The organism is Mumia zhuanghuii (assembly GCF_042681565.1).
In the GTDB taxonomy this organism is placed as follows: Bacteria; Actinomycetota; Actinomycetes; order Propionibacteriales; family Nocardioidaceae; genus Mumia.
Window position 1 is genome coordinate 450,118 of the sequence record NZ_JBHUFT010000002.1, and the last position, 101,440, is coordinate 551,557.

Genomic DNA, 101,440 nt, shown 5'->3' on the forward strand with positions numbered 1-101,440 from the left:
AGCTCCAACGGCGCTGTGCTGACCGAGTACCGCGGTCTCACCGTGAAGCAGCTGCAGGACCTGCGCCGCTCGCTCGGTGAGAACGTCAACTACGCCGTGGCCAAGAACACGCTGACCAAGATCGCGGCCCGCGAGGCCGGCGTCGACGGCGTCGACGACCTCCTCAACGGCCCGACCGCCATCGCCTTCATCAAGGGCGATCCGGTCGAGGTCGCCAAGGGTCTGCGTGACTTCGCCAAGGCGAACGACAAGCTCGTCATCAAGGGTGGCTTCCTCGAGGGGAAGGCGCTCGATGCTGCCGAGATCACGAAGCTTGCTGACCTCGAGTCGCGCGAGGTCCTCCTCGCCAAGCTCGCGGGCGGCATGAAGGCGAACCTCTCGAAGGCCGCCGCTCTGTTCCAGGCACCGCTTGCTCAGGCAGCACGTGCCGTGGGTGCCCTGCAGGCCAAGGTCGAGCAGGAGACTCCCGCAACCTCGGCTCCCGCCGAGACCGAAGAAGCCCCGGCTGCGGCCGAGGGCTCCGAGGGCTAGGGCCCGATCACGTATCCGACCCCCCCTCGGGGTCCCCAGATAGGAAGGACGCCAACATGGCGAAGCTCAGCACCGAGGACCTGCTCGACGCTTTCAAGGAGATGACCCTCCTGGAGCTCAGCGAGTTCGTCAAGCAGTTCGAGGACACCTTCGACGTCACCGCCGCCGCTCCGGTCGCGGTTGCCGCCGCTCCCGCCGCTGGTGGCGGCGCGGCTGACGCCGCTGTCGAGGAGAAGGACGAGTTCGACGTCGTCCTCGAGTCGGCCGGCGACAAGAAGATCCAGGTCATCAAGGAGGTGCGCGCTCTGACGAGCCTCGGCCTGAAGGAGGCCAAGGACCTCGTCGAGGGCGCCCCCAAGGCGATCCTCGAGGGCGTCAACAAGGAGGCCGCGGACAAGGCCAAGGAGGCCCTCGAGGCCGCCGGCGCCACCATCACCCTCAAGTGATGCACTCCGCGCTCTGACGCACTGCACAGACGGGCACCCCTCCTTCGGGAGGGGTGCCCGTCTGTCTTTTCTCCTGGGCCTGGCTGTACAGTGACGGCGCCGCGAATGCGCTGTGATGAGGGTCACCTGGCATCGAGGCGGCTGTGACCCGTTTGGGACCTTCTGTGGGTTGTGTCACAGTGAAAATGTGGGTTACAGTCACGTTTGTTACCTGGGAGTAGCACGCTGCTGCGCTTCCGGACGCTGAGGTTCGCTTGGGAGGGAGAACCGCATGCGCGTGAGCGCTGTCGCACGTCGTCAGGTCGGATGGCATCGAGGTGCAGGTCTGATGGCCGCCGCGGGACTGGTCGTGGGAGGCATGCAGGTCGGGCTAGCGCCTGTCGCCGGTGCCGCGCAGTCTGTCTCGCTCAACCAGGTCGGCTACACCTGCGAGTCGGACAACGAGATCATCAACACCTCGCTGGGCGGTCCGCAGCAGTTCCTCGTGAACGCGCGGACCTCGCTGCCCGACACTGTGGTGGCGGGCGACGCGATCGCTGAGACTCCGGCCGAGCTCGACCTCATCCTGCCGGCGAAGTTGGTCACACGGATTCGCGACATCATGCTGGTGACCAAGGTCGGCGGCGGTGCGACCTCCACCGTGCTCCTGCAGGGCGTGGTGCCCGGTGGCGATGTCGCCGCCACCCTCGAGCCGCAGGTCCGCGGCCTCAGCTCTCCTATGGTCCCGGTGCCTGCTTCGGGCTCGCTCCTCATCCCTGCCAAGGGCACTGTCGACGCGGTCACCGTCCCTGAGCTGCCCGACGGTGTCACCGGTGGCCTGATCTACGTCCAGATGCCGAAGACGTTCAAGATCCAGGCAAAGCTCGACCCGCCGGTGCTGGGTGCCATCGCCGAGACCGAGCTCAACTGCGTCCGCAACCTCGACACCCGCGCCGCGCGCGTGATCGGCACCATCCCTGTCGGCGACGGGTGCGAGGAGTCGGAGTGCCCGCTGCCCACCGTCGGAGGTTCCCCCGGCGGAGGGGACGGCGACGGCAACGGGGGTGGCGGCGGCGGCGGTGAGGATCCGCCGGTGATCGACCCGCCCAAGAACACCGACTCCACCTCGCCGGGGGGCAACGGTGGTTCCGATGATGACGACGACGATGACGACGACGGGGGCGTCGCGCCGTACACGACGACCTCGCTGCCGGCGACCGGTTCTCCGGTCGGCGTCGGGCTCGTGGGGCTGCTCGGCCTCGTAGCCGCCGCACGCATCGCGCTCGCCGTCCGGACACGTCGCCGGGCCAAGACCGCCTGACGCGGTCACCACGCCCTTCCGTGGCACCCCGCTGGCCGAGGTGCTCGTCCCCCCGAAGGAGTCCCGCACATGGGAGTCGAGGTACGCGTCGAAGGTCTGACGAAGTCCTTCGGCAAGCAGACGATCTGGCGTGACGTGTCGCTCACCCTGCCCGCAGGGGAGATCAGCGTCATGCTCGGACCGTCCGGCACCGGAAAGTCCGTGTTCCTCAAGGCCCTCATCGGCCTGCTGAAGCCCGACGAGGGGCACGTCTTCATCGAGGGCACCGACATCGCGACGTGCAGCGAGCGTGATCTGTACGAGATCCGCAAGCTGTTCGGGGTCCTCTTCCAGGACGGCGCGATGTTCGGCTCCATGACGCTGTTCGACAACGTCGCCTTCCCGCTGCGCGAGCACACCCGCAAGTCCGAGACCGAGATCCGCGAGATCGTCATGGAGAAGATGACGATGGTCGGTCTCGTCGGTGCCGAGGGCAAGCTGCCCGCAGAGATCTCCGGCGGCATGCGCAAGCGCGCAGGACTTGCCCGCGCCCTCGTGCTGGAGCCGGAGATCGTGCTCTTCGACGAGCCCGACTCCGGCCTCGACCCGGTGCGTACGGCTTTCATCAACCAACTGATCGTCGACCTCAACGCCCAGATCGAGGCGACCTTCCTCATCGTCACGCACGACATCAACACCGCGCGGACGGTCCCGGACAACATCGGGTTGCTCTTCCACCGCCACCTGGCGATGTTCGGGCCCCGCGAGATGCTGCTGTCGAGCGAGGAGCCTGCCGTCCGGCAGTTCCTCAACGCGCAGACGGTCGGCCCGATCGGCATGAGCGAAGAGAAGGACGCCGACGAGCTGGCGCTGGAGGACCACAGCACCCTGCCCGCGCTGCCGCCGATCCCGCTCCAGCTGCTGCCGACCGACGGGCGCCCGCGCCCGACGCAGGCGCCGCCGGGCGCGTGGTGTGCCGCCAACGGTGTGACCCCTCCTCCCGGCTCCTTCCTGGACGATCCGCTGTCGCCCCACCCGCTGCGCGTCCACGACCCGGTCTCGTCCGGGGGTGCTGCGTGAGTGCGGTCACCGTCCTCACGACGCCTCTCGCGATCTTCGGCAAGCTGTTCGCCTTCGGCGCGGACGTCGTCGTGGGCGTGTTCCGGCGACCCTTCCAGCTGCGCGAGTTCATCCAGCAGGCGTGGTTCATCGCGTCGGTGACGATCATCCCGACCGCGCTGGTCGCGATCCCGTTCGGAGCGGTCATCGCCCTGCAGGCGGGCAGCCTGATCCAGCAGTTCGGCGCGCAGTCCTTCACGGGTTCGGCGGCTGTGCTCGCGGTCGTCCGTGAGGCGGGTCCGATCGCGACGGCGCTGCTGGTCGCCGGGGCCGGCGGCTCGGCGATCGCCGCTGACCTCGGCGCGCGCAAGATCCGCGAGGAGCTCGACGCCATGATGGTGCTGGGCATCGACCCGATCCAGCGCCTCGTCGTCCCGCGGGTGCTGGCGTGCATGCTCGTCGCGGTCTTCCTCAACGGCCTGGTCAGCGTCGTCGGCGTGCTCGGCGGCTACTTCTTCAACGTCATCCTCCAGGGCGGCACGCCGGGCGCCTACCTGGCCTCTTTCACCGCCCTGGCCCAGCTGCCGGACCTCTGGCAGGGCATGGCCAAGGCGCTGGTGTTCGGCTTCATCGCCGCGATCGTGGCCTCGTACAAGGGCATGCACGCCGACGGTGGTCCGCGCGGCGTCGGTCAGGCGGTCAACGAGTCGGTCGTCATCACTTTCCTGCTGCTGTTCCTGGCCAACTTCGTGATGAGCGCGCTCTACATCCAGCTCGTCCCGGCGAAGGCGTTGTGACGTGGCCGACGTGAGGGAGCTCTCTCGCCGTCCGCTCGGCGGGATCGACGCGCTCGGACGCCACCTCGCGTTCTACCTGCGGGTCCTGGCCTGGGTCCCGCGCACGCTCGTCCACTATCCGCGTGAGGTCTTGCGCCTGCTCGCGGAAGTGACCTTCGGTCAAGGGGCGCTCGCCGTCATCGGCGGCACCGTCGGCGTGATCACGGCGATGTCGTTCTTCACCGGCACCGAGGTCGGCCTGCAGGGCTTCACCGCGCTCGAGCAGCTGGACACCAGCGCGTTCGCCGGCTTCTTCTCGGCGTACTTCAACACCCGCGAGATCGCGCCGCTCGTCGCAGGCATCGCCCTCGCGGCGACGGTCGGCTGCGGCTTCACCGCGCAGCTGGGCGCGATGCGCATCTCCGAGGAGGTCGACGCCCTCGAGGTGATGGCGATCCCGTCGCTGCCATACCTCGTGACGACCCGTGTGATCGCCGGACTCGCCGCGATCATCCCCCTGTACGTCGTCGGCCTGCTGGCCTCGTACTTCGCGACGCGGCTGACGGTCACCTGGGTCTTCGGCCAGAGCACCGGCACGTACGACCACTACTTCACGCTGTTCCTCCCGCCGGAGGACGTGCTGTGGTCGTTCGTGAAGGTGATGGTCTTCGCCGTCGTCGTCATCCTCATCCACTGCTACTACGGCTACTTCGCCTCGGGCGGCCCCGTCGGCGTCGGCGTCGCCGTCGGCCGTGCGGTGCGGACGTCGATCGTCATGATCAACGTGGTCGACCTGCTGATGTCGATGGCGATCTGGGGCACGACGACGACGGTGAGGTTGGCCGGCTGATGGCACGCACGTCCACCCTCGACAAGACGGGCACCGTCCGCACGCTCGGCGTGCTGATGCTCGTGCTGATGCTCTCCGCGGTCTACCTGACCTACGCGGTGTTCACCAAGAAGTTCTCCGGAGACCTCCCGGTCACGATCCGCAGCGAGAGCGCCGGTCTCCAGCTCAACCGCAACTCCGACGTGAAGCTGCGCGGCGTGATCGTCGGCCGGGTCCAGGAGATCACCTCCGACGCGGGCCGCGCGACGATCCACCTGCGGATCGACCCCGACTACCAGAGGCTCATCCCCTCGGACGTGGAAGCCCTGATCGTGCCCAAGACGCTCTTCGGCGAGAAGTTCGTCGACCTGCAGCCGGTCGCCGGATCTGCGGGGACGCCGATCGAGGCCGGCGACGTCCTCACACAGGCCGACCTGCCGACCGACGTCGAGAACCTCCTCATTGATCTCGACCCGATCCTCACCGCGCTGAACCCTGTCGACCTCTCATACACCCTCACGGCGCTGTCCGAGGCGCTCGACGGACAGGGCGAGGCGCTGGGCGAGAGCCTCGAGACGCTCGAGGGCTACCTCCAGAAGATCACCCCGCTGGCGCCCCGCATCGTCGAGGACATCACGCTGCTCGGCGAGACCGTGCAGACGTACGCCGACGTGATGCCGGAGATCGGCGAGACGCTGCGCAACGCCGTGGTCACCGGCAACACGCTGACCGGCCGCAAGGCCCAGCTGCAGGCGCTCTTCACCGAGACGGCCGCGTTCGCGACGACTGCGGACGCGTTCTTCGACAAGACCGGCGAGGACTTCATCACCTTGTCCAAGCAGTCGCGGCCGACGCTGGAGCTGCTCGCCGACTACGCGCCGACGATCGGCTGCGTTCTCAAGGGCGTCGACCGGCTCATGCCGCGCATCGACTCGGCGTTCCGGGACAACCGTGCCCACGTCATGGTGGAGTTCGCGGCGCGCTCGCCGCGGGCGTACGACAAGGGTGATGCTGCGAGCCTCCCGCCGGCCAGCGGGGGCAGCAGTGCGCTCGACCCGACCTGCGCGACCCTCCCTAAGACGTCGTACGACGCGACGACTCCCGCGCCCGGCATGAGCAACGCGCTTCTGCGCCAGCTCGGCATCGGGGGCCCGCTCGGCAAGGACCGGCCGCTGGTCGCGCCCAGCGGGTCGACCCCGGCCGGCTCGCCGTCCGAGCGTGCACAGATCGAGGCGCTGATGGCCGGGGCCCTCGGTGTCGAGCCCGACGAGGTGCCGTCGGTGGCGCAGGCCCTGGCCGGCCCCGTGCTTCGCGGAGCGGAGGTGACGATCGGATGACCAAGCGTCGACGCAGGCGCGACCCCAGGCTCGACCGCCGTACGGCGGGCGCGCTCGGGCGACTGCTCCTCTTCCTGGTGGTGACCGGCATCCTCACGGCGATGCTCGCGGTGATCATCGGCAACGTCTCGTTCCTGTCGACGAAGACCTACAAGGCGGTCTTCGCCGACGTGACGAGCCTCGTCAAGGGCGACGACGTCCGCATCGCCGGCGTCCGGGTCGGCAACGTCTCGGAGGTGCGGGTCGACTCCGACTCCACCGCCGAGGTGACGTTCACCGTCGACGAGGGGGTGACGCTGACCCACAGCACGCTGGCGTCGCTGCGCTACCGCAACATGATCGGGCAGCGCTACCTCTCGTTGTCCGAGGGACCGGAGGGTTCGTCAGCGCGCCTCGAGCCGGGCTCGACCATCCCGCTCGCGCGGACCCAGCCCGCCCTCGACCTGACCGTCCTGTTCGCGGGGTTCAAGCCGCTCTTCCAGGCGCTGTCGCCGGACGACACCAACCAGCTCGCGTACGAGCTGATCCAGGTCTTCCAGGGGGAGAGCGGCACGGTCGAGTCGCTGCTCGGGCACACCGCCTCGCTCACGCAGACGCTCGCGGACCGCGACGACCTGATCGGCTCGGTCATCTCCAACCTCACCGCGGTCCTCACCTCGTTCAACGCGCGCGACACCGAGCTGTCGTCGACGATCTCGACGCTGCAGCAGCTCGTGTCGGGTCTCAAGGACGACCGCGGCGTGCTCACCGGGTCGCTCGACGACATCGCCGCGCTGAGCACCGAGACCGCCGGTCTGCTCACCGAGATCCGGCCCGACCTGACGTCCGACATCGCGCACCTGCGCGATCTCACCGACGCGATCGGCACCAAGAAGGCACGCAAGGCGCTCGACAGCACCCTCAAGATCCTGCCGATCAAGATCGACCGGATCGGGCGTACGACGGAGTACGGCTCGTTCTTCAACTTCTATGTGTGCGACGTCGGCATCGACGGCAGGCTGCCGTCGCTCAGCGGCGTGCCCGGGTGGGAGAAGGCCCGACCGTTCAAGACGACGAAGCGCGTCACCGTCACAGGGTCAGGAGTGAGCCGATGCGCAGGATGAAGCCGTTCCGCGAGCGCAACCCCGTCGCCGTCGGCGCGGTCGGCGTGCTGCTCATCGCCCTCGTCCTCGTCCTGGCCAGCCAGGCCGGCTCGCTGCCGCTGGTCGGCAGCGGCCCGACGTACGCCGCTGAGTTCACCGAGGTCGGCGGGCTCAAGAAGGGCGACGACGTCCGGATGTCCGGCGTCCTCGTCGGCAAGGTCGACGACCTCGAGCTCCGGGGCGACAAGGTGCGCGTCGTCTTCCGTGTGAAGGACGAGCGCGAGCGCCTCGGCAAGGAGACGGGCGCGTCGGTGCGCATCAAGACCCTGCTCGGGGCGATGTACGTCAGCCTCGAGTCCGCTGGGTCCGGCACGCTGGAGGAAGGGGCGCTGATCCCCGCCTCGCGGACGACACCGCCGTACGACATCGTGCAGGCGTTCTCCGGGCTCAGCGAGACGACGCAGGAGATCGACACCGACCAGCTCGCGCACGCGATGAAGACCTTCGGCGAGGTCACTGCCAAGACGCCCGAGGAGTTCCAGAAGGCGGTCAAGGGGGTCACCGAGCTCTCCGAGAACCTCGCGGCCCGCGACGCGGAGATCAAGACGCTCCTCAAGAACATCGACGGCATCTCCGGCGTGCTCGCCGACCGCAACACCGAGGTCGTGTCCCTGTTCGAGGACGGCGGTGTGCTCTTCGACGCGCTCACGGCCCGGCGCGAAGCGATCCACGATGTCCTCGTGGGCGTCACCCGCATGTCCGACGAGATCGAGAAGCTCGTCGCCGACACGCGCGACGACCTCAAGCCCGCGCTCGACCGGCTGGCCGGCGTCGTCAAGGTGCTGCAGCGCAACGAGAAGAACATCAGCGCGGCGATGGAGCAGCTCCCCGCCTACTACGCGATGGTCGCCAGCAACAGCGGCAACGGTCCGTGGCTCGAGGGCTTCGTCTACAACCTGCTGAGCATCCTCGGACTGGAGGAGGGACTGTGACGGCCACTGTCGAGCGTGGCCCGAGGGCCTCGCGCCGCGCGGTCGAGGTCGTGGTCGGCCTCCTCGTCCTCGGCCTCGTCGCCGCGCTGGTCGTGGTGCTGATCCCGCGCTCGCAGAAGCACACGCTGACCGTCGACTTCGACCGTACGGTGTCGCTCTACGAAGGCTCGAAGGTCCGCATCCTCGGGGTCGACGTCGGCACCGTCGACACGATCACCCCGCGCGGTACGAAGGTCCGTGTCCGGCTCTCCTGGGACGCCGAGTACGCCGTGCCCGCCGACGTGTCTGCCGTGATCGTGTCGCCCTCGGTGGTCGGCGACCGCTTCGTGCAGCTCACGCCCGCCTACTCCGGTGGCGCGAAGCTCGCCGACGGCACGCACCTCGACCAGACGCGCTCGGCGACCCCCACCGAGCTCGACGAGACGTTCGAGGCCCTCGATCGGGTCGCGACCGCGCTCGGCCCGGACGGCGCCAACGCGAACGGCGCGCTCGGTGACCTGCTGGCGACGAGCGCGGAGAACCTCGACGGCAAGGGCGTCGAGATCAGGCGCAGCATCGACGCCCTCGCGAAGCTGACGACGACCGTCGACGGGTCAAAGGACGAGCTGTTCTCGTCGATGGAGAAGATCGCGACCTTCGTCGAGGCGCTGGAGCAGAACGACGCCTCCGTCCGTACGTTCAACAGCAGTCTGGCGGCCGTCTCGGACGTGCTCGCCGGAGAGAGCGACGACCTTCAGGCCGCGCTGCGCGAGCTCGCGGGTGCCCTGGGTTCGGTGCAGAGCTATGTCGCCGAGAACCGGACGAGCCTGCGCAAGAACGTCGACGGGCTCGCCGACGTGACGGAGTCGCTGGCGAAGGAGCGCAAGAACCTCGCGCGGATCCTTGACAAGGGCCCGCATGCGCTCGCCAACCTCGCCACCGCGTACAACCCCACGACGGGAGCCATCGACACCCGCGCCACCATCAAGGGCAAGCGCGACGGCCGGTTCCGTACGCTCACCGATGCGGCGTACGTCTCGGCGTACTGCGGTCTCGCGGCCAACCAGAACCCGAAGTACCGCGAGGCCTGCTATGCGCTCGGCGAGGTCGTCTCGTGGATGGAGAAGCAGGCCAAGGGTTCCTCGACGGCGTCGACCGACGGGCTCGCCGCACTGATGGGAGTGGCGTCATGACGCGAGCCAGGAACCGCTGGACCGCGGCGGCGGCCGCTCTCACCGGTCTCGCGCTCGTGACCGGGTGCGGGAGCGGCAACGTCGGTGACCTCCCGCTCCCTGGCGGTGCCGACCTCGGCGACGCCCCGTTCACGGTCGTCGTCGAGTTCGACGACGTGATGGACCTGGTGCCGCAGAGCGCCGTCAAGGTCAACGACGTCTCCGTCGGACGCGTCACCCGAGTGGAGCTCGACGGCTGGCAGGCCAAGGTGGAGCTCGAGGTCAACGACTCGGTGGAGCTGCCCGACAACGCTATGGCGTCCATCCGGCAGACCAGCATCCTCGGCGAGAAGTTCGTCTCGCTGGCGCCGCCGGCGACCGGGTCGACCGGGCAGCTGTCGGACGGCGACCGGATCCCCCTCGCCCGTACCGGCCACACGCCCGAGGTCGAGCAGGTGCTCGGCGCGCTCTCCCTCGTGCTCAACGGGGGAGCGGTCGACAAGGTGCAGGTCATCGCGCGCGAGCTCAACAACGCGATGTCGGGCCGTGAGGCCAACATGCGCACGCTGGTGCGGCGCCTCGACGAGTTCGTCGGGACGGCCGAGGAGTTCAGGGCCGAGATCGTGACGGCGATCGAGCAGGTCGACCAGCTCGCGAAGGCGACGAGGTCGCAGCGCAAGGCGATCGAAGGCGCTCTCGACGATATGCCCGAGGCACTGCGCACCGTGAACGCTCAGCGCGCCAACCTCGTCCGCATGCTCGAGGCGCTCACCGACCTCGGCAGCGTCGGCACCGACGTGATCGTCCGCGCCAAGGACGCGGTCGCCGCCGACCTCGACGCGCTCGAGCCGGTGCTCGACAACCTCGCCTCCGCCGGTGACGCGCTGATCTCGTCGCTCGAGGTGCTCCCGACGTTCCCCTTCCCCGACTCCCTGCTCGGGGACGGCCCGGGTGAGGCAGCGGCCTACCAGATGGGGGACTACACCAACGTGTCGCTGGACTTCAGGACCGACTTCACCAAGACGATCGGGCTGATGTCCGAGGCTGAGCTGAAGTCCCTCAAGGAGGCGCTGCGCGGAGACGGTGTCGGCGCGGTCATGGCAGAGAGCGTGGTGACTCCGTGATCACCCGTCGGATGCGCATCCAGCTGGTCATGTTCCTCGTGCTGACCCTCGTCGGTGTCTCGTTCGTCGGGGCGAAGTACGCCCGCGTCGACCGCCTGTTCGGAGGGGGCGGCTACTCGGTGGTCGTAGAGATGGCCGAGTCCGGAGGCATCTTCACCGGGGCCGACGTCACCTACCGGGGCGTCAGCGTGGGACGGGTCAAGGACATGTGGCTGACCCGCGACGGCGTCGACGTCGAGGTGCTCATCGACCACTCCTCGCCCGACATCCCGGCCGACACGAAGGTCGTCGTCGCCAACAAGTCGGCCGTGGGCGAGCAGTATCTCGACTTCCAGCCGGACTCCGACGCCGCCCCGTTCCTCGAGGCCGACGACGTCATCGCCCGCGACCGCACGCAGGTGCCGATCGACACCCGCACGCTGCTCACCGACGTCAACGCGTTCCTCACCTCGGTCGACGCCGACGACCTCAGCACCGTCATCACTGAGCTGGGTGACGCCTTCGAGGGCTCGGCCGGCGATCTTCGTACGCTGATCGACACGACCAGCTCGTTCATCACGACCGCCGACCAGAAGTACGAGGTGACGGCCGCGCTGATCCGTGACTCGCGCAAGGTCCTGCAGACTCAGGTCGACTCCCAGGACGACATCGTGGAGTTCGCCACGAACCTCCGCGACCTCAGCACCGCGATGCGGACGTCCGACGCCGACCTGCGCACGGTCCTCGACGTCGGAGCCCCGACCGCGGCGACGCTGCGGTCCGTCATCGCCGAGAACGCCGACGACTTCGCCTCGCTGCTCGACCACGCCATCACGCTCAACAAGGTGGTCGTCTCGCACCTCGACGGGGTGCGCGGCGTGCTCGTGATCGCCCCGTACGGCGTCGAGAGCGCTTTCTCGATCATCGCCCAGGACTCGCGCACCGGCCAGTACGCGGCGCGACTCAGCCTGACGCTGCAGCCCGACAACGCGCCGTGCCTCAAGGGATACGCGTCAGGCGCCAAGCAGCGGACACCGTTCGACCGTACGCCGGAGACGTGGGACAGGGCACGCCGATGCCTCGAGGCGCAGCCACGGAGTGCCTCGGCCGCCGGTGGCTCGACCGTCGCACCGGCCTCCGACGCCGGGACGGACGGGGGCGTCACGCTCGGAACGTACGATGTGGCGACGAAGCAGGTGTCAGCGACGGGCGCGACGATCCCGGACGCACCTGATCTCGGGAAGGAGACGTGGAAGTGGATGCTGCTCGGACCGGCGGTCGCGCGCTGAGCCGCACGCGCCTGCTCGCTCTCGTCCTCGCCCTCGTTGCTGTGGCCGGTGTGGCGGTCGGCGTGCTCGCGCTCGTACGAGGGCCTCAGATCCCGGCGTACGCCGACACCGCCACGCAGGCGGACGTGCGCGCGGCCGCGGAGAAGTTCGCGACCAGCGTGAACACCTACGACGTCAAGGACCTCGACCCGTACATCGCGCGCGTGCGTCCGCTGCTCACCGACGACCTCGCGACGCAGTTCGAGGCCTCGACCAAGGACCTCCTCTCGAAGTTCGAGGAGGCGGGCATCGTCTCCAAGGGCACGGTCAAGCAGGTCGCCGTCGACAGCCTCGACGCCGACAGTGCTGAGGTGCTCGCGGCGATCGACGTCGCGACCGAGCCCGCCGACGTGCAGGTCGGCCAGCCCCGGCTGCGCTGGCGCATCGCGCTCGTCCGCGACGGCGACGAATGGCTCGTCGACAGCTTCGCCAACATCCCGGTGGAGTCCAAGGCTCCGGAGCAGGGCGAGGAGGACGGCTCGTGAGCAACCGACGACCCCGGATCGCGGGAGAGAAGCGGCGATCGTCCGAGGCGGCAGATGCGGCAGATGCGGCCGAGAGCACGGCTCCGCCGCCCGCCGAGCCCGGCCCCCAGGCCAAGAGCGCCAGGCCTCCTCGGCCGACCAAGCCCTCCAAGGAGCCTCGCCCGACGTTGTCGGGCCGCGCGCGTCTCGTCCTCAGCGGGCTCGGTCTGGCGGCCGTGGCTGCAGTGGCGTTCGCCGTCATCGCCGTGGTCTCCGTCCGGCAGGTGGAGGGCGACGCCCAGCGGCAGATCGACGCGGAGGACGCGGCGACAGAGCAGGCGTCGACCGCCCTCGTCACGATGCTCAGCTATGGGTATGCGAGCGTCGCCGACGACCTCGCCGCGGCGACAGAGCTGATGACCGACGACTTCGCGGCGGAGTACGAGCAGCTCGCGCCCCAGGTCGCCTCGGCGGCCGAGCAACGCAAGATCGACGTCACGGCCTCCGTACGCGCCGTGGCGCCGCTCGGGTGCGGACAGGAGTGCTCGACGTCGAGCGTGCGTCTCCTCGCCTTCGTCGACCAGCACCGTACGGTCGCCGGCAAGGCAGGCTCACCGGCCGCGCTCTCGGCGATCGTGCGGATGGAGAAGGTCGACGGCCGCTGGCTGGTCGCGGAGCTGACGACGACCTGACGTCAGACGTGCTCGGCGGAGACGAGCTCCCCGAAGACGACCGAGCGGTTATCGGTGTGGAAGATCTCCGAGCACGTCGTCAGGGTGAGGAGGGCTTCGCGGGGCTTGGCCTTGGAGCGCCCTCCGGGCCTGTCCTTGGCCTTCTCGGGGACCGGGGCGATCACCCAGATGTCGGAGAAGTCGACGATCGTGTCCGTCCCGGAGCCGCGCAGCTCGTACGTGTAGACATGCGTACGGGTCTCCACATAGACCGTGTCGCCGGCCCGCAGGTCAGGGAAGTCCTTGAACGGCTGTCCGTTGGTGATGCGGTGCCCCGCCACGGCGAAGTTGCCGAGCTGCCCAGGGCGCTGGGTGTCCGGGAAGTGGCCGACGCCGGAGGTGAGTGCGGAGTCGTCGACGCCCTCGACCACCGGTACCTCGAAGTCCTTGCCGAACCGTGGGATCCGGAGGACGGCCATCGCCTCGCCGATCTCCAGGTCGTCCTCGGTCGCGTCACCCTGACGGTTGTCGCGCCAGCCGTCCGCGAGGGCGACGGCCATCTCGCCCTGACGCTGCTTCGCGACGATGTTGGTGCCGATGTACTTCCAGGCGAACCAGCCGGCACTCGCGACGAGGACCAGCGTCAGCAGCGTGGCGAGCATCCGGGTCGGCCGCAGGCGGGGTGTGGGCTTGAGCTCGGGGCGCTCGCGGCGCGGTGGAGTGGTCTGCGTCGGCACGATCCCTCCTCGGTAGCCACGCCCCGTCGGCACGGGGTAACGAATGTCACATCCAGGGTGACACGGGCGCCGCAACGCCCGTTCCCCGCCCTGTGTTCCCGGGAGGTTCCGGCACGACACCCCCGTCCGAACCGCCCGGCTGCTTGACCTGAGCCCCAGATGCGTTCATCATCGACGGCGAAGGCTTGACTCCCTGGGTTGAAATCTGCCCGGGTTGACGTCTAGACTCATTCTTTGCGCTGCCTGCACTCTGCCCACTCACCCCTTGACCTGGGTGATTTGGCATGGGTTCGGTCGGTGCCGCAACCCGGGAACTGCGAGCCTTCTGGAAGGACCCCTCTTGGCTTCCTCGCGCACTGCCGCCGCCTCTGCCACCATCAACCCCCGTCGTGTCTCCTTCGCCAAGATCTCTGAGCCCCTCGAGGTGCCCGAGCTTCTGTCGCTCCAGACAGACAGCTTCTCGTGGCTGATCGGGGACGAGATCTGGAAGGCGTCCGTCGAGCAGCAGCTGGCCGCCGGGCGTACGGACGTTTCGACGAAGTCCGGTCTGGAGGAGATCTTCGAAGAGATCTCTCCGATCGAGGACTTCTCCGAGACCATGTCGCTGTCGTTCCGCGACCACCGTTTCGAGCCGCCCAAGAACTCGGTCGAAGACTGCAAGGACCGCGACGTCACCTACGCCGCGCCCCTGTTCGTCACCGCCGAGTTCATGAACAACGAGACCGGTGAGATCAAGAGCCAGACCGTCTTCATGGGGGACTTCCCCCTGATGACGGACAAGGGCACCTTCATCATCAACGGGACCGAGCGTGTCGTCGTCTCGCAACTCGTCCGTTCGCCGGGCGTCTACTTCGAGCGCACGCCGGACAAGACGAGCGACAAGGACATCTACACCGCGAAGGTCATCCCTTCGCGCGGCGCCTGGCTCGAGTTCGAGATCGACAAGCGTGACCAGGTCGGCGTCCGGCTCGACCGCAAGCGCAAGCAGAGCGTCACGGTGCTCCTCAAGGCGCTCGGCTGGACCGAGGCGCAGATCCTCGAGGAGTTCGGCCAGTACGACTCGATCCGCGCGACCCTGGAGAAGGACCACACGTCCGGCCAGGACGAGGCGCTGCTCGATATCTACCGCAAGCTGCGTCCGGGTGAGCCGCCGACGACCGAGGCCGCCCAGCAGCTCCTCGACAACTACTACTTCAACCCCAAGCGTTACGACCTCGCCAAGGTCGGCCGCTACAAGATCAACAAGAAGCTCGGCACGGACGAGGCCTTCGACCAGCAGACGCTGACCATCGAGGACATCGTCTCGACGATCAAGTACATCGTCGCGCTGCACGCTGGCGAGACCGAGCTCGAGATGCCGGCCGGGACGGCCTTCGTCGAGGCCGACGACATCGACCACTTCGGCAACCGTCGCCTGCGCAGCGTCGGCGAGCTCATCCAGAACCAGCTCCGTACGGGTCTGGCCCGCATGGAGCGGGTCGTCCGCGAGCGGATGACGACCCAGGACGTCGAGGCGATCACGCCGCAGACCCTGATCAACATCCGCCCCGTCGTGGCGGCGCTGAAGGAGTTCTTCGGCACCTCGCAGCTGTCGCAGTTCATGGACCAGAACAACCCGCTTGCGGGCCTGACGCACAAGCGTCGTCTCTCGGCCCTCGGCCCGGGTGGTCTCTCGCGTGAGCGCGCCGGCTACGAGGTCCGTGACGTCCACCCGTCGCACTACGGCCGCATGTGCCCGATCGAGACCCCCGAGGGTCCCAACATCGGTCTGATCGGCTCGCTGGCGTCGTACGGTCGCATCAACCCGTTCGGCTTCGTCGAGACTCCCTACCGCAGGGTCGACGGCATCCGGGTCACCGAGCAGATCGACTACCTGACCGCGAGTGACGAGGACCGTTACGTCATCGCGCAGGCCAACTCGCGCCTCGAGGAGGACGGCACCTTCGCGGAGGACCGCGTCCTGGTCCGCCAGCGCGGCGGCGAGGCCGAGCTGGTCCCGGCCGCCGAGGTCGACTACATGGACGTCTCGCCGCGCCAGATGGTGTCGGTCGCGACCGCGCTGATCCCGTTCCTGGAGCACGACGACGCCAACCGCGCGCTCATGGGCTCCAACATGCAGCGTCAGTCCGTCCCGCTGATCCGCAACGACGCGCCGCTGGTCGGCACCGGCATGGAGTTCCGTGCCGCCGTCGACGCCGGTGACGTCACCGTGGCCAAGGCCCCGGGCGTCGTGACCGAGGTCTGCGCCGACTACGTCGAGGTCATGCAGGACGACGGCACCTACAAGACCTACCGCATGTCGAAGTTCACGCGCTCCAACCAGGGCACGTGCATCAACCAGCGTCCGCTGGTGCGTGAGGGCGACCGTCTCGTGAAGGGGTCGCCGATCGCCGACGGTCCCTGCACCGACGAGGGCGAGATGGCTCTCGGGTCCAACCTCCTGGTCGCGTTCATGCCGTGGCAGGGCCACAACTACGAGGACGCGATCATCCTCTCCCAGCGTGTCGTCCAGGACGACCTGCTGACCTCGATCCACATCGAGGAGCACGAGGTCGACGCCCGCGACACCAAGCTGGGCCCGGAAGAGATCACCCGCGACATCCCGAACGTCAGCGACGAGATGCTCGCTGACCTCGACGAGCGCGGCATCATCCGCATCGGCGCCGAGGTCTCCAACGGCGACATCCTCGTCGGCAAGGTCACGCCGAAGGGCGAGACCGAGCTGACCCCCGAGGAGCGTCTGCTCCGCGCGATCTTCGGCGAGAAGGCGCGCGAGGTCCGCGACACCTCGCTCAAGGTTCCCCACGGCGAGTCCGGCACGGTCATCGGTGTCCGGGTCTTCGACCGCGAGGAGGGCGACGAGCTGCCGCCGGGCGTCAACCAGCTGGTGCGCGTGTACGTCGCGCAGAAGCGCAAGATCTCCGATGGTGACAAGCTTGCCGGCCGTCACGGCAACAAGGGCGTCATCTCCAAGATCCTGCCGGTCGAGGACATGCCGTTCATGTCCGACGGCACCGCGGTCGACATCATCCTGAACCCGCTCGGCGTGCCGGGCCGTATGAACGTCGGTCAGGTCCTCGAGACCCACCTCGGGTGGGTCGCGAAGGCCGGCTGGGACATCGGCGACGCCAAGGACGAGTGGGCCGAGCGCCTGCGCGGGATCGGCGCCGACCGTTCCCCGATGGACTCCAACGTCGCCACCCCGGTCTTCGACGGTGCGCGCGAGGACGAGATCCAGGGCCTCCTGGAGTGGACGCTCCCCAACCGTGACGGCGAGCGCATGGTCGGTCGCGACGGCAAGGCGCGTCTGTTCGACGGACGTACGGGCGAGCCGTTCCCGGACCCGGTCTCGGTCGGCTACATGTACATCCTGAAGCTGCACCACCTGGTCGACGACAAGATCCACGCCCGTTCGACCGGTCCGTACTCGATGATCACGCAGCAGCCGCTGGGTGGTAAGGCGCAGTTCGGTGGACAGCGATTCGGTGAGATGGAGGTGTGGGCCCTCGAGGCGTACGGTGCCGCGTACGCACTGCAGGAGCTCCTCACCATCAAGTCCGACGACATCCTCGGACGCGTCAAGGTCTACGAGGCCATCGTCAAGGGCGAGAACGTCCCCGAGCCGGGTATCCCGGAGTCGTTCAAGGTTCTCGTCAAGGAGATGCAGTCGCTCTGCCTGAACGTCGAGGTGCTGTCGAGCGACGGCACCGCGGTGGAGATGCGCGACGCCGAGGAAGACGTGTTCAGGGCCGCTGAAGAGCTCGGGATCGATCTCTCCCGTCGCGAGCCCGCCAGCGTCGAGGAGGTCTGAGCCGCGGGGGCGCGGCACTCTCTTGAGTCCGCGCCCCGCCTCCGACCTCGTCTACAGATTTTTCATCACGAAGGAAAGAAGACAACGTGCTCGACGTGAACTTCTTCGATCAGCTCAAGATCGGCCTTGCCACCGCCGACCAGATCCGTGCGTGGTCGCACGGTGAGGTGAAGAAGCCCGAGACGATCAACTACCGCACGCTCAAGCCCGAGCGCGACGGTCTGTTCTGCGAGAAGATCTTCGGTCCCACCCGGGACTGGGAGTGCTACTGCGGCAAGTACAAGCGTGTCCGCTTCAAGGGCATTATCTGCGAGCGCTGCGGCGTCGAGGTGACCCGCTCCAAGGTGCGTCGTGAGCGCATGGGCCACATCGAGCTCGCCGCTCCGGTCACCCACATCTGGTACTTCAAGGGTGTGCCCAGCCGCCTCGGCTACCTGCTCGACCTCGCCCCGAAGGACCTCGAGAAGGTCATCTACTTCGCTGCGTACATGATCACGCGCGTCGACGAGGATGCTCGCCACCGCGACCTGCCCTCGCTCGAGGCCAAGATCGACGTCGAGCGCAAGAACCTCGAGTCGCGTCGCGACAACAACATCGAGCAGCGCATGAAGAAGTTCGAGGAGGACCTCGGCGCGCTGGAGGCAGAGGGCGCCAAGGCCGACGCCAAGCGCAAGGTCAAGGACGCTGCCGAGCGCGAGGTCAAGCAGATCCGCGACCGCGCGCAGCGTGAGATCGACCGTCTCGACGAGGTCTGGAGCCGCTTCAAGAACCTCAAGGTCCAGGACCTCGAGGGCGACGAGCTGCTCTACCGCGAGATGACGTACCGCTTCGGCAAGTACTTCGAGGGCTACATGGGCGCGGCAGCGATCCAGAAGCGCCTCCAGGACTTCGACCTCCCGGCAGAGGCCGAGAGCCTCAAGGTGACGATCGCGACCGGCAAGGGCCAGCGCAAGACGCGTGCCCTCAAGCGGCTCAAGGTCGTCTCGGCGTTCATGACCGGCGACAACAACCCCGCCGGCATGGTGCTCGACGCGGTCCCGGTGATCCCGCCGGAGCTGCGCCCGATGGTCCAGCTCGACGGTGGACGTTTCGCGACCAGCGACCTGAACGACCTCTACCGCCGCGTGATCAACCGCAACAACCGGCTCAAGCGACTGCTCGACCTCGGTGCGCCGGAGATCATCGTCAACAACGAGAAGCGGATGCTCCAGGAGGCCGTCGACTCGCTGTTCGACAACGGCCGTCGTGGTCGCCCGGTCACCGGACCGGGCAACCGCCCGCTGAAGTCGATCTCCGACATGCTCAAGGGCAAGCAGGGTCGATTCCGCCAGAACCTCCTCGGCAAGCGCGTCGACTACTCGGGCCGTTCGGTCATCGTCGTCGGCCCGCAGCTCAAGCTGCACCAGTGCGGCCTGCCGAAGCAGATGGCGATCGAGCTGTTCAAGCCGTTCGTCATGAAGCGTCTGGTCGACCTCAACCACGCCCAGAACATCAAGTCGGCCAAGCGCATGGTGGAGCGTGGTGCGCGCGCCGAGGTGTGGGACGTCCTCGAAGAGGTCATCGCCGAGCACCCGGTGCTGCTCAACCGTGCGCCCACCCTGCACCGACTGGGCATCCAGGCGTTCGAGCCGCAGCTGATCGAGGGCAAGGCCATCCAGATCCACCCGCTCGTGTGCTCGGCGTTCAACGCCGACTTCGACGGTGACCAGATGGCCGTCCACCTGCCGCTGTCGGCCGAGGCGCAGGCCGAGGCCCGCATCCTCATGTTGTCGACCAACAACATCCTCAAGCCGGCTGACGGCCGTCCGGTCACCATGCCCACGCAGGACATGGTCATCGGGCTGTACTTCCTCACGCTCGAGCGTGACGGACATCCGGGCGAGGGACGTGCCTTCTCGTCGGCCGCCGAGGCACGGATGGCGTTCGACCGCGGCGACATCACGCTGCAGAGCAAGGTCAAGATCCGCTTCCCGGAGGTCGTCCCGCCCGAGGACGTCGAGGTCCCCGAGGGGTGGAGCGTCGGCCAGCCGCTCACGCTCGACACGACGCTGGGTCGCGTGCTCTTCAACGAGGCGCTCCCGGTCGACTACGCGTACGTGAACTACCAGGTCGGCAAGAAGCAGCTCGGCGTGATCGTCAACGACCTCGCCGAGCGCTACAGCAAGGTCGAGGTCGCTGCGTCCCTCGACGCGCTGAAGGACACAGGCTTCCACTGGGCGACCCGGTCCGGCGTCACGATCTCGATCGAGGACGTCGTCACCCCGGAGCGCAAGCAGGAGATCCTCGCCACGTACGAGGACCAGGCAGCCAAGGTCCAGAAGCAGTTCGAGCGCGGACTGATCACCGATGACGAGCGTCGTAGCGAGCTCATCGAGATCTGGACCCAGGCGACCAACGAGGTCTCCGCCGAGATGGAGAAGACCTTCACCGAGGACAACCCGATCTGGATGATGATCCAGTCCGGTGCCCGCGGCAACATGATGCAGATGCGTCAGATCGCCGCGATGCGAGGCCTGGTGGCCAACCCGAAGGGCGAGATCATCCCGCGCCCGATCAAGGCCAACTACCGTGAGGGCCTGTCGGTCGTCGAGTACTTCATCGCGACCCACGGCGCTCGTAAGGGCCTGGCCGACACCGCTCTGCGTACGGCCGACTCGGGCTACCTGACGCGTCGCCTGGTCGACGTCAGCCAGGACGTCATCATCCGTGAGGAGGACTGCGGCACCGAGCGTGGTCTGCCCAAACGGATCGCCGAGCGCCTCGACGACGGACGCCTGATCCTCGCCGAGAACGTCGAGACCTCCGCCTACGCGCGCAACGCCGCCACGGAGATCACCCACCCCAAGACGGGTGAGGTGCTCGTCGAGGCCGGCGGCGACCTCGGTGACCCCGAGATCGCGGCGCTCGTCGAGGCGGGCATCGACGAGATCAAGGTCCGTACGGTCCTGACCTGCGACGCCAAGACCGGCACCTGCGCGAAGTGCTACGGCCGTTCGCTGGCGACCGGCAAGCTCGTCGACATCGGTGAGGCCGTCGGCACCATCGCGGCCCAGTCGATCGGTGAGCCCGGCACCCAGCTGACGATGCGTACCTTCCACACCGGTGGTGTGGCCGGTGACGACATCACGCACGGTCTGCCGCGTGTCGTCGAGCTCTTCGAGGCCCGCCAGCCCAAGGGCCGCGCGCCGATCTCGGATGCCGCCGGTCGGGTCCAGATCGACGACAGCGACAAGGCGCGCAAGATCGTCGTCGTGCCGCACGACGGGTCCGAGCCGCACGAGTACCCAGTCTCCAAGCGTTCGCGTCTGCTGATCGCGGACGGCGAGGAGGTCGAGGTCGGACAGCAGCTCACGCACGGTACGCCCGATCCGCAGGAGGTCCTGCGCATCCTCGGCGTCCGTCGGGCGCAGGAGCACCTCGTGGACGAGGTCCAGGAGGTCTACCGCAGCCAGGGCGTGGCGATCCACGACAAGCACATCGAGATCATCGTGCGGCAGATGCTGCGTCGCGTCACGGTCATCGACCAGGGCGAGACCACGCTGCTGCCGGGCGACCTGCACGATCGTGCGACGTTCGAGGAGGCGAACCGCCGCGTCGTCGCCGAGGGCGGGCAACCGGCTTCCGGCCGTCCGGTGCTGATGGGCATCACCAAGGCCTCGCTCGCGGTCGAGTCGTGGCTGAGTGCGGCGTCCTTCCAGGAGACGACCCGCGTCCTCACGGAGGCGGCGATCCAGGGCAAGTCGGACCAGCTCCGTGGCCTCAAGGAGAACATCATCATCGGCAAGCTGATCCCGGCGGGCACCGGCCTCGAGCGGTACCGCAACGTCCGGGTGGAGCCCACCGAAGAGGCACGCCAGGCCGCGTACGCGGTCACCGGCTACGAGACGTACGACTACGACTTCGGCAACACCGGAGGCCAGTCGGTCGCGCTCGACGACTTCGACTTCGGCAGCTTCTCGGGCTGACGTACGAGGTCTGACGAGGGCCCCGGGAGCGGATCTTTCCGCTCCCGGGGCCCTCGTGCGTTCCCACAGGACACTTCTCAGGTGCTCTCAGGGCATGCTCAGGATCGGCTGGTTACGTCGGGGCGATGTCTACGACGCTGATCCAGCCCCCCGCTGCGGCGACCGCCGACTCGAGCACCCCGGTGGAGCGCCGCAAGGCCCGCGACCCTCTCCTCGACAACGCCCGCTACTGGGTGATGCTCCTCGTGGTGGCCGGCCACGGCCTCCAGTACCTGCTCGACGTTCCGGACGCCCGCGGCACCTACACGTGGATCTACGCGTTCCACATGCCGGCCTTCGTGCTGATCTCCGGCTACGTCGCCCGCCGGTACGAAGGGTCTCCCAAGCAGGTACGCGCGATGCTCACGAGCCTCGTGCTGCCGTACGTGGGACTCAACGTGGCGCTCGACGGGTTCCGCGCCCTGCTCGACGATGAGCCGCTGGCGGTCAACCTGCTTGATCCGGCATGGTCGACGTGGTTCCTGATCGCGCTGTTCGTGTGGCGGTTGTCCTCGCCGGTGTGGCGCGTCGTCCGCGCTCCGGTGCTCGTCTCCGTCGTGGTGAGCCTGGTCGCCGGGCTGTGGGAGGTCGGTGACGTGCTGTCGATCCACCGCATCCTCGGCCTGCTGCCGTTCTACGTCGCGGGGATGTACCTGCGCCCCGAGCACTTCGCGCTGCTGCGCCGTCCCGCGGTGCGGGTCGCGTCGGTGGTCGCCCTCGCCGGGACGCTCGGCTGGTGCCTGCTGCGCCACGAGGGTTGGTACGTCTCGTGGCTGTACTGGCGCGACGCCTACGCGGACGCGCCGCTGGATGCGGACGCCTTCGGCGGGCTGGCGACGCGCGCAGGCCTGCTGGTGACCGGGTTCGCGCTGAGCGCGGCGGTGCTCTCTGTCGTGCCGGCTCGGCGCGACCGTACCAGCGACCTCGGACGCCACACGATGAATGCGTACGTCCTGCACGGGTTCGTGCTGATCCTGCTGGCCCACCTGGGCGTGTTCAGCGCGCTGGCCACCTGGGGCGCGCTGTCCGTGCCCGTCGTCCTCGTGGGCTCGGTGCTCCTCGGCACGGCGCTGATGTCAGCGCCGGTCGCGCGGTTGGTCAGCCCCGTGGTGACCCCTCAACTGCGATGGGCGTTCAGGGATCAGCGCGCGGGCGGCGTGAAGAACAGCGCGATGTAGTTGCCGCGCCCTGCCTGCGTGAACGTCGCCGAGACGGTCGGACCACCCTTGGGCGTCACGGCCCGGTAGGTGGTGCTGATCTCGGTGCGGTCCTCGATGACGTCCTGGGTGGGGGCGCCGGCCGTGCTGTAGGCGAGCACGTAGCTTCGGGCGACCGCGTCGGCGTTGACGCCTCGCTCGACCAGCAGGCTGTCGAACAACGGGTGGTCGCCGGAGAGCAGGAGCGCCGAGTCCTCGCGCAGCGTCCAGCGATCCGTCCCCAGGGTGCCGCCGGTCGTGACCGGACGCGACACCGGGAACTCCGGCCACTTCGCCTCGACCGCGGGAGCGGCGGGCAGGGGAGTCGTGGTGGCGGGGACCGGGGTGGGCTCGGGGACCTCCGGGCGCTCGCCCTCGCCCGGCGTGTCGGTGCTCTCGTCGAGGGCCTCCCACACCGGACGCATGTCGGGCGGGTCGGTCTGGATGACGGTCACCGTCATCACAGGCTTGCCCTGCGAGCCGGCGGGGGACTGCTTGGTCCGCATGTTGCCTGGGTCGACCGTCGCGATCACGCGGACGCCCAGGTCCTCGGTCGTACGACCAGTCACGTCGAGGTCGCAACCGCTGTAGAGGTCGTTCGTGACCGTGCAGAAGCGTGACCACTCCTCCGGGTCCAGCTGAAGCTCCGGGACGAGGGTGGCGACCTGGCCGATCACCTCCGAGAAGGCCTCGCCGGGGTCGCCGTCGACGCGCAGCAGCGACGTCGTCGTGTCAGGCTCGGGCGCCTCCTCGAGAAGCGAGAAGGTGTCGTCCGTCGGAAGCGGGTTCGGAGGCTCGGTCGGGGTCGGCGTCGTCTCCTCGGGATGCTCGGCGGCCTCGGCGGCGGCCTCGATCGCCGCCCGACGCTGCGCCTCGACGAGCACCGGCGCGTAGGCGGCGAGCAGCGTCGTGCTGCGGCGGCGTACGAGAGGTCCCAGCTGGGTCGTGCCCTCCGGGACGGTGAGCGAGAACGCGATGGGAGTGCCTGCGAAGGTCTCGTGCTGGCCGACGTCGACCTTCAAGCCGGCGTGGGTGCTCTCGGTGGGGTCCGGTGGTGAGGGTGTGAGGGGACTGCACCCCGACAGACCAACAGCCACGGCCGTCGCGAGAGCCGCGACAACGACCGACCGATACATCCCGTTCACCTCCGAGTCAGAACCCCGATCACCCTAGGGCAACGACGTCGTGTGTCGAACAAGTGCCCGTGGCGCCGTATTGTCAGGTACGCAACACCGCCGCCGCTGCCGTGTCCGCACACTCCTGAGGAGCGCCGATGTCGTTCTCTGCCCCCACGACACCCGAGAGCATCTTCACGTACGGATCGCCACGGCTGAAATTCGGTGCCGGTGCGAGCGCCGAGCTGGGCTACGAGCTCGCGTCGCTGGGCGTGCGGCGGGCCCTTCTCGTCACCGACCGCGGCCTGGACGCGACGGGCATCCCCGCACGCGTGGCGGAGCAGGTGGCGGCCGAGTCCGTCGAGCTCGTCGTGTACGCCGACACGCACGTGGAGCCGACCGACGCCAGCCTCAACGACGCGATCGACTTCGCCCGCGCCCACGGCCCGTTCGACGCCGTGGTGGCCCTTGGCGGTGGATCCAGCATCGACACCGCGAAGGCGGTGAACCTGCTCACGACCAACGACGGCGACCTCATGGACTACCTCAACGTCCCGGTCGGTGCCGGCCGCGCCCCGGCCAAGGCGCTGCTGCCGCTGATCGCGCTCCCGACCACGACAGGGACGGGCAGCGAGAGCACCACCATCTGTGTGCTCGACGTCCTCGCCCAGCACGTCAAGACCGGCATCAGCCACCCGAGGCTGCGACCCGAGCTGGCGATCATCGACCCCGAGCTCACGCTGAGCCAGCCGGCGGGCGTCACCGCGGCCAGCGGCATGGACATCCTGTGCCACGCGCTCGAGAGCTTTACCGCGCGACCGTTCAGCTCGTACGAGCGCAAGCGTCCCGAGCAGCGGGTCCCGTACTGCGGCGCCAACCCGATCTCTGACATGTGGGCCGAGAAGTCGCTGAGCCTCCTCGCATCGTCGTTCCGTACGGCGGTCCGCGAGGGCAGCAACGTCCCGGCGCGAGAGGAGATGGCGTTGGCGGCGACGTTCGCGGGGATGGGGTTCGGCAACGCCGGCGTCCACATCCCGCACGCGAACGCCTATCCGATCGCCGGACAGGTGCGCGACTTCCGTCCGGAGGGATACCCGCAGGACGAGGCGATGGTGCCCCACGGGATGGCGGTCTCGCTGACGGCCCCCGAGGCCTTCCGCTTCACCTTCGACGCAGCGCCCGAACGTCACGTCCGCGCCGCCGAGCTGCTCGACCCGGCGGCCGAGCGGCCCGCTGACCTCGCCGACTTCCTGCCGAGCGTCCTCGTGCGCCTGATGCGCGACATCGGCATCCCGGCGGGCGTCGGCGCCGTCGGCTTCGACAAGGCCGATATCGGTGCGCTCGTCGAAGGAACGATGAAGCAGCAGAGGCTCCTCGCGACCGCGCCCAAGCCCGTCGGGCCCGAAGACGTGACGGGCATCTTCGAGCGTTCCCTCACCCTGTGGTGAGGCTGATGCTCGGCTGTACACAGGGCAGGTCGGACCCGTTTTGACCCCTCACCGGCCACCCGGTAGTCTTGGACATTGTGCCGTGGACTCACTGTCCGCGTGCACCGATTCGTGTGTCACCACACCGTCGGTCGATTCGTACGACTGGTTCTCCGGAGCCGGGGTACGGACGGGTGCAGGGCCACGAGAAGCACCACCTACCATCGCACGTCGCGGTGGCGTCGCGCCTGAGGCGCGACGCCCAGGGCGACGCCTGCGGGGGAGGCCGCACGAAAACCGCACGACTCAAGAGCCGGACAGCAGAAAGAAGCATGTAGTGCCAACGATCCAGCAGTTGGTCCGAAAGGGCCGTCAGGACAAGGTGGCGAAGACCAAGACGCCCGCCCTGAAGGGTTCGCCGCAGCGCCGTGGAGTGTGCACCCGCGTGTACACGACGACGCCGAAGAAGCCGAACTCCGCGCTGCGGAAGGTTGCTCGTGTTCGTCTGAGCAGCGGGATCGAGGTCACGGCCTACATCCCCGGTGAGGGCCACAACCTGCAGGAGCACTCCATCGTGCTCGTGCGCGGCGGTCGTGTGAAGGACCTCCCGGGTGTCCGCTACAAGATCATCCGCGGCGCGCTGGACACCCAGGGTGTCAAGAGCCGCAAGCAGGCTCGCAGCCGCTACGGGACGAAGAAGGAGAAGAGCTGATGCCGCGCAAGGGACCCGCGCCGAAGCGCCCGATCGAGGCCGACCCCGTCTACTCGAGCCCTCTGGTCACGCAGCTGATCAACAAGGTGCTTGAGGACGGCAAGAAGCAGGTCGCGCAGCGCATCGTCTACTCCGCGCTCGAGGGCACCCGCGAGAAGACCGGCACCGACCCGGTCATCACGCTCAAGCGTGCACTCGACAACGTCAAGCCGACCCTCGAGGTCAAGTCCCGCCGCGTCGGCGGTGCGACCTACCAGGTTCCGATCGAGGTCCGCGCCGTCCGCGCGAACACCCTCGCCCTTCGCTGGCTCGTCCGGTTCTCCAGCGAGCGTCGCGAGAAGACCATGGCGGAGCGCCTGATGAACGAGCTGCTCGATGCCAGCAACGGCCTCGGCGGCGCCGTCAAGAAGCGTGAGGACACGCACAAGATGGCCGAGGCCAACAAGGCCTTCGCCCACTACCGCTGGTGACGAGGTGCCGCCGGCCCGTCCGCGGGCCTGCGGCACTCATCGCCTGATTCGACTCACGACAGCAAGGGAAGTCAGCCAAGGTGGCCGTAGACATCACCACCAACCTCGCCACGGTGCGCAACATCGGCATCATGGCGCACATCGATGCGGGCAAGACGACGACGACCGAGCGCATCCTGTTCTACACCGGCATCACCTACAAAATCGGTGAAGTCCACGAGGGCGCAGCCACGATGGACTGGATGGAGCAGGAGCAGGAGCGCGGCATCACGATCACGTCCGCCGCGACGACCTGCTGGTGGAAGAACCACCAGATCAACATCATCGACACGCCTGGTCACGTCGACTTCACCGTCGAGGTGGAGCGCTCGCTGCGCGTGCTCGACGGCGCGGTCGCCGTGTTCGACGGCGTCGCCGGTGTCGAGCCGCAGTCGCAGACCGTCTGGCGCCAGGCCAACAAGTACCGCGTGCCGCGGATGTGCTTCGTCAACAAGCTCGACCGCACCGGTGCCGACTTCTTCTACTGCGTCGACACGATCGTCGAGCGCCTGAACGCCAACCCGGCGGTCCTGCAGATCCCGATCGGTGCGGAGTCGGACTTCCTCGGTGTCGTCGACCTCGTCGGCATGCGCGCGCTCACGTGGCGCGGCGAGACCGAGATCGGTGAGGACTACACGGTCGAGGAGATCCCGGCCGAGCTCGCCGACCAGGCCGCCGAGTACCGCGAGAAGCTCATCGAGACCGTCGCGACCGCTGACGACGACCTCATGGAGCTCTACCTCGAGGGCGAGGACATCGATGTCGACACGCTGAAGGCCGCGATCCGTCGCGCCACGCTGGCCGACAAGATCGTCCCGGTCCTGTGCGGCACCGCGTTCAAGAACAAGGGCGTCCAGCCCCTGCTTGACGCGGTCGTCGACTACCTCCCCTCGCCGATGGACGTCGGCTCGGTCGCCGGTCACAAGGTCGGCGACGAGGACACCGAGATCATGCGTGAGCCCAGCGAGGAGGAGCCCTTCTCCGCCCTGGCGTTCAAGATCGCGGCCGACCCGCACCTCGGCAAGCTGACCTACGTCCGTCTCTACTCGGGCCGCCTGGAGGCCGGGACCCAGGTCCTGAACTCCGTCAAGGGCCGCAAGGAGCGGATCGGCAAGATCTACCAGATGCACGCCAACAAGCGTGAGGAGATCGCGTCGGTCGGCGCCGGCCAGATCGTCGCCGTGATGGGTCTCAAGGACACCACCACGGGTGAGACGCTGGCCGATCCGAGCAACCCGGTGGTGCTCGAGTCGATGACCTTCCCGGCTCCGGTGATCCAGGTCGCCATTGAGCCCAAGACCAAGAGCGACCAGGAGAAGCTCGGCATCGCGATCCAGCGTCTCGCCGAGGAGGACCCGACGTTCACGGTCCACACCGACGAGGAGACCGGGCAGACCATCATCGCCGGTATGGGCGAGCTGCACCTGGACATCCTCGTGGACCGCATGAAGCGCGAGTTCCGCGTCGAGGCCAACGTCGGCAAGCCGCAGGTCGCGTACCGCGAGACCATCAAGCGCAAGGTCGACAAGGTCTCGTACACCCACAAGAAGCAGACCGGTGGTTCGGGCCAGTTCGCCAAGGTCCTCATCAGCATCGAGCCCACGGGCCCGGTCGTTGGTGGCGAGGGCGGCTACGAGTTCGTCAACGAGATCACCGGTGGACGCGTCCCGCGGGAGTACATTCCCGCCGTCGACGAGGGCGCGCAGGAAGCCATGGAGTTCGGCGTTCTCGCCGGATATCCCATGGTCGACGTCAAGGTGTCGCTGACCGACGGTCAGTACCACGACGTCGACTCGTCCGAGCTCGCCTTCAAGATCGCCGGTTCGATGGCGTTCAAGGAGGCGGCACGCAAGGCAGACCCGGTGCTCCTCGAGCCGATGTTCAAGGTCGAGGTCACCACCCCTGAGTCCTATCTGGGCGACGTCATCGGCGACATCAACTCTCGCCGTGGACAGATCCAGCAGATGACGGAACGGTCCGGTGACCGGGTCGTCGAGGCACTCGTTCCGCTCTCTGAGATGTTCGGATACGTCGGAGACCTCCGGTCGAAGACGTCGGGGCAGGCGTCGTACTCCATGGAGTTCGACTCCTACGCCGAGGTTCCCAAGAGCGTCGCAGAAGAGATCATCAAGAAGGCCAGGGGCGAGTGATCGCTGGCCTGACCTAGGCTTCGATCAGCTCAACCGCACGGCGCAAAGCATCATTCAATCGAGGAGGAGCCCCAGTGGCTAAGGCGAAGTTCGAGCGGACTAAGCCGCACATGAACATCGGCACCATCGGTCACATCGACCACGGTAAGACGACGCTGACCGCGGCGATTACCAAGGTGCTGCATGACAAGTACCCCGACCTGAACGAGGCTTCGGCCTTCGATCAGATCGACAAGGCTCCTGAGGAGCGCCAGCGCGGTATCACGATCTCGATCTCTCACGTTGAGTACCAGACCGAGAACCGTCACTACGCGCACGTCGATTGCCCGGGGCACGCCGACTACGTGAAGAACATGATCACGGGTGCGGCTCAGATGGACGGCGCGATCCTCGTGGTCGCCGCCACCGACGGCCCGATGCCGCAGACCCGCGAGCACGTGCTGCTCGCGCGCCAGGTCGGCGTGCCGGCCATGGTCGTCGCGCTCAACAAGTGCGACATGGTCGACGACGAGGAGCTCATCGAGCTCGTCGAGCTCGAGGTCCGTGAGCTCCTCAACGATCAGGAGTTCGACGGCGACAACGTCCCGGTCGTCCGTGTGGCCGCCTTCCCGGCGCTCAACGGCGACGCCAAGTGGGGCGAGTCGATCCTCGAGCTGATGAACGCTGTCGACGAGTACATCCCCGAGCCCCCGCGTGAGACGGACAAGCCGTTCCTCATGCCGGTCGAGGATGTCTTCACGATCACCGGTCGCGGCACCGTCATCACGGGTCGTATCGAGCGCGGCATCGTCAAGCTCAACGACACCGTCGACATCGTCGGCATCCGTCCGGAGAAGCAGACCTCGACCGTCACCGGCATCGAGATGTTCCGCAAGCTCCTCGACGAGGGCCAGGCAGGCGAGAACGTCGGCCTCCTGCTTCGTGGCACGAAGCGCGAGGACGTCGAGCGCGGCATGGTCGTGATCGCACCGGGCACGACGACTCCCCACACGGAGTTCGAGGGCCAGGTCTACATCCTGTCGAAGGAGGAGGGCGGCCGTCACACGCCGTTCTTCAACAACTACCGCCCGCAGTTCTACTTCCGCACCACGGACGTCACCGGCGTCGTCACGCTGCCTGAGGGCACCGAGATGGTCATGCCGGGCGACAACACCGAGATGTCGGTTCAGCTGATCCAGCCGATCGCGATGGACGAGGGTCTTCGTTTCGCGATTCGCGAGGGTGGTCGTACGGTCGGCGCTGGTCGCGTCACCAAGATCAACAAGTGATCCGGTCCCGGGTCTGACCCGGGTTCGATCTCTGCACGAGGGCCCCGTCCTGCTGACAAGCAGGGCGGGGCCCTCGTCGTACGCCCCGTGGCCGACTTCCCCTGGACGAATGGGGCGTTGGTCACGGCGAAGAAGGGTGCCGGCGACGTATCGTGAGGGCGTGGGACACGACCATGCGCACGGGACGCCGTCGGCTCGGCAGCGGCCGCGGCTGGCCTTCGTCCTCGGCCTGACCGTCCTGGTCCTGCTCGTCGAGGTCGTCGTCGCGGTGCTGACCGGGAGCCTGGCTCTGCTCGCCGATGCCGGACACATGCTGAGCGACACGTTCGGGCTCGTCATGGCGCTCATCGCGGTCACGGTCGCCCAGCGGGCAGGCAGCCCACGACGCACGTTCGGCAACCACCGCACCGAGATCCTCGCCGCAGGCGCGAACGGCCTGGTCTTGCTCGTGCTGTGCGTATGGATCGTGGTGTCGGCGATCGGTCGCCTCGGCGACGCGCCTCACATCGACTCACCCTTCATGCTCGGCGCTGGCGTTCTCGGCCTGGCTGCCAACGTGGTCGGCCTGCTGGTGCTGCGGGCCGGGGCGAAGGAGAGCCTCAACGTCAAGGGTGCCTACCTCGAGGTGCTCGGCGATGCGTTCGGCTCGGTCGCGGTGATCGTCGCCGCGGGCGTGATCGCGGTGACCGGCTGGTACGACGCCGACCCGGTGGCGTCCCTCGTCATCGCCGCGCTCATCCTGCCTCGTGCGTTCGGGCTCCTGCGCGATGTCGTGGACGTCCTCCTGGAGTCGACGCCTCGTGGGCTGGATCTCGAGGAGCTGCGGACCCACATGACGGAGGTGCCGGGTGTCGTCGACGTGCACGACCTTCACGTCTGGACGATCACGTCCGGCATGCCTGTGATGTCGGCCCACGTCGTGGTCGACGACGACGTGCTCGACACCGATGCGGGCCACAGCGTGCTGGACCGCCTGCGCAGCTGCCTGTCCGACCATTTCGACGTCGAGCATTCGACGTTCCAGCTCGAGCCGGCCGCGCACGCGGAGACCGAGCAGCACACCCACCGGTGACGATCCCCAGTACGCACCGACGGGACGGTCAGCGTCCGCCCGCGGCACGCCAGACACGGTCGCGGGACAGCGGCAGGTCGGTGATCCGTACGCCGATCGCGTCGCGGACGGCGTTCGCGAGGGCCGCGGCGACGGGGTTGTACGGAGACTCGCTCATCGACTTCGCTCCGTACGGGCCGAGCGCGTCCGAGGTCGACGCGAACAGCACCTCAGTCGTGGGCACGTCCACGATCTGAGGGACGTGGTAGGTCCGCAGGACCGGTGTCTGTACGACCCCGCCCTCGTCGACGACGACCTCTTCGAAGAGTGCCGTCCCTATGCCCTGGGCGACGCCGCCCTCGATCTGTCCACGACACTGCTCGGGGTTGACGACGACACCTGCGTCGGCGGCGTGGACCGAACGGAGGATCCGTACCTCTCCGGTCTCGACGTCGACCGCCAGCGCGAACGCCTGGACGTTGAACGCGATCGAGCGCGGGGATCCGCCTGCCGTCGCCGATCCGACGAGGCCGACCGTCGGTCGTCCCTCCGCACGCGCGGCACGCACCTGCGCGAGGAGATCGTCGGCCGCCGAGGTCAGCGCCCTCCCCGCGACCACGATCCCGGTCGACCCGAACGCGCCGGTGTCGTGCGCGACCGTGCGGGTGCCGCCAGAGACGAGTCGGATCCGATCGCTCGTCGTCCCGAGCGCCTGCGCGACGAGCTGGACGTGCGCGGTGGACGTGCCGTTGCCGAACTCCGCGGAGCCGACCGACGCCTCGTACGTCCCGTCAGCGAGGAGGCGGACCTGCGCTGACGCGTGGTGACCGCGCGGCGGGATGGTGTCGATCATCGCCATCGCCATCCCGCGGCCGGTGCGCCACTGCGGGCCGGTGGGGGTGGAAGCGAGGTCGCGTGCGACCGCCTCCCGGGCGAGGGCGAGGCACTCGCGCGCGCCGTGGCTGCCGTACTGGACGTCGTCGTGCTCGCTGGACCACGAGACCATCGGGTCGCCCGGGACGACCACGTTGCGAGCGCGCAGCTCGTACGGGTCGATGCCGGACATCCGCGCCAGCTCGTCGAGGACCTGCTCGATCGCGAAGACCAGCTGGCCCAGCCCGTACCCGCGGAACGCGCCCGACGGCACCGCGTTCGTGTAGACCACCTCGCCGCGTACCCTCTTGTGCGGGCACCGGTAGGCCGCGATCGACTCGTTGCAGCCGTGGAACAGCACGCCGGGGCCGTGGTTGCCGTACGCGCCGGTGTCCGAGAGGACGTCGACGTCGAGAGCGGTGAGGAGTCCGTCGACGTCCACGCCGGCGCGGACGTGGATCCGCATCGGGTGCCGGACGGTGGTGGCGGTGAGCTGCTCGGTACGGCTCAGCTCGAGCTGGACGGCGCGCCCGGTCCGCAGGACCGCCAGTGCCACCAGATCTTCGACGAGCATCTCCTGCTTGGCGCCGAACCCGCCACCGACCCGGTTCGTGACCACCTCGATCCGCTCACGCGGCAGCCCGAGCAGGGCCGCGAGCTCGTCGCGGACGAGGAACGGCACCTGGCTGCTGGTCCGGACCACGAGCACGCCGTCGTCTGCGAGCCATCCCACCGCGCCGTGCGTCTCGAGGTGGGTCGCCTGGACGCGGGCGGTCGTGAACGTCGCCTCGTAGGCGTGCGCCGCGGCGGCGAGACCCTCCTCGACCGATCCGGACTCGGCGGCGATCGCCGCGACGACGTTGCGGGCGGGGTCGGCAATGCCCGACTCCGGCCCCTTGTCGGCATGGAGCAGGGGAGCGCCCGGGCTGCGGGCACGCTCCGGGTCGACGACGGCGGGGAGCTCCTCGTACGAGACGGCAACGAGGTCGCGTGCACGTTGCGCGGCGTGCGGTGTCGTCGCGACGACGAGGGCGACCCGCTGGCCGACAAAGCGGACGACCGTGTCCAGCACCCGGGTGTCACGGGGGTCGTCGTCGCGCAGGTGGTGACGACCGGTCGAGAACAGGCTGTCGGGGACGTCGGCGTGGGTGAGGACGGCGACGACGTCGGGATCGGCGAGGGCCCGCGAGGTGTCGACCCGGACGATGCGGGCGTGGGCGTACGGCGATCGGACGACGGCGCCGTGCAGTGTGCCGCTCAGCGTCTCGTCCAGCGTGAACGGCTGGCGACCCCGCACGACGGCGGGCCCGGCGGGTGAGCCGACGCTGCGCCCCACCGGGTTGCGCGTCGGCTCGAGCTCGACGTTCGTCGCGCCTGCCAGTGCGTCGCGCACGGAGCGGTAGCCGGTGCAGCGGCAGAGGTTGCCCTTGAGGAGGCGGTCCACGTCGTCGCCCTCGTCGGGGCCGAGGCACGACGCCGTGACGACCATCCCCGCGGTGCAGAAGCCGCACTGGAACCCCTGGGCCTTGAGGAACCGGCGGGCGGTGCCCCCGGTCTCGTCGCCGGGCGACAGGCCGGCGGCCGTGATGACCTCGTGGCCATCCGCCCGCACCGCCGGGACCAGGCAGGAGTGCACCGGAGCCCGGTCGAGCAGCACGCTGCACGCCCCACAGTCGCCGGAGTCGCACCCCTTCTTGACGTCCGTGTGACCCTGCTCGCGAAGGTACGTCCGCAGGCACTGGCCCGGGCGAGGCGCTGCCTCGACGGCGACCCCGTTGACGAGTGTCGTCATCGCAGCGCCTCGATCGTACGGAGCGCCCCGGCGCCGAGCGCGTGCGTCTGCTGGCGGCGCCAGTCGGTAGCGCCGTGGACGTCGCCGAGCCACGCGTCCTCAGGGATCGCCTGCTCCAGTGCCTCGTGCCAGCCCGCCCGCGTCGGGGCGAGGTCGAACGCGAGCACGTACGGTCTGGCGGTGGCGCCGGTCACCGAGACCACCGCGCCGTCGTCGGTGCGTCGCGCGACGACGACGGCCGCCGACCGCCCGCGGGCCGACAGCGATGCGCGAAGGAAGGCTGTCGGGGCGACCAGCGCCCCTGCGGGTACGTGGAACGCCCGCACGAGCTCACCCGGCGCCAGCGAGGTCGTCCCGACGCCGGTCACGAGGGCGTCGACGCTCGTGGTCCGCGTCGTGCCGTCGGGGCTCCAAAGCAAGACGGTCGTCCCGAGCGCGCTGAGCACCGACGTCATCGCGCCCGCGGGCAGTGCTAGGCACACGTTGCCGCCGACGGTGGCGTCGTGCCAGACCTTGAACGACGCCACGAGCGCGTCGACCGCGGAGCGCACCAGCGGCCCGAAGGTCCACGGACCGGGGAAGGTGACCGCTGGACGGGCGTGGATCCCGCCCAGCCGCAGCAGGGGAGCGGGGTCACCGGCTGCCGCGGCGAGCGTCCCCAGCGTGCAGGTCGCGCCGATCTCGAGGGCGTCGTCGTGGAGGACGAGGGGCGGCCAGTCGAGCGCCGTCAGGTCGAGGAGTCGTCGTACACCGGGCTGGGGCTCGGAGAAGAGAGACGTTCCGCCCGCCACGTAGGCGTCGCCGGGGCGCCAGCGCGCGAGCGCGGAGGCGTCCGTCAGGGGGATCCAGGCGTCGACGTCGACGAGGTCCATGACAGCTCCTCAATAGTCGACGCGGGCGCCGTGGGCCAGCCACGCGTCGAACGGTGCTGACGCGTGCGGCGTACGCAGGGACCTCACCGGCTGCGGCCAGGACTCCCGGGGAGAGGAGAGGAGCGCGTAGAGCGCGCTGTCGTCGAAGCCGGCGCGCTCGGCGTCGTGACGATCGGCGGCGTAGTAGACCGCGGCCACCCGTGCCCACATCGACGCTGCGAGGCACATCGGACACGGCTCGCACGAGCAATAGAGGACGGCGCCTCGCAGCGAGAACGTCGCGAGCTCCGCGCACGCTCTGCGGATCGCGACGATCTCGGCGTGCGCGGTCGGGTCGTGGGTCGACGTCACCTGGTTGACGCCGAGACTCACCAGGGTCCCTTCCGCCACGACGAGGGCAGCGAACGGACCGCCGCCCGCCGCCACGTTGTCGCCTGCGAGACGCACGGCGCGCTCGAGGTACGCGAGGTGCGCGTCGGTCGAGGTCTCGCTCATCGTGGCTCCCTCCGTGCGTGCGGACGGTATCCCCAGACTGCCCCTCGCGAGTCCGGAATGGGGAGATCATGACGTTTCCGTCCGTTCAGCCGCTGGGCCATCTTGAAGGCGGCAGGTAATCTGGCAGCAACCAGGTGAGGCAGGTCTCGCACCCCGATTTGGCATTGCGGGGTCCGGTCTGTCAGACTTGGGAAGTTGCTCCGGCGCGTCCGGCTGTTCTCCCGTGTGGAGAGCGGTGGTCGCGCCTGGTTTTGGGAAGAGCAGGCACACCCTTCACGGGTGGGCGGCGGCCCGAGGCCCAACCATCCAACTCCAGAGGTGTGACGGACTCGCGCGCTTTGTGCCCGCGACACGCCCGACCTCGGGGGTCGGAGGGGAGCGACCGCTCTTCCTCGAGCCCGAGGTGGAGAGACCGAGGCAGTACGAAGAGAAGGACGAAGCGAGAGCATGGCGGGACAGAAGATCCGCATCAGGCTCAAGGCCTATGACCACGAGGTGATTGACACCTCGGCGCGCAAGATCGTCGACACCGTCACGCGTACGGGTGCCACGGTCGCTGGCCCGGTGCCTCTGCCGACGGAAAAGAACGTCTACTGCGTCATTCGTTCGCCGCACAAGTACAAGGACAGCCGCGAACACTTCGAGATGCGCACCCACAAGCGCCTCATCGACATCATCGACCCCACGCCGAAGACCGTCGACTCGCTGATGCGTCTCGACCTCCCCGCCGGCGTGGACATCGAGATCAAGCTCTGAGGGACGATCGGATGAGCAACCAGAAGGCACCCGTCGGGCTGCTCGGGCGCAAGCTCGGCATGACCCAGACGTGGGACGAGAACAACCGCGTGGTCCCCGTGACCGTGATCGCTGCCGACACCAACGTCGTGACGCAGATCCGCACACAGGAGACCGACGGCTACACGGCCGTCCAGATCGGCTTCGGCGAGATCGACCCGCGCAAGGTGAACAAGCCCCAGACCGGACACTTCGGCAAGGCCAACGTCACCCCGCGTCGTCACCTCGCCGAGATCCGCACCGAGGCCATCGCCGACTACGAGATTGGCCAGGCTGTCAGCCCGGAGATCTTCGCTGCCGGCGACTTCGTCGACGTCACCGGTACGAGCAAGGGCAAGGGCTTCGCCGGTGTCATGAAGCGTCACGGCTTCTCCGGCGTCGGCGCCTCGCACGGCGCACACCGCAACCACCGCAAGCCGGGTTCGATCGGCGGCTGCGCCACGCCGGGCCGTGTGTTCAAGGGCCTGCGCATGGCCGGCCACATGGGCACCGACCGCGTGACCGCGCAGAGCCTCACGGTCCACGCCGTCGATGCCGACAAGGGCATCATCCTTATCAAGGGTGCGGTTCCCGGCCCCAAGGGCGGCATCGTGATGATCCGCACCGGCGCCAAGAAGGGAGCCGTCAAGTGACCGCGAACCTCATCGACGTCGACCTGCCGAAGGACGTCTTCGACGCCCAGGTCAACATCCCGCTGATCCACCAGGTCGTCGTCGCCCAGCTCGCTGCCGCGCGCCAGGGCACCCACGACACCAAGACTCGCGCCGAGGTTGCCGGCGGCGGCCGCAAGCCGTACCGCCAGAAGGGCACCGGCCGCGCTCGTCAGGGCTCGATCCGCGCACCTCAGTTCACCGGTGGTGGCGTGGTGCACGGCCCGACGCCGCGCAGCTACGACCAGCGCACCCCCAAGAAGATGAAGGCCGCCGCTCTGCGTGGCGCCCTCTCCGACCGGGTCCGCAACGGCCGCCTCCACGTGGTCGAGTCCCTCGTCACCGGCGACGCGCCGTCGACGAAGACGGCGCTGGCCACGCTCCGCGAGATCACCGGGCGTCCGCGCACGCTGGTCGTCGTCGAGCGCACCGACCAGGTCACGGTCAAGAGCCTGCGCAACGTGGCGGGCACGCACCTGATCGAGCTGGCTCAGCTCAACACGTACGACGTCCTGCTCAGCGACGACGTGGTCTTCACCAAGGCCGCGTTCGACGCCTTCGTGGCGCTGCGCTCCAGCGGCGACGCCGAGACGATCAAGCTGAGCGAGGCCGCTACCGCCAAGGACGGTGACAAGTGAGCACGCTGCAGAAGGACCCGCGCGACGTCCTGATCGCGCCGGTCGTGAGCGAGAAGAGCTACGGGCTCCTCGACGAGAACAAGTACACGTTCATCGTCCGGCCCGACGCCAACAAGACCGAGATCAAGATCGCCGTCGAGAAGGTTTTCGGTGTCACGGTCACCGCGGTGAACACCCAGAACCGCAAGGGCAAGACGCGCCGTACGCGCTTCGGCACCGGCAAGCGTGCCGACGTCAAGCGCGCCATCGTGAGCGTCGCCCCGGGCCAGAGCATCGACATCTTCGCTGCGCCGGGCGCCTGAACGAACGAGGACTGAGTACGCATGGCAATTCGTAAGTACAAGCCGACCACCCCGGGCCGTCGTGGCTCCTCGGTGGCCGACTTCAGCGAGATCACGCGAACGACCCCTGAGAAGTCCCTGACGCGTCCGCTGCCCAAGAAGGGCGGTCGCAACAACCAGGGCCGGATCACCACCCGTCACCAGGGCGGCGGTCACAAGCGCGCGTACCGCATCATCGACTTCAAGCGGTACGACAAGGACGGCGTGCCGGCGAAGGTCGCGCACATCGAGTACGACCCCAACCGCACGGCGCGCATCGCGCTGCTGCACTACGCGGACGGCGAGAAGCGCTACATCATCGCGCCGGAGGGTCTGAAGCAGGGCATGACCGTCGAGGCCGGTCCCGGCGCCGACATCAAGCCCGGCAACAACCTGCCGCTGCGCAACATCCCCGTCGGCACCACGATCCACGCGATCGAGCTCCGTCCCGGTGGCGGTGCCAAGATGGGCCGCTCGGCCGGCGCCAAGGTCCAGCTGGTCGCTCGTGAGGGCAACCGCGCGCAGCTGCGTCTGCCCTCGGGCGAGATGCGCTACGTCGACGTCCGCTGCCGCGCCAGCGTTGGAGAGGTCGGCAACGCCGAGCAGTCCAACATCAACTGGGGCAAGGCAGGCCGCAACCGCTGGAAGGGCAAGCGCCCGACCGTCCGCGGTGTGGCGATGAACCCGATCGACCACCCGCACGGTGGTGGCGAGGGCAAGACCTCGGGTGGACGTCACCCGGTGTCGCCGTGGGGCCAGCCCGAGGGCCGCACCCGCAAGAAGAAGGCCAGCGACAAGCTGATCGTCCGTCGCCGCAAGTCCGGAAAGCGCTGAGGAAGAGCCTGACATGCCACGCAGTTTGAAGAAGGGGCCGTTCGTCGACGACCACCTGATGAAGAAGGTCGAGACTCAGAACGAGGCCGACACGCACACCGTCATCAAGACGTGGTCGCGCCGCTCGATGATCCTCCCGTCCTTCATCGGTCACACCATCGCCGTTCACGACGGGCGTAAGCACGTGCCGGTGTTCGTCACCGATGCGATGGTCGGCCACAAGCTGGGCGAGTTCGCACCGACACGCACCTTCCGCGGACACGTCAAGGACGACCGAAAGAGCCGCCGCCGCTGACGCGGGCGACAACCAAGGGAAGAGTTCAGATGAGCACATTGGAGCGTAAGGGCCTCAGCGCCCGACGCGAGAGCCTGCTCGGCGACGAGCCCGGTGCTTTCGCGGTCGCACGCTTCGTCCGCGTCACGCCGCAGAAGGCACGCCGGGTCGTCGACCTGGTCCGCGGCCTCGACGTGGACGAGGCGCTGGCGCTGCTGCAGTTCGCGCCGCAGGCCGCAGCGACCAACGTCTACAAGCTGGTGGCGAGCGCCGTCGCCAACGCCGAGACCACTGAAGGTCTCGACCGTTCGACGCTGATCATCTCGGCCGCACGTGTCGACGAGGGCCCGACGATGAAGCGCTGGCGTCCGCGTGCGCGTGGTGCGGCCAACCGCATCCTCAAGCGCACCAGCCACATCACCGTCGTCGTGCAGCCGCGTGACGCGGTGGCGCAGACTCGTACACGTAAGGCCAACAAGAAGGGTGGGAACCGCTAGTGGGACAGAAGATCAACCCGCACGGCTTCCGTCTCGGGATCTCCACCGATCACAAGAGCCGCTGGTACGCCGACAAGCTCTACAAGAGCTATGTCGGTGAGGACATCAAGATCCGTCGCCTGCTCACCAAGGGCATGGATCGCGCCGGCATCAGCCGCGTCGAGATCGAGCGCACCCGCGACCGCGTCCGTGTGGACATCCACACCGCGCGTCCGGGCATCGTCATCGGTCGCCGTGGCGCCGAGGCCGACCGCATCCGTGGCGATCTCGAGAAGCTGACGGGCAAGCAGATCCAGCTCAACATCCTCGAGGTCAAGAACCCCGAGCTCGATGCGCAGCTGGTGGCCCAGGGCGTCGCCGAGCAGCTCGCCGGCCGCGTTCAGTTCCGCCGCGCGATGCGCAAGGCACTGCAGACGACGATGCGCGCGGGCGCCAAGGGTGTTCGCATCCAGTGCTCCGGCCGTCTCGGCGGTGCGGAGATGTCGCGCTCGGAGTTCTACCGCGAGGGTCGTGTGCCGCTGCACACGCTGCGCGCCGACGTCGACTACGGCTTCTACGAGGCCAGGACAACCTTCGGCCGCATCGGTGTGAAGGTCTGGATCTACAAGGGCGAGGTCGCCGGCACCCGTGCCGAGCGCGAGGCTCAGGCCGCCGCCCGCGCCGCCGCCCCCGGTGGGCGTCAGCGTCCGAGCCGTGGCGGCGCTCGCCGTCCGGCGCGTGACGGGCAGCGCGGAGAGCGTCCCGCACGTCAGCAGGAGCAGGCCGCTGAGCCGGCTCCCGCCAGCAGTGAGGCTGCTGCCGCCCCGGCGGACGCAGCGAACGGAACGGAGAGCTGAACCATGCTGATCCCGCGTAGGGTCAAGCACCGCAAGCAGCACCACCCCAAGCGTCGTGGTGCCGCCAAGGGCGGTACGTCGCTGGCGTTCGGTGACTTCGGCATCCAGGCGGTCGAGGGTCACTATGTGACCAACCGCCAGATCGAGTCCGCGCGTATCGCGATGACCCGTCACATCAAGCGTGGCGGCAAGGTGTGGATCAACATCTACCCCGACCGTCCGCTGACCAAGAAGCCTGCCGAGACCCGCATGGGTTCCGGCAAGGGTTCGCCGGAGTGGTGGATCGCCAACGTGAAGCCCGGCCGAGTGATGTTCGAGCTCTCGGGCGTCTCGGAGCCGGTGGCGCGTGAGGCGCTGCGGCGTGCGATCCACAAGCTCCCGATGAAGTGCAAGATCGTGACCCGCGAGGCAGGTGAACTCTGATGGCGAACGTCACCACCGCCGCCGACCTCCGCTCGCTGAGCGCGGAGGACTTGGCCGACAAGCTGCGTGAGGCCAAGGAAGAGCTGTTCAACCTTCGCTTCCAGGCCGCGACCGGCCAGCTCGAGAACAACGCGCGGCTGCGTACGGTGCGCAAGGATATCGCGCGCATCTACACCGTCGTCCGTGAGCGCGAGCTCGGCATCATCGAAAGTGAAGAGGCATGAGCACCAACAACACCACCGGCGAGCGTAACCGCCGCAAGGTGCGCGAGGGCCTCGTCGTCAGCGACAAGATGGACAAGACCGTCGTCGTGAGCGTCGAGGACCGCGTCAAGCACGCTCTGTACGGCAAGGTTTTGCGCCGTACGAGCAAGCTCAAGGCGCACGACGAGGCCAACGAGGCCGGCATCGGAGATCGCGTGCTGATTGCGGAGACCCGTCCGCTGTCCTCGACCAAGCGCTGGCGCCTCGTCGAGATCCTCGAGAAGGCCAAGTAACCACTCGTTCCGTCAGGCTCACGGAGACCCCGTGAGAACCGGCGAGACAACAGGAGAGAACCGATGATCCAGCAGGAGTCGCGACTCAAGGTCGCCGACAACACCGGTGCAAAGGAGATCCTCTGCATCCGCGTGCTCGGCGGTTCCGGTCGTCGATACGCAGGGATCGGCGACACCATCGTCGCCACCGTCAAGGACGCGATCCCGGGCGGGAACGTCAAGAAGGGCGACGTCGTCAAGGCCGTCGTCGTCCGCACCGCGAAGGAGCGCCGTCGTCCGGACGGCTCCTACATCCGGTTCGACGAGAACGCCGCAGTCATCTTGAAGAATGATGGTGAGCCCCGTGGCACGCGCATCTTCGGCCCCGTGGGCCGTGAGCTGCGCGACAAGCGGTTCATGCGCATCATCTCGCTCGCCCCGGAGGTGCTGTGATGACTGTTAAGAAGAGCCTGAACATCAAGAAGGGTGACCACGTCCGCGTGCTGTCCGGCAAGGACCGCGGCGTCGAGGGCAAGGTCATCGCGGTGAACCCCGAGACCGAGCGCGTCATCGTCGAGGGCGTGAACCGGATCAAGCGCCATCAGAAGGCGCTGCAGCCGGGCACGACCAGCTCGATCATCACCAAGGAGGCTCCGATCCACGTCTCGAACGTGGCGCTCCTGGTGGAGGTCGACGGCGAGAAGGTCCCCACCCGCGTCGGCTTCCGTCGTGACGACGTCACCAAGAAGCGTGCCGACGGCTCGACCTACACGGCGCAGCGCAGCGTGCGCGTCGCCAAGCGCACCGGAGAGGAGATCTGATGACCGCCGAGACCGCAGAGAAGGTCATGCCGCGCGTCAAGACGCGTTACCGCGAGGAGATCCTCCCGGCGCTGCGTGAGGAGTTCTCGTTCGAGAACGTCATGCAGGTCCCGGGCATGACCAAGATCGTCGTCAACATGGGCGTCGGCGAGGCAGCTCGCGACTCGAAGCTCATCGAGGGCGCGATCCGCGATCTGGCCGCGATCACCGGTCAGAAGCCTCAGGTCACCCGGGCGCGCAAGTCGATCGCGCAGTTCAAGCTGCGCGAGGGCATGCCGATCGGTGCGCACGTGACGCTGCGCGGCGACCGTATGTGGGAGTTTCTCGACCGTCTGCTGACGATCGCCCTCCCGCGTATCCGCGACTTCCGCGGGCTCTCGCCGAAGCAGTTCGACGGGCGCGGCAACTACACGTTCGGTCTCACGGAGCAGGTCATGTTCCACGAGATCGATCAGGACAAGATCGACCGTACGCGTGGCATGGACATCACCATCGTCACCACGGCGACCAACGACGAGGAGGGGCGCGCGCTCCTCACCAAGCTCGGCTTCCCCTTCAAGGAGAACTGACAATGGCGAAGACCTCGCTCAAGGTGAAGGCTGCGCGCAAGCCGAAGTACGCCGTGCGCGCCTACACCCGCTGCCAGCGCTGTGGCCGTCCGAAGTCCGTCTACCGCAAGTTCGGCCTGTGCCGGATCTGCCTGCGGACCATGGCTCACCGCGGTGAGCTCCCGGGCGTCACGAAGAGCTCCTGGTAATCCCGACTCGACCCTGAACGCCGCAGGTCCGGACCGTAGGTACGGAAACCGTGGCAGGAAAGTGGAAACACACTCATGACGATGACTGATCCGATCGCGGACATGCTGACGCGTGTCCGCAACGGCAACCAGGCGTTCCACGACGAGGTGAGCATGCCCTACAGCAAGCTCAAGGCCGGCGTCGCGGACATCCTGAAGCAAGAGGGCTACATCACGGGCTACACCGTGGCAGAGCCGGCCGAGGGCGAGGTGGGCAAGACGCTCACCGTCACCCTCAAGTACGGCCAGCACCGCGAGCGTGCGATCGCCGGCATCCGCCGCATCAGCAAGCCGGGCCTGCGCGTGTACGCGAAGTCGAACAACCTGCCGAAGGTGCTCGGAGGCCTGGGCGTGGCGATTATCTCCACGAGCCAGGGCCTCCTCACCGACAAGCAGGCCAAGTACAAGCGCGTGGGCGGCGAAGTCCTCGCGTACGTCTGGTGACGGGAGGAGAAAACACATGTCACGTATTGGCAAGCAGCCGGTGACGGTTCCTTCCGGTGTCGACATCGCGATCGACGGCCAGGTCGTCACGGTCAAGGGTCCCAAGGGCTCGTTGTCGCACACCGTGGCCGCACCGATCACCGCTAACAAGGGTGAGGACGGCGCGATCTCGGTCGAGCGTCCGAACGACGAGCGTCAGAACCGCTCGCTCCACGGCCTGACGCGCACGCTGATCAACAACATGGTGATCGGTGTGACGCAGGGCTACGAGAAGAAGCTCGAGCTGGTGGGCGTCGGCTACCGCGTCCTGGCGAAGGGCCCGGCCGCGATCGAGCTCAGCCTCGGCTTCAGCCACCCGGTGCCGTTCGAGGCTCCGGAGGGCGTGACCTTCACGGTCGAGTCGCCGACAAAGCTCACCGTGGCGGGCATCGACAAGCAGCAGGTCGGCGAGGTTGCGGCCAACATCCGCAAGCTGCGCAAGCCCGAGCCGTACAAGGGCAAGGGCGTGCGTTACGCCGGCGAGCAGGTTCGCCGCAAGGCCGGGAAGGCTGGTAAGTAATGGCTATCGCTCTCAAGCACCGCAAGCACGAGGCCGCGCGTATCGCGGGGCGTCGTCGCCGCCAGGTCCGTGGCCGCAAGCGGGTCTCCGGGACGCAGGAACGTCCCCGCCTGGTGATCACGCGGTCGAGCCGTCACATCGTCGCTCAGGTCGTCAACGACCTCGAGGGTCGTACGCTTGCATCGGCATCGTCGATGGAGGTCGATCTGCGCACGCTCGACGGTGACAAGACCGCCAAGGCCCGTCGCGTCGGTGAGCTGATCGCCGATCGCGCGAAGGTCGCCGGGGTCGAGTCCGTCGTGTTCGACCGCGCAGGGAACAAGTACCAGGGGCGCGTTGCCGCCCTGGCCGAGGGCGCCCGCGAGGGCGGCCTGGCCTTCTAGGCCAGACGAGAGAAGAGGACAGTCGAATGAGCGGAGCCCAGCGCCGCAGTGGCGGCGGGGACCGTCGGGGTCGCGGTCGCGACTCGGCGGACAAGACCGCATACATCGAGAAGGTCGTCGGCATCAACCGCGTGGCCAAGGTCGTCAAGGGCGGACGTCGGTTCAGCTTCACGGCCCTGGTCGTCGTCGGTGACGGCGACGGCATGGTCGGCGTCGGTTACGGCAAGGCCAAGGAGGTGCCGACCGCCATCCAAAAGGGTGTCGAGGAGGCGAAGAAGTCCTTCTTCCGCGTGCCGCGCATCCAGGGCACCATCCCGCACCCGGTGCAGGGTGAGAAGGCCGCCGGCGTGGTCATGCTGCGCCCGGCCGCACCTGGTACCGGTGTGATCGCGGGTGGCCCGGTTCGCGCCGTGCTCGAGGCCGCCGGCATCCACGACGTGCTGAGCAAGTCGCTCGGCTCGTCCAACGCGATCAACATCGTGCACGCAACCATCCAGGCGCTGCGGGAGCTCGAGTCGCCCCAGGACGTGGCAGACCGCCGCGGCCTGCCGGTCGAGCACGTCACGCCGGCTGCGCTGCTCAAGTCCAGCAAGGAGCCTACGCAGGCTCCGGCTCAGGCGGGTGCGTGATGGCCAAGCTGCAGGTGACCCAGGTGCGCTCGGCCATCGGGCGCAAGCAGAACCAGCGAGAGACCCTGCGCACGCTCGGTCTCAAGCGCATCGGCGACGTCGTCGTCAAGGAGGACCGTCCCGAGATCCGCGGGATGATCGCGACGGTTCCTCATCTCGTCGACGTCAAGACTGTGGACTGAGGGGAGGAACTGACATGACGCTCAAGCTGCATCACCTCCGCCCCGCACCGGGTGCGAAGACCGCCAAGACCCGTGTGGGTCGTGGTGAGGGAAGCAAGGGCAAGACCGCGGGCCGCGGCACCAAGGGCACGAGTGCCCGCTACCAGGTGCCGGTCGGCTTCGAGGGCGGCCAGGTCCCGATCCACATGCGCCTCCCGAAGCTCGGCGGCTTCAAGAGCCCGTTCAAGGTGGAGTACCAGGTCGTGAACCTGACCCGCCTCGGCGAGCTCTTCCCTGAAGGTGGCACCGTCGACGTGGCCGCACTGGTCGCGAAGGGTGCGGTCCGCAAGGGCCAGCCCGTCAAGGTGCTGGGGAACGGCGAGATCTCGGTCGCGGTCCAGGTGACCGCGAACAAGTTCTCGGCCTCTGCCAAGAGCAAAATCGAAGCGGCCGGCGGCTCGACCACCGAGCTCTGACCTCTCTTCGACATGAGACATGGCGGTCTCTGACAGCTGCTTCCCAGGTGGCTGTTAGAGTCGCCATGTTTCGCTTCACCCCATACCGCACACACGCACGGGACACCGTCGCCGCTGTCCATAGGAGGACCCGGTGCTCAGCGCCTTCGCCAACGCGTTCAAGACGCCTGATCTACGTAAGAAGATCTTGTTCGTCTTGTTCATCCTCGTGCTGTTCCGGATGGGCTCCATGCTTCCGGCCCCCGGCGTCAACGTGGAGAACGTCCAGTTCTGCCTCAACGCCGCGACATCCGGTGAGAACGCGAACAGTCTGTTCAACCTTCTCAACGTCTTCTCCGGCGGTGCACTGCTCCAGCTGACGATCTTCGCGCTCGGCATCATGCCGTACATCACCGCGAGCATCATCCTCCAGCTGCTCACCGTCGTGATCCCACGCCTGGAGGCCCTCAAGAAGGAGGGCCAGGCGGGTCAGACGAAGATCACGCAGTACACCCGCTACCTGACGCTCGGCCTCGCCGTCCTCCAGGGCGCCGGCATCGTGGCGATGGCACGCTCGGGTGCCCTCTTCGGCAACCAGTGCCAGCGTGACCTCCTGCACGACACCGACTCCGTCGCCCTCTTCCTGCTCATCGTCCTGACGATGGTGGCCGGCACCGCGATGATCATGTGGTTCGGCGAGCTCATCACCGACCGCGGCGTCGGCAACGGCATGTCGCTGCTGATCTTCACGCAGATCGTTGCCACGTTCCCCGGCACCATGTGGCTCATCAAGGAGCAGAAGGGCTGGGGCGTCTTCGCCATCGTCGTCGGCGTCGGCCTCGCGGTCGTCGCGGCCGTCATCTTCATCGAGCAGGCGCAGCGCCGTATCCCGGTGCAGTACGCCCGCCGCATGGTGGGCCGCAAGATGTTCGGCGGCTCCTCGACCTACATCCCGTTGAAGGTCAACCAGGCCGGCGTCATCCCGGTCATCTTCGCCTCCAGCCTCCTCTACCTGCCTGCGCTCGCCGCGCAGTTCAACCAGGGCAAGGGCTGGGCCAACTGGATCAACGAGAACTTCGTCCAGGGCGACCACCCTGTCTACATGCTCACCTTCTTCCTGCTGATCGTCTTCTTCACGTACTTCTACGTGTCGATCACGTTCAACCCGAAGGAGGTCGCCGACAACATGAAGAAGTACGGCGGCTTCATCCCCGGCATCCGCGCGGGGCGTCCGACGGAGCAGTACCTCGGGTACGTGCTCTCGCGCATCACCTTCCCCGGTTCGCTGTACCTCGGTCTGGTGGCGCTCATCCCGCTGCTGGCCTTCATGCTGGTCGACGCCAATCAGAACTTCCCGTTCGGCGGTACGACGCTCCTCATCATCGTGGGCGTCGGCCTCGACACGGTGAAGCAGATTGAGAGCCAGCTGCAGCAGCGCAACTACGAAGGGTTCCTCAAGTGACGCGACTCCTGTTCATGGGTCCCCCGGGTGCTGGCAAGGGCACCCAGGCGACTCTGCTCGCCGAGAAGCTCGGCATCCCGCACATCTCCACCGGAGACATCTTCCGTGCCAACGTCTCGCAGGGGACCGAGCTCGGTGTGCTGGCGAAGAGCTACATGGACAAGGGTGAGTACGTCCCGGACGAGATCACCAACGCGATGGTTCGCGACCGTCTGAGCCAGGAGGACGCCCGTCGAGGGTTCCTGCTCGACGGCTATCCGCGCACGGTCGACCAGGTGGACACCTTCGACGGGATCCTCGACGACCTCGGCGAGCAGCTCGATGCCGTCGTGGAGCTGGTGGTGGACCGTGAGGAGCTCATCGCGCGGCTGCTGAAGCGTGCCGAGACCTCAGGGCGTACCGACGACACCGAAGAGGTCATCCGTCACCGCCAGGAGGTCTACGAGCGGACCACGCCCCTGCTCGCGGTCTACGCCGACCGCGGGCTGCTCGTGAAGGTCGATGGGATCGGCGAGGTCGACGACATCCAGGGTCGGATCCTCGACGCCCTGCCTCAGGCGTGCTGACGCGCCGATGGGCGTGTTGTTCGATGGGGTGCGTACGTTGATGGGGCGCGTCCTCTGATGGGGATCTTCGGCAGCGGGCTCGAGATCAAGAAGCCCGATCAGGTTGCCGTGATGCGGCGGGCCGGTGTGATCGTCGGCGAGACGCTCGAGCTCCTCAGAGAGTCGGTGCGCGCCGGCATGACGACCGCCGACCTCGACGCCATCGCAGAGGAGCACATCCGCAGCCGCGGCGCCGTGCCCAACTTCAAGGGCTACCACGGATTCCCTGCGACCATCTGCACCTCCGTCAACGACGAGGTCGTGCACGGCATCCCGGGCGAGCGGGTGATCGCGGAGGGTGACCTCGTGTCGATCGACTGCGGCTGCGTGCTTGACGGGTGGCACTCCGACGCGGCGATCACGGTCGCGGTGGGGGAGATCAGCGAGAGTCGCCGCGAGCTGGTCCGCGTGTGCGAGGAATCGCTGTGGCGCGGCATCGCGGCCGCACACCTCGGCGGCAGGGTCAGCGACATCGGTCACGGCGTCGAGTCGTACGTGCGGTCGCACCCGGGCGGCGAGTCCTACGGGATCGTCGAGGACTACGTCGGCCACGGGATCGGCTCCGCCATGCACATGCCACCCAACGTCCCCAACTTCGGCGCACCGGGTCACGGTCCCAAGCTCGTGAAGGGCCTTGTCCTCGCGGTCGAGCCGATGATCACCGAGGGCACGATCGAGACGACGACGCTCGAGGACGACTGGACGGTCGTCACCGACGACGGGGGCTGGTCGGCGCACTTCGAGCACACCTTCACGCTCACCGACACCGGCGCGTGGGTGCTCACCGCGCTCGACGGGGGCCGTGCGCGGCTCGCCGAGCTTGGTGTTCCGTATGGCGGGCCCGCCGAGGACTGAGACGCCCGACCGCCGGATTTGTCCCTTGGTTGCCGCGCACCGTACTATGGACAGTCGGCCGGAGTGTGCATGTCTGCATGCCTTCGGCCGGTCCGAGAGACGTACGACAGATTGCGGAGGACATGGCCAAGAAGGAAGGCGTCATCGAGCTCGAGGGCTCGGTTATCGAAGCCCTGCCGAACGCGATGTTCCGAGTGGAGCTGACCAACGGCCACAAGGTTCTTGCGCACATCAGCGGCAAGATGCGCCAGCATTACATCCGGATCCTCCCTGAGGACCGTGTGGTGGTGGAGCTGTCCCCGTACGACCTCACCCGAGGTCGGATCGTCTACCGGTACAAGTGACCCTGACCGTACGAGATAAGAGAGCTCGATGAAGGTTCAACCGAGCGTCAAGCCGATCTGCGAGAAGTGCAAGGTCATCCGTCGCCATGGCCGAGTCATGGTGATCTGTGAGAACCCGCGCCACAAGCAGCGGCAGGGCTGACCAGCCCGCACCCAGCAACGTGATCGCTCACCGCGTCGAGACTGACGAGGTGCTTCCCCTGGAACGAAGGCCAGGGCCCGGCTGAGGCAGCCGGGATGCGTCACGCCACACACCTTCGCAGTGGAAGGACATCGCCTGATGGCACGCCTCATCGGTGTCGACCTGCCGCGCGACAAGCGCGTGGTCATTGGTCTCACCTACATCTACGGCATCGGCCGTACCCGCAGCGAGCAGCTGCTCGAGCAGACCGGCATCAGCCCCGACCTGCGCGTGCACGAGCTGAGCGAGGACCAGCTGGTCGCGCTCCGTGACGCGATCGACGGCCAGTTCCAGGTCGAGGGCGACCTTCGTCGTGAAGTGGCCGCCGACATCCGTCGCAAGATCGAGATCGGCAGCTACCAGGGCCGCCGCCACCGCGCCGGGCTCCCCGTGCGCGGTCAGCGGACCAAGACGAACGCGCGCACCCGCAAGGGCCCGAAGCGCACCGTTGCCGGCAGCAAGAAGAAGGGTAAGTAATGCCTCCGAAGGGCACAGGCGCCAAGAAGGTGCGCCGCAAGGAGAAGAAGAACGTCGCCGCGGGCCAGGCCCACATCAAGAGCACGTTCAACAACACGATCGTCACGATCACCGACCCGTCCGGTGCGGTGATCTCGTGGGCCTCTGCCGGCACTGTCGGCTTCAAGGGTTCGCGCAAGTCCACTCCGTACGCCGCGCAGATGGCCGCTGAGGCCGCCGGGCGCCGGGCGATGGAGCACGGGATGAAGAAGATCGACGTCTTCGTGAAGGGCCCGGGCTCGGGTCGCGAGACGGCGATCCGTTCCCTGGGTGCGGTCGGCCTCGAGGTCGGCACCATCCAGGACGTCACCCCCAGCCCCCACAACGGCGTGCGGCCTCCCAAGCGCCGCCGCGTCTGATAGCCCGGATCGGAGAGGAGAACACAGATGGCCCGTTATACCGGACCCCTGACCAAGAAGTCTCGCCGCCTGGGCGTCGACCTCGTCGGCGGTGACGCCGCGTTCGAGCGTCGCCCCTACCCGCCCGGCCAGCACGGCCGCGGCCGGGTGAAGGAGAGCGAGTACCGCACGCAGCTGCAGGAGAAGCAGAAGGCGCGCTACACCTACGGCGTCCTCGAGCGGCAGTTCCGCAAGTACTACGAGGAGGCGCACCGTCGTCCCGGCAAGACCGGTGACAACCTGCTCCAGATCCTCGAGTGCCGTCTCGACAACGTGATCTACCGTGCCGGCTTCGCCCGCACGCGTCGTCACGCTCGCCAGCTCGTGGTCCACGGCCACTTCCTGGTCAACGGCCACAAGGTCGACATCCCGTCGTACCAGGTCAGCCAGTACGACATCATCGACGTGCGGCCGAAGTCGCTCGAGACGACGCCGTTCATCGTGGCCCGTGAGACGTTCAACGCCGACTCCGTCCCCGCATGGCTCACCGCCGTGCCGGAGAAGGGGCGCGTCCTCGTCCACCAGCCGCCGGTGCGCGAGCAGATCGTCGTCCCGATCACCGAGCAGCTGATCGTGGAGTACTACTCCAAGATCTGATGCCTCGCCGGCCTGCCCGAGCCCGTGCTCGGGCAGGCCACCACCAGCCTCATTCACCGTGTCCGTCATATAGCGGGCGACGCGGAAAGGAACCCAGAACATGCTCATTGCACAGCGGCCGACACTGTCCGAGGACGTCGTCGACGAGTTCCGCTCGCGGTTCGTCATCGAGCCTCTCGAGCCGGGCTTCGGCTACACCCTCGGCAACTCCCTGCGCCGTACGCTCCTGTCGTCGATCCCGGGTGCTTCTGTCACCTCGATCAAGATCGACGGCGTGCTCCACGAGTTCTCGACGATCCCCGGCGTGACCGAGGACGTCACCGAGATCATCCTGAACCTCAAGAACCTCGTGGTCAGCTCGGAGCACGACGAGCCCGTCGTCATGTACCTGCGCAAGCAGGGCCCCGGCGACGTCACCGCAGCCGACATCGCGCCCCCGGCCGGTGTCGAGGTGCACAACCCTGACCTCAAGATCGCGACCCTGAACGACAAGGGCAAGATCGAGGTCGAGCTGGTGGTCGAGCGCGGACGCGGCTACGTGTCGGCGATCCAGAACAAGACCGGCGACGAGGAGATCGGGCGCATGCCGATCGACTCGATCTACAGCCCGGTCCTCAAGGTCACGTACAAGGTCGAGGCCACTCGTGTCGAGCAGCGCACCGACTTCGACAAGCTCATCATCGACGTCGAGACCAAGCGTTCGATCCTGCCGCGCGACGCCATGGCGTCGGCCGGCAAGACGCTGGTCGAGCTGTTCGGTCTCGCGCGTGAGCTGAACGTCGAGGCCGAGGGCATCGACATCGGCCCGTCGCCGGTCGACGAGGCGCTCGCCGCCGACCTCGCCCTGCCGGTGGAGGATCTCCACCTGACGGTCCGGTCGTACAACTGCCTCAAGCGTGAGGGCATCCACACGGTGGGTGAGCTCATCTCACGCAGCGAGCAGGACCTGCTGGATATCCGCAACTTCGGCTCGAAGTCGATCGACGAGGTGAAGGCCAAGCTCGCCGAGATGGGTCTGGGCCTGAAGGACAGCCCGGCCGGTTTCGACCCGAGCGCAGTCGTCGACAACTTCGGCGACGACGACGAGAGCTTCGCGGAGGACGAGCAGTACTGAGCCTGCGCTCAGTTGCTCTCCGCACTACTTCCCAGGAGACAAAGCAATGCCCACGCCCACAAAGGGTCCGCGGTTCGGCGGGAGCCCGGCGCACCAGCGCCTCATCCTCGCCAACCTCGCACAGAGCCTGTTCGAGCACGGCCGCATCACCACCACCGAGGCCAAGGCCAAGCGCCTTCGCCCGTACGCCGAGTCGCTGATCACCCGCGCCAAGGTCGACACGGTCGCCAACCGGCGCCAGGTCGTCAAGGTGATCCGTGACAAGGGCATCCTGCACGAGCTGTTCACCGAGATCGCGCCGAAGTACACGACGCGCCCCGGTGGCTACACGCGCATCACCAAGATCGGGCCGCGCAAGGGCGACAACGCCCCCATGGCCGTGATCGAGCTCGTCGAGGAGAAGGACTTCTCCGTCACGACGAAGACGCCGAAGAAGGCCGCGAAGGCTGAGGCCGCCCCGGTCGAGGCCCCCGAGAGCGCCGACGAGGTCAAGGACCAGATCGCCGCTGCCGACGAGGCCGAGGTCGAGGCGACCGCCGACGAGGCACCTGCTGCCGACGAGGCGACCGCCGACAAGGCCGAGGGTGACGCCGACAAGGCCTGACCCCTCACGGTTCCCCACGAGGGCCGGCACCAGTCCCGTACGGGGCGGGTGCCGGCCCTCGTCTCGTGACCGGCGGGAGAGCCGAGATCGACGTGCAACGAGGCCTGCAGCACGGCCCGCGTGCCCCTAGGCTGCGGTCGTGCTCATCATCGCGATCATCCTCTTCGGCATGCTGGCCGGCGCTCTTGCCCAGCTCATCCTCGGACGCGGAATGTCCGGCATCGACTGGACCGTCGCCTTCGTCTCCGGGATCGTCGGGTCCTTCGTCGGGGGGCTGCTCGTCAGCCTTCTCGCCGGCGACGGGCTCGAACTCCGTCCCAGCGGGATCGTCGGCTCGGTCATCGGTGCCCTGATCGTCACGTTCGCGTGGCAGTGGTGGCGCGGCCGCGCGCAGACGAGCCACTAGCCCGAAGGAATCCCACGGGCACCTCGTGGCGTTGTCATGAGGTATGGCGTCTCCCAAGCTCTCGGTCCTCGACCTCGTCCCCGTCCGTACCGACCAGACGACCTCTGACGCGCTCGCCGCGACGACCGCGCTCGCGGGCGTGGCCGACCGGCTCGGGTTCACGCGCTACTGGGTCGCCGAGCACCACAACATGCCGGCGGTCGCGGCGACGTCCCCGCCCGTCCTGATCGCGATCCTCGCGGCGCAGACCGCGCGCATCCGCCTCGGATCGGGGGGAGTGATGCTCCCGAACCACGCGCCGCTCGCGGTCGCCGAGCAGTTCGCGCTGCTCGAGGCGGCGTACCCGGGCCGAATCGATCTCGGGCTCGGTCGCGCGCCCGGCTCCGATCCGGTGACCTCGTGGGCGCTTCGCGGTGCCGCGGGCCGCGACGACACGGACGTCCAGCAGTTCCCGCAGTACCTCGACGACGTGATGGCCCTGATGGACTCGACCGTGGGCGTCCGGGTTCCGATCCGCGGCGAGGACTACCGGCTCCGCGCGACGCCGAGCGCGACGTCGACGCCGCGTCAGTGGCTGCTCGGCTCTTCGACCTACTCCGCGCACCTCGCCGCCGCCAAGGGGCTGCCGTACGTGTTCGCGCACCACTTCTCGGGCCAGGGGACGGCTGAGGCGCTGGAGATCTATCGGCGCGAGTTCCAACCGAGCGTGCACACGCCCGAGCCGACGACGTTCCTCACCGTTAACGTGGTCGTCGCCGAGACGTACGAGGAGGCAGCCGCGCTCGCGATCCCCAACCTGCAGTCGATGGCGCGGCTGAGGACGGGCGCTCCGTTGGCGGCGTTGGACCTCGTGGAGGCCGCCGAGAAGCAGGAGCTGAGCGAACCTCAGCGCGCGATGGTCGAGGACGGACTGGTGCGCAACGTCGTCGGTGATCCGACGCAGGCCGCCGAGCGGATCCGTGCTCTGGCCGCGCAGTTCGACGTGGACGAGGTGATGGTGCACCCGGTTGCGTCCGCGTGGCACGGTGGCGACCCGCGGCGGTCCGTCGCCCGCGAAAGAACGCTCGAGCTCCTGGTCGCTGCGCTCGTCGACTGACCCAGGACAGGTCACGCTAGGACCATGGCCCTCGCCGTCTGCGTCCTGTTCGATGCGCGGACCGAGCGTAGGATCCGCGAGCTGTGGGCGCGCCTGGAGTCGCGTGGCGTGCACACCCTCGCGACCCACACGCACGGCCGGCACCACCCCCACCTCTCGTACGCGGTGCTGCGGGAGTGGGATCTGGAAGCCGTGCACCAGGCGGTGGACAGGCTTCCCGATGGTGGTCCGTTCACCTTGACGTGCCAGGGCACGCTCGCGTTCCCGCGCGGGCGTGCCGCGCTGGCGCCGTCACTGACTGCCGAGCTGGCGCGGCGCCAGGAGTCCGTCGTGGCGGCCGTACGGGCGACGGGCGCCGACCTGCACCGCAACTATGCCGAGGGGGCCTGGGTCCCGCACGTCTCCCTCGCGACGCGGGCCCCGGGCGCGCTCCTCCCGGTGGTCGTCGCGGCGGTCGCTGACGTGCTCCCGATGCCTCTCGTGGTGAACCGTGCCGCGCTCGTCGACAGCGGGACGGGGGAGACCGTCGTGCTCCCCCGCATCCCGTGACGCGCGTGTGCTCAGGCGGTGTCGCCGTTCTTGCCGGTCGTGACGCCCACGCCGTTGGCGGCCTTGTCGACCGAGCGGTGCAGGAGCGCCCCAAGGTCGAGACCTGTGGACGTCTTGAGCATCTGCAGGGTCTGGACGACGTTGTCGTTGACCTGCTTCGGCAACGCGCCCGCACCGTCGGTCGACAGGATCGTGAGCTGGTCGATCGCCGCGATCGGCGCGGCGACCTCCTTGGCGATCTGGGGGAGGACCTCGATGACCATCTGCAGCACGGCCGCGTCGTTGTAGCCGGCGAACGCAGCGGCGCGCTTGTCCATCGCCTCGGCCTCGGCATGGCCGATCGCGAGGGTCGCCGCTGCCTGTGCCTCGCCCTCTGCACGGGTCGCCTCGGCCTCGGCCACACGGCGAGCCTTCTCGGCCTCGCCTCGCCGCGCACCCTCGATGGCCTCGGCCTCGGCGAGCGCCGCACGGCGTGACTTCTCGGCCTCGCCGGACAGGCGGGCCTCCTCGGCGTTGGCCTCGGCGGCAGCGATGGTGGACGCCTTACGGCCCTCAGCCGCGGCGATCTCGGACGTACGCCGCGCCTCCGCCTCCTGCTCGACCTTGTAGCGCTCGGCGTCGGCAGGCTTGCGCACCTGGGTCTCGAGCTGGCGCTCGGTCAGGGCCGCCTGACGGACGGCGACCTTCTCCTGCTCGGCGAGGACCGCCTGGTCGCGATCGGCCTGGGCGAGCGGTCCGGCCGAGGCCGCGTTGGCCGCCGCGGCATCCGTCTCGGACTTGATCTCGGCCTGCTTGAGGGCGAGCGTGCGCTGGGCGATGGCGATCTCCTCCTCCGCCTTCAGGCTCGCCTGCTCGGCGGCCTGACGCGCTGCGGCCTCGGCGATCGCGGCGGTCTGGCGGATGCGGGCCGCCTCGGGGCGCCCGAGGTCCGACAGGTAGCTGCCGTCATCGGTGACGTCCTGGATCTGGAACGTATCGAGGATCAGACCCTGGCCCGTCAGGGAGTTCTCGGACTCGTCGGCGACGCGCTGGGCGAACGCGGCACGATCACGGATGATCTGCTCGACGGTCAGCCCGCCGACGATCGAGCGCAGCGCACCTGCCAGCACCTCCTGCGTGAACGGCTCGATGTCGCCCTGCTGGGAGAGGAACCGCTGGGCGGCGAGCCGGATCTGGTCGGCATTGCCCCCGACCTTGACGATCGCCACGCCCTCCACGTTGAGCTTGATGCCCTGCCCGGAGACTGCGCCGCGGATCTGCACGGAGATGCGACGGCTCTACAGGTCCATCGTCGCGAGCTTCTGGACGAAGGGGATGACGAACGTGCCGCCGCCGAGGATCACCTTCTGGCCCGAGAGGTCGGTCGTCAGTGCGCCCGTCTCGGGGTTGAGGACGGCCTTGCCCTTGCGCCCGGTCACGATGAAGGCCTGGTTGGGGCCGGCGACCTTGTAGCGACTGGTGACCAGCAGCAGGAGGAGCACCAGGAGGACGACGAAACCGGCCACGGGGACGAGCACGGAGGAGGACACGGCGGGGGCCTTTCGGGAAGGGTTAGGCGATCTCGTCCCACACGGGGGCCACGATGACTGCCGTCGGCGACAGGACTTCGGTGATGTGGACCTCGGCGCCGGCGTCCAAGGGGCGCACGGAGCGGGCGTTGAGCTGGAGGGTGTGGCCGCCGACGGCGACCCGGACGAGCCCGTAGCCGTCGGCGGGGACCTCGGACACGATGCGCCCGCTGCGGCCGATGCTGTCGGCGACCGACGGCGTCGCATCGCTCCCGCCGCCTCGCACCAGCCCGGTCAGCCATCCGGCGAACCAGGCCACGAGGACACCGGAGACGACGGCGACGGGAAGACTGACGAGGAGCCGGAGCCCCAGCCCGTCGGCCAGGGCGCCGCCGAAGCCGAAGGCGGCGACGAAGCCACCGATGACGGCGCTCGAAAAGACGTCGCCCGGCAGCCCGTCGGTGAGCCCGTCGAACAGGTCGCCGACCAGCAGGGACACCGCGAGCAGCGCGAGGCCGAGCAGGCCGAGGATCACGTAGACGGTCACGTCGAGGGACTCCGTACGTCGGGGGCTTCGCTGGAGCGTAGTGCATGGGGGATCGTGGATACCGGCTTGACGGAGAGCGGACACTGGGGGACGTGACCCACGTCGATCTGTCCGGAATCCGCTACGACCTCCCAGACGGGAGAGTCCTGCTGGACGACGTCTCGTTCCGGGTCGGGGACGGTGCCGTCGTGGCGCTCGTCGGGGCCAACGGCGCGGGCAAGACGACGCTGATGAAGATCATCACCGGCGAGATCACGCCGCACGCCGGTACCGTCGCGCGCAGCGGTGGTCTGGGGGTGATGCGCCAGATGGTGACGCGACACCCCGACGGCTCCCACCTCGAGACCGTGCGCGAGCTGCTCCTCTCCGTCGCGCCGCCGCGCGTGCGCCTTGCCGCCGCGCGCCTCGACGAGGTGGAGCTGGCACTCATGGAGCACGACGACGAGGCGACCCAGATGCGCTACGCATCTGCTCTCGCCGAGTACGCCGACGCCGGTGGCTACGAGGTCGAGGTCACCTGGGACGCCTGCTGCACCGCCGCGCTGGGGATCTCGTACGAGCGGGCGAAGTGGCGCGACCTGTCCACGATGTCCGGCGGCGAGCAGAAGCGCCTCGTGCTCGAGGGTCTGCTCCGCGGCCCCGACGAGGTGCTGCTCCTCGACGAGCCTGACAACTATCTCGACGTGCCCGGCAAGCAGTGGCTCGAGAGCCAGCTCGACGCCACCCAGAAGACGGTGCTGTACGTGAGCCACGACCGCGCCCTGCTCGCGAACACCGCGACCCGGATCGTGGCGCTCGAGCTGGGGGCGGCCGGGAGCACGACGTGGACGCACCCCGGCGGGTTCGCGACCTACCACGAGGCGCGCGCGGCCCGGTTCGCCCGGCTCGAAGAGCAGCGCAGGCGCTGGGACGAGGAGCACCACAAGCTGCGCGAGCTGATGCTCATGTACAAGAACAAGGCGGCGTACAACTCCGACATGGCCGCGCGCTATCGGGCGGCTCAGACGCGGCTGCGCAAGTTCGAGGAGGCGGGCCCGCCGGAGGAGGTCCCGCACGAGCAGAACGTCGCGATGCGCCTGACCGGTGGTCGTACGGGCAAGCGCGCGGTGGTCTGCGAGGACCTGGAGCTCACCGGACTCATGCGGCCCTTCGACCTCGAGGTCTGGTACGGGGAGCGGGTCGCCGTGCTCGGATCGAACGGGTCGGGCAAGTCGCACTTCCTGCGCCTGCTCGCGGCCGGAGGCACGCGGCCCGACATCGAGCATGCGCCGGTCGCCGGGTCGGACGGCGACGCGGTCGCGTCCGTCGCTCACACCGGGTTGGCGCGTCTGGGCGCCCGTGTGAGGCCGGGGCTTTTCGTGCAGACCCACACCCATCCCGAGCTCGTCGGCCGCACCCTGCTCGAGATCCTGCACCGAGGCGAGGTCGATGCGCGGGGGATCGGGCGTCGCGGGATGGGACGCGAAGAGGCGGCCCGCAAGCTGGACCGCTACGGCCTGGCCCGCTCTTCCGAGCAGACCTTCGACTCGCTCTCGGGCGGTCAGCAGGCCCGCTTCCAGATCCTGCTGCTCGAGCTCTCAGGGGCGACGCTGCTCCTGCTTGACGAGCCGACCGACAACCTCGACGTCGAGTCGGCGGAGGCGCTCGAGGACGGCTTGGAAGCATTCGACGGGACCGTCCTCGCGGTGACCCACGACCGATGGTTCGCACGCCGGTTCGACCGGTTCCTCGTGTTCGGGGAGGACGGCACGGTCTACGAGAGCGACGAGCCGGTGTGGGACGAGGGTCGGGTCGCGCGCCAGCGCTGATCAGGCCGTACGGCGCGCGTGCGCGAGGTCGTCGGGCGCCAGCGCGACGAGAGCCTCGTCGGTGGCGAGGTGCAGCACCTCGAGGGGCAGGCGGACGAAGCGGCCGGCGTCGAGCAGCGCGCGGGCCCATGCGCGGTCGTCCTCGGTGATCCCCGCCCGCCCAGGACGCGTCAGCAGGACGGCGAGCGATCCGTCGGGCGCGCCGTCGTCGACGAGGCTGCGCGCCTGTGCGAGGAGCTGGCGGACGCCGGCGGGGTCGGGGGAGGTCGGGCACTCGTCGATCTTGACGAGGGGCGGCACCATGCGGCGGTCGACATCGACGCAGGCGAGCCACAGGGCGCGGCGGGAGAAGCCGAGCTCACCCATCAAGGCGCACCACCGCTCGTGGAGCGCACGCTGGTCGGGCATCGGGTCGTCGGGGGAGGGGAAGGTGGGATCGCTCATGGCCCAAGCCTGCCGCGATCGTGCGCGACGCCGCGGAGCTTATCCACAGGCCTTCGTCCGAGGCGGTCCTGAGCTCAGCCGCGGCGTACGAGGAGCACCCGGAAACCCTTGGCGCTCGCGGCCTTCTCGGTCGGCCAGCCCTGGTCGGCGAGCCAGCGGGCGAGGGAGTCGGCACCGAGGTTCTTGCCGACCACCAGGCGAGCGACGCCGTCCTCGGCGAGCCGGGGGAGCCAGGTGAGGAGCAGCGCGTGGAGCGCCTCCTTGCCGATCCGGATCGGCGGGTTGGACCAGATCTCGTCGAAGGTCACCGTGGCCGGCACGTCGCTGGGAAGGGACGCGACGACACGGTCGGCGACCCCCGCACGCGCCGCGTTGTCGCGGGTCAGCGTCAACGCGCGGGCGTTGGTGTCGACGGCGTGCACCGTGCACCCCGGGACCTCCGCGGCCACGGCGCACGCGATCGGTCCCCACCCGCACCCCAGGTCGAGCACCGTGCTCGCATGGTCGGGAGGGTCGAACGTCTTCAGCAGCACCGCCGTCGCCTTGTCGAGCCCGTCGCGCGCGAAGACCCCGGCAGCGGTGGTGAAGACGTAGTCGTGGTCCCAGATCCGCGCGCGGACGTCGCGGCGCTCCTCGGGGCCCGAGGGAGACGCGTCGAAGTAGTGCTCAGTCATCCTCGGGGCTTTCGATGGTCCCGCGGAACTGGCGGCTCTCCTGGGCGCGGTCGGCCAGCTGCGAGTCGGCCGGGTAGACGACCTCCTCGAGGGTGAGTCCGTGTGCGGGCATCACCTTGACCCGGGAGTCGCGGACCTTGGCCTTGAGGACCCTCGTCATCCAGGCAGGCTCATTGCGTCCTTCGCCGACGGCGGTGAGTGCGCCCATGAGCGAGCGCACCATCGAGTGGCAGAACGCGTCGGCGACCACGGTCGTCTCGACGATGCCGGTGTCGGTGCGTCGCGTCGTCAGCTGGATGAGGCTGCGGATCGTGCTCGCGCCCTCCCTGCGACGGCAGAACGCGGCGAAGTCGTGCTCGCCGAGGATGCCGACGGCTGCGTCGTTCATCGCCGAGATGTCGAGTGGCTTGTGGTGGTGGACGACATGGTTGCGGTGCAGCGGGTCGGGCCCGGTGGGGCCGTCCCAGATGCGATAGACGTAGCGGCGCCGCAGCGCCGAGAAGCGTGCGTCGAACCCCACGGGCGCCAGGCGCGCCGACCGGACGACGATGTCGTCGGGGAGCACCCGGTCGAGGCGACGGACCAGGTGGGTCTCGTCGGTCTCGACGTCGTCGGGGAGGTCGACGTGCACGACCTGCCCGCGGGCGTGGACGCCGGTGTCCGTCCGTCCGGCCACCGTCAGGCGTGCCGGCTCGTCGAGTCGGAGGACGAGCGTGAGCGCGTCCTCGATCGACTGCTGCACCGAGGGGAGCCCGGGTTGGGTGGCCCAGCCACGGTAGGCCGCACCGTCATAGGCGAGGTCGAGTCTCCAGCGCACCTGATCAACCTATCGAGCGCGTCAACCCGTGACGTCGGCGGTGGGTGCGCCGACCTCGAGCACCAGCTTGCCGGTGTTCACTCCCGCATAGAGCCCGAGCAGTGCCTCCGGGAACGCCTCGACCCCTCCAGCAAGAACGGTCTCGCGGGCCACGACCGTGCCGTCGGCGATCCAGCGGCCGATCTTCTCGCGGGCCTCGGGGTAGCGGTCCTCGTAGTCGAACACGACGAACCCGGTCATCGACGCCCGGAAGACGAGCAGCGACATGTAGCGGCTCGGCCCCGGCGGGAGCGCGGTCTCGTTGTAGCCCGAGATCGCACCGCAGATCACGACGCGCGCGCCGCGGCGCAGGTTGGCCAGCCCGGCGTCGAGGGTGTCGCCGCCGACGTTGTCGAAGAAGACGTCGATCCCGTCGGGAGCGACCTCACGCAGTCGCTTGAGGACGTTCACAGGCTTTGAATCGTGCACAGCCTTGTAGTCGATCACGGCGTCGAAGCCGATCGAGGTCAGCCAGTCGCACTTGTCTGCGCCGCCGGCGATGCCGATGACGGTGCAGCCCAGGGCCTTCGCGATCTGCCCGACCATGCTGCCGACAGCGCCCGCAGCACCGGAGACGAGCACGGTGTCGCCGGCGCTCGCGCGGCCGACGTCGAGCAGCCCGAAGTACGCCGTCATGCCCGGCATCCCGAGGGCCCCGAGCCAGGTCGGCGTGCCAGCGACGTCGGGGTCGACGAGGACGAGACCCTCGCCGTCGGAGAGGGCGTACTCGGTGACGCCGAAGCTGCCGGTGACGGTGTCACCCACCGCGTACGAGGGGTGCTGGGACGCGACGACGGTGCCGGCGGCGCCCGCACGCATCACCTCGCCGATGCCGACCGGCGGGACGTACGACCTGACGTCGTTCAGCCAGCCGCGCATCGCGGGGTCGAGCGAGACGTGGCTGACGGCGACGACGAGCTCACCGGGCCCGGGCTCCGGCAGGTCGGTTGTCGTGAGGTCCCAGGTCTGCGGGCCGGGGTAGCCGACCGGGCGCTCGCGCAGGCGTACCTGGCGGCTCGCGTACGGGCCTGTGCTCGCGGGCTTGCTTGTGGACGTCTCGGTCATCGACTCCTCCTCGGCCGGTGGCTCACGCCACTGTAGGCGGGCGGGAGAGACGCCGAAGGGCGCCCCCCGACGTGCGGGAGGCGCCCTTCGTGGACGTCGTGGACGGCGTGGACGCTCAGGCCCAGCGCTCGCTGCTCGACGGGAAGACCAGACCGCGCTCGCCGGTGTAGATCTGCTTCGGGCGGGCGATCTTCTGCTCCGAGTCGTTGACCAGCTCGAGCCACTGTGCCAGCCAGCCGGCCGTGCGCGGGATCGCGAACAGCACGGTGAACATCTCCGGCGGGAACTGCAGCGCCTCGTAGATGAGGCCCGAGTAGAAGTCGACGTTGGGGTAGAGCTTGCGCTTGACGAAGTACTCGTCCTCGAGCGCGATCTTCTCCAGCTCGACGGCGATCTTGAGGAGCGGGTTGACCCCGGTGACCTCGAAGACGTCGTCGGTCGCCTTCTTGATGATCGTGGCGCGCGGGTCGTAGTTCTTGTAGACCCGGTGGCCGAAGCCCATCAGCCGCTCGTTGCCGGCCTTGACACCCTCGATGAAGGCGGGGACGTTGCTCACGTCGCCGATGCGGCGCAGCATCTTGAGGACGGCCTCGTTGGCGCCACCGTGCAGCGGGCCGTAGAGCGCGCCGATGCCGGCCGAGACCGCCGAGTAGGGGTCGACCTGGCTCGAGCCGACCGAGCGCACCGCGTTCGTCGAGCAGTTCTGCTCGTGGTCGGCGTGGAGGATGAAGAGCACCTCGAGCGCCTTGACGAGACGCGGATCGGCCTCGTACTTCGCCTCGCTCATCTTGAACAGCATCGCGAGGAAGTTCTCGGCGTACGACAGGTCGTTGTCGGGGTAGACGTAGGGCTTGCCCTGCGCGTGACGGAACGACCAGGCACCCAGTGTCGGCATCTTGGCGATCATGCGGACGATCTGGAGGTGGCGCGTCTCCGCGTCGTGGATGTTGCGGGCCTCGGGGTAGAACGTCGAGAGGCCACCGACCGCCGAGAGCAGCATGCCCATCGGGTGCGCGTCGTAGCGGAAGCCCTGCATGAGCGACTTGATGTTCTCGTGCACGAAGGTGTGGAACGTGATGTCGTGCACCCAGGAGTCGTACTGCTCCTTGGACGGCAGGTCACCGTTGATCAGCAGGTAGGCGACCTCGAGGAACGACGACTTCTCGGCCAGCTGCTCGATCGGGTAGCCCCGGTACTCCAGGATCCCCTTCTCGCCGTCGATGAAGGTGACGGCCGAGCGAGTGCTGGCGGTGTTGGTGAAGCCGGGGTCGTACGAGGCGATCCCGGGCTCGTCGTCGCTGACCCGGATCTTGCCGAGGTCGCTCGCCCGGATCGTCCCGTCGACGATCGGGAGCACGTACTCCTTGCCGGTCCGGTCGTCGCGGACGGTCAGGGTCTGGCCATCAGCCGAGGGCGTGGCGTCTGTCACGAGGAGGTCTCCTTGCGCCGTGGCGTGCGCACCCTGTGCTGGTACGCAGCTCGAATCGGGGTCCTCGGGGGTGTATCGGACCCCCTCTAACTTATTGCTTCGCGCAAGGGTGCGTGCATCCGGGTCCGTCAACAGGTCCCGGAACAGGGCCTCGGGCGTCGGGTGCTTGGGGCTCGAGGGTACCCTGGAGGTGGCACGTCCGGCGTACGGCGTGCCGCCGTCTGGTCGGTCGGACCCGACGGGAGGGATCGCGGTTGCGAACCCTTCCTGGAGGGGCCGTTTTGACCGAGCGTGTGACGGCTGGGTATTCTTGTACGTCGTTGTGCCTGCAGGTCTTTTCGGACCGTGCGCAGGCACACCACCAGTCCCCATCCATACGAAGGTAGAACAGCGTGCGCACGTACAGCCCGAAGCCTGGTGACGTCGACCGCCAGTGGCACGTCATCGACGCAGAAGACGTGGTGCTCGGACGACTTGCCGTCCAGACAGCGACCCTGCTTCGCGGCAAGCACAAGCCCACGTTCGCTCCGCACATCGACAACGGTGACTTCGTCATCATCGTCAACGCGGAGAAGGTCGCCCTCTCGGGCAACAAGCGCGAGGACAAGCTCGCCTACCGCCACAGTGGCTACCCGGGTGGTCTGAAGCAGATCGCGTACGGCGACCTGCTTGACAAGGACCCGCGCAAGGCCATCGAGAAGGCAGTCTGGGGCATGATTCCCAAGAACCGCCTCGGCCGCGCGCTCATGAGCAAGCTGAAGGTCTACGCCGGCCCGGAGCACCCGCACTCCGCGCAGCAGCCGAAGACCTTCGACATCAAGCAGATCGCCCAGTAGGCCCAGGAAGTAGTGAGGATCAACGTGGCTGAGTCCAGCACCGAGACCGTCGAGACCGACGAGTTCGCCGCCAACGCCGAGGGCGTTGCTTACACCTCCGAGACCGCTCCGAGTGCGGAGTCGGCGGCACGTTCGTCGATCATCGCGCCCTCTGCTGCCACCGGCCGTCGCAAGGAGGCCGTCGCTCGCGTCCGCCTCGTGCCCGGCACCGGCGCATGGACGGTCAACGGCAAGCCGCTCGAGGAGTACCTCCCCAACAAGCTGCACCAGCAGATCGCCAAGGAGGCCTTCGCGAGCACCGGTCTCGGTGAGAGCTTCGACGTGATCGCTCGCGTCTCGGGTGGCGGCATGACCGGTCAGGCCGGCGCGCTGCGCCTCGGCGTGGCCCGCGCGCTGAACGCGGTCGACGAGGAGTCGAACCGCGCCACCCTCAAGAAGGCCGGGCTGCTCACGCGTGACGCCCGCGCCAAGGAGCGCAAGAAGGCTGGCCTCAAGAAGGCCCGCAAGGCGCCTCAGTACAGCAAGCGCTGACGGCGGCAGGGCCTTGGGTCGGATCTTCGGAACCGACGGCGTCCGGGGGGTCGCGAACACCGACCTCACCGCAGAGCTCGCTGTCGACCTGGCAGTGGCAGCAGCTCACGTGCTGGGCGAGACGGGTGCCTTCGCCGATCAGAGGCCGACCGCAGTCGTGGCCCGCGATCCTCGCGCCTCGGGAGAGTTTCTCGAGGCCGCGGTGGTCGCGGGCCTTGCATCTGCGGGGGTGGATGTGCACCGGCTCGGCGTGGTGCCCACCCCGGGAGCCGCCTACCTGACGTCCGCGCTCGCTGCGGACATGGGGGTCATGATCTCCGCGAGCCACAACCCGATGCCGGACAACGGCATCAAGTTCCTGGCTCGTGGGGGGCTCAAGCTCGACGATGCCCTCGAGGACGTCATCGAGCGCACCCTCGAACAGCCTTGGCAGCGTCCGACCGGCGCTGCCGTCGGCCGTATCGGCGACAGCCCGACGGCGCTGCGTACGTACGAGCGCCATCTGGTGCAGGCGGTCGGCCAGCGCCTCGACGGGCTCCGTATCGTCCTCGACTGCGCGAACGGCGCGGCGAGCGAGGTCGGCCCCCAGGCGTTCCGCGAGCTCGGGGCCGAGGTCGTGGCGATCCATGCCGAGCCCGACGGCCTCAACATCAACGAGGGGTGCGGGTCCACTCACCCCGAGGCACTGCAGCGGGTGGTCATCGAGAGCAGTGCTGACGCCGGCTTCGCCTTCGACGGGGACGCCGACCGCTGCCTCGCCGTGGACGCGTCCGGCGAGCTCGTCGACGGCGACCAGATCCTCGCCATCCTCGCCCTCACGCTCAAGGAGCAGGGGCGGCTCGTCAACGACACCGTGGTGGCGACCGTGATGTCCAACCTCGGCTTCGTGCAGGCGATGGACGCCGCAGGTGTCACCGTCGTGCAGACGGCGGTCGGTGATCGCTATGTGCTCGAGGCGATGCGTGCCAGCGGCTTCAACCTCGGTGGCGAGCAGTCGGGGCACGTCATCATGAGCGACCACGCGACGACTGGTGACGGCGTCCTTACCGCGCTCTCGATCGCCGCTCGCCTCGTGTCCTCGGGCCGCACCCTCGCTGATCTCGCGGCCGTCATGCGGCGGCTCCCGCAGGTCCTCGTGAACGTTCCCGGCGTCGACAAGTCTCGCGCGACCACCGACGTCGACGTCGCAGCCGCGGTGGCCGCGGCGACGGCCGAGCTGGACGGGTCCGGGCGGGTGCTCCTGCGCCCCTCCGGCACCGAGCCGCTCGTCCGCGTGATGGTCGAGGCCGCCACGAGCGCCAAGGCCGACGAGGTGGCGCGGCGGCTGGCGGCAGTCGTCGGCAAAGCGCTCGCGCTCTGACGTCGCCGAAATTGCCGCGCGCCTCGTGCTGCTGTCCGCCTACGGTGGTGGGGTGCGCATCGAGGAGGTCGACCCGTTCGACGACGCCGCGCTGGAGGCGTTCCACGCTCACCAGGCGCGGGTGGTCTCCGACCCGTACGACCTGGTCTGGACCCTTGAGGAGACCAGGGTCCGTGCTCGGCTGAGCGACCCGTGGGTCGAGCGTCGGTATGTGTGGGCGCGCGCGGACGACGGCGCGGTGGTGGCCACGGCGGAGCTGGAGCTGTCGCTGCGGGACAACACCGACAGCGTGTGGGCAGACCTCCGTATCGACCCGCGGCGGCGCGCCGAGGCCGGATCCTTCGTCGAGGACCTCAAGCACCGCACCCGCCTCACCGGGCGCTCGCGGCTGGAGGCTGAGGCGCGCTGGGCACCCGAGGAGTCCGGCAGCCCTGACGCGGAGCTGCTGCGGGTGCACGGATTCCGGCTGGGGATCGTCGAGGCGCAACGGGTGCTCGACCTGCCCGCCGACGACGAGCATCTCGCTCGGCTCGCGACACGCGCAGCGCCGCACCACGCGTCGTACGCGCTGCGGACGTGGGTCGGCCCGGTCCCCGAGGATGTGGTGGACGCGTATGCCGCGCTGCGCTCGGTGATGGCCGTCGAGGCGCCGTCGGGGGAGATGGGGTGGGAGGCCGAGGACTTCCCGCCTGACCGGGTCCGGCACGAGGAGCGAGAGTTCGCCGCGCAGCAGCGCACGTCGGTCACCACCGTCGCCGTCCAGGAGGACGGCACGGTCGTCGGGCACAGCCAGATCGTGGTGCCGGGGACCGACCCAGTGAACGCGTTCCAGTGGGACACGCTGGTGCTTCCCGCGCACCGCGGCCACCGCCTGGGCCTCGTGATGAAGGTGCGCAACCTGCGCGCGGCCACGCCGGCGCTCGGCGACCGGTCGCTGCTCCACACCTGGAACGCCGCGGAAAACGCGCCGATGATCGCGGTGAACGAGACGATGGGCTTCCGGCTCGTCGCCTGCACCGGCGCGTTCCGCTGCGACCTGTGACCTGGCGGGGATCCTCAGGCGTCGACGGCGGCGGACGCCCGGTCGCGGACGAGATAGCGCGTCAGCACGACGCCCCACGCTGCGGCGATGAAGAACATCACGAGCCCATACATCGCGCCGGGGATCGAGATCTCGGTCTCGTCGAGGACCTCGACGGCCACGTAGATTGCGAGCGTCGCGTTGTGGACGCCGATCTCGAACGACGACGCGATCGCCTGGCGCTCGGTGACCCCGGCCCAGCGGGGGACGAGATAACCGACGGCGAGGCTGAGCACGCAGAAGAGGGCGGTGACGGCACCGATCTTGGCGGCGTAGTCACCGACGTTCTCGCGCTGGTCGACGAGGATGCCGATCACGAGCACGGCGAGGATCACCGCTGAGGCGATGCGGACCGGCTTGTCCATCCGCCCGGCGAACGCAGGGCGCACCCCGTGCACGAGCATGCCGAGCGCGACCGGCAGGAGGACGATCGCGAAGACCTCGAGGACCTTCGTGAACTGCAGGGACACCGTGTTGTCGGCGTCGAAGTAGGCGATGGCGAGGTTTGTGATCAGGGGCAGTGACACGATCGCGATGATCGAGTTGATCGCCGTCAGCGAGACGTTGAGCGCGACATCGCCCCGGAACAGGTGGCTGTAGAGGTTGGCGCTCGTCCCGCCCGGCGACGCGGCTAGCAGCATCATGCCGACGGCGAGCAGCGGTGGGAGGTCGAACAGCAGGACCAGGCCGAAGCAGAGGGCCGGTAGCAGCAGGAGCTGGCACGACAGGGCGACCACGACGGCACGGGGGTGACGACCGACCCGGCGGAAGTCGTCGATCGTCAGCGAGAGGCCGAGGCCGAACATGATGATGCCGAGGGCGATCGGTAGCCCGACGGTGCTGAGCGCGGAGTCCATGGCGGACACCCTAGGGGTGAGATGTATCACACCGCGAGGGCGGGGCCGGTCTCAGAGCTTACGCAGACGGATCCAGCGCACGGAGTGGTCCGCGTCCTTGCGCAGCACCAAGGTCGCGCGGCCCCGTGTCGGCTCGATGTTGTCCTTGAGATTGGGCCCGTTGATCGAGTCCCACAGCAGCGCCGCCTGCGCCATCGCCTGCTCCTCGTCGAGCGCGCCGTAGCGGACGAAGTAGGAGTCCGGGTTGCGGAACGCGGTCTCGCGCAGCCGCAGGAAGCGTTCGGCGTACCAGCGGCGGATGTCCTTGCGTGCCGCGTCCACGTACACCGAGAAGTCGAAGAAGTCGCTGATCGCGAGACCGGGGCGTCCGTCGCCGCGGGTGCGGGCCGGCTGGAGGACGTTGAGGCCCTCGATGAGGACCACGTCGGGCCGGTTGAGGGTGACCACCTCGTCGGTGACGTCATACGTGAGGTGGGAGTAGACCGGGGCCTCGACGACTTCGCGTCCGGACTTCACGGCCATCACGAAACGCAGCAGCGCCTTGCGGTCGTACGACTCGGGGAACCCTTTGCGCTCCAGCAGCCCACGGCGCTCGAGCTCGGCGTTGGGCAGCAGGAAGCCGTCGGTGGTGACGAGCGACACGTTGCTGTGCGCGTCGTCCTTGGCCAGCAGCTCGCGCAGAAGCCGCGCCGTCGTCGACTTGCCGACTGCGACGGAGCCGGCGATCCCGATGACGTACGGCGTCCGCTGCGGCTGGGGGCGGCGCAGGAACGCCTCCGTCGAGCGGTAGAGCTCACCCGCGTACCGGACCCGCATGCTGATCAGGCGTGCGAGGGGCACATAGACCTGGCGGACCTCCTCGAGGTCCAGCTCGTCCCCAAGACCGCGCACCTTGTCGATCTCGGTCTGGGTGAGCGGTTGGGGCGCGTCACCGGCGAGATCCGCCCAGGCACGTCGTTCGAGCTCGACGTACGGCGAGGTGTCGCTGGAGCCCGGCTGCGTGACCGACATGTTGCCCATTGTTGCCGTCGGCCCCGCGGGACCTGTCGGTACCCTGGAGATCATGTGTGGAATCGTGGGTTACGTCGGTGAGCGCTCAGCCCTGGACGTCGTGCTGGGTGGCCTGCGACGGCTGGAGTACCGGGGCTACGACTCCACCGGCGTGGCATTGGTCGTCGACGGCGCGATCGCGTCGGCAAAGAAGGTCGGCAAGCTTGCCAACCTGGACAAGGCGCTCGCGGAGCGCCCGCTCCCGGCCTCGACCACCGGCATCGGTCACACCCGCTGGGCCACGCACGGCCCGCCGAGCGACCGCAACGCCCACCCGCACGTCTCGCCCGAGGGGCGGGTCGCTGTGGTCCACAACGGCATCATCGAGAACTTCGCCGATCTGCGTACCGAGCTCGAGGCTGACGGTTATGAGTTCGCCTCCGACACCGACACCGAGACCGTGACCCACCTCCTGGACCGCGAGCTGCGGGGCGACGCCCCCGACCTCACCGAGGCCGTACGCCGCGTGTGCGGCCGCCTCGAGGGCGCGTTCACGCTCGTCGTCGCTGACGGGGCTGATCCCGACCGCGTCGTCGGCGCTCGCCGCAACTCGCCGCTGGTCGCTGGCCGCGGGGAAGGCGAGAACTTCCTCGCCTCCGACGTCTCGGCCTTCATCGAGTTCACACGTTCGGCCGTCGAGTTGGGCCAGGACCAGGTCGTGACCATCTCGCGCGACGGCATCGACGTCATCGACTTCGACGGCAGCCCGTCGCCGGTCACCGAGTACCACGTCGACTGGGACGCGTCTGCCGCCGAGAAGGGCGGCTACGAGTGGTTCATGCTCAAGGAGATCGAGGAGCAGCCGCGCGCCGTCGCCGACACCCTGCTCGGGCGCCACGACACGCAGGGGCGGCTCGTGCTCGACGAGATGCGGCTGTCCGACGACGAGCTGCGCGCGATCGACAAGATCGTCATCATCGGGTGCGGCACGGCCTCGTACGCCGGCATGGTCGCGAAGTACGCGATCGAGCACTGGACGCGCATCCCTTGCGAGGTGGAGCTGGCCTCGGAGTTCCGCTACCGGGACCCGATCGTCGGCCGCTCGACGCTGGTGGTCGCGATCAGCCAGTCGGGCGAGACCGCCGACACGCTGCAGGCCATCCGTCACGCCCGCCAGCAGGGCTCCAAGGTGCTCGCGATCTGCAACACCAACGGCTCCACGATCCCGCGCGAGTCCGACGCCGTGCTCTACACCCACGCCGGACCGGAGATCGCCGTCGCCTCGACCAAGGGCTTCCTGACCCAGCTGGTCGCCTGCTACGTCCTCGGGCTCTACCTCTCGCAGGTCCGCGGGACGAAGTACGGCGACGAGGTCGCCTCGACCGTCGCCGAGCTCGAGAAGCTCCCTGCGGGCGTCCAGGAGATCCTCGACCGCGGTGACGAGATCCGTTCGCTCGCGCGTGAGCTCGCCGAGCACCGGACGTTCCTCTTCCTCGGCCGCCACGTCGGCTACCCCGTCGCGCTCGAGGGTGCGCTCAAGCTCAAGGAGCTCGCGTACCTCCACGCCGAGGGGTTCGCGGCCGGCGAGCTCAAGCACGGTCCGATCGCCGTCATCGAGCCCGGCCTCCCCGTCTTCGTCGTCGTCCCGCCCAAGGGCCGCGACCAGCTCCACGAGAAGGTCGTGAGCAACATCCAGGAGATCCGGGCGCGGGGCGCCCGCACCGTCGTCCTCGTCGAGGAGGGGGACACCTCGGTCGACCCGTTCGCCGACGTCGTGATCCGGCTCCCGAAGGCGCCGACGCTCCTGCAGCCGGTCCTGGCGACCGTCCCGCTGCAGATCTTCGCCGCCGAGCTGGCCTCGGTGCTCGGGCACGACGTCGACCAGCCCCGCAACCTCGCCAAGTCCGTCACGGTCGAGTAGCGGCCGGCGGTCCTGCGCCGCCGGCGCGGGGCCCCGCCGTGGGAGAGTGCCGACATGCTCTACGCACACAGCGTCGCCGACGTCCGGGCCGCCGAGGCCGCGCTCATGGCGCAGGTCCCGCCGGGCTCCCTCATGCGCTGGGCCGCCGCCGGCCTGGCCGCGTACGTCCGCGAGGTCGCCCCGGGCAGCTCACCGGTCGTCTTCCTCGTCGGCACAGGGGACAACGGCGGTGACGCCCTCTTCGCGGCAGCCGAGCTGGCACGCGAGCGGTACGTGGCGGTGGCGCTCGCCGACCCGTCGCGGGTGCACGGGCCGGGGGCCCAGGCCGCGCAGGCCGCGGGCTGCCGCTTCGTCGACTCGCCCCGCGGCTTCGCGGTGGTCGTCGACGGGATCGTCGGCATCGGTGGCTCGCCCGGGCTGCGCGCGCCTGCCGACGCGTGGCGCGACGTCCTCGCCGCTGAACGCCCGTTCGTGATCGCGGTCGACGTGCCCAGCGGCGTCGACGTCGACGGTGCGACCCTGCCCGGCTCGTACATCGCCGCCGATGCCACCTGTACGTTCGGCACCTACAAGAACGCGCTGCTCGTCGACCCGGCGGCGACCCGGGCGGTGCGTGGGGCGCTTCCGCGGCTCGTCGACATCGGGCTCGGCCCGTTCTTGCCGCCGCCTTCGGTCGAGGCGCTCACGGCGGGCGACAACCAGCTGCTGCTCGCGATCCTCCGGCCGACGCTGGACGAGCGGGGAGAGCAGCCCACGCAGAAGTACACACGCGGTGTCGTCGGCGTCGCCGCCGGGTCCGCCGCGTACGCCGGGGCCGCCCAGCTGTGCGTGCGCGGTGCCCAGGCCGGGATCGCCGGCATGGTGCGCTTCGTCGGCGAGCCCTCGCTCGCGGCGCGGATCGTGGACCGCTGCCCGGAAGTCGTCGCTCACACCGATCCCGCAGCGCGCGGGCGCGTCCAGGCTTGGGTCGTCGGCTCGGGTGGGGGAGACGACGCGGCCGACCGGCTCGCGATGGCGCTGGAGGACGAGGTGCCCGTAGTGGTCGACGCGGATGCGCTCGCCCACCTCCCCGAGCGGCTCCCCGTCCCCGCGCTGCTCACGCCGCACGCCGGCGAGCTGGCCCGGATGCTCGACGTCACCCGCTCCGACGTCGAGGCCGATCCGCTCGGCCACGCCACGCGTGCTGCCGAGCGCTGGGGAGCGACCGTGCTGCTCAAGGGCGCCCGCACCCTCGTCGCGTACCCTGGCTCGCCGACCCGGGTGAACCTCTCCGGCACCCCGTGGCTGGCCACCGCCGGTGCGGGAGACGTGCTCGCCGGGCTCGCGGGCTCGTTCCTCGCGGCCGGCGCCCATCCTCGTGACGCCGGCTCGCTCGCCGCGTTCGTGCACGGCGCCGCGGCCGTGGCAGCCTCGGGCGGTGGGCCGGTCACGGCCACCCGTGTCGCCGATGCGGTCCCGGGAGTGATCGCCGCGTGGCGCAACGGGACGCTCACCGAGTCGCAGGTACGGGACTGGAGGGACCGGTGAGCGCTCCCGCCGAGGCGCTCGTCGACCTCGACGCCTACCGCGCCAACCTCGCACGCCTGCGCGAGGCCGCGCCGAACGCCGCGCAGATGGCCGTCGTCAAGGCCGACGCGTACGGGCACGGCGCGATCGAGGTCAGCGCCGCCGCCCGCGAGGCCGGTGCCGAGTGGTTGGGGGTCGCGACCATCGAGGAGGCCCGCACGCTGCGGCGCGCCGGCGACACGGGCCCGCTGCTGGCCTGGCTCAACCCCGCCGGAGCCGACCTCGCTCCCGCGATCGACGCGGGAGTCGACATGGCCGCCGGCTCGGTCGAGCAGCTCGACGCCGTGCTCGCGGCCGGTGCCTCGGCGCGGCCGCGGGTCCACCTCAAGGTCGACACCGGCATGGCGCGCGGCGGGGTCCGTGGCGCCGAGCTCACGGCGCTCCTCGCCGCGGCCGCCGCCGCGCAGCGCGCCGGTCGGATCGAGATCGCCGGGATCTTCTCGCACTTCGCCTGCGCCGACGAGCCCGCCAGCCCGGTCAACGGTGCCCAGGAGCACGCCTTCACCGAGGCGGTCGACGAGCTCTCCTCGTTCGATGTCGAGCGTCCTCTGCGTCACCTTGCGAACTCCGCCGCGGCCCTCACCCGTCCGAACGCCCACCTCGACGCCGTGCGGGTCGGGATCGCGTCCTACGGGCTCAGCCCCGGCCCTGCGCTCGGGACGCCCGCACAGCTCGGGCTCACGCCGGTGATGACGCTGCGGACCGCGCTCGCCCTCGTCCGACGGGTGCCTCCCGGCACCGGCGTCTCGTACGGCCACACCTACGTGACCAAGCGTGAGACGACGCTCGGCCTGATCCCCGTCGGGTACGGCGACGGCATCCTGCGGGCAGCGTCCAACCGGGCGTCCGCGCTGGTCAACGGCGAGCTCGTGCCGGTGGCCGGACGGGTGTGCATGGACCAGATCGTGCTCGATCTGGGCGACACCCCGGCGAGCCGCGGGGACGAGGTCGTGCTGTTCGGTTCCGGGCGCCTCGGCGAGCCGCTCGCCGAGGACTGGGCCGAGGCCGCGTCGACGATCGGCTACGAGGTCGTCACTAGGCTGGGGGGGAGGATCGCTCGCCGCCATGTCGGCGCGATCCCTACGACCACCGGCAGCGGGGGCTGACAGGAGGCACGATGGACTGGCGCAGGCTCGGGACGTACGCGGCTGTCACCGCGGGGACCCTCGCCGCCGCCGGCGCCACCGCCGCGGCGGCGCGCGTCGCCACCGACCGCAGGCGTGCTCGGCGCAGGGCCAGGCGCGGTGACGCGATGGAGTTCGGGACGCTCCACGCGCCCGAGGTCACCGTCATGGCGACCGACGGCGTCCCGTTGCACGTCGAGATCGAGGAGCCGGCCGACCCGGCGGCGTACGCGGCCGAGGGGGCCCCGACGATCGTCTTCGCGCACGGCTGGGTGCTCGACCTCGACTGCTGGCACTATCAGCGCGCGGCGCTGCGCGGCCGAGCCCGGATGGTCTTCTACGATCAGCGCGAGCACGGCAGCTCCGGTGACGCGACGCTCGAGACGTGCACGCTCGACCAGCTCGGAGACGACCTGAAGTCGGTCGTCGACGCCGTCGCGCCGACCGGCCCGCTCGTCCTCGTCGGCCACTCGATGGGGGCGATGACCGTGATGTCGTTCGCCGCGCAGTACGGCGACCTCGTCCGCGACCGGGTCGTCGGGGTCGTCCTGATGGGGACGAGCGCCGGCGACCTGATCCATCCCACCCTCCCGTTGGCGCGGCTGCAGCCGTGGCTGCCGCGGTTCGGTCCGCTGCTCGATCAGGCGCGCCGGCTCGACTCCTTCCCTGTGATGCGGATGTTCGCGGTCGGACCGGACTCGCCGGCCAAGTACGCCGACATGACCGACGAGATGATCGCGCGGTCGCGGTCGAAGGCGCTGTGGGACTTCGCCGGCAACTTCGTCGACCTCGACCTGTACGGCGCGCTGCCGGTGCTGCCCGGCAAGCGCACGGTCGTCATGGGCGGCACGAAGGACAAGCTCACTCCGATGCGGCACTCACGGCGGCTGGCCGAGCTGATCGACGGTTCCGAGCTGCTCGTCCTGGAAGGCGCGGGCCACATGATGATGCTCGAACGCCACGAGGACGTGACCGCGGCGATCGAGAGCCTCTGGGAGAGCGCGTGACCGGCACGACCTACCCGAACTTCCACGCCCTCAACGTCTTCGACGCGACGCCCGACCGCGCGGCGGACGTGCTGTCGGTGATCCGCCGCTCGTTCGGAGCGCGTCCCACCCTCGACCCCCCGTCGACCGCGATGACAGAGACCATCGAGTCGGTGCGTGCCGCGCTCGAGCAGGCCGGCGGGTTGCTCGTCGAGCGCCGAGGAAAGCCGATCGGAGCGATGCTGTACGACGCGTCCCGGCCCGGGCTGCTCGGCTTCCGGCGGGTCTCGGTCGACCCCGACCACCAGGATCGCGGCGTCGCCTCGGCGATGGTCGGCGTCGCCGAGGACACTGCGGAGGAGCGGGGCCTCGACGGCGTGTGGCTCGACGTCCGTGAGGAGCTCCCCGAGAACGTGACGTTCTGGGCGCGGCGGCGCTACTTCCCGGTGCGCCGCGACGGGACGACCCTCGAGTTCGGCAAGACGCTGTGGCTCGCCCGTGAGCTGCCGACCGCCGACGACGCCCACGACTTCGGCGCGAGACTCGCCACGCTGCTGCGCCCGGGCGACGTGATCGTCATGTCGGGCGGGCTCGGCGCTGGCAAGACCACGCTGACGCAGGGGATCGGCGACGGGCTGGGCGTACGAGGGCCAGTGACGTCCCCGACGTTCGTCCTCGCCCGCACCCACCCCAACCTCGGGGACGGGCCGCCGCTGGTCCACGTCGACGCCTACCGTCTCGGCGGCGCGCTCGAGCTCGACGACCTCGACCTCGACACTGCCACCGAGGACTCGGTGACGGTCGTCGAGTGGGGCGAGGGCATTGCGGAGGACCTCAGCGACTCCTGGCTCGAGGTGCGCCTCGAGCGCCGCGCCGCGACCGTGCTCGACCCGCTCGGCGCCGAGGCGCCCGAGCGTGACGACGCCACGGACCACGACGTACGCCTCGTGACCGTCAAGCCGCACGGCGCACGCTGGGCCCGGGTCCCGCTGCGCTCCACGTTGCTCGAACCTGATGCGATCACCCACTCCGTGCAGGCCCGCGGGCTGGGCGAGGCGATGGCCTGAAGCCCCCGTGATCACGCCGCACGCCACCCCTGTGAGACCCGCCGCCCAGGGCGTACCCTTGCCACGATGCTGATCCTCGCCCTCGATACCGCCGCCCCGGCGACCTCCGTCGCGTTGCACGACGGGTCTGCCGTGCTCGCGGCCGTGTCGCAGCCCGGCGCGATGAGCCACGGCGAGCTGCTGGCTCCGGCGATCGCCGAGGTGCTGGCGACCGCGGGCGCCGATCGTCGCGAGATCACCGACATCGCCGTCGGTGTCGGCCCTGGCCCGTTCACCGGCCTGCGCGTCGGCGTGGTCACCGCCCGTACGCTCGCGGTCTCGCTGGGCGCGAGGCTTCACGGCGTCTGCTCGCTCGACGTGATCGCGGCCCAGGCGGTCGATCGCGCAGTGGTGGGGGAGGCCTTCGCGGTGGCGACCGACGCCCGCCGCAAGGAGGTCTACTGGGCCGAGTACACGCCCAGCGGTGAGCGGGTCGGCGACCCGGACGTGCTGCGTCCCGCCGACCTCGCGGTGCGTCTCCCCGCCTCGATGCCCGTCCTTGGACGCGGCGCCGACCTCTACGCCGACCTGCTCCACCGTGTGGACGGTCCTCCTGATCCGGACGCCGGCGTGCTCGCCTCGATGATCGCTTCGGGCAAAGCCGTCGAGATCGGGACGGAGCCTCTCTACCTCCGGCGCCCTGACGCCACGCCCGCCGCCGAGCGGAAGCGCGCCTCGGCGTGATCCGACCCGGCGCGCCGGATGACGCCGAGGCGCTGGCGTTGCTCGAGCAGGAGGCGTTCGGCGCCGATGCCTGGTCTCGCGCGCAGGTCACCGACGAGGTCGCGGGCGACACCCGCCACGTCGTCGTCGCGGAGGACGAAGGACGTGTCGTGGGCTACGCCAGCCTCATGGTCACGGGAGACACGGCGGACGTGGCACGGATCGCGGTCGTGCCACGCACGCGCAGACGGGGAGTCGGACGGCGCCTGTTGGCGGCGCTGCTCGACGAGTCCGCTCGACGGGGTGCGGAGCGGGTGCTGCTCGAGGTCGCGGCGGACAACGCGGCGGCGATCGGGCTGTACGAAGCGGGAGGCTTCGTCGCGATCGCGACGCGGCCGCACTACTACCGGTCGGGCGCGGACGCCGTCGTGATGCAGCGTGCCGTGGTGACCCGGAGGGACGGCTGATGTACCGCGTGGCCTCAGGTACGCCGTGGGAGGACAAGTACGGCTATGCGCGTGCGGTCGCGTACGGACCGCACGTCGCGATCGCCGGGACCACGGCGACCGTGAACGGGACGGTGATCGGCGTCGGTGACCCGTACGTGCAGACGATGGTGGCGTTCGGGATCGCGATGGACGCCCTGCGGCGCTGCGGGCTCGACTCGCAGCACGTGGTGCGGACCCGCATGTACGTCATCGACATCACCGACGCCGACGAGGTCGGACGCGCGCACCGCGAGCTGTTCGGAGCGACGCCGCCGGCGGCGTCGATGCTCGAGGTCAACCGCCTGATGCATCCGGACCACCTGGTCGAGGTCGAGATCGACGCGTACGCCGAAGGGCGCTGACCGGACCGCGGGCTGGGTAGGCTGAACCTACGGAACCGTACCCTCGGTAGGGTTGCCGGATGCGCGACCTCACCTACCCGCCGATCATCGCGACGGCCAAGACCCTCTTCCGGCTCCGCGGCTGGAAGGTCCGGATGACCGGCACCGAGAACATCCCTCGCGAGGGCGGCGCGGTCCTCGCGTCGAACCACATCGGCTTCGCCGACTTCGTCCTCGCCGGTTTCCCTGCCGAGCGTCGGGGCCGCCTGGTGCGCTTCATGGCCAAGAAGGAGGCGTTCGACCATCCGATCGGTGGTCGCGTGCTCCGAACCATGCACCACATCCCGGTCGACCGCGCCTCAGGTGCCGAGTCGCTCGACGCCGCCGTCGACTACTGCCGTCGCGGCGAGATCGTCGGCATCTTCCCCGAGGCCACGATCAGCCGCTCGTTCGAGATCAAAGAGGTCAAGTCGGGCGCACCGCGCATCGCCGCCCAGGCCGGTGTCCCGCTGATCCCGGTCGTGCTGTTCGGGACGCAGCGGATCATGACGAAGGGGCACAAGCTGTCGCTGCCGCGAGGGCTGCCCATCCAGATCCGCGTCGGCGAGCCGCTGTACCCGACCGGAGCCGATCCCGTCGCGGAGACCGAACAGCTTCACCGGGCGCTCCAGGCGCTGCTCGACGAGGCGGTCGCGGCATACCCGGACGCGACCGAAGGGCAGTGGTGGGCTCCGGCCCGGTTCGGCGGCACGGCGCCGACGCTCGAAGAAGCCGCGCAGCTCGACGTCGACGAGCGCGCCGCGCGCGCCGCCCGCAAGGTCGCAAAGGTCGCGAACGACGACTGACCGCCCCCCTCGTACGACCCAGCGTCGCCGTAGGTAGCGTGCTGCGACCTCTCGCTCGTGCAGGAGCCGGGCGGCGGTCCGCTCGCGGTTGTGCGGCAGCACGTCGGTCCACGTGATCCGTACGACGTGATAGCCCAGTCTGCGCAAGGCGTCCTCGCGCCGCTTCTCCGCCCACAGCTTCTGCTTCCCGCTCCGGATCACCTGTCCGTCGGGGTCCCGCTCGTCGCCATACTTGCCCTTCCCGTCGAACTCCAGCACCATCTGGACGTCCGGCCAGAAGAAGTCGACCTCGGCCCAGCGGTCGTCCGGCAGCCCGATCCAGTTGCTGGGTGTCCGGCCGGGGCACGGCGTACTGCCAGCAGGTCAGCATCACGAGCACCTCGGCGACGCTCTCGCAGCGGGCGTCTGCGACCTCGAGTGCGCTCCGCGCCGTACGGATGCCCGCCCGTCGCCCGAACCCGTCGAGCCGTGCGGTCAGAACGGCCTTGAGCGAGGCCTCGTCGAACTACTCGACCATGCTGCGGCGACGTGCCTCGCTGTGGCACGAGGCGAGCCACGCGGAAGCGATGACGGCTCCCGCCGCGAGCGGGCGGCAGGTCATCACCTGGGCGACAGCGAGGTCCGCGCGGGCTGTCGCCACGCCGTCAACCGCCTCGACATCGGTCTCGGCGAGCACCTCGCGGTGGATCTGGATGCGGTTGCGCCGTCGGCTCGTCGCACCGCCGACCCGACCGACGTGGGAGAGGTCGAGGTCGAGGTCGCCGTCGGGAAGGTCGAGAGGCGATCTCGCGTCTGGGAGCGCCCGACAGGGCGCGATGCTCCGCCGCGATCGCGTACACCCCTCGCCGCGGGCGTACGAGCTGATCACGCTGGACGAGCATGCCGAGCTCGCGGGATTCGTCGCCGAGGTCGCGCGCGGCGCTGGCGGTGAACGACCCGCCGTTGCATCGGGCGAGCCGCTTGAGCGATTCCATGGCGAGGTCCTGCCGCGGTTCGGCACACGCGTGCCGAACCGCCTGTGGACAACCCGCGGGTGCCTCGTACGGCTCACCGCTGAGTCAGCGGCGGCGCGGGGCGAAGGTCGTGTACGACCCGAGCGGCGCGGGCCGCAGGGCGTCCAGCGCCTCGAGGTCGTCCTCGGTCGGCTCCCACTCGGCGGCCTCGACGTTCGCCGCGACCTGCTCGGGCCGCGTGACGCCGGCGATGACGCTGGCGACCGCCGGCTGTGCGGCGAGACCACCGATCGCGACCTCGAGCATCGTGCGTCCGCGCTCGCGGGCGTACGCCTCCAGCGCCTCGATGCGGTCCCAGTCAGACCCGGCGAGTCGCGCCGTCTGCGTGCCCTCGGCGAGCCTCGTGCCTTCGGGGGCCGCCTCGCCGCGAGCGTACTTGCCGGTCAGCAGCCCGTACGCCAGCGGGAAGTACGGCAGGAGTCCGACCCCGAGCGCCTCGCAGGCCGGGACGAGCTCGGCCTCGGCCGAGCGGTTGTAGAGCGAGTACTCGTTCTGCGCCGACACGAACGCGGTCGTCCCGGACGTGCGCGCGGTCCAGTCGGCGTCGACGAGCTCCCACGCGGTGAGGTTCGAGCAGCCGGCGTAACGCACCTTGCCCTCGCGCACGAAGTCGTCCATCACGCTCAGCGTCTCCTCGACCGGAGTGACGTGGTCGGGCGTGTGGAGCTGGTAGAGGTCGACGTAGTCGGTGCCGAGGCGCGTCAGGCTCGCCTCCAGCGCCCGTCGCAGGTAGCGGCGTGACGCCCGGGCGCCCCAGTCAGGACCGTTGGCCCCGCCCATGTCCATGCCGCCCTTGGTCGCGAGCACGACGTCGCCGCGGCGTGCCCCGAGCGCGCGGCCGACCAGCACCTCGCTGGCACCTCGGCCGTACGTGTCGGCGGTGTCGAAGAGGGTCACCCCGGCGTCGATCGCCGCGTGCACGACCTCCTTCGTGCGGGCTTCGTCGACGCGTGACCCGAAGGCGTTGCACCCGATCCCGACCACTGACACCATCAGGCCGCTACGGCCGAGCGAACGTGTCCGCATTCAGTCACCCACCTCTCCGTCGGCGAGCTCCCGCAGGATGTCCAGGTGCCCGTTGTGGCGCGCGGTCTCCTCGATGAGGTGCGCGACGACCCAGCGTACGTTCGGGTGGAAGTCGCGTCGCGGCTTGGCCGTCGGGGCGTCGAGGTCGAGGTCGGCGAGGATCGCGTCGCACGCGGCGATCTGCTGACGGTAGCCGGTGATGATCTCGTCGATCGTGATCTGCGCGGCGATCTCGAACTCGCCGTCGGGGTGCTCCTCCGACCAGGGCGCCCGGTCCTCGCCGCCCGCGATGACGACCTCGACCCAGTAGTGCTCGTTCCACCGCAGATGGTTGAGCACGCCCGCGACCGACATCAGAGGCGAGGTCGCCAGCGGTGTGGCGTGCGCGAGGGCGTCGGGAAGGCCCTCGGCCTTGGCGAGCGCGCTCTCTCGCACGTAGCGCAGGAGTGTCAGCGCTGTCGTCCGATCGTCGGGCGCTGTCGGGACGTCTGTACGACTCATGGGTCCACCCTGGCACCATGGGGGAGTGAGCACTGCTGCGACCCGATCCGACGGTCCCCTCGTCCTGGGGATCGAGTCGTCCTGCGACGAGACCGGTGTCGGGATCGTCAGGGGCACCGAGCTGCTGGCCAACGCGGTCGCCTCCAGCGTCGAGGAGCACGTGCGCTTCGGCGGTGTCGTTCCCGAGGTGGCGAGCCGCGCCCACCTCGAGGCGTTCGTGCCGATGCTCGAGAAGGCGCAGGCCGACGCCGGCGTCTCGGTCGCCGACGTGGACGCGATCGCCGTGACGAGCGGACCCGGACTCACCGGGGCGTTGCTGGTCGGGATCGCCGCTGCCAAGGCACTCGCGATCGCGTACGACAAGCCGTTGTACGGCATCAACCACCTCGTCGCGCATGTCTGCGTCGACCGGCTCGAGCACGGCGAGCTGCCCGAGCCGACCGCCGCCCTGCTGGTCTCCGGAGGGCACACCAACCTGCTGCTCGTCGACGACGTCACGACCTCGGTGCGGATGCTCGGGCAGACCATCGACGACGCGGCAGGCGAAGCCTTCGACAAGGTCGCCCGCCTGCTCGGCCTCCCGTACCCCGGTGGTCCGCAGATCGACCGCGCGGCGCGCGAGGGCGATCCGAAGGCGATCGCGTTCCCGCGCGGGCTGACGTCCGGCCGGGACATGGACAAGCACCGGTACGACTTCTCGTTCTCGGGCCTCAAGAGCGCGGTGGCGCGCCACGTGGAGCACGAGGAGCGGATGGGGCGTCCGATCTCCGTCCCCGACGTGGCCGCTTCCTTCCAGGACGCGGTGTGCGACGTGCTGTCGGCCAAGACGGTGCGTGCCTGCCTCGACCACGGCGCGAAGCACCTCGTCCTCGGAGGCGGTGTCGCGGCCAACCAGCGGCTGCGCCACTACGTCCTCGAGCGGGCCGGCGAGGCCGGGATCGACGTCCGTATCCCCCCGCCGGTGCTGTGCACCGACAACGGCGCGATGGTCGCCGCGCTGGGCTCCGCGCTCGTCGCCAAGGGGGTCGCGCCCAGCTCGCTCGACCTGCCGGCGGACTCGTCGATGCCGGTCACGCAGATCGTCGCCTGACCCCTCTTCGCAGGTCATTACCCCTTCAACCAGGGAAAACAGGTGTGTTGCGGCTATTGCAACCCCTGGTTACCACGGCTACGTTACTGAGCCGTAACGTCGGTTCGCCGGCGTGGACAACGGGCTCCTGGAGGGGGAGTCCGGTGAGATCTGGAGGGGATCGATGTCCATTTCACGTCGCACAGTCGTGCGCAAACCACTGTCGCTCGTCGCATCCGGTGCACTCGTCGCCGGTGTGGCAGCGACCGTCACGACCTTGGGAGCGGGTGCCGCTCAGGCAGCCGATCTCAACCGTGACTTCACGTTCACCTGCAACGTCGTCGCCGCCGGGCTCCCGCTCGGCGACCACGCGGTCGGGGTCAACGCCAAGGTGTCCGTCCCCGATCAGGTGGCGCCCGGCGAAGTCATCCCCACCCGCAAGACGCAGATCACGCTCACGCTGCCAGAGACCCTGCGCAACGCGACCTATGGTCTGCTCGGGGCTCGGCAGGCGAGCGGCTACTCCAACGACTCGAGCATCACCGTCACCGCTGAGGGTGTGCCCGACGTCTTCACCTACCCCATCGCCAATCTGGCGGCCGACTGGACTCCGGTCCCGGCCGACGCGAGCACCCCGTGGAAGATCCCGACCGAGGGTGACGTCCCACCGATCACGGTCCCGAGCACCGAGGACTACCCGGACCTCGAGCTACCCACCGACGCCGTCATCCACATGCCGAAGGCGTTCAACGTGGTCGCCTCGCTCCGCAACGCGGCCGGCGAGCTGATCGGCGGTGAGGGCGCGGTCTCGATGAAGTGTGCGCTCAGCGGGACGGACGACCTCTTCGGCGTGATCCCGATCGTCGCTCCGGACCCGGTCAACACGCCGCCGACCGCCGGCGACGTCTCGGCTGAGACGGCGTACGGCACCCCGGTCGACGTCACGCTCGAGGGCGCCGACGCCGACGGTGACGCACTCACCTACACGTACGGCACCCCGGCGAACGGGTCGGTCAGCGGCTCGGGAGCCGACGTGACATACACCCCGGCCGACGGGTTCTCCGGCAGCGACTCGTTCACCTACACCGTCTCCGACGGCGAGGCCGAGGCGACGGGAACCGTCAGCGTGACAGTCGGCGAGAAGCCGAACGCCGCGCCGGTCGCGCTCGACGGATCGGCGACGACCGACGAGGACACGCCGGTCGACATCACGCTCGCGGCGAGCGATGCCGACGGTGACGACCTCTCGTACGCCTACACCCAGCCGGAGAACGGCGAGGTGACAGGTGACGGTCCGGCGGTGACGTACACGCCCGAGGACGGGTTCGTGGGCAACGACGCCTTCACGTTCACGGTGAACGACGGCAAGGGCGGCACCGACACGGCAACCGTGGCGATCACGGTCCGTGACGTGGCCGAGCCCAACACGCCCCCGACCGCCGAGGCCGTGAGTGCCTCGACGGACGAGGGCAAGGCGGTCGAGGTCACGCTCAAGGGTGCGGATGCCGATGGTGACGCACTCACCTACACCTACACCCAGCCGGCGAACGGCACGGTGAGCGGCTCGGGTGCGACCGTGACGTACACGCCGGACGACGGGTTCTTCGGCGAGGACGCCTTCTCTTACACCGTCTCCGACGGCACCGACACCGCGACCGCCGCGGTGACGGTCACGGTGAAGGAGGTCGAGGAGCCGCCAACGAACACGCCGCCCACGGCGGGTGACGTGTCGGCGACGACCGACGAGGGCAAGGCCGTCGAGGTCACGCTCAAGGGTGCGGACGCCGACGGGGACGCGCTGACGTACTCGTACACCGAGCCTGCCAACGGCACGGTCTCCGGGTCGGGCGCGACGGTCACGTACACGCCGGACGACGGGTTCTTCGGGACCGACAGCTTCGACTACACCGTGTCCGACGGTGAGGCCGAGGCGACGGGCACGGTGACCGTGACGGTGAAGGAGGTCGAGGAGCCGCCGACGAACACGCCGCCCACGGCGGGTGACGTGTCGGCGACGACCGATCAGGGCAAGGCGGTCGCGATCGCGCTGAAGGGTGCCGACGCCGACGGTGACCCGCTGGCGTACTCGTACACCCAGCCGGCAGGGGGCGCGGTGAGCGGCAGCGGCGCGACCGTGACGTACACACCCAAGGCCGGGTTCTCCGGCACCGACACGTTCACCTACACGGTGGACGACGGCAAGGGCGGCACGGCCACCGGCAAGGTGACCGTGACCGTCAAGAAGGCGTCGGAGCCCCCGGTCGACAAGTGCGGTCCGCAGCCCAACCCGCTGCGTGAGCCGTTCAAGTGGCTCAAGTGGCTCGCCTGCAAGCTGCTGCAGCACTTCCCGCGCTGACAGCCGCTCGATGACCGCCGGTGGCGGGGCACCGTGAGGGGTGCCCCGCCACCGGTGCGTCCGGGGCCGTACGCCAGGTGGCTCGATCGCGTCCGCGCTGCGACCGTGAAGAGATGGCGAGGCAGGAGCCGACGGCGTACGACAGCCGCACCGACCGCTCGTTCTTCGGGCACCCGCGGCCGCTCGCGACGCTGTTCGGCGTGGAGATGTGGGAGCGCTTCTCGTTCTATGGGATGCAGGGCATCCTCGCGATCTATCTCTACTACTCCGCGTCGAGGGGCGGGCTCGGCCTCGACGAGGGCGCGGCGACGAGCATCGTGGGCGCGTACGGCGGCATGGTCTACCTGTCGACGATCCTCGCCGCCTGGCTGGCCGACCGGCTCCTCGGTGAGGAGCGGGTGCTGTTCTTCAGCGCGATCGTCATCGTCGTCGGGCATCTGTCGCTCGCGGTGATCCCCGGCCTGGCCGGGGTCGGCGTCGGGCTCGTGTGCATCGCCCTCGGCAGCGGCGGCGTGAAGGCCAACGCCACGTCGATGGTCGGTTCGCTGTACGACGCGGGCGATCCGCGGCGCGACGGCGGCTTCTCGCTGTTCTACCTCGGGATCAACCTCGGCGCGTTCCTCGGGCCGCTGCTGACCGGACTCGCGCAGACCGAGCTCGGCTTCCACTACGGCTTCGGGCTCGCCGCGATCGGCATGACGATCGGCCTCGTCCAGTACGCGATGGGGCGTCACCGCATCCCCGCCGAGACGCGGGTCGCGTCAAACCCTCTCCCGCGCGCCCAGTACATGCGCTGGGTCGTCGTCGGTGCCTGCACCGTCGTGGTGATCGCTGGGGCTGCCCTGGCCGGGCTGCTCACGGCCGACAACCTGTCCGACGTCGTCGTCTGGGTGGTGCTGGCCTCGTCGGTCGCCTACTTCGCGGTGATCCTCTCCAGCCGCCGCATCACCTCGGTGGAGCGCTCGCGGGTGGTCGCGTTCATCCCGCTCTTCGTCACGAGCGCCGCGTTCTGGGCGCTCTACCAGCAGCAGTTCACGGTGGTCCCCATTTATGCGGACAAACAGCTCGACCGGGACATCCTCGGGTGGGAGATGCCTGTCTCCTGGGTCAACGCGATCAACCCCGTCTACATCATCGTGCTCGCCGGCGTCTTTGCCGCGCTGTGGACCAAGCTCGGCACCCGGCAGCCGTCGACGCCGTTGAAGTTCGCCGGGGGAGCGATCGTGATGGGCACCGGCTTCCTGCTGTTCCTGCCCTTCGCGAACGCCGCGCCGAGCTCGGTGCCGCTGACGTCGATGGTGGTGATCCTGCTCGTGTTCACCGTCGCCGAGCTGCTCATCTCCCCGGTCGGCCTGTCGGCGTCGACCAAGCTCGCCCCGCAGGCGTTCCAGACGCAGATGGTGGCGCTGTTCTTCCTCTCGGTCTCGCTCGGCAGTGCGTTGTCGGGGACGCTGGCGAAGCAGTACACGCGCCTGTTCGACGCGGGGCAGGAGGGCCGCTACTTCGGGATCCTCGGGGCGGTCGCGATCGCCATCGGGCTGGCGCTGGCGCTGATCAGCCCGTGGGTGCTCAAGCAGATGCGCGGGGTGCGCTGACCGGCTCGACGAGGAAGGCCCGACCCTCGCCCTGGACCCGGGTGAGGATCACGGTCGCGGTCACCGATCCGGTGAGCCTCAGGCGCTTCACCAGTACCTCGGGGACCACGGAGACGCCGCGCTTCTTGATGGTCAGCGTACCGACGTCGTGTGCCCGCAACGCGGCGCGCAGCTGCTTCTCGCGGTACGGCAGCTCCTCGAGGACGCGGAACGCGCGGGCGTACGGAGTCACGACAAGGGTCGCGCTGGAAACGTACGCGATGTGCGGGTCGACGAGCCAACCGCCGGTGAGTGCGGCGACCGCGGTGACGAGCCCGGCCCGGATCACCGCGTCGTCCGGCTCGTACCACCACTCGCCGGGCTCGCCCGCGGGCGTGTCCTCGGGGGCGTCCTCGTCGGTGAGCGTGGCCGTTCCTTGCGGGCCCAGCAGCGTCGGGTTCAGCACGGTCGCGCGCCGCCTGGCGCCGGCGAACGCCCGCCCCCACAGGCAGGCCTCCACGAGGTCGCCACGCTCGCTGACCCACTCCGCCTCGACACCGTCCGGGACGAGGTCGTGCGCGATCCCCGGGAGCACCTTGGCGACACCGTGCCCGGCCAGCAGCGACTCGACGAACGGCCAGGGCGGGGTGAACGCCTGCGGGTCGAACGTCCGCCCTCGGCCGTCGCGGCGCGCAGGGTCGACAAAGGCCACGTCGTACGAGGCGGTGTCGACCGTGGTCGCATCCACGAGCTCGACCGTCCCGCGCAGGCCGAGCACGGCGAGGTTCTTGCGGGCCATCGCCGCGCGGACCGGGTCGAGCTCGACGCCGTGCACGTGCAGTCCCGCCCGGGCGAAGGAGACCAGGTCGGCCCCGATGCCGCATCCGAGGTCGACCAGCGTGCGCGGGCCGAGCGTCTGCAGCCGGTCTGCCCGGTGGGCCGAGACGGCGGCGCGGGTGGCCTGCTCGAGGGCGTCCGGCGTGAAGTACATCGATGCCGCCTCCGCGCCGAGCTTGGACGCGGCACGTCGGCGCAGCGCGACCTGCCCGATCGCGGCGGCGACCAGCTCGGGAGGATGCCCGGCTGCTCGCAGCCGTGTCCCGAGGGTGAGGTCGTCGACGCGCCCGTACGACTCGGCCGCCTCGTGGAGCACCCGCTGCCCCTGCGCGCCGAGGAGCAGTTCGAACGTCGCGAGCTCCATTGCCCCAGTCTGGCAGCGGCACTGATTGGCACTCTGCTTGACCGAGTGCTAGCCCCGTCCTACGGTGGGGGTTAGCACTCTCGTATCCTGGGTGCTAACGGTGCAGCGGCGCACGATCCCCGCGACGGCGTGCGTGCAAGCACCGCGCAGGACCACATTCCCAGTCATGTCGTACGGGTGAACAACCGCGTACGGGGTCACACCGAAAGGGGAGGTCGACAAGTGTCGGTCACCATCAAGCCGCTCGAGGACCGTATCGTCGTCAAGATTCTCGAGGCGGAGCAGACCACCGCATCTGGTCTGGTCATCCCGGACACCGCCAAGGAGAAGCCCACTGAGGGCAAGGTCCTGGCTGTCGGTCCGGGCCGCTTCAACGAGGACGGCGACGAGCGCATCCCCGTCGACGTCAAGGTCGACGACGTCGTCGTCTTCAGCAAGTACGGCGGCACCGAGGTCAAGTACGACGGCCAGGAGTTTCTGATCCTGTCGGCGCGTGACGTCCTCGCGGTCATCGAGAAGTAACGACCTCGCTCGCCCCGGCGGCCTCGCGCTGTTGGGGCGGGCCTGCTCGTCCGCCGCACACGGGCCCGGCTCCGGGCCCGACACACACCAGAAGGATCCCTATGCCCAAGATTCTTGAGTTCGACGAGAATGCTCGTCGGTCGCTCGAGCGTGGCGTCGACATCCTGGCCGACACCGTCAAGGTGACGCTCGGTCCGAAGGGCCGCTACGTCGTGCTCGACTCGAAGTGGGGCGCGCCGACGATCACCAACGACGGTGTCACCGTCGCGCGTGAGGTCGAGCTCGACGACCCCTTCGAGAACCTCGGCGCCCAGCTCGCCAAGGAAGTCGCCACCAAGACCAACGACATCGCCGGCGACGGCACCACCACGGCGACCGTGCTCGCCCAGGCGATGGTCCACGAGGGCCTGCGCGCCGTGGCCGCCGGCACCAACCCGATGGCGCTCAAGCGCGGTATCGACAAGGCCGTCGAGGCCGTCTCGGAGAAGCTCCTCGAGCTCGCCCGCGACGTCGACGACAAGCAGGACATGGCGCACGTCGCCAACATCTCCGCGCGTGACGCCCACATCGGCGGGCTCATCGCGGACGCCTTCGACAAGGTCGGCAAGGACGGTGTCATCACCGTCGAGGAGTCCAACACCATGGGCACCGACCTCGAGTTCACCGAGGGCATGCAGTTCGACAAGGGCTACCTTTCGCCCTACATGGTGACCGACACCGAGCGCATGGAGGCCGTCCTTGACGAGCCCTACATCCTCGTCAACCAGGGCAAGATCTCGGCCATCGCCGACCTCCTGCCGCTGCTGGAGAAGGTCGTCCAGGCGGGCAAGGCGCTGCTGATCATCGCCGAGGACGTCGACGGCGAGGCGCTCTCGACCCTGGTCGTCAACAAGATCCGCGGCACGTTCACCTCGGTTGCCGTCAAGGCTCCGGCCTTCGGTGACCGCCGCAAGGCGATGCTGCAGGACATCGCGGTCCTCACGGGTGCGCAGGTCGTCACCCCGGACCTCGGCCTCAAGCTCGACCAGATCGGGCTCGAGGACCTCGGCACCGCCCGTCGCGTCGTCATCACCAAGGACGCCACGACGATCATCGACGGCGCTGGCAAGGACGACGAGGTCGCGGCGCGCGTCAACCAGATCAAGGCCGAGATCGAGTCGACCGACTCCGACTGGGATCGCGAGAAGCTCCAGGAGCGCCTCGCGAAGCTCGCCGGCGGCGTCTGCGTCATCCAGGTGGGTGCCGCGACCGAGGTCGAGCTCAAGGAGAAGAAGCACCGCATCGAGGACGCGGTCTCCGCGACCCGTGCGGCGATCGAGGAGGGCATCGTCGCCGGCGGCGGCTCGGCTCTCGTCACCGCCGTGTCGGTCCTCGAGGGCGACCTCGGTCTGACGGGCGACGAGGCCGTCGGCGTGTCGATCGTCCGCAAGTCGGCCGTCGAGCCGCTGCGCTGGATCGCCGAGAACGGCGGCGAGAACGGCTACGTCGTGGTCGCCAAGGTCCGCGAGAGCGGCCAGGGCTACAACGCGGCGACCGGCGAGTACGGCGACCTGGTGGCCCAGGGCGTCCTCGACCCGGTCAAGGTCACCCGCTCGGCGCTGGCCAACGCCGGGTCGATCGCGGCGATGCTCCTGACGACCGAGACCCTGGTCGTCGAGAAGCCCGCCGACGACGAGCACGGCACAGGCGCTCACTCGCACTGACGTCGTTCGCGCCGCCAGCTGCGGCACGAGTCACTGGACGGCCCGCCCCTCTCCCGGGGCGGGCCGTCCGTCGTTCTGGCGCGTCGGTTCTGGCGTGTCGCGGGCGGACGTGGGACGGTATGTCCTGGCGCAGCTCGGGCGCCGTCCTGGCCCTCGGACCCGTCTCACCCCTGCCCGACCTGGAGGACGACCCCCGATGCTCCCCAGCCACCTCGCCGGCGAGGCTGACCTGACCGATCTCGCGCACCGTGCGATCGGCGACAGCGACGTCATGGATGCGTTGATGCGAGACGTCCGTACGGTCTCGCACCGCTACTGTCGCGCCCGCCTGTCGGGCTATCGCGACGGAGGGCAGCTGGCCGACGACGTCGCGCAGGAGATCTGCATCGCCGTCTTCCAGGCACTTCCGACGTTCGAGGACCACGGTGTCCCGTTCGAGGCGTTCGTGTACGCGATCGGCAGCCGCAAGGTTGCCGACGCGCAGCGCAGCGCGTACCGGTCGCGGCACATCTTCGTCGAGGTCGTCCCCGACCTCGGCGACACCGCGGCGTCGGCCGAGAGCGAGGTCCTCGACCGGTTCGAAGCGAAGGACGTGCTCGACCTCCTCGACTCGCTGCCCGAGCGTCTCCGCGAGGTGCTGGTCCTCCGCGTCGCGATGGGCCTGAGCGCGGCCGATGTCGGCATGACCATGGGTATGACGGCCGGCGCTGTCCGGATCGCTCAGCACCGCGCGCTCCAGCGGCTGCGTGCGCTGCACCGGGCCCGTGAGATCACGCGAGGGGAGGTGCGTGCATGAGCGGCATTTATGACCCCGTCGCACACGACGACGAGCTGCTCGACGCGCTGATCGCGGGCGATGTCCCGGACGACCCCGTCTTCGAGGCGCTGGCGTCGTGGCGAGCGGTCCTGCTCGACGACGCGGCTGCGACGCCGACGACCTCGAAGGAGGCTCTTCCGGCGCCCGTCCCGCTGCGCGCCGGCCGCTCGCACCGTCGCCATGTCGCCCCTGTCGCGGCCCGCCACACGCGTCGGGCCGCGACGATGGGCACGGCTGCTGCCGTGCTGCTGTCGATGGGGGTCAGCCAGGCGGTCGCCGGCAACCCCGTCGCGCCGCTGCAGTTCGTCGTCGAGCGGGCCGTAGGTCTGGGCGAGGGGCTTGCCGACCCGAACGCCAGTGACGCGCGGGCTCCGCGTACGCCTCCGGCCACCGCTGCGCCGACGTCGCCGGAGATGGTCGCCGGGCGTGCCGACGCGGACGCGCTCGCGAGCCGGTCCGTCTCCGGCGAGCAGCTCGCGAGCGACGAGTCGCGCGCAGACGGTGGCGACCGCGACGAGAAGGAGCCGCAGGACAGGCGTCCGTCCGACGGGCCTCCTGCGCCCCCGGGCACGCCGCCGACCGCATCGCCCACGCCGGCCCCTCCCTGGACGCCCGACCCGAGAGAGCCGCGCGGCGAAGAGTCCGACCGCGATCGCGACGACCACGACGATGACCGGGGCCGTGGCGGCGACGACCGCGACGACGACCGTGACGACCGCACGAGCGATCGCGACCGGCCCTGGTGGCTCTCCGGCCTGTGGGGCTCGGAGGTCGAGACTCGGGGGTGACCGGCGCCGCACGACGTGGCGGGAAGTCTTGAGACGCAGTCGGCGTTGGAGTGCGCACGGAGGTCCTCGTTAGGATGGGGACGTCGGCGCGCAAGGAAGGGCCTCATGGATCTCAACGCGGCAGGTGTACCCGAGAAGTTCGCACCGCTGGGTCTCACGTACGACGATGTCCTCCTCCTGCCAGGGGAGACCGACGTCATCCCCAGCGAGGTGGACACCCGTGCACGGCTGACTCGTGGCATCGAGCTCAACATCCCGCTGATCTCTGCGGCGATGGACACCGTCACCGAGGCGCGGATGGCGATCGCGATGGCCCGCGAGGGCGGCATCGGGATCCTCCACCGCAACCTGTCCGTCGAGGACCAGGCCTACCAGGTCGATCTCGTCAAGCGGACCCAGACCGGCGTCATCTCCAACCCGATCACGATCACCCCCAAGGCGACGCTGGAGGAGCTCGACGAGATCTGCGGCGAGTACCGCGTCTCGGGGCTCCCGGTGGTCGACGGCGACGACAAGCTCCTGGGCATCGTTACCAACCGCGACCTTCGCTTCGTCCCGGTCGCCGAGTGGTCCAAGAAGACCGTCGGCGAGGTCATGACGACGATGCCGCTGATCACCGGCCCGGTCGACATCGACCGTGAGGACGCCGCCGAGCTGCTGCGCGCCCACAAGAAGGAGCGCCTCCCGCTCGTCGACGAGACCGGCCACCTGCGCGGCCTCATCACGGTCAAGGACTTCGTGAAGTCCGAGCAGTTCCCTCATGCGAGCAAGGACGCCCAGGGGCGTCTGCTCGTCGGTGCGGCCGTCGGCTTCTTCGGTGACTCCTGGGACCGCGCGACCGCACTCGTCGAGGCGGGCGTCGACGTGCTCGTCGTCGACACGGCCCACGGGCACGCCAGGGCACTGCTCGAGATGATCCAGCGGCTCAAGGCGGACCCGGCCACCTCCCACGTCCAGATCATCGGCGGCAACGTCGCCACGTACGCCGGCGCCAAGGCACTGGTCGACGCGGGCGTCGACGCGGTCAAGGTCGGCGTCGGCCCGGGCTCGATCTGCACGACGCGGGTCGTGGCGGGCGTCGGTGTGCCGCAGGTGACCGCGATCTACGAGGCCTCGCGTGCGACCAAGCCGGCGGGCGTGCCGCTCATCGGCGACGGCGGCCTTCAATACTCCGGCGACATCGCCAAGGCGCTCGTCGCCGGTGCCGACACGGTGATGGTCGGCTCGTTGCTCGCCGGCACCGAGGAGAGCCCCGGTGAGCTGATCTTCGTCAACGGCAAGCAGTACAAGTCCTACCGCGGCATGGGCTCGCTCGGCGCGATGTCCTCGCGCGGCAAGAAGTCCTACTCCCGGGACCGCTACTTCCAGGCCGACGTCACCAGCGACGACCAGCTCGTTCCCGAGGGCATCGAGGGGCAGGTCGCCTACCGCGGCATGCTCGGTGCCGTCGTCCGCCAGCTCGTCGGCGGTCTCCACCAGTCGATGTTCTACGTGGGTTCGCGGACCATCCCCGAGCTCCAGGAGCGCGGCCAGTTCGTCCGGATCACGGCGGCCGGTCTCAAGGAGAGCCACCCGCACGACATCCAGATGACGGTCGAGGCGCCCAACTACGCACGCTTCTGACCGCCCGTACGGGGTCGGACGGCCGCGGGTGGCCTCACTAGACTGCGGTCATGGACATCGAGATCGGCGCCGCCAAGCGCGGCCGCAGGGCGTACGCGTTCGACGACATCGCGATTGTGCCGAGCCGCCGTACCCGTGACCCCGAAGAGGTCTCGACGGCGTGGCAGATCGACGCGTACCGGTTCGAGATCCCGGTCGTCGCGGCGCCGATGGACTCGGTCATGTCGCCGGAGACCGCGATCATGCTCGGCAAGCTCGGTGGCCTCGGCGTCATCGACCTCGAGGGCCTGTGGACGCGCTACGACGACCCGGTCCCGCTCCTCGAGGAGGTGGCGACCCTCGAGCCGCGCGAGGCGACGGTGCGGCTCCAGCGCATCTACGAGGAGCCGATCAAGGCCGAGCTGATCCACGAGCGGCTCAAGCAGATCCGCGACGCGGGCGTGACCGTCGCCGGCGCGCTCTCGCCGCAGCGGACGAAGCAGTTCGCGCAGACGGTCGTCGACTCGGGAGTCGACCTGTTCGTCATCCGCGGCACGACCGTGTCGGCCGAGCACGTCTCCGGCCAGACCGAGCCGCTGAACCTCAAGGAGTTCATCTACGAGCTCGACATCCCCGTGATCGTCGGCGGCTGCGCCACGCACCAGGCGGCCCTGCACCTCATGCGGACGGGTGCTGCGGGCGTGCTCGTCGGCTTCGGCGGGGGAGCGGCACACACGACCCGTCAGGTGCTCGGCGTCGCGGTCCCGATGGCGAGCGCGGTGGCCGACGTCGCCGCGGCGCGTCGTGACTACCTCGACGAGTCCGGCGGCCGCTATGTGCACGTCATCGCCGACGGCTCGGTCGGACACAGCGGCGACCTCGCCAAGGCGATCGCCTGCGGCGCGGACGCGGTGATGGTCGGCTCGCCGTTCGCACGGGCCGCTGAGGCTCCCGGGCGAGGGTTCCACTGGGGTGCCGAGGCGTGGCACTCCGACCTTCCGCGCGGGCAGCGCATCGATCTCGGGACGGTCGGGTCGTTCGAGTCGGTCCTGTTCGGCCCGTCGACGGCGCCTGACGGCACGATGAACCTCATCGGCGCGCTGCGCCGGGCGATGGCGACGACCGGCTACACGGAGCTCAAGGAGTTCCAGCGCGTCGAGGTCGTCGTCCAGTAGCGCCTGCTCGGCGGCACGGCGGCTCGGCGTGACACCCCGCCGGGTCGGCGCTTGGATGTGAGTCATGAGCGACGACGCGGACGAGGCACGCAGGGCGGCCGAGGAGGCCGCGGCGTACACGTTCGCGCAGCCGGCGGTGATCCTCGGCGCCCTCGTCGAGGATGGCGAGGCGCGGCCGCAGGCGCAGGTGCGGATCCCTGTCGCGATGCTCAACCGCCACGGCCTCGTCGCGGGCGCCACCGGTACGGGCAAGACGAAGACGCTGCAGGTGCTCGCCGAGCAGATCGCGGCCCACGGCGTCCCGGTGTTCGCCGCCGACATCAAGGGCGACCTCTCCGGCATCGCCGTCGCCGGGACGCCGAGCGAGGCGCTGTCGGCTCGTACGGAGAGCATCGGGCAGGACTGGGAGCCGGCCGCGACCCGTACGGAGTTCTTCAGCCTCGGCGGGGCCGGGACCGGAGTCCCGATCCGCGCGACCGTCGAGGAGTTCGGGCCGACCCTGCTCGCGAAGGTCCTCGAGCTCAACGCGACGCAGGAGTCCTCGCTCGGCCTGGTCTTCCACTACGCCCACAAGCACGGGCGCCCCCTCGTCCGCCTGGAGGATCTGCGCGCCGTCGTCCAGCACCTCACCAGCGCGGAGGGCAAGGCCGACCTCGCCGAGCTCGGCGGGCTGTCGAAGGCCACCGCCGGGGTGATCCTGCGCGAGCTGGTCGCCTTCGCCGACGCCGGTGCGGACGGCTTCTTCGGGCAGCCGTCGATCGCGGTGTCGGACTTCCTCCGTCCGGCCGACGACGGCACCGGGATCGTGTCGCTGCTGGAGGTGCCGGGGGTCGCAGACAAGCCGGAGCTGTTCTCGACGTTCCTGATGTACCTGCTCACGCGGCTGTTCTCCGAGCTGCCCGAGGTCGGCGACACCGACAAGCCCAAGCTGGTGTTCTTCTTCGACGAGGCGCACCTGCTGTTCAAGGACGCCTCTGACGACTTCCTGGACACTGTCGTCCAAACCGTACGGCTCATCCGTTCGCGCGGTGTGGGTGTCTTCTTCGTGACGCAGACCCCGAAGGACGTCCCCGGTGACGTCCTCGCCCAGCTCGGCTCCCGCGTCCAGCACCAGCTGCGTGCCCACACGCCGGCCGACGCCAAGGCGCTCAAGGCGACGGTCACGACCTATCCGACCTCCTCGTACGACCTCGCGGAGGTCCTCACGCAGCTCGCGACAGGCGAGGCGGTCGTGACGGTCATGAACGAGAAGGGTGCGCCGTCGCCGGTGGCCTGGACACGGGTCCGGGCGCCTCAGGGGTCGATGGAGCCGATGCCCGCCGAGGCGATGGCAGCGGCGGTCGCGGCCTCGCCGCTGCAGGCGCGCTACGGGACGGAGGTGCCGGCGCCGGAGAAGACGCCCGAGAAGCCGCCGGAGATGTCGGCCGAGGAGGCTCGGACGGGGGAGCCGGGGGAGGTCTACCCGGACGGCTGGGACGAGAAGCCGAAGCGTCGCAAGTCGCGCAGCACCTCACGGACGACTCGGATGTCGCCGCTGGACCGCGCCGTCGGGGAGGCGAGCCGCACGTTCGCGAGGGAAGTCGCGAAACGTATCTTCGGCAGGCGCTGACCCATTGCGCGGCGGCCGCGTCCAGCGATGCGACACCCCCGGTGACGCACCGGTTACCGGGGGGTAGCCATCGCGTGTCACCCGCTCTACAGTGGCCGCATGTCACGCCGCGATCCCCGCGCCTCGTCGCCCGGTGCGCTCCCTGCCGACCCCGAGCACGACCCCAGAGCCGCGTTCGCGCTCGACCCTGCACAGGTGCGCAGGCTGACCGCCCAGCTGCGGGCGACCTCGGGCAGCTCGGAGACCACGTACGCGCCGTTCACCGGCCAGCCGATCGCGACGCTGCCCCTGTCAGACGAGGGCGATGTGGCGGATGCGTTCGCCGCGGCCCGGGCCGCCCAGAAGATGTGGTCGCGCACCGAGCTCGCGCACCGCTCGGCGCTGCTCCTCGATCTGCACGACGCGGTGCTCGACAACGCCGACAGCCTCATGGACCTCGTCCAGTGGGAGTCAGGCAAGGCCCGCAGGCACGCGCACGACGAGGTGCTCCACGTCGCCCTGACCGCGCGCTACTACGCACGGACGCTCGATCGCCACCTGCGGACGCGACGTGTGCCCGGCGTCTACCCGCTGCTCACCCAGGCGCGGATCAACCACGTCCCCAAGGGCGTCGTCGGCATCATCTCCCCGTGGAACTATCCGCTGACGCTGGCGATCTCGGACGGCCTCCCCGCGATCGGCGCCGGCAACGCCGTCGTCCACAAGCCCGACAGCCAAACGCCGCTGTCCGCGCTCGCGGTGATCGACCTGCTGCGTGAGGTCGGGTTCCCGGCGAGCCTCTGGCAGGTGCTGTACGGCCCGGGGCCCCAGATTGGGGGCGCGATCATCGACCACGCCGACTACGTGTGCTTCACCGGCTCGACCGCCACCGGCAAGAAGGTTGCCGCCCAAGCCGCGGAGCGTCTCGTCTCGTGCTCGCTCGAGCTCGGCGGCAAGAACGCGATGCTCGTGCTCGCCGACGCCCAGATCGACCGTGCTGTCGAGGGCGCCGTCCGTGGGGCCTACTCGTCGGCCGGGCAGCTGTGCGTGTCGATCGAGCGGCTGTTCGTCGCCGACGCGATCTACGACAGGTTCATCGCCAAGCTGGTCAAGCGGATCGAGCGGATGAAGCTGTCGGCGGCCATCGGCTACGACGGAGACATGGGGTCGCTGGTCTCGCAGCGCCAGCTCGACACCGTGACGGCGCACGTCGCCGACGCGGTGAGCAAGGGCGCCCACGTCCTCGCCGGTGGGCGGCCACGGCCCGAGGTCGGCCCATACTTCTTCGAGCCGACGCTCCTCGAGGGCGTCAACCCGTCGATGGAGTGCTTCGCCGAGGAGACCTTCGGCCCGGTCGTGTCGGTCTACCGCTTCGGCAGCGAGAGCGAGGCGGTCGAGCGCGCCAACGCCGGGTCGTACGGTCTCAACGCCTCGATCTTCACCCGTGACGTCGCCCGCGCGCGTGAGCTGGCCCGCCAGATCAAGGCCGGCACCGTCAACATCAACGAGGGCTTCGCGGCGACGTTCGGCACGATCGACGCGCCGATGGGCGGCATGCGCGAGTCGGGCATCGGACGGCGTCACGGTGCCGAGGGCATCCTCCGCTACACCGAGACGCAGTCGGTTGCCAACCAGCGGCTCCTCCCGCTCACGGTCCCGCGCTTCGTCAGCGACGCGACCTACCAGAAGGCGGTGACGGCAGCGCTGCGGCTGCTGAAGAAGACCGGCCGGGCTTGAGCCCACCGGGGTGGACCTCGCACCGACTACGCTCCTGCGAGTACGTCCCTCCCCCGAAAGTGAGTCATGGCCGACCGCATCGCCGTCGACACCGATGTCCTGAACGAGGCGGGCCGCGGCCTGCGTAGGACGTACGAAGGCTTCGAGCAGACCAACGCGTGGTCGCGGCCTGACCGCGAGACCATCGCGCACAACTCGCTTCGCGACAGGCTCGAGGAGTTCGCCGACAACTGGGACGACAAACGCGAAGACATGATGGAGGCCATCAAGGGGCTCGGTGAGGCGGCGGAGGCTGCTGCCGAGGCCTTCGAGAACCTCGAGGACGAGTTCGTCAAGGCTCTGGAAGGCAAGTGATGGGACGCCGCAAAGACTGGTCGCCGCTGAGGGACAGCGATCCGACGCCCGGTGACCCGTACGACGTCCGCAAGCTTGCCGCCGACCTGCGCGGCACCGCCGACGCGATCGACGCGGCGGTGAAGGCGCTCGACAAGATCCACGACTCGGCGACCGCCTGGGAGAGTGACTCCGGCCGCGAGTTCAAGGAGAAGACGCGCGAGACCTCGGACACGATCAAGAAGGCCTACGAGCGCTACGACAAGGTGTCGAGTGCGCTCTCGACGTATGCGACGACGCTCGACACCTTGCAGGACGAGGCCGACGCCGTCATGACGCGGGCGATCACCGTCCAGGCCGAGATCGACGACGCCGAGCGTCGTGTGGACACGGCAGGGGAGGACGAGCAGAGCACGGCCGACAAAGACCTGCAGGCCGCCGAGGACAAGCTTGGACCGCTGCGCACCCAGCTCGAGGAGATCCACGGCGACTGGGACCGGGCCGGCAACACCGCCAAGAACTCGATCGACGAGGTCCTCGGCTCCGACGGTCTCAAGGACTCGACCTGGGACAACGTCGCCGGCTTCCTCAAGGGCCTGGCCGACATCATGGGCACGCTCTCCGCGATCTTGGGCGTGCTGGCGGCGATCTGTGCGGTGATCCCGTTCCTCCAACCGTTCGCTGCGCTGTTCGGCGCCCTCGCCCTCCTCACGGGCCTCGTGTCGTTGTTGGCGAACGTCGCCCTCCTCGCTGGCGGCAAGGGGTCCTGGGAGAACGTCATCTGGGACGCCGTCGGTGTGCTCAGCTTCGGCGCCGGCCGTGCGTTCACCTCCGCGAGCCGCTCGCTCGTGGCGGCGGCGCGGGGGCTCGCGAAGCCGGCCTACATCAAGTCGCTGCGGACGGCAGGTGTCTCGGCACGCAGCGCGAACCGCCAGGCGAGCCGCCTGCGCGTCACGCAGGGCGGACGCGAGGCGAAGGTGCTGGGCCGTCAGTTCGAGAACGGCCAGCTCAGCTGGAAGCCGAGAGCGTCCGACTGGAAGCAGGTCTTCTCCAACCCGTTCAAGGATGTCGCGAACCTGAAGTTCGCCAACTACGGCCTTCCCCGGGACATCGCCGCGCTTCCGCTGGTCTCGAGCGCGCTGCGCCAGTCGCGATACGTCGCCGCCGGTGCGTATGGCGTGGGTGCGATCGGCAGTATGGCCGACCTCAAGCAGATCAACGAATCGTTCGGCGGCCAGCCCAGCCCGGTCGAACGCTGACGTGGGGATTGAACCGAACGAGCGGCACCGTCCTGCCCTCCTCACGCTCGACTGCGCGCCTTGGGCCGCGTCCACGTGGCTGGAGGCAGCGCCGGGTCGGCTGATCGTACGCCGCGGGCGTCGGCGCCAGGTGCTCGACGTGTCGGGGTGCACACTGCGCGCGGTTCCCGGGGGTCCGCGAGGGGGTCGCGGGACGCTGACGGTTCTGGTCGCGTCCGACGGTGAGGTCCGGGCTGCACTCGACCACCGTGACTGGGAGGTGCTCCCCACGGACGCGGCGGCGCTGACGAAGCGGCTCGCGCAGGTGCGGACGGGTTTGGCTGAGGCACTGGGCATCCGTGTCTCGACGAAGGGATGGCGAGGAGACATCGGTGCTGTCCTCGATCGGGCCGATCGCCGAGGCGCCCGTACTGCCCTCGCCGTACAGCTCACGCTGGCGGTGGTGGCGGCCGTGTCCGTCGTCATGGCCGTCGTGCACGGCGCCGGAGGCGTGGCTGTCGTCGGTGCGCTCGCGTACCTCCTCCTGCTCGCGCTCGCCTACCGTCCGCGTCGGCGGCGGCCACCGCGGAGTCGGCGTGAGTGGGTGGTCGGTGGCCTGTTGACGCCGCAGGTGAGCGGGGTCGACGGCGGGGACCGGTTGTATGTCTGGGACCCGGTCGCCGGTCTCGCCGGCCACCTCAGGCTCGATCGACGCGCCCGCGTCGTCGTGCACCGTGGGGGTCTCCAGGTCGTGAGGCAGGGCCAGGTGCTGCTCGATGTGCCGACCGCGCAGTGGAGCGCCGAGGGGGTCGCGGAGCTGCGTGAGCGTTTGTCGGCATCACTGGCCGTCGAGGACGGCAAGCCGGTGACCGTCCTGCGTGGGCCGCCGCACGAAGTCGGGCCGTCGCGTCCCCCGCGCCCGTACGAGGCGGGGATGGCAGCGGTGCTCGGGGTGGGCCTGGCCGTGCTCACTCCAGGGCTGTACGCAGGACTACTTTTCGGCGCTGCGGCCGCAGGCGCAGCGCTTCTCGGGCTGTGGTGGGCCCAGGTCGGACGAACGAGGAGCACGACATGACTGACGACCAGCCGAAGGTGCCGCGCGACTTCACCTTCGTCCTGCCCGACGACTGGGCTCGGATCCGGATCGCCGAGCGCGACCGTAAGGCCGACATCGACCGTGTCGTCGAGCTGGTCACCGCGCAGCGGTCGGACCGTGACTCGCTGGCGCCGCAGATCCGGCGCCAGCTCGAGGACGTGACCGAGCGTCTCGACGCCGGGGCCGTCGAGATCTATCTGTCGCTGACGGCGCCGCAGGGCTATCCGATCGCCTGCTCGATGACGGTGACGCTGAGTCCGGAGGCCCCGCCGGGTGTCAGCGCCGAGGACGTGCTCGGCGGGTTCCTGATGCTGGGCGGTCCTGACGCCCAGCGCTCTGCCGGCTCGCACCTGGGGCACCCCTGCGCACGCGTCGCGCGGCAGGTCCCGGCGACTGTCGAGGGGACGCGCTTCGACACGCTCGTCGTCCAGCACGCGTTCGTCATCCCGGGCACGACCGAGTTCGTGCTGCTGGACTTCTCCACGCCCCTGCTTCCGCTCGCCGAGCCCATGTCGGCGCTGTTCGACGCCGTGGCCCGTTCTTTCACCTGGGTATGGTGAGCGCCGTGGGATCACGCGACTTCATCTACTACGTGGACTTTCCCGACGACGGCTGGGTGACACCGCCCGAGCCTGACGAGACGATCGCCGCCTGGGCCGACGACGTCGTCCGCGACCTCCGTGCGAAGGAAGGGACGGCGGTCGCGCTCGGATCCCAGCTGCGCAGCTACGGTCAGTCGTACCGTGAGCTCGAGGCCGAGACGGGTGCCCTCTGGATCCCCCAGGTCGACGACGGGGTGCTCGCGACGCTGTGGGCCGACGTGCTCGTGGCCGAGCCTGCGGCGGCGACGATCGAGGCTGTCCTCGAGGCCGAGCGTGCGCGGGCGGCGGCGATGGCCGTCGGTGAGGACCAGCCGTCCGTCGAGGTCGTCGAGCTGCCCGCCGGACCGGCTGTACGGACGCGCATGCTCGAGCTCGGGGGTCATGGCCTCGCGGGCAGTGCTTCCCTGGCGGAGCGGGTGAGCCACCTCATCGTCCCGACACCGGCTGTCCACGACGAGGGGCGGCCCGCGATCGTCCGGCACGTCGTCGGGTGGGTGCTGCTCGAGCACGGCGACGACCTGGCCGAGCTCGCCGACGACTGCGCGACGCTGGTCGAGATCGAGCGTCTCTGAGTCGCTCTGCCGACGGGGTCAGAAGATATGACATCACTGATGAAGTATTTGTTACCCAGGGGTAGCGAGAGCGTGACCGGAGTCATACGCTGACGCTGTGAACCACGATGCGGCCCCCCAGCACTACGACGTCCTCGTGATCGGATCCGGCTTCGGCGGGAGTGTCACGGCCCTGCGACTCACCGAGAAGGGCTACCGCGTCGGGGTCCTCGAGGCAGGGGCGCGGTTCCGCGACGAGGACTTCGCGGCGAGCTCGTGGGACCTCAAGCGCTATCTGTTCGCGCCCGAGGTCGGGTGCTACGGGATCCAGCGGATCAACCTCCTCAAGGACGTGATGATCATGTCCGGGGCGGGTGTCGGCGGTGGCTCCCTCGTGTACGCCAACACGCTGTACGAGCCGTTCGACCCGTTCTACCGCGACAACGCGTGGGGCCACATCACCGACTGGAAGGCCGAGCTCGCTCCGTACTACGACCAGGCCAAGCGGATGCTGGGCGTCACCACGTACCCGGGGATGACGCCGGCGGACGAGGTGATGCGCGAGGTCGCAGAGGACATGGGTGTCGGAGACACGTTCCACGCGACGCCGGTCGGCGTGTTTTTTGGCGGTCCTGGGGAGACGGCGGACGACCCGTACTTCGGTGGCGTGGGTCCCTCACGTACAGGCTGCACGCACTGCGGCGAGTGCATGACGGGGTGCCGTCACAACGCCAAGAACACGCTCGTCAAGAACTACCTCTACCTCGCTGAGCAGGCTGGGGCGCGCATCCACGCGCTCACGACGGTGACGCAGGTAACGCCGCGCGGTGGTGGAGGATACGCCGTCGACACGCGTCGTACGGACCGTCGACGCAAGGTCGCGCGGCGCTTCACGGCCGACCAGGTCGTCTTTGCCGCAGGTTCGCTCGGCACCCAGAAGCTCTTGCACCGGATGCGCTCCGAGGGCGTGCTCCCACGGATCTCTGACCGCCTCGGCGTGCTCACCCGCACCAACTCCGAGTCGCTCCTCGGCGCGATCGCCGGCAACCGCGACGTCGACTTCTCCGAGGGCGTCGCGATCACCTCGTCGTTCCATCCCGACGAGGTCACGCACATCGAGCCGGTCCGCTACGGCAAGGGCTCCAACGCGATGGCGATGCTCCAGACCGTGCTCACCGACGGCGACGGTCCGCGCCCGCGGTGGCAGACGTGGCTCAAGGAGCTGTGGGTGCAGAAGCGCAACGTGCGCGGGCTGTACGACTTCAAGCACTGGTCGGAGCGGGTGATCATCATGCTGGTCATGCAGTCGGTGGACAACTCGATCACCACGTACACGAAGAAGAACCCGTTCACCGGGCGGCTTCGACTCACCTCCAAGCAGGGGCAGGGCGAGCCGAACCCGTCGTGGATCCCCAAGGCCAACGAGGCCGTGCGCCGCACCGCCGAGAAGATCGACGGGACGGCCGGCGGCACGCTCGGCGAGCCGTTCAACATCCCGCTGACCGCGCACTTCATCGGCGGCTGCGCGATCGGCGACTCCGCCGAGACCGGCGTCATCGACCCGTACCACCGTCTCTACGGGTACGACGGCCTGCACGTCGTCGACGGCGCCGCGATCTCGGCGAACCTCGGGGTCAACCCTTCGCTGACGATCACCGCCCAGGCGGAGCGGGCCATGGCGTTGTGGCCGAACCGCGGCGAGACCGACACCAGGCCCGCGGTCGGTGCCGGATATGCGCGGATGGACGCCGTGGCGCCGAAGAACCCAGTCGTGCCTGACGACGCGCCCGCCGCGCTGCGCCTGCCCATCGTCGGCATCAGCTGACCCCGCGCCCGCCGGTTGAGCCTGTCGAAACCGCGTGCCGTCGCCCGCCGGTTGAGCCTGTCGAAACCGCGCCGCCGCCCGTTGGTTGAGCCTGTCGAAACCGCGTGCCGCCCGTTGGTTGAGCTTGTCGAAACCGCGCCGCCCGTTGGTTGAGCTTGTCGAAACCGCGTGCCGCCCGTTGGTTGAGCTTGTCGAAACCGCGCCGCCGCCCGCCGGTTGAGCTTGTCGAAACCGCGCCGCCGCCCGCCGGTTGAGCTTGTCGAAACCGCGTGCCGCCCGTTGGTTGAGCTTGTCGAAACCGCGCCGCCCGTTGGTTGAGC

The 101,440-nt window shown here is 69.3% G+C and carries 107 protein-coding genes and 1 pseudogene (1 of these 108 cut by a window edge); 88 read left to right on the forward strand and 20 right to left on the reverse strand.

The features are described 5' to 3' along the window. The 14 genes from rplJ to ACFSDF_RS05330 all read left to right on the forward strand — a co-directional run. Window positions 1-531 carry the 3' portion of a 50S ribosomal protein L10 gene (gene rplJ, locus ACFSDF_RS05265; protein WP_167005771.1) on the forward strand. The gene continues 54 nt to the left of window position 1, outside the view, so 531 of the gene's 585 nt are visible here — the last part of the coding sequence; its start codon lies beyond the left edge, outside the window; it ends in the stop codon at window positions 529-531. Between the two features lie 56 nt (window positions 532-587). Beyond that, window positions 588-977, forward strand: a complete 390-nt coding sequence (gene rplL, locus ACFSDF_RS05270) for a 50S ribosomal protein L7/L12 (RefSeq protein ID WP_167005769.1) — start codon at window positions 588-590, stop codon at window positions 975-977. 271 nt (window positions 978-1,248) lie between these two features. After that, window positions 1,249-2,277: a DUF6801 domain-containing protein gene (locus tag ACFSDF_RS05275; protein WP_377156540.1), complete on the forward strand. Its 1,029-nt coding sequence runs from the start codon at window positions 1,249-1,251 to the stop codon at window positions 2,275-2,277. A 69-nt stretch (window positions 2,278-2,346) separates the two neighbouring features. Continuing rightward, on the forward strand, window positions 2,347-3,336 hold the full coding sequence (locus tag ACFSDF_RS05280) for an ABC transporter ATP-binding protein (protein WP_167005764.1): 990 nt from the start codon (window positions 2,347-2,349) through the stop codon (window positions 3,334-3,336). Further along, a complete protein-coding gene (locus ACFSDF_RS05285) occupies window positions 3,333-4,112 on the forward strand; it encodes an MlaE family ABC transporter permease (protein WP_167005761.1) in 780 nt (259 codons plus the stop codon). The genes ACFSDF_RS05280 and ACFSDF_RS05285 overlap by 4 nt, the downstream gene beginning before the upstream one ends. 10 nt (window positions 4,113-4,122) lie before the next feature. Then, on the forward strand, window positions 4,123-4,941 hold the full coding sequence (locus ACFSDF_RS05290; protein ID WP_377156544.1) for an MlaE family ABC transporter permease: 819 nt from the start codon (window positions 4,123-4,125) through the stop codon (window positions 4,939-4,941). After that, on the forward strand, window positions 4,941-6,257 hold the full coding sequence (locus ACFSDF_RS05295; protein ID WP_377156546.1) for an MCE family protein: 1,317 nt from the start codon (window positions 4,941-4,943) through the stop codon (window positions 6,255-6,257). The genes ACFSDF_RS05290 and ACFSDF_RS05295 overlap by 1 nt, the downstream gene beginning before the upstream one ends. After that, window positions 6,254-7,360 carry an MCE family protein gene (locus ACFSDF_RS05300; protein WP_167005753.1) on the forward strand — a complete coding sequence of 369 codons (1,107 nt, stop codon included), beginning with the start codon at window positions 6,254-6,256 and terminating at the stop codon, window positions 7,358-7,360. The genes ACFSDF_RS05295 and ACFSDF_RS05300 overlap by 4 nt, the downstream gene beginning before the upstream one ends. Continuing rightward, a complete protein-coding gene (locus ACFSDF_RS05305) occupies window positions 7,348-8,331 on the forward strand; it encodes an MCE family protein (protein WP_167251607.1) in 984 nt (327 codons plus the stop codon). The genes ACFSDF_RS05300 and ACFSDF_RS05305 overlap by 13 nt, the downstream gene beginning before the upstream one ends. Beyond that, window positions 8,328-9,503, forward strand: coding sequence for an MCE family protein (locus ACFSDF_RS05310; protein ID WP_167005749.1), 1,176 nt, complete (start codon window positions 8,328-8,330; stop codon window positions 9,501-9,503). The genes ACFSDF_RS05305 and ACFSDF_RS05310 overlap by 4 nt, the downstream gene beginning before the upstream one ends. Further along, complete coding sequence (locus tag ACFSDF_RS05315) at window positions 9,500-10,606, forward strand: MCE family protein (RefSeq protein ID WP_377156549.1); 1,107 nt, start codon at window positions 9,500-9,502, stop codon at window positions 10,604-10,606. The genes ACFSDF_RS05310 and ACFSDF_RS05315 overlap by 4 nt, the downstream gene beginning before the upstream one ends. Beyond that, on the forward strand, window positions 10,603-11,874 hold the full coding sequence (locus tag ACFSDF_RS05320) for an MCE family protein (RefSeq protein ID WP_377156551.1): 1,272 nt from the start codon (window positions 10,603-10,605) through the stop codon (window positions 11,872-11,874). The genes ACFSDF_RS05315 and ACFSDF_RS05320 overlap by 4 nt, the downstream gene beginning before the upstream one ends. Beyond that, on the forward strand, window positions 11,841-12,398 hold the full coding sequence (locus tag ACFSDF_RS05325; RefSeq protein ID WP_377156553.1) for a hypothetical protein: 558 nt from the start codon (window positions 11,841-11,843) through the stop codon (window positions 12,396-12,398). The genes ACFSDF_RS05320 and ACFSDF_RS05325 overlap by 34 nt, the downstream gene beginning before the upstream one ends. After that, entirely contained in the window at window positions 12,395-13,069 is a 675-nt protein-coding gene (locus tag ACFSDF_RS05330; RefSeq protein WP_377156555.1) for a hypothetical protein, read from the forward strand. Before ACFSDF_RS05325 ends, ACFSDF_RS05330 begins: the two co-directional genes overlap by 4 nt. A 2-nt stretch (window positions 13,070-13,071) precedes the next feature. Here the strand turns inward: ACFSDF_RS05330 and ACFSDF_RS05335 are convergent, their stop codons facing one another. Beyond that, the gene (locus ACFSDF_RS05335; protein ID WP_167251617.1) at window positions 13,072-13,785 is read right to left on the reverse strand and encodes a class E sortase; all 714 of its coding nucleotides are present in this window, start codon (window positions 13,783-13,785) and stop codon (window positions 13,072-13,074) included. Between the two features lie 340 nt (window positions 13,786-14,125). On the opposite strand from ACFSDF_RS05335, the gene rpoB reads away from it, so the two are divergent. The 3 genes from rpoB (at window position 14,126) to ACFSDF_RS05350 (ending at window position 22,778) form a co-directional block, all read left to right on the forward strand. Then, window positions 14,126-17,596, forward strand: coding sequence for a DNA-directed RNA polymerase subunit beta (rpoB, locus tag ACFSDF_RS05340; protein WP_167005731.1), 3,471 nt, complete (start codon window positions 14,126-14,128; stop codon window positions 17,594-17,596). Window positions 17,597-17,682: 86 nt separating this feature from the next. Continuing rightward, on the forward strand, window positions 17,683-21,561 hold the full coding sequence (locus ACFSDF_RS05345) for a DNA-directed RNA polymerase subunit beta' (protein ID WP_167005728.1): 3,879 nt from the start codon (window positions 17,683-17,685) through the stop codon (window positions 21,559-21,561). 125 nt (window positions 21,562-21,686) lie between these two features. Continuing rightward, window positions 21,687-22,778 carry an acyltransferase family protein gene (locus ACFSDF_RS05350; protein ID WP_377156558.1) on the forward strand — a complete coding sequence of 364 codons (1,092 nt, stop codon included), beginning with the start codon at window positions 21,687-21,689 and terminating at the stop codon, window positions 22,776-22,778. On the opposite strand, the gene ACFSDF_RS05355 is transcribed toward ACFSDF_RS05350, so the two are convergent. Continuing rightward, a complete protein-coding gene (locus ACFSDF_RS05355) occupies window positions 22,742-23,818 on the reverse strand; it encodes a hypothetical protein (RefSeq protein ID WP_167005722.1) in 1,077 nt (358 codons plus the stop codon). The genes ACFSDF_RS05350 and ACFSDF_RS05355 overlap by 37 nt on opposite strands. A 251-nt stretch (window positions 23,819-24,069) precedes the next feature. On the opposite strand from ACFSDF_RS05355, the gene ACFSDF_RS05360 reads away from it, so the two are divergent. The 6 genes from ACFSDF_RS05360 (at window position 24,070) to ACFSDF_RS05385 (ending at window position 31,049) form a co-directional block, all read left to right on the forward strand. Next, the gene (locus ACFSDF_RS05360) at window positions 24,070-25,359 is read left to right on the forward strand and encodes a hydroxyacid-oxoacid transhydrogenase (protein WP_167005719.1); all 1,290 of its coding nucleotides are present in this window, start codon (window positions 24,070-24,072) and stop codon (window positions 25,357-25,359) included. Between the two features lie 316 nt (window positions 25,360-25,675). Then, entirely contained in the window at window positions 25,676-26,050 is a 375-nt protein-coding gene (gene rpsL / locus ACFSDF_RS05365) for a 30S ribosomal protein S12 (RefSeq protein ID WP_167005716.1), read from the forward strand. After that, window positions 26,050-26,520 carry a 30S ribosomal protein S7 gene (rpsG, locus tag ACFSDF_RS05370; protein ID WP_167005713.1) on the forward strand — a complete coding sequence of 157 codons (471 nt, stop codon included), beginning with the start codon at window positions 26,050-26,052 and terminating at the stop codon, window positions 26,518-26,520. The genes rpsL and rpsG overlap by 1 nt, the downstream gene beginning before the upstream one ends. Before the next feature lie 80 nt (window positions 26,521-26,600). Next, entirely contained in the window at window positions 26,601-28,709 is a 2,109-nt protein-coding gene (fusA, locus tag ACFSDF_RS05375; RefSeq protein WP_167005711.1) for an elongation factor G, read from the forward strand. Between the two features lie 74 nt (window positions 28,710-28,783). Continuing rightward, on the forward strand, window positions 28,784-29,977 hold the full coding sequence (tuf, locus tag ACFSDF_RS05380; protein WP_167005708.1) for an elongation factor Tu: 1,194 nt from the start codon (window positions 28,784-28,786) through the stop codon (window positions 29,975-29,977). A 160-nt stretch (window positions 29,978-30,137) separates the two neighbouring features. Further along, window positions 30,138-31,049: a cation diffusion facilitator family transporter gene (locus ACFSDF_RS05385; RefSeq protein WP_377156563.1), complete on the forward strand. Its 912-nt coding sequence runs from the start codon at window positions 30,138-30,140 to the stop codon at window positions 31,047-31,049. A 28-nt stretch (window positions 31,050-31,077) separates the two neighbouring features. Here the strand turns inward: ACFSDF_RS05385 and ACFSDF_RS05390 are convergent, their stop codons facing one another. The 3 genes from ACFSDF_RS05390 to ACFSDF_RS05400 are packed head-to-tail and all read right to left on the reverse strand — an operon-like array spanning window position 31,078 to window position 35,060. Beyond that, window positions 31,078-33,693: a molybdopterin-dependent oxidoreductase gene (locus ACFSDF_RS05390; RefSeq protein WP_167251626.1), complete on the reverse strand. Its 2,616-nt coding sequence runs from the start codon at window positions 33,691-33,693 to the stop codon at window positions 31,078-31,080. Further along, the gene (locus ACFSDF_RS05395; RefSeq protein WP_377156565.1) at window positions 33,690-34,565 is read right to left on the reverse strand and encodes an FAD binding domain-containing protein; all 876 of its coding nucleotides are present in this window, start codon (window positions 34,563-34,565) and stop codon (window positions 33,690-33,692) included. The genes ACFSDF_RS05390 and ACFSDF_RS05395 overlap by 4 nt, the downstream gene beginning before the upstream one ends. A 9-nt stretch (window positions 34,566-34,574) precedes the next feature. Then, a complete protein-coding gene (locus ACFSDF_RS05400) occupies window positions 34,575-35,060 on the reverse strand; it encodes a nucleoside deaminase (protein WP_167005697.1) in 486 nt (161 codons plus the stop codon). 447 nt (window positions 35,061-35,507) lie between these two features. Here ACFSDF_RS05400 and rpsJ point away from each other — a divergent pair, with 447 nt between their 5' ends. From rpsJ to ACFSDF_RS05570, 34 genes are all read left to right on the forward strand, one after another. Then, complete coding sequence (gene rpsJ, locus ACFSDF_RS05405) at window positions 35,508-35,816, forward strand: 30S ribosomal protein S10 (protein WP_039345402.1); 309 nt, start codon at window positions 35,508-35,510, stop codon at window positions 35,814-35,816. Window positions 35,817-35,827: 11 nt separating this feature from the next. Then, the gene (rplC, locus tag ACFSDF_RS05410) at window positions 35,828-36,487 is read left to right on the forward strand and encodes a 50S ribosomal protein L3 (protein WP_167005695.1); all 660 of its coding nucleotides are present in this window, start codon (window positions 35,828-35,830) and stop codon (window positions 36,485-36,487) included. Then, the gene (rplD, locus tag ACFSDF_RS05415) at window positions 36,484-37,143 is read left to right on the forward strand and encodes a 50S ribosomal protein L4 (protein WP_167005693.1); all 660 of its coding nucleotides are present in this window, start codon (window positions 36,484-36,486) and stop codon (window positions 37,141-37,143) included. The genes rplC and rplD overlap by 4 nt, the downstream gene beginning before the upstream one ends. Further along, entirely contained in the window at window positions 37,140-37,445 is a 306-nt protein-coding gene (gene rplW, locus ACFSDF_RS05420) for a 50S ribosomal protein L23 (protein ID WP_139087787.1), read from the forward strand. Before rplD ends, rplW begins: the two co-directional genes overlap by 4 nt. 21 nt (window positions 37,446-37,466) lie before the next feature. Next, a complete protein-coding gene (gene rplB / locus ACFSDF_RS05425) occupies window positions 37,467-38,297 on the forward strand; it encodes a 50S ribosomal protein L2 (RefSeq protein ID WP_167005692.1) in 831 nt (276 codons plus the stop codon). Between the two features lie 13 nt (window positions 38,298-38,310). Then, the gene (gene rpsS, locus ACFSDF_RS05430) at window positions 38,311-38,592 is read left to right on the forward strand and encodes a 30S ribosomal protein S19 (protein ID WP_167005689.1); all 282 of its coding nucleotides are present in this window, start codon (window positions 38,311-38,313) and stop codon (window positions 38,590-38,592) included. A 29-nt stretch (window positions 38,593-38,621) separates the two neighbouring features. Further along, a complete protein-coding gene (rplV, locus tag ACFSDF_RS05435) occupies window positions 38,622-39,068 on the forward strand; it encodes a 50S ribosomal protein L22 (protein WP_377156569.1) in 447 nt (148 codons plus the stop codon). Continuing rightward, the gene (gene rpsC / locus ACFSDF_RS05440) at window positions 39,068-39,904 is read left to right on the forward strand and encodes a 30S ribosomal protein S3 (protein ID WP_167005682.1); all 837 of its coding nucleotides are present in this window, start codon (window positions 39,068-39,070) and stop codon (window positions 39,902-39,904) included. Before rplV ends, rpsC begins: the two co-directional genes overlap by 1 nt. 3 nt (window positions 39,905-39,907) lie before the next feature. Continuing rightward, complete coding sequence (gene rplP / locus ACFSDF_RS05445; protein WP_167005679.1) at window positions 39,908-40,327, forward strand: 50S ribosomal protein L16; 420 nt, start codon at window positions 39,908-39,910, stop codon at window positions 40,325-40,327. Further along, on the forward strand, window positions 40,327-40,551 hold the full coding sequence (rpmC, locus tag ACFSDF_RS05450) for a 50S ribosomal protein L29 (RefSeq protein WP_139087793.1): 225 nt from the start codon (window positions 40,327-40,329) through the stop codon (window positions 40,549-40,551). Before rplP ends, rpmC begins: the two co-directional genes overlap by 1 nt. After that, window positions 40,548-40,823, forward strand: a complete 276-nt coding sequence (gene rpsQ, locus ACFSDF_RS05455; RefSeq protein WP_167005675.1) for a 30S ribosomal protein S17 — start codon at window positions 40,548-40,550, stop codon at window positions 40,821-40,823. The genes rpmC and rpsQ overlap by 4 nt, the downstream gene beginning before the upstream one ends. 63 nt (window positions 40,824-40,886) lie before the next feature. Further along, window positions 40,887-41,255, forward strand: coding sequence for a 50S ribosomal protein L14 (gene rplN, locus ACFSDF_RS05460; protein WP_139087795.1), 369 nt, complete (start codon window positions 40,887-40,889; stop codon window positions 41,253-41,255). Continuing rightward, on the forward strand, window positions 41,255-41,623 hold the full coding sequence (rplX, locus tag ACFSDF_RS05465; protein WP_208322436.1) for a 50S ribosomal protein L24: 369 nt from the start codon (window positions 41,255-41,257) through the stop codon (window positions 41,621-41,623). The genes rplN and rplX overlap by 1 nt, the downstream gene beginning before the upstream one ends. Beyond that, window positions 41,623-42,192: a 50S ribosomal protein L5 gene (rplE, locus tag ACFSDF_RS05470; RefSeq protein WP_167005672.1), complete on the forward strand. Its 570-nt coding sequence runs from the start codon at window positions 41,623-41,625 to the stop codon at window positions 42,190-42,192. The genes rplX and rplE overlap by 1 nt, the downstream gene beginning before the upstream one ends. Window positions 42,193-42,194: 2 nt before the next feature. Then, window positions 42,195-42,380 carry a type Z 30S ribosomal protein S14 gene (locus ACFSDF_RS05475; protein ID WP_139087798.1) on the forward strand — a complete coding sequence of 62 codons (186 nt, stop codon included), beginning with the start codon at window positions 42,195-42,197 and terminating at the stop codon, window positions 42,378-42,380. Window positions 42,381-42,455: 75 nt separating this feature from the next. Further along, window positions 42,456-42,863, forward strand: a complete 408-nt coding sequence (gene rpsH / locus ACFSDF_RS05480) for a 30S ribosomal protein S8 (RefSeq protein WP_167005669.1) — start codon at window positions 42,456-42,458, stop codon at window positions 42,861-42,863. A gap of 16 nt (window positions 42,864-42,879) precedes the next feature. Beyond that, window positions 42,880-43,422 carry a 50S ribosomal protein L6 gene (gene rplF, locus ACFSDF_RS05485; RefSeq protein ID WP_167005666.1) on the forward strand — a complete coding sequence of 181 codons (543 nt, stop codon included), beginning with the start codon at window positions 42,880-42,882 and terminating at the stop codon, window positions 43,420-43,422. Continuing rightward, on the forward strand, window positions 43,422-43,805 hold the full coding sequence (rplR, locus tag ACFSDF_RS05490) for a 50S ribosomal protein L18 (protein ID WP_167005663.1): 384 nt from the start codon (window positions 43,422-43,424) through the stop codon (window positions 43,803-43,805). Before rplF ends, rplR begins: the two co-directional genes overlap by 1 nt. 26 nt (window positions 43,806-43,831) lie before the next feature. Beyond that, window positions 43,832-44,434, forward strand: a complete 603-nt coding sequence (gene rpsE / locus ACFSDF_RS05495) for a 30S ribosomal protein S5 (protein ID WP_167005660.1) — start codon at window positions 43,832-43,834, stop codon at window positions 44,432-44,434. Continuing rightward, window positions 44,434-44,616, forward strand: a complete 183-nt coding sequence (gene rpmD / locus ACFSDF_RS05500; RefSeq protein WP_167005657.1) for a 50S ribosomal protein L30 — start codon at window positions 44,434-44,436, stop codon at window positions 44,614-44,616. The genes rpsE and rpmD overlap by 1 nt, the downstream gene beginning before the upstream one ends. 14 nt (window positions 44,617-44,630) lie before the next feature. After that, window positions 44,631-45,071 carry a 50S ribosomal protein L15 gene (rplO, locus tag ACFSDF_RS05505; protein ID WP_167251632.1) on the forward strand — a complete coding sequence of 147 codons (441 nt, stop codon included), beginning with the start codon at window positions 44,631-44,633 and terminating at the stop codon, window positions 45,069-45,071. 133 nt (window positions 45,072-45,204) lie between these two features. Further along, entirely contained in the window at window positions 45,205-46,512 is a 1,308-nt protein-coding gene (secY, locus tag ACFSDF_RS05510) for a preprotein translocase subunit SecY (protein WP_167005651.1), read from the forward strand. Next, on the forward strand, window positions 46,509-47,078 hold the full coding sequence (locus ACFSDF_RS05515; protein ID WP_255490667.1) for an adenylate kinase: 570 nt from the start codon (window positions 46,509-46,511) through the stop codon (window positions 47,076-47,078). Before secY ends, ACFSDF_RS05515 begins: the two co-directional genes overlap by 4 nt. Before the next feature lie 57 nt (window positions 47,079-47,135). Beyond that, window positions 47,136-47,972, forward strand: a complete 837-nt coding sequence (gene map, locus ACFSDF_RS05520; protein ID WP_377156577.1) for a type I methionyl aminopeptidase — start codon at window positions 47,136-47,138, stop codon at window positions 47,970-47,972. A gap of 122 nt (window positions 47,973-48,094) precedes the next feature. Then, window positions 48,095-48,316, forward strand: coding sequence for a translation initiation factor IF-1 (infA, locus tag ACFSDF_RS05525; RefSeq protein WP_167005645.1), 222 nt, complete (start codon window positions 48,095-48,097; stop codon window positions 48,314-48,316). Between the two features lie 28 nt (window positions 48,317-48,344). Next, window positions 48,345-48,458, forward strand: coding sequence for a 50S ribosomal protein L36 (gene rpmJ / locus ACFSDF_RS05530; protein WP_167005642.1), 114 nt, complete (start codon window positions 48,345-48,347; stop codon window positions 48,456-48,458). A gap of 138 nt (window positions 48,459-48,596) precedes the next feature. After that, window positions 48,597-48,974: a 30S ribosomal protein S13 gene (gene rpsM, locus ACFSDF_RS05535; RefSeq protein WP_167005639.1), complete on the forward strand. Its 378-nt coding sequence runs from the start codon at window positions 48,597-48,599 to the stop codon at window positions 48,972-48,974. Then, window positions 48,974-49,372: a 30S ribosomal protein S11 gene (rpsK, locus tag ACFSDF_RS05540; protein WP_167005636.1), complete on the forward strand. Its 399-nt coding sequence runs from the start codon at window positions 48,974-48,976 to the stop codon at window positions 49,370-49,372. The genes rpsM and rpsK overlap by 1 nt, the downstream gene beginning before the upstream one ends. Window positions 49,373-49,399: 27 nt before the next feature. After that, a complete protein-coding gene (gene rpsD, locus ACFSDF_RS05545; RefSeq protein WP_167005633.1) occupies window positions 49,400-50,008 on the forward strand; it encodes a 30S ribosomal protein S4 in 609 nt (202 codons plus the stop codon). Between the two features lie 100 nt (window positions 50,009-50,108). Next, window positions 50,109-51,122, forward strand: coding sequence for a DNA-directed RNA polymerase subunit alpha (locus tag ACFSDF_RS05550; protein WP_167005630.1), 1,014 nt, complete (start codon window positions 50,109-50,111; stop codon window positions 51,120-51,122). Window positions 51,123-51,168: 46 nt separating this feature from the next. Next, window positions 51,169-51,726, forward strand: a complete 558-nt coding sequence (rplQ, locus tag ACFSDF_RS05555) for a 50S ribosomal protein L17 (RefSeq protein WP_167005627.1) — start codon at window positions 51,169-51,171, stop codon at window positions 51,724-51,726. A 139-nt stretch (window positions 51,727-51,865) separates the two neighbouring features. Next, on the forward strand, window positions 51,866-52,132 hold the full coding sequence (locus tag ACFSDF_RS05560; protein WP_167005624.1) for a GlsB/YeaQ/YmgE family stress response membrane protein: 267 nt from the start codon (window positions 51,866-51,868) through the stop codon (window positions 52,130-52,132). A 43-nt stretch (window positions 52,133-52,175) separates the two neighbouring features. After that, window positions 52,176-53,228 (forward strand): LLM class flavin-dependent oxidoreductase, encoded by a 1,053-nt coding sequence (locus ACFSDF_RS05565; RefSeq protein ID WP_167005622.1) that lies wholly within the window; start codon window positions 52,176-52,178, stop codon window positions 53,226-53,228. A gap of 24 nt (window positions 53,229-53,252) precedes the next feature. Then, the gene (locus ACFSDF_RS05570) at window positions 53,253-53,777 is read left to right on the forward strand and encodes a 2'-5' RNA ligase family protein (RefSeq protein ID WP_167005619.1); all 525 of its coding nucleotides are present in this window, start codon (window positions 53,253-53,255) and stop codon (window positions 53,775-53,777) included. An 11-nt stretch (window positions 53,778-53,788) separates the two neighbouring features. Here the strand turns inward: ACFSDF_RS05570 and ACFSDF_RS05575 are convergent, their stop codons facing one another. Genes ACFSDF_RS05575 through ACFSDF_RS05585 form a run of 3 tightly spaced genes read right to left on the reverse strand, consistent with a single transcriptional unit; the run spans window position 53,789 to window position 55,832 of the window. Beyond that, on the reverse strand, window positions 53,789-55,039 hold the full coding sequence (locus ACFSDF_RS05575) for an SPFH domain-containing protein (RefSeq protein WP_377156584.1): 1,251 nt from the start codon (window positions 55,037-55,039) through the stop codon (window positions 53,789-53,791). Window positions 55,040-55,054: 15 nt separating this feature from the next. After that, window positions 55,055-55,306 (reverse strand): hypothetical protein, encoded by a 252-nt coding sequence (locus ACFSDF_RS05580; RefSeq protein WP_377156586.1) that lies wholly within the window; start codon window positions 55,304-55,306, stop codon window positions 55,055-55,057. A 22-nt stretch (window positions 55,307-55,328) separates the two neighbouring features. Next, window positions 55,329-55,832 carry an NfeD family protein gene (locus ACFSDF_RS05585; RefSeq protein WP_167005616.1) on the reverse strand — a complete coding sequence of 168 codons (504 nt, stop codon included), beginning with the start codon at window positions 55,830-55,832 and terminating at the stop codon, window positions 55,329-55,331. A 92-nt stretch (window positions 55,833-55,924) separates the two neighbouring features. Here ACFSDF_RS05585 and ACFSDF_RS05590 point away from each other — a divergent pair, with 92 nt between their 5' ends. Further along, the gene (locus ACFSDF_RS05590; RefSeq protein ID WP_377156588.1) at window positions 55,925-57,640 is read left to right on the forward strand and encodes an ABC-F family ATP-binding cassette domain-containing protein; all 1,716 of its coding nucleotides are present in this window, start codon (window positions 55,925-55,927) and stop codon (window positions 57,638-57,640) included. Here ACFSDF_RS05590 and ACFSDF_RS05595 read toward each other — a convergent pair whose 3' ends face one another. The 5 genes from ACFSDF_RS05595 to ACFSDF_RS05615 form a co-directional block, all read right to left on the reverse strand. Next, entirely contained in the window at window positions 57,641-58,084 is a 444-nt protein-coding gene (locus ACFSDF_RS05595; protein ID WP_167005612.1) for a hypothetical protein, read from the reverse strand. A gap of 74 nt (window positions 58,085-58,158) precedes the next feature. After that, entirely contained in the window at window positions 58,159-58,758 is a 600-nt protein-coding gene (locus tag ACFSDF_RS05600) for a class I SAM-dependent methyltransferase (RefSeq protein WP_167251636.1), read from the reverse strand. Continuing rightward, window positions 58,751-59,575, reverse strand: a complete 825-nt coding sequence (gene truA / locus ACFSDF_RS05605) for a tRNA pseudouridine(38-40) synthase TruA (RefSeq protein ID WP_167005608.1) — start codon at window positions 59,573-59,575, stop codon at window positions 58,751-58,753. The genes ACFSDF_RS05600 and truA overlap by 8 nt, the downstream gene beginning before the upstream one ends. Window positions 59,576-59,596: 21 nt before the next feature. Continuing rightward, on the reverse strand, window positions 59,597-60,679 hold the full coding sequence (locus ACFSDF_RS05610; protein WP_167005606.1) for an NADP-dependent oxidoreductase: 1,083 nt from the start codon (window positions 60,677-60,679) through the stop codon (window positions 59,597-59,599). Window positions 60,680-60,794: 115 nt separating this feature from the next. Then, complete coding sequence (locus tag ACFSDF_RS05615; RefSeq protein ID WP_167005604.1) at window positions 60,795-62,108, reverse strand: citrate synthase; 1,314 nt, start codon at window positions 62,106-62,108, stop codon at window positions 60,795-60,797. 392 nt (window positions 62,109-62,500) lie between these two features. Here ACFSDF_RS05615 and rplM point away from each other — a divergent pair, with 392 nt between their 5' ends. From rplM to ACFSDF_RS05635, 4 genes are read left to right on the forward strand one after another with little or no spacing between them, the layout of a single operon-like run. Next, a complete protein-coding gene (gene rplM / locus ACFSDF_RS05620) occupies window positions 62,501-62,944 on the forward strand; it encodes a 50S ribosomal protein L13 (protein WP_167005602.1) in 444 nt (147 codons plus the stop codon). 24 nt (window positions 62,945-62,968) lie between these two features. Further along, window positions 62,969-63,475, forward strand: coding sequence for a 30S ribosomal protein S9 (rpsI, locus tag ACFSDF_RS05625; RefSeq protein WP_167005600.1), 507 nt, complete (start codon window positions 62,969-62,971; stop codon window positions 63,473-63,475). A gap of 13 nt (window positions 63,476-63,488) precedes the next feature. Continuing rightward, on the forward strand, window positions 63,489-64,835 hold the full coding sequence (gene glmM, locus ACFSDF_RS05630) for a phosphoglucosamine mutase (RefSeq protein WP_377156592.1): 1,347 nt from the start codon (window positions 63,489-63,491) through the stop codon (window positions 64,833-64,835). A gap of 52 nt (window positions 64,836-64,887) precedes the next feature. Beyond that, window positions 64,888-65,877: a GNAT family N-acetyltransferase gene (locus tag ACFSDF_RS05635; RefSeq protein WP_167005594.1), complete on the forward strand. Its 990-nt coding sequence runs from the start codon at window positions 64,888-64,890 to the stop codon at window positions 65,875-65,877. A 14-nt stretch (window positions 65,878-65,891) separates the two neighbouring features. On the opposite strand, the gene ACFSDF_RS05640 is transcribed toward ACFSDF_RS05635, so the two are convergent. Together ACFSDF_RS05640 and coaA are read right to left on the reverse strand one after the other, a co-directional pair. Beyond that, window positions 65,892-66,773 carry a bile acid:sodium symporter family protein gene (locus tag ACFSDF_RS05640; protein ID WP_167005591.1) on the reverse strand — a complete coding sequence of 294 codons (882 nt, stop codon included), beginning with the start codon at window positions 66,771-66,773 and terminating at the stop codon, window positions 65,892-65,894. A gap of 51 nt (window positions 66,774-66,824) precedes the next feature. Next, window positions 66,825-67,784: a type I pantothenate kinase gene (coaA, locus tag ACFSDF_RS05645; protein ID WP_370465451.1), complete on the reverse strand. Its 960-nt coding sequence runs from the start codon at window positions 67,782-67,784 to the stop codon at window positions 66,825-66,827. A 52-nt stretch (window positions 67,785-67,836) separates the two neighbouring features. Between coaA and glmS the strand changes: the two genes are divergently transcribed. The 9 genes from glmS (at window position 67,837) to ACFSDF_RS05690 (ending at window position 76,803) form a co-directional block, all read left to right on the forward strand. After that, window positions 67,837-69,684, forward strand: coding sequence for a glutamine--fructose-6-phosphate transaminase (isomerizing) (gene glmS / locus ACFSDF_RS05650; protein ID WP_167005588.1), 1,848 nt, complete (start codon window positions 67,837-67,839; stop codon window positions 69,682-69,684). A gap of 54 nt (window positions 69,685-69,738) precedes the next feature. Continuing rightward, entirely contained in the window at window positions 69,739-71,211 is a 1,473-nt protein-coding gene (locus ACFSDF_RS05655) for a bifunctional ADP-dependent NAD(P)H-hydrate dehydratase/NAD(P)H-hydrate epimerase (RefSeq protein WP_377156595.1), read from the forward strand. Next, window positions 71,208-72,356 (forward strand): alanine racemase, encoded by a 1,149-nt coding sequence (alr, locus tag ACFSDF_RS05660; RefSeq protein WP_377156597.1) that lies wholly within the window; start codon window positions 71,208-71,210, stop codon window positions 72,354-72,356. Before ACFSDF_RS05655 ends, alr begins: the two co-directional genes overlap by 4 nt. 11 nt (window positions 72,357-72,367) lie before the next feature. Beyond that, window positions 72,368-73,381, forward strand: coding sequence for an alpha/beta fold hydrolase (locus tag ACFSDF_RS05665; protein WP_167005579.1), 1,014 nt, complete (start codon window positions 72,368-72,370; stop codon window positions 73,379-73,381). Then, entirely contained in the window at window positions 73,378-74,427 is a 1,050-nt protein-coding gene (gene tsaE / locus ACFSDF_RS05670; RefSeq protein WP_377156599.1) for a tRNA (adenosine(37)-N6)-threonylcarbamoyltransferase complex ATPase subunit type 1 TsaE, read from the forward strand. The genes ACFSDF_RS05665 and tsaE overlap by 4 nt, the downstream gene beginning before the upstream one ends. A gap of 66 nt (window positions 74,428-74,493) precedes the next feature. Further along, entirely contained in the window at window positions 74,494-75,150 is a 657-nt protein-coding gene (gene tsaB, locus ACFSDF_RS05675) for a tRNA (adenosine(37)-N6)-threonylcarbamoyltransferase complex dimerization subunit type 1 TsaB (RefSeq protein WP_377156601.1), read from the forward strand. After that, complete coding sequence (gene rimI, locus ACFSDF_RS05680) at window positions 75,147-75,596, forward strand: ribosomal protein S18-alanine N-acetyltransferase (RefSeq protein ID WP_167005573.1); 450 nt, start codon at window positions 75,147-75,149, stop codon at window positions 75,594-75,596. The genes tsaB and rimI overlap by 4 nt, the downstream gene beginning before the upstream one ends. Then, window positions 75,596-75,979, forward strand: a complete 384-nt coding sequence (locus tag ACFSDF_RS05685; protein WP_139086355.1) for a RidA family protein — start codon at window positions 75,596-75,598, stop codon at window positions 75,977-75,979. Before rimI ends, ACFSDF_RS05685 begins: the two co-directional genes overlap by 1 nt. Before the next feature lie 59 nt (window positions 75,980-76,038). Continuing rightward, window positions 76,039-76,803 carry a lysophospholipid acyltransferase family protein gene (locus tag ACFSDF_RS05690; protein WP_167005570.1) on the forward strand — a complete coding sequence of 255 codons (765 nt, stop codon included), beginning with the start codon at window positions 76,039-76,041 and terminating at the stop codon, window positions 76,801-76,803. Between the two features lie 505 nt (window positions 76,804-77,308). Here the strand turns inward: ACFSDF_RS05690 and ACFSDF_RS05695 are convergent. From ACFSDF_RS05695 to ACFSDF_RS05710, 4 genes and pseudogenes are all read right to left on the reverse strand, one after another. Then, a complete protein-coding gene (locus tag ACFSDF_RS05695; protein ID WP_243843028.1) occupies window positions 77,309-77,671 on the reverse strand; it encodes a hypothetical protein in 363 nt (120 codons plus the stop codon). Between the two features lie 16 nt (window positions 77,672-77,687). Then, window positions 77,688-77,777: pseudogene (locus ACFSDF_RS05700) on the reverse strand (hypothetical protein); the annotation flags it as partial. Between the two features lie 84 nt (window positions 77,778-77,861). Next, window positions 77,862-78,842, reverse strand: coding sequence for an aldo/keto reductase (locus ACFSDF_RS05705; RefSeq protein ID WP_377156604.1), 981 nt, complete (start codon window positions 78,840-78,842; stop codon window positions 77,862-77,864). Beyond that, window positions 78,843-79,343 (reverse strand): DinB family protein, encoded by a 501-nt coding sequence (locus ACFSDF_RS05710; RefSeq protein ID WP_167005561.1) that lies wholly within the window; start codon window positions 79,341-79,343, stop codon window positions 78,843-78,845. 25 nt (window positions 79,344-79,368) lie between these two features. Here ACFSDF_RS05710 and tsaD point away from each other — a divergent pair, with 25 nt between their 5' ends. From tsaD to ACFSDF_RS05725, 3 genes are all read left to right on the forward strand, one after another. Beyond that, window positions 79,369-80,433 (forward strand): tRNA (adenosine(37)-N6)-threonylcarbamoyltransferase complex transferase subunit TsaD, encoded by a 1,065-nt coding sequence (tsaD, locus tag ACFSDF_RS05715; protein ID WP_243843027.1) that lies wholly within the window; start codon window positions 79,369-79,371, stop codon window positions 80,431-80,433. A gap of 187 nt (window positions 80,434-80,620) precedes the next feature. Beyond that, window positions 80,621-82,768, forward strand: coding sequence for an Ig-like domain-containing protein (locus ACFSDF_RS05720; RefSeq protein ID WP_377156607.1), 2,148 nt, complete (start codon window positions 80,621-80,623; stop codon window positions 82,766-82,768). 113 nt (window positions 82,769-82,881) lie between these two features. Beyond that, a complete protein-coding gene (locus ACFSDF_RS05725) occupies window positions 82,882-84,363 on the forward strand; it encodes a peptide MFS transporter (protein ID WP_377156609.1) in 1,482 nt (493 codons plus the stop codon). Here ACFSDF_RS05725 and ACFSDF_RS05730 read toward each other — a convergent pair. Then, a complete protein-coding gene (locus ACFSDF_RS05730) occupies window positions 84,338-85,543 on the reverse strand; it encodes a class I SAM-dependent methyltransferase (RefSeq protein WP_167251649.1) in 1,206 nt (401 codons plus the stop codon). The two genes, ACFSDF_RS05725 and ACFSDF_RS05730, sit on opposite strands and share 26 nt — an antisense overlap. Before the next feature lie 222 nt (window positions 85,544-85,765). On the opposite strand from ACFSDF_RS05730, the gene groES reads away from it, so the two are divergent. The 14 genes from groES to ACFSDF_RS05800 all read left to right on the forward strand — a co-directional run bounded on the left by groES (window position 85,766) and on the right by ACFSDF_RS05800 (window position 101,120). Beyond that, entirely contained in the window at window positions 85,766-86,065 is a 300-nt protein-coding gene (gene groES, locus ACFSDF_RS05735) for a co-chaperone GroES (protein WP_167005546.1), read from the forward strand. Window positions 86,066-86,166: 101 nt separating this feature from the next. Next, window positions 86,167-87,768, forward strand: coding sequence for a chaperonin GroEL (groL, locus tag ACFSDF_RS05740; RefSeq protein WP_167251650.1), 1,602 nt, complete (start codon window positions 86,167-86,169; stop codon window positions 87,766-87,768). A gap of 196 nt (window positions 87,769-87,964) precedes the next feature. Further along, window positions 87,965-88,564 carry a sigma-70 family RNA polymerase sigma factor gene (locus ACFSDF_RS05745; RefSeq protein WP_182397109.1) on the forward strand — a complete coding sequence of 200 codons (600 nt, stop codon included), beginning with the start codon at window positions 87,965-87,967 and terminating at the stop codon, window positions 88,562-88,564. After that, window positions 88,561-89,373, forward strand: coding sequence for a hypothetical protein (locus ACFSDF_RS05750; RefSeq protein ID WP_377156612.1), 813 nt, complete (start codon window positions 88,561-88,563; stop codon window positions 89,371-89,373). Before ACFSDF_RS05745 ends, ACFSDF_RS05750 begins: the two co-directional genes overlap by 4 nt. A 105-nt stretch (window positions 89,374-89,478) precedes the next feature. Next, window positions 89,479-90,996, forward strand: coding sequence for an IMP dehydrogenase (guaB, locus tag ACFSDF_RS05755; protein WP_167005539.1), 1,518 nt, complete (start codon window positions 89,479-89,481; stop codon window positions 90,994-90,996). Between the two features lie 50 nt (window positions 90,997-91,046). Then, window positions 91,047-92,150, forward strand: a complete 1,104-nt coding sequence (locus tag ACFSDF_RS05760; RefSeq protein WP_167005536.1) for a GuaB3 family IMP dehydrogenase-related protein — start codon at window positions 91,047-91,049, stop codon at window positions 92,148-92,150. Window positions 92,151-92,214: 64 nt separating this feature from the next. Beyond that, window positions 92,215-93,759, forward strand: coding sequence for a helicase HerA-like domain-containing protein (locus ACFSDF_RS05765; RefSeq protein WP_377156615.1), 1,545 nt, complete (start codon window positions 92,215-92,217; stop codon window positions 93,757-93,759). Between the two features lie 99 nt (window positions 93,760-93,858). Further along, on the forward strand, window positions 93,859-95,475 hold the full coding sequence (locus tag ACFSDF_RS05770) for a succinic semialdehyde dehydrogenase (RefSeq protein WP_167005530.1): 1,617 nt from the start codon (window positions 93,859-93,861) through the stop codon (window positions 95,473-95,475). Between the two features lie 66 nt (window positions 95,476-95,541). Then, on the forward strand, window positions 95,542-95,829 hold the full coding sequence (locus ACFSDF_RS05775) for a hypothetical protein (RefSeq protein ID WP_167005528.1): 288 nt from the start codon (window positions 95,542-95,544) through the stop codon (window positions 95,827-95,829). Next, a complete protein-coding gene (locus ACFSDF_RS05780; protein ID WP_167005526.1) occupies window positions 95,829-97,067 on the forward strand; it encodes a WXG100-like domain-containing protein in 1,239 nt (412 codons plus the stop codon). Before ACFSDF_RS05775 ends, ACFSDF_RS05780 begins: the two co-directional genes overlap by 1 nt. A 1-nt stretch (window position 97,068) precedes the next feature. Next, window positions 97,069-98,121, forward strand: a complete 1,053-nt coding sequence (locus ACFSDF_RS05785) for a hypothetical protein (RefSeq protein WP_167005524.1) — start codon at window positions 97,069-97,071, stop codon at window positions 98,119-98,121. After that, window positions 98,118-98,702, forward strand: coding sequence for a hypothetical protein (locus ACFSDF_RS05790; protein WP_167005521.1), 585 nt, complete (start codon window positions 98,118-98,120; stop codon window positions 98,700-98,702). The genes ACFSDF_RS05785 and ACFSDF_RS05790 overlap by 4 nt, the downstream gene beginning before the upstream one ends. Window positions 98,703-98,707: 5 nt before the next feature. Beyond that, window positions 98,708-99,316 carry a hypothetical protein gene (locus ACFSDF_RS05795; protein WP_167005519.1) on the forward strand — a complete coding sequence of 203 codons (609 nt, stop codon included), beginning with the start codon at window positions 98,708-98,710 and terminating at the stop codon, window positions 99,314-99,316. A 97-nt stretch (window positions 99,317-99,413) separates the two neighbouring features. Next, a complete protein-coding gene (locus ACFSDF_RS05800) occupies window positions 99,414-101,120 on the forward strand; it encodes a GMC family oxidoreductase N-terminal domain-containing protein (protein ID WP_377156618.1) in 1,707 nt (568 codons plus the stop codon). Window positions 101,121-101,440 lie beyond the last annotated feature (320 nt).

Excerpts from the sequence above, each read along its gene's own strand:
- rplX (WP_208322436.1), top strand. The coding sequence starts at position 41,255 with ATGACTGTTAAGAAGAGCCTGAACATCAAGAAGGGTGACCACGTCCGC.
- ACFSDF_RS05665 (WP_167005579.1), top strand. The coding sequence starts at position 72,368 with ATGGACTGGCGCAGGCTCGGGACGTACGCGGCTGTCACCGCGGGGACC.
- rpsS (WP_167005689.1), top strand. The coding sequence starts at position 38,311 with ATGCCACGCAGTTTGAAGAAGGGGCCGTTCGTCGACGACCACCTGATG.
- infA (WP_167005645.1), top strand. The coding sequence starts at position 48,095 with ATGGCCAAGAAGGAAGGCGTCATCGAGCTCGAGGGCTCGGTTATCGAA.
- ACFSDF_RS05610 (WP_167005606.1), bottom strand. The coding sequence starts at position 60,679 with ATGACCGAGACGTCCACAAGCAAGCCCGCGAGCACAGGCCCGTACGCG.
- ACFSDF_RS05750 (WP_377156612.1), top strand. The coding sequence starts at position 88,561 with ATGAGCGGCATTTATGACCCCGTCGCACACGACGACGAGCTGCTCGAC.
- ACFSDF_RS05725 (WP_377156609.1), top strand. The coding sequence starts at position 82,882 with ATGGCGAGGCAGGAGCCGACGGCGTACGACAGCCGCACCGACCGCTCG.
- ACFSDF_RS05315 (WP_377156549.1), top strand. The coding sequence starts at position 9,500 with ATGACGCGAGCCAGGAACCGCTGGACCGCGGCGGCGGCCGCTCTCACC.
- rpsE (WP_167005660.1), top strand. The coding sequence starts at position 43,832 with ATGAGCGGAGCCCAGCGCCGCAGTGGCGGCGGGGACCGTCGGGGTCGC.
- ACFSDF_RS05730 (WP_167251649.1), bottom strand. The coding sequence starts at position 85,543 with ATGGAGCTCGCGACGTTCGAACTGCTCCTCGGCGCGCAGGGGCAGCGG.
- ACFSDF_RS05400 (WP_167005697.1), bottom strand. The coding sequence starts at position 35,060 with ATGAGCGAGACCTCGACCGACGCGCACCTCGCGTACCTCGAGCGCGCC.
- ACFSDF_RS05705 (WP_377156604.1), bottom strand. The coding sequence starts at position 78,842 with ATGCGGACACGTTCGCTCGGCCGTAGCGGCCTGATGGTGTCAGTGGTC.
- rpsK (WP_167005636.1), top strand. The coding sequence starts at position 48,974 with ATGCCTCCGAAGGGCACAGGCGCCAAGAAGGTGCGCCGCAAGGAGAAG.
- rpsD (WP_167005633.1), top strand. The coding sequence starts at position 49,400 with ATGGCCCGTTATACCGGACCCCTGACCAAGAAGTCTCGCCGCCTGGGC.
- ACFSDF_RS05570 (WP_167005619.1), top strand. The coding sequence starts at position 53,253 with ATGGCCCTCGCCGTCTGCGTCCTGTTCGATGCGCGGACCGAGCGTAGG.
- ACFSDF_RS05360 (WP_167005719.1), top strand. The coding sequence starts at position 24,070 with ATGTCGTTCTCTGCCCCCACGACACCCGAGAGCATCTTCACGTACGGA.
- groL (WP_167251650.1), top strand. The coding sequence starts at position 86,167 with ATGCCCAAGATTCTTGAGTTCGACGAGAATGCTCGTCGGTCGCTCGAG.
- ACFSDF_RS05595 (WP_167005612.1), bottom strand. The coding sequence starts at position 58,084 with ATGAGCGATCCCACCTTCCCCTCCCCCGACGACCCGATGCCCGACCAG.
- rplL (WP_167005769.1), top strand. The coding sequence starts at position 588 with ATGGCGAAGCTCAGCACCGAGGACCTGCTCGACGCTTTCAAGGAGATG.
- ACFSDF_RS05395 (WP_377156565.1), bottom strand. The coding sequence starts at position 34,565 with ATGGACCTCGTCGACGTCGACGCCTGGATCCCCCTGACGGACGCCTCC.
- rplQ (WP_167005627.1), top strand. The coding sequence starts at position 51,169 with ATGCCCACGCCCACAAAGGGTCCGCGGTTCGGCGGGAGCCCGGCGCAC.
- rpmJ (WP_167005642.1), top strand. The coding sequence starts at position 48,345 with ATGAAGGTTCAACCGAGCGTCAAGCCGATCTGCGAGAAGTGCAAGGTC.
- rpmC (WP_139087793.1), top strand. The coding sequence starts at position 40,327 with ATGGCGAACGTCACCACCGCCGCCGACCTCCGCTCGCTGAGCGCGGAG.
- ACFSDF_RS05600 (WP_167251636.1), bottom strand. The coding sequence starts at position 58,758 with ATGACTGAGCACTACTTCGACGCGTCTCCCTCGGGCCCCGAGGAGCGC.
- guaB (WP_167005539.1), top strand. The coding sequence starts at position 89,479 with ATGGATCTCAACGCGGCAGGTGTACCCGAGAAGTTCGCACCGCTGGGT.
- ACFSDF_RS05790 (WP_167005521.1), top strand. The coding sequence starts at position 98,118 with ATGACTGACGACCAGCCGAAGGTGCCGCGCGACTTCACCTTCGTCCTG.
- ACFSDF_RS05690 (WP_167005570.1), top strand. The coding sequence starts at position 76,039 with ATGCGCGACCTCACCTACCCGCCGATCATCGCGACGGCCAAGACCCTC.
- ACFSDF_RS05745 (WP_182397109.1), top strand. The coding sequence starts at position 87,965 with ATGCTCCCCAGCCACCTCGCCGGCGAGGCTGACCTGACCGATCTCGCG.
- rpsQ (WP_167005675.1), top strand. The coding sequence starts at position 40,548 with ATGAGCACCAACAACACCACCGGCGAGCGTAACCGCCGCAAGGTGCGC.
- ACFSDF_RS05640 (WP_167005591.1), bottom strand. The coding sequence starts at position 66,773 with ATGGACTCCGCGCTCAGCACCGTCGGGCTACCGATCGCCCTCGGCATC.
- ACFSDF_RS05780 (WP_167005526.1), top strand. The coding sequence starts at position 95,829 with ATGGGACGCCGCAAAGACTGGTCGCCGCTGAGGGACAGCGATCCGACG.
- glmS (WP_167005588.1), top strand. The coding sequence starts at position 67,837 with ATGTGTGGAATCGTGGGTTACGTCGGTGAGCGCTCAGCCCTGGACGTC.
- rplC (WP_167005695.1), top strand. The coding sequence starts at position 35,828 with ATGAGCAACCAGAAGGCACCCGTCGGGCTGCTCGGGCGCAAGCTCGGC.
- rplE (WP_167005672.1), top strand. The coding sequence starts at position 41,623 with ATGACCGCCGAGACCGCAGAGAAGGTCATGCCGCGCGTCAAGACGCGT.
- rpmD (WP_167005657.1), top strand. The coding sequence starts at position 44,434 with ATGGCCAAGCTGCAGGTGACCCAGGTGCGCTCGGCCATCGGGCGCAAG.
- ACFSDF_RS05350 (WP_377156558.1), top strand. The coding sequence starts at position 21,687 with ATGTCTACGACGCTGATCCAGCCCCCCGCTGCGGCGACCGCCGACTCG.
- rplN (WP_139087795.1), top strand. The coding sequence starts at position 40,887 with ATGATCCAGCAGGAGTCGCGACTCAAGGTCGCCGACAACACCGGTGCA.
- rplV (WP_377156569.1), top strand. The coding sequence starts at position 38,622 with ATGAGCACATTGGAGCGTAAGGGCCTCAGCGCCCGACGCGAGAGCCTG.
- rpsM (WP_167005639.1), top strand. The coding sequence starts at position 48,597 with ATGGCACGCCTCATCGGTGTCGACCTGCCGCGCGACAAGCGCGTGGTC.
- tsaB (WP_377156601.1), top strand. The coding sequence starts at position 74,494 with ATGCTGATCCTCGCCCTCGATACCGCCGCCCCGGCGACCTCCGTCGCG.
- ACFSDF_RS05710 (WP_167005561.1), bottom strand. The coding sequence starts at position 79,343 with ATGAGTCGTACAGACGTCCCGACAGCGCCCGACGATCGGACGACAGCG.
- rplP (WP_167005679.1), top strand. The coding sequence starts at position 39,908 with ATGCTGATCCCGCGTAGGGTCAAGCACCGCAAGCAGCACCACCCCAAG.
- map (WP_377156577.1), top strand. The coding sequence starts at position 47,136 with ATGGGGATCTTCGGCAGCGGGCTCGAGATCAAGAAGCCCGATCAGGTT.
- ACFSDF_RS05655 (WP_377156595.1), top strand. The coding sequence starts at position 69,739 with ATGCTCTACGCACACAGCGTCGCCGACGTCCGGGCCGCCGAGGCCGCG.
- rplO (WP_167251632.1), top strand. The coding sequence starts at position 44,631 with ATGACGCTCAAGCTGCATCACCTCCGCCCCGCACCGGGTGCGAAGACC.
- rplR (WP_167005663.1), top strand. The coding sequence starts at position 43,422 with ATGGCTATCGCTCTCAAGCACCGCAAGCACGAGGCCGCGCGTATCGCG.
- ACFSDF_RS05295 (WP_377156546.1), top strand. The coding sequence starts at position 4,941 with ATGGCACGCACGTCCACCCTCGACAAGACGGGCACCGTCCGCACGCTC.
- rpsH (WP_167005669.1), top strand. The coding sequence starts at position 42,456 with ATGACGATGACTGATCCGATCGCGGACATGCTGACGCGTGTCCGCAAC.
- ACFSDF_RS05765 (WP_377156615.1), top strand. The coding sequence starts at position 92,215 with ATGAGCGACGACGCGGACGAGGCACGCAGGGCGGCCGAGGAGGCCGCG.
- rplF (WP_167005666.1), top strand. The coding sequence starts at position 42,880 with ATGTCACGTATTGGCAAGCAGCCGGTGACGGTTCCTTCCGGTGTCGAC.
- ACFSDF_RS05760 (WP_167005536.1), top strand. The coding sequence starts at position 91,047 with ATGGACATCGAGATCGGCGCCGCCAAGCGCGGCCGCAGGGCGTACGCG.
- ACFSDF_RS05275 (WP_377156540.1), top strand. The coding sequence starts at position 1,249 with ATGCGCGTGAGCGCTGTCGCACGTCGTCAGGTCGGATGGCATCGAGGT.
- rpsJ (WP_039345402.1), top strand. The coding sequence starts at position 35,508 with ATGGCGGGACAGAAGATCCGCATCAGGCTCAAGGCCTATGACCACGAG.
- ACFSDF_RS05300 (WP_167005753.1), top strand. The coding sequence starts at position 6,254 with ATGACCAAGCGTCGACGCAGGCGCGACCCCAGGCTCGACCGCCGTACG.
- ACFSDF_RS05770 (WP_167005530.1), top strand. The coding sequence starts at position 93,859 with ATGTCACGCCGCGATCCCCGCGCCTCGTCGCCCGGTGCGCTCCCTGCC.
- ACFSDF_RS05550 (WP_167005630.1), top strand. The coding sequence starts at position 50,109 with ATGCTCATTGCACAGCGGCCGACACTGTCCGAGGACGTCGTCGACGAG.
- ACFSDF_RS05305 (WP_167251607.1), top strand. The coding sequence starts at position 7,348 with ATGCGCAGGATGAAGCCGTTCCGCGAGCGCAACCCCGTCGCCGTCGGC.
- rplB (WP_167005692.1), top strand. The coding sequence starts at position 37,467 with ATGGCAATTCGTAAGTACAAGCCGACCACCCCGGGCCGTCGTGGCTCC.
- ACFSDF_RS05390 (WP_167251626.1), bottom strand. The coding sequence starts at position 33,693 with ATGACGACACTCGTCAACGGGGTCGCCGTCGAGGCAGCGCCTCGCCCG.
- ACFSDF_RS05685 (WP_139086355.1), top strand. The coding sequence starts at position 75,596 with ATGTACCGCGTGGCCTCAGGTACGCCGTGGGAGGACAAGTACGGCTAT.
- ACFSDF_RS05565 (WP_167005622.1), top strand. The coding sequence starts at position 52,176 with ATGGCGTCTCCCAAGCTCTCGGTCCTCGACCTCGTCCCCGTCCGTACC.
- ACFSDF_RS05280 (WP_167005764.1), top strand. The coding sequence starts at position 2,347 with ATGGGAGTCGAGGTACGCGTCGAAGGTCTGACGAAGTCCTTCGGCAAG.
- coaA (WP_370465451.1), bottom strand. The coding sequence starts at position 67,784 with ATGTCGGTCACGCAGCCGGGCTCCAGCGACACCTCGCCGTACGTCGAG.
- ACFSDF_RS05775 (WP_167005528.1), top strand. The coding sequence starts at position 95,542 with ATGGCCGACCGCATCGCCGTCGACACCGATGTCCTGAACGAGGCGGGC.
- ACFSDF_RS05475 (WP_139087798.1), top strand. The coding sequence starts at position 42,195 with ATGGCGAAGACCTCGCTCAAGGTGAAGGCTGCGCGCAAGCCGAAGTAC.
- rpsG (WP_167005713.1), top strand. The coding sequence starts at position 26,050 with ATGCCGCGCAAGGGACCCGCGCCGAAGCGCCCGATCGAGGCCGACCCC.